Origin of the sequence: Pedobacter zeae (assembly GCF_014196715.1) — a bacterium.
Classification (GTDB): Bacteria; Bacteroidota; Bacteroidia; order Sphingobacteriales; family Sphingobacteriaceae; genus Pedobacter; species Pedobacter zeae.
The window spans coordinates 922,012-1,037,354 of the sequence record NZ_JACIEF010000002.1 but is presented as its reverse complement, the minus strand read 5'-3'; the positions used below and the strand labels follow the sequence as shown (position 1 = coordinate 1,037,354).

The following is a 115,343-nucleotide window of genomic DNA, read 5'->3' as shown; positions in this document are numbered from 1 at the left end:
GTTTACTCAGCAATCGCTTTAAAAGAAGCTGCTGATTTAGTAACTAAAGTATTGGCTGAAAAAGCATAGGCTTAAGCTAAAAGTCGAAAGACCGAAGCAAAAAGCATATATCATATTTAAAACCTTTCAGTGCAAACTGGAAGGTTTTTTTACTCCCCTCTTTCTAAATACAAGAAAAGTCGTCATCTCGACTGAAGCATAGCGAAACGGAGAGATCTATCTCGACAGTTTTTTTGAAAATGAAAGGTCCTGTTTTTATGGCAGCCTCCTGCCCTGCTATCTCTTCAAGTCTTCACTTCGCTCCGGGCTTTCCGTTCTATCAGGTTTATTTAACAAAGGTTTGTGGCTCTTTGGCCAATCAAAACTTCCAGGAAAATCTGTTCGGCTTAAAATCTAACAACAATTAACTTAGGTGTACCAGGTGTCTAAGATGTTCAATATTTTGTCTAGAAATATTAAAATCCGGCACTTCTTTTTAAACAACTACTGTCATGCTGAGGCAAGACAACGAAATTTATGGTTCTTATAGAGAAATCGTCATCTCGACTGAAGCATAGCGAAACGGAGTGATACCAGTAGAAACCTATCAGGTTTTAAAAACCTGATAGAGTTATTCAGCTCTGAATTCCAGGATATCTCCAGGCTGGCAATCTAAAACTGCACAAATTGCCTCTAAAGTCTCAAAACGGATAGCTTTTGCTTTACCTGTTTTTAGAATAGATAGATTAGACATCGTTATCCCCACCCGCTCACTTAATTCGGTTAGCGACATTTTACGGCGCGCTAGCATTACATCTAAATTTATAATTATGGGCATTTTGAACGGGTAAAATCAGAAATATTTTCAGCTAACCTAAATAGTTAAATCATTTTCCTGTTTAAGTTTTCTCGAATATGAAAGCAACTCATAAATTAAACTAATCAGGGCAATGAGGGAGACTACTCCTAAATTGATATTTTCCCTGTTCATTGGCTGATAGTTGAATGCTTTATTGGTCAATTCCTCAATATACTGCTTAATCAGAAAAAAACACAGAAATTTTAACGTAAAAAACAAAATCGCACCCGCCCCCACCAATTGCCATAACCTATTTTCGGTTAAATTTTCGAGCCATTTTGGCTTGGTGTAGGCAATAAATATAATCGTGCTTCCCATGATGAGGTAAAAAGCAGCGTGGGCACCAACACTATCAAGTCCCTTTCCTGATAAAATAATAGCCTGCTTTAATGTCGGTTTAAATGAGTAGACACCCAAATGGCTATTGACAAACTTTGCTTCTCCGAACGTTTTTATTTGTTGTACAGCATTTTTTTCAATTAAGTTAATAGAAAGCCGGCCAGCATTATAATTACTTACCGCATCAATTAAATGATCGGTAACAGATACCAGCGCGATAAAAATCAGGCTAAACCCGGCATATCTAAAAATTTTTAAGAGCTTATTCATAAATGGGTTAATTGATTATAATAAAGTTAACGTATAAGCTTCCTGACAAAAAATCCAGTTTATCTTTTGTAATCAAAAAATACAGAATTGTATCACTGAACATAAAAAACCTGCAAACTGAAAAACGTCATATTTATTCAATTATTTAATACCACAAGTATAAGACAAAAAACATTATTAATCAATATATATTTATTGTTTTACAATAAAAAATAACTGAATAACAATTATAACACTCCACAGCTGACAAACGGTGCCAGGATTTTATTTGGAATGATTTTTGCTAAAACTAAAAGTATAAAAAACATGTGCAAACAGTAACATTTTCAGCATTTTATCCTTTCGGATTGCCATACAATTTCGTAACTTTGCACACTTCAATATTTAAAGAGCACACAAAACGTATAAATGAGACAACTCAAGATAACGCAATCCATTACCAACCGTGAAAGTCAGTCATTAGATAAATACCTACACGAAATTGGCAAAGTAGATTTAATAACGGCAGAAGAGGAAGTAATTTTAGCAAGGAAGATTCGTGAAGGTGATCAGGCCGCGTTAGAGCGCCTAACCAAAACGAACTTGCGTTTCGTTGTATCTGTTGCAAAACAATATCAAAATCAGGGTTTAACTTTAGGAGACTTAATTAACGAAGGTAACCTGGGCTTAATTAAAGCTGCAAAACGTTTTGATGAGACCAAAGGTTTCAAATTCATTTCATATGCCGTTTGGTGGATCCGTCAGTCGATTTTGCAGGCCATTGCCGAGCAGAGCCGTATTGTTCGTTTACCTTTAAACCAGGTGGGTTCATTAAGCAAAATCAGTAAAGCTTTTTCTAAACTCGAGCAAGAATACGAACGTGAGCCTTCTCCGGAAGAACTGGCTGACATTTTAGAAACAACAGTTGATAAAATTTCAGACACGTTGAGTAATTCAGGTCGCCACGTATCAATGGATGCCCCTTTCGTTCAGGGTGAAGAAAATACATTATTGGATGTACTGGAAAACCACGAACCGAATACCGATAGCTCATTGATCAACGAATCACTCTCAGAAGAAATTAAACGTTCTTTATCTACCTTAACGGAGAGAGAAAGAGAGATTATTGTTTTATTCTTCGGACTGGGTTCCAATCATCCCCTTTCTTTAGAAGAAATTGGTGAGAAATTTAACTTAACACGCGAGCGTGTACGCCAGATTAAGGATAAAGCGTTGCAACGCTTACGTCATACTTCAAGAAGCAAAATCTTAAAATCTTATCTGGGATAAGAGATTGGATTTATGGAAACAAAAAAAAGACCGGTTATTAGCCGGTCTTTTTTTATACAAATCCTTTTCACAGATAAAAGATTCAGAAACAAGTGCAGCATGACGATTGCTTTAATTAACGCGTCATGCTGAATTTAATTCAGATCTAGCTCTAAAAAACGCAAATTTAAAGATCCTGAAACAAGTTCAGGATGACTGTTTTCCTATCTTAGAACAACAAGTGTTTAACCGTTAAGCCATTGTTGATCAACTGCTTCAACGAATCGATACCAATGCGTAAATGTGTTTCTACATATTTTTCAGTTACACTGCTATCGCTTTCTGCCGTTTTAACACCTTCAGGGATCATCGGTTGATCCGAAACCAAAAGTAATGCCCCTGCAGGGATTTTATTGGCAAAAGCTGTGGTAAAAATGGTAGCGGTTTCCATATCTACGGCCATTGCCCTCAATGTTTTCAAATATCTTTTAAATTCTTTATCGTGCTCCCAAACCCTGCGGTTGGTGGTGTAACAGGTACCTGTCCAGTAATCCCTTCCATGATCGCGGATGGTGGTCGAAATTGCTTTTTGCAGCGCAAAGGCAGGCAATGCGGGCACTTCTGCCGGCAGGTAATCGTTTGAAGTTCCCTCTCCCCTAATGGCAGCAATCGGAAGAATTAAATCGCCCAATTGATTTTTCTTTTTTAAACCACCGCATTTACCTAAAAAAAGTACCGCTTTAGGTTTAATAGCTGTCAGTAAATCCATCATGGTTGCTGCCAGCGGACTTCCCATACCGAAATTGATAATGGTGATCCCGTTTGCGGTAACGCTCTGCATAGGCTTATCAAGCCCCATAATTGGCGCATTATCATGCCACTCCGAAAACATGGAAACATATTTACTGAAATTGGTGAGCAGGATATAATCTCCAAACTGATCCAATGGCCGCCCCGTATAACGCGGCAACCAGTTTTTTACAATTTCATCTTTAGATTTTAAGCCTGGCTTAACCGGAGTTTCTACTTCTTTTACTTTTTTTGATTGTTGTACAATCGCCTCATCTTTTTTTATATCTTTTTCTTCGTTCATATTCTTATAGCTTTAAACGCGTGGCGTTAACCAATACTATATTACAAAAAATCCCTCCCGATTACGGGAAGGATTTGATTTTTTTTAAGCGGCCTTCAATTTTTTAAAGTCGGCCTTTTCAAATTTCTCTATCGCGTAATCGAGATTGATATGCAGCTCTTTGAGATCCGTCTGCGTTGGCGTATCGAACATCGCATCCAGCATAATTGCTTCACAGATCGATCTTAAACCACGGGCACCCAATTTATATTCCATTGCTTTATCCACAATAAAATCTAAAACCTCCTCATCAAAAACAAGTTTCACATCTTCATAAGCAAAAAGTTTAACATATTGCTTGATCAATGAATTTTTAGGCGCGGTTAAAATGTTTCTTAAAGAATCTTTATCTAATGGATTTAAGTGGGAAAGAACCGGTATACGACCAATTAATTCGGGAATTAAACCAAAAGATTTCAGGTCCTGAGGGGTAATATACTTATAGAGATTTTTAAGATCCAATACGGTCTCATCTTTCTTTACTTTATACCCAACAGCCTGTGTACGTAAACGGTTGGCAATTTTGCGTTCGATACCATCAAAAGCACCACCGCAGATAAACAGGATGTTATTCGTATTTACCGGGATCATTTTCTGGTCCGGGTGCTTACGCCCGCCCTGAGGTGGTACATTTACTACCGTTCCTTCCAAAATTTTCAATAGGGCCTGCTGCACACCCTCGCCTGATACATCGCGGGTAATGGATGGGTTATCGCTTTTACGTGCCACTTTATCCACCTCATCGATATATACAATGCCCCGTTCAGCAGCATTAACATCATAATCTGCAGCCTGCAACAGGCGGGTTAGAATACTTTCCACATCCTCGCCCACATAACCTGCCTCCGTTAAAACAGTAGCATCGCAGATACAGAAAGGCACATGCAGGATTTTTGCAATGGTTTTAGCCAAAAGTGTTTTACCTGTACCGGTTTCACCCACCAGCATGATATTCGATTTCTCGATCTCTATCTCGTCTTTATCAACCTTTTGATTTAAACGTTTATAATGGTTGTAAACGGCAACGGAAAGCACTTTTTTTGCATCATCCTGACCAATAACGTACTGATCAAGGTGTTGTTTAATTTCAAGAGGCTTTAATAAATTTATCGCCTCCTGAATATTTTTGGTCCCTTTGGTTCCCAATTCCTGTGCAAGCAACTGATTGGCCTGGGTAACACATTTATCACAGATAAATGCATCCATGCCTTCAATAAGCATTAAAGTTTCATGCTTGCCAGAATGGCAGAATGAGCAACGGGATTCTTTATTTTGTTTCGCCATTTTTATTTGCGTTTCTCGATAATACTTCGTCAACCATACCAAAACCTTTTGCCTCCTCGGCTGTCATCCAGTAATCGCGGTCTGAAGCTTTCTCTACCCAATCATAAGTCTGGCCAGAGTGCTCCGAAATAATATCGTATAATTCTTTTTTCAATTTCAACATTTCTCTCAGGTTGATCTCCATATCAGATGCCACACCTTGTGCACCTCCTGATGGCTGGTGAATCATTACCCTTGAGTGAGGTAAGGCAGCACGTTTTCCTTTTGCACCTGCTACCAATAAAACTGCCCCCATTGAAGCGGCCATACCGGTACAAATAGTTGCTACATCAGGCTGGATATATTGCATGGTATCGTAAATACCTAAACCAGCATAAACAGAACCACCCGGCGAGTTAATATAGATCTGAATGTCTCTATCAGCATCTGCTGACTGTAAAAACAACAGCTGCGCCTGAATAATGTTTGCATTCTGATCGTAAATGGCATCACCCAAAAAGATAATGCGATCCATCATTAACCTTGAAAAAACATCCATTTGAGCTACATTCAACTGGCGTTCTTCAATAATATATGGTGTCATGCTCTTAGGATTTAAATTAGCCTGAGCAATAAATTTATCTACATGTAAACCGCCAATTCCCTGATGTTTAACGGCAAATTTTCTGAATTCTTGTGAATCTATGTTCATGAGTTATAGAGTTTGGCGTTTTGCGATAAGCGTTTTTATTAGCCTAAACCAAATACGCGGGTTATTTTAATAAGTATTTCCTGAAGCTGGTTAATTTCCGTGCCAATTTATCTAATTCCTCCAGATAATCATTCAGTTCTGTGTCAGAAATATATTTCCTACGTTCTAAAACTACTAAAATATTTGCATTCTCAAAGGTTGATCTATGCGCAATATTCAGATAATGAGCGAATTCCTTACTAGAAACAGATCCTAATCCCTCGGCAATATTATTGGATATGCTAAGAGCAGCCCCATTGAGCTGCTCTGCAAATCTATACTTTTTATCAACTGACAATCGGTCAGCTATGTCTAATAATTTATCAGTTAGCGTGATCGATAACTGCCAAACTTCGAGCGATTGAAATTTAAATTGTGCCATAACTAAATATAGCAATAGCACAATCATTTCCAAAACAGCTTGGGCATTATGCTAAACGCTTAGCGCCGAACACTAACCACCCTTATTTTTTCTCAACAAGCGCCACAAACTTATCGTAATCAATATCTTTTTGCTCTAAAGTAACGATAGATTTAATCTGCTCAAAAGTTTTTAATGCTTTTACTTCTTCGAAAACGCGGTTTGCATTTTCTTTATCCTGTAAAAACTGAACTGCATACTGTGCCAATTGATCTTCAGGAAGCGGGCTTGGGCTGTACATCCTGAACTGGGCATCTAATTTTGCCTTAGCAGCCTGAACTACATCTTCATATTTAATTTCGATGCTATTGTCTTTAATGATTTTATTTTCAATTAAAGTCCATTTCAGGTTTTTAGCAAAATCATCATAACCTTCTGCCAATTCTTCGTCGGTTAATTTTTCGTTCGTTGCTTTTAACCAACGGCGTAAAAACTCATCAGGCAGTTCAAAGTTGTGTTTAGCTAGCAATGCCTCATAAATATCGTTCGATAATTTACGCTCAGCATCCTGCTTGAACATACTTTCTACTTCTTCTGTAATTTTTGCCCTGAAACCTGCTTCGTCTGTAACCACACCTTCACCAAATAATTTATCGAAAAACTCCTGGTTTAAGTCTGATTCTTCCAAACGGTTTACATTTTTAACATGAAGTTTAAAATCTGCTTTCAATTCAGCGGCCTGCTCTTCAGAAATATTCAAGGCTTTTGCAATTACTGCAGCATCTTCAAATGCTTTCTGGATATCGATGGTCACTTCATCCTCTTTCTTTAAACCGATCAGCGATTTAAGAATTTTTTTATCTTTTACCTGATCCAAACGGATGGTTGCAGTGCTGGTAATGCCACCTTCAACAGCGGCACCGTCTGCTACCTGTGTAAGATCTGCATAAAGCACATCGCCATCAGCAGAAACTTCAGGGTTTGTCATTTTACCATAGCTGCGACGGATGTTTTTGATCCGGCTTTCTAAAGTTTCCTGATCAGCTTTAACTACATACTCGGTAAATTTATCTTTCGATGAAACGTTTACTTCAAAAGCAGGTGCTAAACCCAACTCGTAATCAAATTCGAAATCATCGGTATTATCCCATTTAAATTCGCGTTCATCGTCAATTTTAGGAAGTGGCTGACCCAAAATTTCCAATTTTTGCTCTGTGATATAGTTAGAAAGGGTATCGTTCAATAAATTGTTAACCTCTTCTACCAATATACTTTTGCCATACATTTTTTTAATGTGGGCAGGAGGAACCATTCCTTTACGGAAGCCAGGTAATTGTGCTTTTTTAGCTTGATCTTTAATGGCTTTCTCTACTTTTCCAGTATAATCAGCAGGTGCGATCTTGATTTTTACAACAGCATTTAAGTTGCCGGTTTTTTCCTGTGTAATATTCATTTTTGTGAGATATGAGTATTGAGATGTACAATCAGATCTGAGCATTGAGATATGAGACAAATGGCAAATATCGCTCCGATTTAAAACAGCACATCAATTTTTATTAATCAATGTTTTTAAAAACAAAACCGTTCCGATGTTTAAATCGGAACGGCCTTTATCTTGTTGTGCGGAAGAAGGGACTCGAACCCCCACGCCGTGAAGCGCCAGATCCTAAGTCTGGTGCGGCTACCAATTACGCCACTTCCGCAGTTAGGATGTTGTAAGGACTGCAAAGATAGAAACAAGATTTAATAATCAAAAGCCATTGGCTATATTTTATCTATTATTCTGTCAAAAAAATGCTAACTCACTAATTTTTAAGGAGAAAATTTTATAGAATGATCAGGAAATCGATCCATAAAGGTGTTGGGTTCGAAAACTCAATACTATTTAGACACTATGCTTAACTCTACACAGAGGGCGAGGATGCACAGCGCAAGGGCATCAGTATTTAAAATACCAAACGTTCCTACGGAACGAAAACGCCAATTTTTTAATTGGCTGGCCAGGATTCGTCCCTGCTGTGACGGTTAGTACATTTATAAGGAGAAGCAAATACTAATAAAAAGAGCAATAGGCTGATTCTATAAAAAAACCGTCCTGACCTATCAGAACGGTTTTAATTTTTGTGCGGAAGAAGGGACTCGAACCCCCACGCCGTGAGGCGCCAGATCCTAAGTCTGGTGCGGCTACCAATTACGCCACTTCCGCAGTTAGGATGTTTTAAGGACTGCAAAGATAGAAACTAAATTGAATAATCAAATCTTTGAAATATTTTATGAAGAAATAAATTAAGTTAATGATGATCCGTGAGAAACAAACCATGAAATTCACACAACTTATTTCTTCAGCTATTTTTAAAGCCCGAAACCTCCTGCCGATCCAAAATTAATCATGGTATCAACCCAGAAATTAAATATGGAAAAAAATGCTGACCGCATAGCGGCTACAAGACGAATATAAATACTACCTGTATCTTTAAAAAAAGCTTAGCACGATGTATTTAACCTATGGTTAAGCCTCTTAAAATTTTATCAATGTAACCTCAATCAGCTCAGGGCCACCATCTAATGGATAGCCAGCAACCTTTTTCCCTTTTATGGTAACCTTTTTATCTAAATAGGTATCCAGATTTATGCTTGCACTTTTTAAGGCATAGGTTTTATTATCGCCTTTTAATAAATGTGTACCATATTGAAACGTAGTCATGCCTAATTTTTCAATTGTTCCACTCGCGGTAACCACACTGGAGTTCCCTCCGTTTTTCATTGAACTGCAACTGAAAATTGAGGCTATGAACAGGGATAATATTAATATTTTTCTCATCGGAGTATGATTTTTTGTAATGATATGATAACGGAATGAGTTAACCGTATGCTACAAATTATAAAAATTTGCCTTTAATAGCTAATAATTTGCTCCTGAAACTCAAAAAAGTACTGAACAGCTTTAACCAACCTGCTCCCGTACCAGCTGAACATTTCACCATCAACCAGTATTACTTTAGCATTAGGAACCGCAGCTTGTATTTCTTCAATATGCTTTTCGGCAAAAGGGTAAGGTTCTGATGATAGCAGTATCAGTTCGCAGTCTGCGTTCCGGAGTTCTTCCAGCGTTATTTCAGGATAGCGTTCGCTTTTTACAGCATTCGTCATACCGTTCAGAAGCAGGATATCATCGATAAACGTATTTTTCCCAGCCACCATATAGGGCTTACGCCAGATCAAGTAGGCCACTTTTTTATTTATGTGGTTCTGTAGCGCAAGTGTTTTCAGGTCGTTAAAGCCTGCCGAAATAAGGTGATTAAGATAACCGGCTTCGGGTTCGCGATTGACTAAAGCCCCTATCTCGGTGATGGTTTTCATCGCATCATCAAGCGTAAAAATATCGCTCATCCAAACAGGGAAATATGTAGCAAGTTCTTCAATATCGCTCTGGTAATTTTCCTCTTTATTGCCAATAATGAGATCAGGTTTTAAATCTTTAATCAGGTCGATATTGAGTTTTTTCGTCCCTCCTACTTTGGTACGTGTTGCAAATTTATCTATCGGATGAATGCAAAACTTAGTCAATCCGATAATTTCCTGATCCAGGCCTAAATCGAATAAAAGCTCCGTTTGTGAGGGCACAACAGAAATAATCCGTTTTGGCGGGAAATTGATTGTAATTTCTCTTCCGAGCTGATCCGTAAAGTTTTTTTGCACTGATTCTGATTTGTGAAACACAAATTTAGGAAAAACATGCCGTCAAAAGTTTTTTCATCCATTATTTTCTATACCACTGATTATTCCAAGCTGAAAAGCATGAATGGCCAGCCCAATAGAATTTTTAACCTGCATTTTTTCTAATAATTTAGCCCGGTAACCTTCTACGGTCCGCACGCTAAGGTAAAGCTGGTCGGCAATTTTTTTGTTGGTAAATTCTTTGCAGATCAGCTTAATGATTTCGATCTCACGTTCAGAAAAACTAGAATCGATTGGCTTAGTCTCCTTCTTGGCCCTGCTTTTGGCAATTACGGTAGCCAATTTGGCAGAGGTAGTTTTGCAATAAAAATTATTACCTATTGCTACTGCAGTAATGGCATCGTAAATATCGTTTTTATCGGCATTTTTAAGCAAGTAACCCCTTGCCCCTGCTTCCAACATTTCTACAATCAGATCTTCCTCGTCGAACATAGAAAGTGCAATAATACCCAGATCAGGATGAAGTTTAACCATTTGTTTGGTTGCCTCAATGCCATCCATAACCGGCATTTTGATATCGGTTATCACTACATGTGGTTTTAAATTTGTGGCCAGTTTTACCAATTGCTCACCATTACCGGCAGCACCTACCAGTTGTATGTTGTCTTTATTGCCCAGCACCATGGCCAGCCCTTCCCTGAAAACCACATGATCATCGGCAATAATAATTCTGATTTTTTCTTCGTTCATCATTTTTTATCTCCTTTAACCGGAATTTCAAAAGTGTAGGTTACTCCTTTACCGTTATTTAACAATGGCATTCTTACCGTGCCTTTCATTACTTCTATACGACTTTGCAGATTAAGCAGTCCCAGTCCGGAATTCTGCCTTACAACTTCCTGAAAATCAAAGCCAATGCCGTTATCGGTTGTCTGTAACCGCAGTACGCCATCATTTTCTTCCAAAACAATCGTTAATAGATTTGCTTTTGCATGCTTAATGGTGTTATGCAGAATTTCCTGTACAATGCGGTATACATTAAGTTCTATATCGGCTGTTAAACGTTTATTCAGGTGATGTTTAAATACAATTTTAAGCGCTCCGTTCTGTTGTATGCGGTTAATAAAATCCTGAATGGCCCATACCAATCCTTTTCTTTCAAGCATGTAAGGCATTAAATCCGTCGAGATTTCGCGCATCCGCTGAATAATGGTATCGATGTGCTTTCCTGATGAGCGGATCAGGTGCTGCATTTCGTCGGTACCCCCATCCAGGTGGGCGATCTGGAATTTTACGGTCGAAAGTAATGGCCCAATTTCGTCGTGCAGATCAGAAGCAATCCTCCGTCTCTCGTTTTCCAGTGTTTTGATTTCTGCCAAGATTCGGTCTTTTGATAACCGCCTGCTTTTCCGGTGCTGCATAATCATGGATACAATAAAATAAAGCATAATGAACCCAATAATTGCAGCAGCAATTAATACGGCATTATAAAATTCTTTTTCTTCGGTATCCATAACACGGCTAGTGCAAAAACCAGGTTGGCAAAAACATTGATAATCCGCTTAATATCAAACACATTTTCCTTAAAGATAATACTAGAACTCGAATTAAAATAAATGATTTCGATAAAAATATTAAAGGTAAAAAATACAATCAGGGCTACGCAGATCAAAAATCTCGAATCTTTTAGGATATTCCCGTCAACCAGCGTGATCAGCTTATTTAAGCTGGTGATAGATAGCATGACCAGTATAAACGAGTACACAATACGGAAGAAGCCACTGTTATCTGACAGTTGATGGAGGATAAAATAGTCTACTCCCCAGGTGACCATAATGATGAAGGCTAAAACCTGTAATACGCTTAATTTTTTGCTAAAAATATGCCAGTTGCTAAATTGCCACAGCAGTAACAATGAAGATAAAAGCAGGTAAATATTGATTATAAAGCAGGGATTAATGTGCTTCACAATCAAAACATATACGGTAATTTCGGTAAAGCAATCTAAAAAACAATAAAGCAGGAAAGGCCTGAAGGTACTGCCAATACTGCTCCACCTGAACAGGCCTATTACACAGGCCAGTAAAATAGACTGGGATAATATAAAGTTCTGGACTTGCTGCATCTAATCTTGATTATATATATTCGGCTGGCCATGGTGGTACACGCTGAGAATCGTCTAAGCTATAGGTATCCAGGTTATCATCATTGTCTTGGCTGGTATTGGCAGATAATGCCATTAATTTGGGCATCTTTTTGCCGGGTCTGGAAACCGGGCCAATGATATCGTTCCCCAAACCGTCAACGGCCCTTAGCACCAGTACAACCTGCGAATGATCGTTCAGTCCAAAGTGTACCCTTAGTCCCTCGCAACCTCTCCTGCTCAGCAACTTTGAAACGCTTTTGATGTTAAAAGTTTCGGAAAGCGGCAAAATGGCTACACGCCTGTCTTCTTCCTGCAACTCTTTTGGAATAAGTGAACTGCGGTTTTTATGGAAGCTTTCGATATACCTGTTTGCCGTTTCGAGTGGGATAAAATGTGTCCGGGTCCTGAGGTCTTCGGCCACAAATTCTTTTGCGTAACGCTTTTTTTCCATTTTTCAGTTTTGATTTAAGGTTCAGATTTACCCACTAAGTTAGCAGGCCGTACAAGTGGAGACAATAGGTATAAATACTGTTTATTATGGGTAATTACACCCCGCATTTTAAGTAATAACACACTGAATAATAGCTGCATGGCGATTATAATTTTGATTTCAATTCTAGAAAATTTATTCACCAATTAATTCTTAACAAAATGAAAAAATTAATTCAGTTCAGCCTATGGTGTGGCCTTATTGTTGGCACCCATACGGTGAAGGCACAGGTTAGCATTAAAGAAAACGGGATCTCCATTGCCCCCGGCACAAAAATATCCGCCCAGGATAAGGAGGCCGTAAACAACATTTTAAAGCAGTACGATGCATCACTTTACCAGATCAGAAGCTATGATGCGAGTGGAAAAATGACGAGTAAAAAGGGTAACCTGGCCAGGATCCAAATTACGGATAAAATATCATCCGACCTGATTAATGGAAAGGCTAACATGGTTGCCGCCGATATGACGGTACAGGCTATACTCGACAACGCTACCGATCCTACGAGGGATATTAAGGTATTCAATTCGATGCCGGCTACAGAAAAAACCAGACAACGCTTAATTTCTCAATTAAAAGTAGTGCTTTCCAAATACCAATAACGGCAGTTAAGCGCTATGGTAAGCAGCATCTGTACCAGACACAACAGGTATAAATACGGTTAAGAAAAGTAGTTCCACGCATTTAATTGCGTAATAATACACTAAAAACCGGAGCATTTACCAACCTAACTTTGGTTTCAGATTCTAGAACAATCCAATAAACAATTTAATTTTTCACCTAAAACTTAATTAAAATGAAAACTTCTTTAAAAATTATCGCACTATTCGCATTCATCTTTTGTGCACAGCTTTCAAAAGCCCAGGTAACCATCGAAAAAAACGGAATTTCTATTGCTCCGGGCACAAAAATCTCTGCTGAAGATAAAACAGCCATGAACAACATTTTAAAACAGTACGATTCCTCATTGTACAATGTAAAAAGTTATGGCTCCCGTGGAAGGGTTCTTGCCTCTACCGGTAAGTTAACCAACATCCAAACATCGGGCAAATTAACCGCCGGAGTTATTTCAGGCAGAGCCGGTAAAGCCAGTATGGTAGCGGCTGATTGTACTTTACAAATCACGGTTTGTAGTGGAAGTAACGGTACTTCAGCACAAAACGGTTCTAATGCCACCAAAGTGAACCAAGGCAGTAATGTACTTCAGCAAAGGTTAATTGCACAATTAACCACCGTACTTTCAAAGTACCAATAAGTTATTCAGTTTCTGGCTTATTTGATTCTAGATAATGATAAGCCAGAAACTTATTCAATTTTCAGCTTTTAATCAAAAAAACCGTTATGAAAACTCCTGTAAAAATTATTCTGGGCGCCGGGATGCTGATACATTACCTGCTCCTTTCTTTTATCAATATAGACACCACGCTCGATTGCATTGTGAACAACAAGGGTATTTTACTGGTTGAAATGGATCAATCTACCTATCGGCCAATCAAAAAGAAACTGGATTTGATACTGGGAAAAACGGATTACCAATTTAACGATTACCTCAATTACTACCTGGCCTATACCGGCACAGAAACAGGCTACGGTTTTTTTGCTCCAAATGTGCCCACAAGCTATAAACTTGTTTTCGAATACACGCTCAGGAACAAGCAGAAAATAATCATGATACCGCAAATAAAGAGCCATGAACTTGGGCTCAGGCTTTGTAATTATTACGAAACCATTGGCAAAACCGATATGGAAATCCTGAGAAACTCACTCATCAGGTTTATGATGCAGGAACAGATGAAGGGCCTGGAAGATGTAGTTTCTGCCAAAGCTATTTTTGGCCTCGTAATCACCCCTTCCTTAAGCCATTACACCCAATCAAAAAATAATGTTTATCAATTTATGTACGCTTATGAATATCATATCCAAAATAAATAAGATTTCAGATCATTTCTTATTTAAACCTTTGAAAACCAATGTTTTTGCTTTCTTCAGGATAGCTGTAAGCATACATTGCCTTGTTTTTGTATTGAGTATTTATGCTGAAATGCATAAGTTTTTCGGGTTATCGGGTTTTTCGAACCGCGAGGTTACCGAAACTTTTATCCGGTTGAAATTTATTCCGCGGCTAAGCTGGTTCAGTGATATTTTTGGTGGTTTGTTTAGTTCTGACGCCCAAATGCTTCATTTCATTTTATTGATCCACCTGATCTTTATTATCATGCTGCTGTTTGGTCTCTTTACCCGGTTTTCTGCCATTATCACTTTATTTATTCACCTCTGTATCATACAATCCAACACCTTCTTTTTATACGGAATGGATTATTTCACCACCATTTCCCTGTTCTTCTGCACTTTTATGCCGGTTACCGATTTTTCTTTGGACGAATTTCTGCTCAAACGTAAAACCGCCTCTCCGGAGTTCAAGAGATTCTGTATACGTTTTATCCAGATCCAGATGTGTTTTATTTATTTTTTCGGCGGCTTTCATAAAGCCATCGGTATAAACTGGTGGAATGGCGAAAGCATGTGGAAAGCTTTAACACGCCCGCCATTTAACAATTTTGATTTTTCATTTATGGCAAAGTACCCAATAGTATTTATGCTGATGGGCTGGGCTACCGTAGTGCACGAAATCCTTTATCCTTTTATGGCCTTTACCAGGTTTTTTAGAAAATATTGGGTACTGGCTATTATAACCATGCATCTTTGTATTGGTATTTTTATGGGGCTTTATCTGTTTGCCTCGATCATGATTATCTTAAATATCACTGCATTTTTGAACAAAGAGCTCGATGCAGTTTTGAACAGCTTACAGTTATTCACAACAAGAGCTTCCGGTAAAATAAAGCAGTTGCATTTTCCTGACCTTAAATTCCCCTTGCGGGTATTTAAACATATCAAAAATTGATTGATGCGGCTTACCAGGGAAATAACTGCAGCACTTATTTCCCTGGTAAGCCAATTTTATACCGATTTAACCCACCAGCACATCTTCTTTTACCACGCCATCGGCAATGTGCAGGATCCTGTTGCCATACTGTGCATTTTTTTCAGAATGGGTAACCTGGATAATGGTAATACCATCTTCCTGATTCAGTTTTTTAAATAATTCCATAATTTCTTCAGCCTGTGCCGATTGCAGGTTCCCGGTTGGTTCGTCGGCCAGGATAATGGAAGGTTGTGCAGCCAGCGCCCTTGCAATACCAACCAATTGCTGTTGTCCGCCGGAAAGCTGGTTTGGGAAGAGATCTTTTTTGGCCACCATGTTAAAACGGTCTAACAGATCGGCAATCCTGCTCGCCCTTTCCGCACCCCCTACTTTTTTGTAGAGTAAAGGGGCTTCAATGTTTTCATAAACCGTCATCTCGTCGATCAAATGATAAGCCTGAAAAACAAAGCCAATGTGATTGCGGTAAAGTTCGATACGTTTGCGTTCATTTAAAGCGGTTACATCTTCGCCCAGAAATTCATAAGAACCGTAGGTTGGTTCTTCCAGCATCCCGATGATATTGAGCAGGGTCGATTTTCCGGCACCTGATGGTCCCATAATGGAAACAAACTCGCCCTGGTTTATTGTAGTGGTTACCAAGCGTAACACATAATTTTTAACACCCTTATTGGCGTAATACTTTTCGATGTTATTGAGTTGTATCATATTTTTAGCGTTGGGCGAAAAGCGTTTGGCGCTTAGCGAAGATTTAATCGCTTAACGCCAGGCGCCATCCGCAAGTTTATTCATATTTAAGTGCGTTTACCGGGTTTGCCAAAGCGGCCCTCCGGGCCTGGATACTCACGGTTAAAACAGCAATGATGATTGAAATCACAGTAGCCAGAAAGAATGGGTATAATGGCAAATCTATACGGTACGCAAAACCATTGAGCCATTTTTTCACCACAATGTAGGCAACAGGCCAGCTGATCAGGTTGGCAATGATTACCAGAACCAAAAAGGTTTTATTTAAAAGATTAACAATCTGAACATTAGAGGCACCTAAAATTTTTCTCATGGCAATTTCTTTTGTACGGCGTTTGGCTACAAAAGTAGATAATGCGAACAAACCGAGCAGTGAAAGTGAAACAGAAACGGTACTGAAAAGCATAATCATATTGATAAAAAGTCTATTATTTTCGAGCACTTTATCAAAAGCACTATCTAAAGTGGTGTATTCCATCGGGAAATCGGGATAAGCATGTTTCCATTCAGCTTTTATTTTTTCGATAATGGCCGCACTTTTATCGCTGTTCAACCTTACAATCAGGTTATTGGTAGACGACGTACCACCCAAATGGGTTACTTTGTAAAGTGTTGGCAGTACTTCTTTATCAAAGCCCTCATTATGATAATTTCTAATTACACCAATAATCTGAAAATTAAATGTTCTATCCTGGTCGATGATTTTATAACTTTTACCGACCGGATTTTTATCGATGAGCTTTGCTGCCGCTTCGTTAAGCACCACGGTATTAACGGTATCCTGCTTATATTCTTTTGAAAAAACACGCCCCTTTAAAAGTTTTACACCCAGGGCTGAAAGTGCATCCATGCTTATGGTTACCGTGTTGAGTGAAATCTTATTACCATTATATTCTATCTCCTCCGGAACGTTAAAGGCATTTCCCATTACCTGGGTGGTAGTAGCTACATACTGTACGCCGGGAATGCGTTTGATCTTCTCGGCAAGGTTTTGATCGTAGCCTGACCGTATATTGATAAGGTTGCTCCGTTCGAAACCTAAATCCTTATTATAAAGATAATTGGTTTGAAGATGCATTACACTAATGGCGATAATAAAGGTTACCGAAATGATAAACTGAAAAACCACGAGTACATTACGTAAAATTATACCTTTTAAACTGCCGCTGTAATTACCTTTTAGTACCGATGCAGGATTGTAGTTAGATAATATCCAGGCCGGGTAAAAACCAGCCAATAACGTTACCAGCGTAAAAAGGCCTAATAGCTGCAAAAGTATATTGAAAAGATTTGCGTTATGCCAAAAACTAAGCTCAACATGAAACTGGGTGTTGAACCAGGGCAATAATACCTCAATCAATATCACAGACAGGAACAGGGCAACCATACTCTGTAATGCGCACTCCAACAAAAACTGACCGATCAGTTGTTGTTTATAGGCGCCCATTACCTTTTTAACCCCAACTTCTTTAGCACGTTGAACGGACTGGGCAGTTGCCAGGTTCACAAAATTAATAATCGATACCAACAGGAGAAATACACAGATGGCTATTACCGGCTTTAATTTTTCAAGCCAGCTTATCTCAAACGGACGGTTGCCATGAACTTCTGCTAATGGAATTGCTTTCAGCTGGAGGTATTTACCATTTGCAAAATAACTTTTGTAGTCAATTTTTCTAAGTGGCGCTGTTGACTTTTTATAATCGACATAAACCTTTTTAAGGGTCTGGTTTAAAAGTTCAGGATCGGCTTCTTCATTTACCCTTGCGTAAACCTGGCAATAATTGCTGTTAGTTGGGTTATCAGGATCTTTATCCTTATTCCCTGTACGCATAATGGCAGTAAAACCCGCAGTTTCGGGTGTTTCAGGATCTTCTATCACGCCGGTTACGGTTAAATCTGTACCTTCATCTCCTTGCCAGGCAACTACTTTGATCACTTTGCCCAGCATATTCCCTTCGCCAAATATTTTTCTGGCCAGACTCTGCTTCAACACAACCGATTTTGGTGCTTTTAACGCATTATTTTCGCTGCCTTGCAAAAACTTATACTTAAAAACATGAAAGAAACTGCTATCTGCATCTTTCATCCTGTAAACTGTAATAGGATCGGCATTGCCTATTTTAACAGAATTACCGGTTCTAAAATCCCAATCGGGGTCCACTTTTGTAACAGCAATTACCTGTGGCACCTTCTGGCGGATGAGATTGGCCACCCGGCTTTCGTTCGATTCCTGCAGATGTTCCTTATTATCGGGTGTAAAAAAATTGTGTCGCTCCCGGATCTGATAAACATTTTTAAGCGCCGGATCCCAGGTATCGTAGCTCTCTTCATGGTTAATGTATAACAGCATTAATACAAAAGCCGTTAAGCCGATGCCCAAACCGCCAATATTGATGGCCGCATAAATTTTGTTTTTAAACAGGTTGCGCAATGCAATTTTTAAATTCAGTTTAAACATGTTAATTAGGTTTAGCGTGAAGCGTTTGGCGCTTAGCGTAAGCATTACGCCAGGCACCATCGCAGGTTGTTATTCGTATTTCAAAGCACCAACAGGATTTGCTTTTACAGCACTATTTGCCTGAAGGCTTACCGTAATAATGGTTAACAAAATGGTTAAACCTGCACTCATTGCAAATGGTAAAAGAGGCAAATCTATCCGGTAGGCAAAGGTTTCGAGCCATTTTTTGGTTAAAATATAGGCGAGTGGAAACGAAATGATGTTGGCCATTACCACCATAACCAAAAATGTACGGTTGATCAGTTTGAAAATCTGCAGGTTACTTGCACCCAGGATTTTCCTTACAGCAATTTCCTTGATTTTGCTGTTTGTAATGTACTTCGCAAAGGCAAACAGACCGAGCATCGCAATAAAAACGGTGAGCATTGCCGCCGCAAAAAATACTGACTGTAGTTGTTCCTGTTTTTTAAACAAACGTCCGTACATCTCGTCTAAAAACTGGTAGCGGAAATTATCGCCATCCAATCTGTTGATTTCAGGCCACTGCGATTTAAGCGTATTCAATACTTCCGACATTCTGCTTCCTTCTATCTTGAGCATAATTTCTGTTTTAGGGTTTCCGCAAGGGTCGTTTATCGAATAAATGGTCGGCTCTACAGGTTTTTCGAAACCAAGGGTTTTAAAATCTTTTATTATCCCTACAATTTTATACGTTTTATTCTGACAGCCTTTGATAGATTTACCTATCGGATGGGTTAAACCATACTTGGCTACGGCAGCTTCATTTAGTATGGCAGAATTTACGGTATCGGTTTTAAACTCCCTCGAAAAAGTCCTTCCCTCTTTAATTTTGATGTCAAGCGTTTCGAAATAATCAAAGTCTACACCGGTAAAAGTCAAACTTTGTTCTTTGCCATCAACGGTGTAACTGTTTTTACCTCCGTCAGAACCATCGGGAATGGTGTTGGCTACCGTAACTGATTTTACACCGGGAATTTTAGATATCCTGTCCCGTATCGGATCAAATTTGCCGGGCGAAGCGAAATAAGCAAGATTTTTAATGTACACTACCTGCGCTGGCTTAAAACCAACATCCTGAGTACGCATATATGTTAACTGTGAGTTGATGATCAACAAACCTGTAATAAAAATAACCGCAATACTGAATTGAAACACCAGTAAACCATTTTGTAGCCAAAAACTTTGTTTGCTCTTTTGGAAATTACCTTTTAACACCAGGGCCGGTTTAAATCCGGATAAAACCATAGCCGGATACACACCTGCAATAAGGGTAATGAAAATCAAAATTAAAGGCAGTTGCCATAACAGGGCGCTATTGGCGGTCCAAATGGAAAGATTTACCCCAAACAGGTTATTAAACCTTGGCAAAATAATTTCAGCGATAATCAGTCCCAAAACAGTAGACACCAAACATTGGATAAGTATTTCTGTTAAAAACTGCAACGAAAGCTGAAAACGATAGGCACCCATTACTTTTTTAACACCAACTTCTTTGGCTCTCTTGGCAGCCTGCGCAATGCTGAGGTTCGTGAAATTGATACAGGCAATCACCAGGATCAAAATACCTAATACCGATAAAGCCATCAGTATTTTGTAGCCGATGCCCGTACCGGCTTTTGGTTTTAAGTGTTGATTTTTCAGGGGATCGAGAAATGCTGAGGTAGCCTTAAAAGTCTCATGATTAGGATCCTCATCGGCTTTTATCATTTCCCTTTTATAAATAGCATTCACTTTTGCCTCAAGGGCCTCGATATCGGTTCCCGGTTTTACCTGTATGTAAGTATTATAGTTGTTATATCCATACCCTTCACCCAAACCTACCTCTTTTACTACTGAAATGGCATCGAAAGCAATGTTGGAGTGTGGATCAGCGTAAACGCTTCCACTCAATTTAGCGGTCATGCCCGAAGATCTGCTGCCAAGACCAACTAATTCGGGCACCCCATTTTTATTGTTGGGGAAAAGGGTTTTATAATTTTCATTGCTCAGGTAAAACAGGTTTTGGGTGGTACTTTCCGGTTTAACCAAACCATTACTGGGTTTAATATTGAACATTTTTGCGGCTTCATAATCCAGGTACAGGCATTTGCTTAAAAAAACAACCGCATTTTTACTCGTAACAGGTATCTCAAAAAAGCTCACTTTCATGGTTCCAACCGAAACCACTTCTGGCACCTCAGCTTTAATCGTTTTACCTAATGGCGGAGAGGTATAATTGGTTTTAAAATCAGGTAAATTCCTCCCGATGATGTAAATTTCGTTGTAATTAGGATTTGCCCTGTCGAAACCTGTTTCGAAAGTAAAATACATGGTAACGATAATGAACGCGGCCAGTGCAATGGCTAAACCACCAATATTTATTGCGGTGATTACCTTGTTCCGCCAGAGGTTACGGAGTGCGATTTTCAAGTTTAAGCTGAACATAAGGCTTAGGATTTAGTGTAAAGCGTTTAGCGATTGGCGAAATAAACGCTAATCGCCAAACGCATAGCGCTTGTCTTATTCGTATTTAAGTGCATCAACAGCATTGGCTTTAGCTACTTTAAACGTTTGCAGACTAACCGTTAACAGGGCAATTACTACCGATGTTAACAAGGCCAATAAAAAAGGCCATTGATTAACTGTAATTTTATAATCGTATTTCTCGAGCCATTTGGCAAGTGCAATGTAAGCTACCGGAATAGCAATGATGTTGGAGATAACTACCAGCTTCATAAAGTCTTTGTTCAATAAGATCAGGATATCTGAAAGATTGGCGCCCAGCACCTTCCGGATGCTGATCTCTTTACTCCGCTGCTCCGCAGTATATAAAGCCAGCCCCAACAAACCAAGGCAGGAGATAAAAATCGCAAAGCCGCCAAAAATGTTCGAAAGCGCACTGAGGAGTCGTTCGCTACGAAGTTTCTCTGCCATACCCTGGCTCACCATTTTTACTTCAACCGGATAAGCAGGGTTTAAATTCTGACTGATTGCTTTGATCTTATCGACCGAAGCAGAAAGTGCTTGTTTAGGATTAAGCTTAAGCAATAATACCTTGCTGGTTTTAACATTGTAATAGTAAACAGTTGGCTGTATTTTTGAAGCAAGCGATTCATTAGAATAATCCTGCACCACACCTACAACTTTAAGTGGTGGGTTATCGCCCCAGTGGATAATCGTACCGACAGGATTTTTTAACCCCATGGTTTTGACGGCGCTTTGGTTGAGCAAAAGTGATGTTGCGGTATCAGCCGGAAATTTAGGATCAAAATCCCTTCCCTCGATAATTTTTACGCCTGTAGTTTTGGCAAAATTAAACCCTGTACTTCGGTAATTGAGGATAGATACATCATTTTTGGGTTTACCCGGCCATTCGAAATCGCCGGTAATAGAGCCACCGCTGGTAAACGAACTGGCATATTCGGTTGCCGCTATTGTTGCTCCGGCTCTTTCGAGTTCGTTTTTAAAAGTCTGCAATTTTTCCGGCTTTGTCCACTCGCCTTCCAGGTCTATCTGTGCCAATGCAGTTTCGTCAAAACCCAGCGGTTTATTTTTAAGGTACTGGATCTGGCTATAAATTACAATTGCAGAAATAATCATGCAGATGGAAAGGCTAAACTGTACCACTACTAAAGTTTTCCGGATAGATAACGAACCTGTGCCCCCCTTAAAGCCTTTCAATACTTTTACAGGGATAAACGACGACAGGTAAAATGCAGGATAGCTGCCTGCAAGCAACCCGGTAAACAACACCATAAATAGCAGTACGGCCCAAAATGCAATCGAATTATAATTGATATTAATCGAAATATCGAGCAGGTTGTTTAAATACGGTAAGGTAACTTCAAGCAATGTAAAAGCAATGATCATGGCCAAAAACGACAATAGCAACGATTCGACCATAAACTGCCCCATGATGGTGTTACGGGTAGACCCTAAGGCCTTACGTACACCGACTTCCCTTGCACGTTTTTCTGATTTCGCTGTAGAAAGGTTCATGTAATTGATGCAGGCAATAAACAAAACGCAAACAGCCAGAAATACAAACAACCTTAGCTGATCTATTTTCCCTCCAACTGCTTTGCCGTTATCGAAATCATCGTATAAATGGAATTTGCTCAATGGGAAAAGAAAAGGCTCGTAAGTCATTTGTTTTAAATCGGGTTCTTTATTTACAATAAAGTGTTTTAAAGCTGCATTTGTAGCTTCCAATGAGGCATTATCTTTTAGCTGAAATAAGGTTAAACAGGTAATGGTACCCCAACCATATTCTTTTTCAGAAGGATTTTCCTGCTCCAAAAAAGCCCAGGGCTGAAGCAGATCGTACTGCATCGTCTGATTTTTAGGCAGGTCTTCGATAACAGCACTCACTTTTAAATTAACCCGGTTATCGTACTTAATAAGTTGCCCAACCGGATTTTCATCACCAAACAGTTTTTTAGCTGTTGATTGGCTGATCAGCACATCATTCGGTTCGCTTAATGCGGTGTTCGGATTACCATAAATAAATTTATGATCAAGGATTTTCAGGAAATCGGGATCAACGTTCATTCCCGATAATTTAAAATTGTGCTGGTTATGACTATAGAGTTTCTGGCCGTTATTCATCGATATCCGTGCAGCACTTTTAATACCTGGTAATGCTGAAACTCCGGCCTTGGCCAGTTTATTGGGCACCGCCATTGTGGTAGCCAGTTTGCCGTTAAATTTCAGATTCAACGCCGCAAAATATACCTTATCGGCATTTTTATAGTGCTTATCAAAGCTCCATTCGTAATATACATACAGTAGCAACATTAAACAACAGGCCATGCCGATTGCCAGGCCACCAACATTAATTAAAGTAAAGCCCTTGTTTTTCCAAAGGTTACGTAAAGCTATTTTTAGGTTTAATCTGAACATAAGGTGTAGGTTTAGGGTTTAAGGTATAGGGTTTAAGGTTCGGGCGCCTTAACCTTACGCCCTCAACCTTCTAACCTTTCACCTTATTCGTATTTAAGTGCATTAACAGGATTTGCATGAGCGGTTTTATAAGCCTGAAAACTAACAGTAATCAATGCAATCAATAATGTTCCCAGTCCGGCTAGTGGCATAATCCACCACGATATATTGGTATGGAATTCAAATTTCATCAGCCATTTGTTCATCAAAAAGTAGCTTAACGGAATTGCAATCACGATCGATACCAAAATCATCTTAACAAAAGAGAAAGATAACAACTGCATCAGGTTGAATAACGAAGCGCCCAGTACCTTACGTACTCCAAACTCTTTTGTTCTTTGCTCTGCATTGTAAGCCACCAGGCCAAAAAGCCCCAAACAGGAAACAAAAATGGCCAGACCACCAAAAAGATTAGATAGGATACCCAGCGTTTTTTCGGCATTGTACTTTTCGGCATATATGTTGTTCAGGAAATTAATCTCGAGGGGATAAGCCGGGTTTAAAGCTCTGGTTATCCTGCTGATGGTTTCTATATTACGCTGAATACTGTTATTTTCGTTTAAACGCATGGTAATATTCCCCGTTTGTTTCTGATCAAAAAACACCACCATCGGGTTATTCGATTTGTAAGGAGAATCCCAAACATAATCGTCGAAAACACCTATGATATGGAATTTATCTCCAAAAATGGTAACGGTTCTGCCTACCGGATTTTTATATCCAAAAACCTTAACAGCTGAAGCACTTACCATCACAGCGCTGGTATCGGATGCGAATTTTTCTGAAAAATCCCTGCCGCTGGTTAATTTGATGCCATTGGTTTTGATAAAATCGTAAGTGGTGATTACCTGGTTGAACAATTGGTTGTTGGTGGCCTTCAACATTCCCTCCCATTCGATACCTGCAAAATTACGGCCGTGATGTGATAAACTTACCGACGATTGGAACATTGAACTAACCGCTCCGGATTTCAGCAATTGCGTGCGCAACAGTTCATATTTGGTTTTGAGCTCGCCATCCTGTGGCATTTCTACGAGCGCATTTACATCAAATCCTACCGGCCTGTTTTTAATATACTGAATCTGTTTATAAATCACCAATGTGGAAATAATCAGGATGATGGCAAAACAGAACTGTCCCACTACCAAAACCTGTCTTAAACTGACCGAAAAGAGACCTTTTGATTTAATCTTCTTCTTTAATGTTTGAATAGGATTAAAAGACGAAAGGTAAAAGGCCGGATAACTGCCGGCAATTAAACCTGTTGCCAGTACGATCCCTAAAATACCCATCCAGCTGCTGCCATTGAAATACGAGATGTCCAGTTTAATGTTCAACAGGTTGTTAAAAGCTGGCAAAAAGATTTCGAGAAGGGCAATGGCAAAAATCACCGCAATAAAAGTGAGCACCATCGATTCGGTTAAGAACTGAACAATTAGCGAGCTACGGTTAGCACCAATGGTTTTCTTTATCCCTACTTCTTTTGCACGTTTTTCTGATTTGGCAGTTGCCATATTCATAAAATTGATGCAGGCAATCAACAGGATTCCGAAAGCCAGTCCAACAAACAGGTAAATCTGTTCTATTGCACCGCCAACACTTTTACCATCTTCAAACTTACCGTATAAGTGTAATTTGGCCAATGGAAACAATACCTGCGATTGCTGGTTATTGGTGTTATTCTTTTTTTCGATCTGATTTATTTTTTGGTTAACCAGGTTTAAATCTACACCGTTTTTTAACATCACAAGTGTGATAAAACTATAATTGCTCCAGTTAAGATCTTTCGCGCCGCGGTCAATCGATTCGTATAAACTCCATGGCATTAAATAATCAAATTTATTTGAGCTGTTATCAGGCTGATCTTCAATCACCCCTGTAATATTAAGATCAATCTGGTCTTTAAAACGCACAATCCTGTTCAGTACATCGGTGCTTCCGAACAATACTTTAGCAGTTGATTCGGTTACAATAACCGAATTTGGATGATTTAAAGCAGTATTGGCATTGCCCTGGATAAAATGATAATCGTACATTTTAAGAATGTCGGGTTCAGCGAATTTGGATTGGCGTTTGAATGCATTCTGTCCGTTGGCAATTAAATTTTTGCCGCCGTAATCCATTCTTGCCATATACCTGAGCTCTGGCAAACCCTGCCTAATTGCCGGGCCAAATGCCGTAGTTGATCCTTCAAATGTTCCTGAAATTTTGCCGTTATCGCCGGGAATATTGGTCATTGCGGTATAAACATCGGCCGAATTTTTGGCCTGTTTATCAAAGTTCCATTCGTACGTAACATACAACAGCAAAGTTAAACAGGCAGCCAAACCGATGGCTAAGCCCACTACATTAATAAATGAGCTTACTTTGTTTTTCCAAAGGTTGCGCAGTGCGATTTTTAAGTTTAATCTAAACATTAGGTTTAAGGTTTAGGGTATAGGGTTTAGGGTTTTGGCGTATTAACCTTACGCCTTCTACCTTAACCCTTACACCATTATTCATATTTTAATGCATCTACCGGATTTGCCTTCGCCACCCTGGCTGATTGAATACTTACCGTAAGTATGGCAATGATGACCGAAAGACTAATTGCAGCTATAAATGGTAAGGCAGTAACAGCAATGTGGTATTCGTATCCCGAAAGCCATTTGGTAATGATAATGTAGGCCAATGGGAATGCAATTACATTCGCTACAGCAACCAGTTTAATGAAATCTTTGTTCAATAAGGTAAGGATGTTGGCAGTACTGGCGCCCAAAACCTTGCGAATACTGATTTCTTTTTTTCGCTGCTCGGCCGTAAATAAAGCTAAACCGAGCAAACCCAGGCAGGAGATAAAAATGGCAAAACCACCGAACCAGTTTGATAGTGTGCCTAAAAGTTTTTCGTTCTGGAACTTAAATTCGAAATTTTCATTCACAAATTTAATTTCATTCGGAAAAGCAGGATTTAGTTTTTTTACAATTTCATTTATGGTATTCACAGATGAGCTAACATTGTTATGCTCATTTAACCTCATTATTATGGTGCTTGCTGCCTGCATGTTTTGTGCGATAATTAATGGTTTCGGGCGCTGATAAGGCGATTCCATTACATAATCTTTAACTACACCAACAATGGTTAAAGGCTGATTCCAGCTGATCACTTTGCCAACAGGATTTTTCATGCCCATCACGTTAACTAATGCCTCGTTTACTAAAACATTTGCAGTATCTACCCTGTCTTTAGAGAAATCGCGACCAGCAAGAATTTCCATTCCTGTCGTTTTAGCCAAATCAACGGTCGTAAATCTATAGTTTACCAATATTTTTTCATTCTCGTCTTTACCTGGCCAGCTTACCCCATAGGTGTTATTACCACCGGCGGTTAACGATTGGCTGTATTCTGTAACGGCAGTTACGGCACCGGATTTTAGAAGTTCATCTTTAAGGATATTGCGTTTACCCGGATTGGCAAACTCGCCTTCAGCAGGAACCTGAATAAGGTTACCAACATTATAACCAATTGGTTTATTCTTGATAAAATTCAACTGCTGATAGATAACAGCTGTACAAACAATCAAACATGCGGCAAACACAAACTGAAAAACGACTAAATACCTGCGAATGGACAACGATGAACCCCCAGAAAGCTTAAATCCCTTTAATACTTTGACCGGATCGAATGATGAAAGGTAAAAAGCCGGGTAGCTGCCTGCGATAATGCCGGTTAATAATGTTAATCCTAAAAATACAGTCCAGAATTTCCAATCAGCATAATCTATTTCTAAGGAGATCCTCAACAGGTTATTGAAATAAGGTAAGCTTACTTCTATTAACACAAAAGCAACCAGCATACTGAGCAAAGTAAGTAAAATCGATTCGAACATAAACTGACTTACCAGGCTATGCCTTGAGGAACCAATGGCTTTTCGAACGCCCACTTCGCGGGCCCTTTTTTCTGATTTCGCAGTAGAAAGATTCATAAAATTAACGCAGGCAATTAACAGAATACAGAAAGCTAAAAGAAAAAATATCTTTAACTGATCTATCTTACCCCCTACGTTTTTGCCATTTTCGAATTTTTCGTATAAGTGCCATTTTGATAATGGGTGTAAAAAAGGTTCGCCATTCGAATCTTTTTCATTGGCCTTAATCATACCATGCATTTGACTATTAGCTTGTTCGAAAAAGGAATTGTCTTGCAGCTGAACAAATAAGATGCAGTAATTAGAACCCCAACCACTTGTTTTTGTCCAGGGGTTTAATGTTTCATATAGCCTCCACGACATTATATAATCCAATTCTAGGCTACTGTTTTTAGGCCTGTCTTCAATTACACCCTCTACCTTTAAATTGAGGTTGTTTTCGAGTTTTACGATCTTATTTAAGGGATCTTCATTACCAAAAAGATTTTTTGCCAGAGTTTCGTTTAAAATTACGCCATCGGGATTTTTTAAAAAAGTATTAGGATTACCTTTTAAAACCTTGTAATCGAATATTTTCAGAAAGTCTGGATCGGCAAACACAGCACTTTTCTTAAAATTATTCTGATGGTAAGAGAGCATTTTATATTCCGGATAAGATAACCTCCCAACTTTCGCAACACCCGGAACTTTAGTACGTACTTCGTTTTCCATTAAACCAGGTACCGCAAGAAAACTGAAAATTTCTTTTGCTGTTTTCTGATTATTATAAACCAGGTAGGTTTTGTCGTAATCGGTAAATTGTTTATCGTAACCGTACTCATAGGCAACATAGAGTAACAAAACCATACAACTGGCCAGGCCAATGGCCAATCCCCCAATATTAATCAGAGAAAAGAGCTTGTTTTTCCAAAGGTTGCGCAGTGCGATTTTTAAGTTTAATCTAAACATCAGGTTTAAGGTTTAGGGTATAAGGTTTAGGGTGTTGGCGTACTAACTTTACGCCTTCTACTACTTGGTCTTATACCTTATTTATATTTAAAGTATTAATTGGGTTTAGGACTTTAGCGTATCAACCTTACGCCTTTTAGCTTAAACCCCAGGTCTTATTCGTATTTTAAGGCATCAACGGGGTTTGCTTTTGCTACTTTAACAGACTGTATACTAACAGTAAGTATGGCAATAATCACCGACAAAGAGATAGCTACCACAAACGGTAATGCAGATATCGAGATGCGATACTCAAAAGCTGAAAGCCATTTATTTACAATGATATATGCCAATGGAAATGCGATGAAATTCGCAATCGCTACCAATTTTATAAAATCTTTATTTAGCAGCACGAGGATATTACCGGTACGTGCACCTAAAACCTTACGGATGCTGATTTCCTTTTTACGTTGCTCTGCCATAAAAAGCGCCAGACCTAATAACCCCAAACAGGAAATGAAAATGGCAAACCCCCCAAACCAGTTGGAAAGTATGCCTAAAAGTTTTTCATTTTGAAATTTCTCTTCAAATGTGTCGCTCACAAACTTTCTGTCGACCGGGAAATTAGGCTCAATCCCCTGCACTATTTCATCAATTTTGGCTAGCGAGCTACTGATATTTGCCGAAGGGTTTAAGCGCACTAAAATATGCGATGCGCCACTCCTGCTACTGGTATAAAATAACATAGGAGCTACACTTTGATAGGCAGATTCGACTACAAAATCTTTCATTACCCCAACCACAGTTAAATCGGTACCCCAGAATTTAATTACGGTGCCTAACGGATTTTTAAGTCGCATTACTTTTACTGCAGCCTCATTGAGGATAACCGAATTGGTATCGGCCGGGTATTTTGCTGAAAATTCCCTTCCTGCAATAAGTTCGGTACCGATAGTTTTGGTAAAGTCGTAACCAATTCCCCTCTGGTTGAAAAGAATATCATCTTTCGGATTTTTTCCGGGCCATGAAACCGAGGTGGTGTTATTTCCGCCTTCACTAATGCCACGGCTAAAAAAACTTACATTGGTTGCTGCTCCCGATTTAATGAGCTGCTCGCTAAGCAGATTGCGTTTACTTTCAGTATTTAAATTCCCCTGAACAGCAATCTGCACTAAATTTCCTTTATTGTAGCCAATAGGTTTGTTCTTGATATAATTAAGCTGCTGATAGATTACCGTTGTACAAACGATGAGGCATACGGCAAACACGAACTGAAAAACGACCAGTACTTTACGGATTGAAACAGATGAACCTACTTTAATATTAAAACCTTTAAGCACTTTAACGGGCTCGAAAGAAGAAAGATAAAGTGCCGGATAACTCCCTGCGACCAAACCGGTAAACACCATTAAGGAGAACAATACCGTCCAGAATTTCCAATCGTTGTACGCAATTACCAGGTTAATATTTAGCAAATTATTGAAATATGGCAAACTGATTTCGGCCAGTGCAAATGCCACAACAGTTGCCATAATGGCCAGTAAAACCGATTCGAGTAAGAATTGCGCAACGAGCGATTGGCGCGAAGATCCAATGGCTTTTCGCACGCCCACTTCTTTTGCCCTTTTCTCAGACCGTGCGGTAGATAAATTCATAAAATTAACACAGGCAATCAGTAAAATACAAAAAGCCAGCAACAGGAAAATCCTTAACTGATCGATTTTCCCCCCTACCGATCTGCCATTTTCGAAATCGCCATACAAATGCCATTTATCCATCGGAAACAATAATGCCTTATTGCCGTTATCCTTCTGGTTGCGGGTGTAAATTCCTTTTATTTCTGAATTAGCTTTATCATAAGCATTGGTATTTTGCAGCTGTACCAGTGTTAAGCACATGTTATTGCCCCAGTTTTTATCCCTGACCCAGGGCTCTCTCTTTTCAAATAACGACCAGGGCATCAAATAATCAAACTGGATGCTGTTATTGGCCGGCACGTCTTCAATAACGGCTTCTACCTTTAATACATCAGTATTATCGAGTTTTACCGTTTTGTTGATCGGGTCTTCATTGCCGAATAATTTTTCGGCGAAAGATTTGGTTAAAACAATACTGTTGGTTTCCTTTAAAACCTTATCTGGGTTCCCTTTGATGAATTTATGATCGAGGATTTTAAGAAAAGAAGGATCGGTAAATATGGCCTGATCTTTCAGTTTCTTTTCCCCATAGGTAATTAAATAATCGCTTGGATAGGTAGAATGCGAAGTATAAGCTACTCCTGGTATTTTTTCCCTTACTTCATCAGCCATGGCACCTGGAGTCCAGGCCCAGCTAAAAATTTTTCCACTCGCTTCCGAATTGTTATAAACAACATAGTTTCTTTCATGATGGCTGAATTGCTTATCATAACTCCACTCATAAGTAACGTATAATAACAAAACCATACAGCTGGCCAAACCAATGGCCAATCCTCCAATATTTATCAGCGAGAATCCCTTGTTTTTCCAAAGGTTGCGTAAGGCTATTTTCAGGTTTAATTTGAACATATTTTTTATGGTTTAGCGTTCGGCCTGAAGTGATAAAACACTAATCAGGGCAGCGCGCAGGTTTTATTATTTTAGCTATCAATTTTATTTTCTGTGCCGGTCCAAAATCTCCCCATCCGGGGAGGATTATTGGCGGCTATCATTAACTAAACTAAAATTTTATAAAGTGTAAGGTTTAGGGCTGAAGGTTTAAGGTCTGAATACTTTACCTTGTACCCTAAACCTCTATATCAGTTCTTCGTTCCGGCTTTTATTGATCTTTTCTGATATCACATGGCCATCTTTGAGGTTAATAATCCGGTTAGAGAAACTCGCATCGTGACTGGAGTGAGTAACCATTACAATCGTAGTACCGGTTTCGTTCAGCTCACAAAGCAGTTCCATTACTTCGTTACCATGCGAGCTATCCAAATTTCCGGTAGGCTCATCGGCCAAAACCAGCTTAGGTTTGGTTACCAATGCCCTTGCCACGGCTACACGCTGCTGCTGCCCGCCCGATAGCTGCTGGGGAAAGTGTCCGCTACGGTTTACAATGTTCATTCTTTCGATGATTTCATTGACCAGTTTTTTGCGTTCGCCTGCAGCTATTTTATTGTAGATCAGCGGCAATTCGATGTTTTCGAAAACGGTTAGCTCATCGATCAGGTTAAAATTCTGGAAAACAAAACCCATGTTTCTTTTACGGAAATTTGAGCGTTCTCTATCATTTAATGTTAAAAGTTCCGTATCGATAAACTTATAGCTTCCGCTTTCAGGCTTATCCAATAAACCCATTACATTTAACAGGGTAGATTTTCCGCAGCCTGAGGGGCCCATAATGGAAACAAATTCGCCGGCAGCAACCTGAAGGTTTATTCCATTGAGCGCTGTTGTTTCTACCTCTTCAGTTTTGTAAACTTTTTCCAGATTTTCTATTTTAATCATCGTATCAAGTATTTTTATAGTAGTTAGTACTTAGTATCAAGTGTTTAGTATCAAGTATTTAGTATCAGGTATCAAGACCCGATTATATTAGTATTATTTTTATAGCCCATTTTTTTTAAAAACGCCAAACGCCAAACGCCAAACGCCAAACGCCAAACGCCAAACGCCAAACCCCGAACGCTCACCTATTTATTAATATCCACCTGATCATACTGGTTAAACTGGTCGTACGACGAGGTAATCACTTCATCACCCTTTTGCAAACCATCCAATATTTCGTAGTAGAGGTAATTTTTTCTGCCAATTTTTACATTTTTCTTAACTGCCTTTCCATTAGTTACTAGAAATACCCAAGAACCACCCGTACTTTGGAAAAACTGCCCCTGTGCTAAAAGCAGCGATTTGCTATTATCCGATAAGGTCAGTTTAGTCTGTAATGACAAACCACGGCGCAAACCGTCGGGAGCAGCACCTTTGAACACCATTTCAACCTGGAACTGGCCTGAAGTCACTTCAGGAATCACCTTGCTTACCGTTAAGTTATAGGTTTTGCCGTTAAATTCGCAACTCGCCGTCTGCCCTTCTTTAACCCTGTTGATATAGTATTCATCTACACCTGCCTGAAGTTTATACCCCTGTAAAACATCGATTTTTCCGATCATTTCGTTAGCATTATACGATTTACCGATTACGGGATCATAAGACGACAATTTACCCGAAACAGGTGCTTTAATCGTCATGTTTTCGATGTTTTTACGGATCATTTCCAAACTTTCGTTCATCTGCCCCATCGATTGATCGATCTGAGCCAGTTGCATTTTTCTGCTCTGGTTTTCCTGTTTAACTGCCTGACGCACAATTTTCAGTTTGCCCTGGTAGTATTCAAAGTCCTGACTCGATTTATTAAATTCCTGTAGCGTAATTACTTTTTTGGCGAAAAGTGAGCTGTCTAATCTATACTGGCGTGCCGCCGTTTTTAAACTGTTTTCCACATCTAAAACATCCTGGTTTAATACCCTCTGGTTCTGCTCCAGATCCAACCTGGATTTACGTAACTGGTTAATTTGTTCGGTGGCAGCTGTTTGGCCGGAGGTATAACTTAACATCGCGTTTGAGTTGGAGATTCTTAATAACGGAGTGCCCTTAACAACAGAAGCACCGTTTTCGGTAAAAATTTGGGCAACCGTACCCCCTTCTGAAGAACTTACAATTACCGAAGTTAAGGGAACAACGCTGGCATTTAAGAGAACCACATCTTCAAAATCTCCATATTCTACTTTACTGATTGTTAACTTATCGGCATCGGCGCTATAAACTTTTTTTAGGGATAAAGTATAGCCATAAATCACAACTGCTACAAAAGCAATGGTACCACCAATAATTAACAGGGTCTTAGTGCTAAATCTTTTTTTCTCTATTTTTTTATCCATGTGTTCGGTTGCAAGTTTGGTTTCCTTCATGCCAAGCTTGTGCCAAAGGCAAAAACACAAATAAATTATTGATTATCAATTATTTATATTTTTAACACATTTTAACCTGTTCATTATCGGACAGTTTATGTGCGGGAGCGGACAGTTTTATTACTTTAGCACATCAAATTTAATTTATGTTAGACGCCACAGTTTTAATTATCGATGATGACGACGATATCCTGCTTAGTGCCCGTTTATTTTTAAAGCAGCAGGTAAAGCAGGTAATTACCTGTAAATCGCCTAAAGAAATCAATATTCTATTGAGTAAAAATGAAGTAGACATCATTTTACTTGATATGAATTACCAGAAAGGTGCAAGCGATGGCCGCGAGGGTTTGTATTGGCTGGAACACATTTTATCGATCGATAAAGATTATATCGTAATCTTGATGACGGCTTTTGGAAATGTGGAACTTGCCGTTAAAGCAATCAAAAAGGGCGCTACAGATTTCATTTTAAAACCCTGGGAAAATGAAAAACTTTTCGCAACCATTTCTGCTGCATCCAAACTCCGCGAATCGACCCGAAAAGTAAAAAAACTCGAAAAAATACACTCTTCGCTTCAAAAAGACCTTACACGTGGTTTCGAGAATATCGTGGGTGAGGCCGAGGGTATAAAACAACTGCAGGCCACCTTGCTTAAAGTTGCCCCAACAGACGCCAATGTGCTTATTTTAGGCGAAAACGGAACGGGTAAACAGGTTTTCGCACACGAAATTCACGGAAATTCGCGAAGAAAAAACCAGGTTTTTATGCATGTTGACTTAGGCTCCCTAAATGAAAATTTGTTCGAAAGTGAGCTGTTTGGCTATGCTAAGGGTGCCTTTACTGATGCCAAAGAAGACAAACCAGGCCGTTTCGAACTGGCAGATGGCGGAACAATATTTTTGGACGAGATCGGAAATTTAAGCCTGCCCCTGCAGGCAAAACTGCTAAGCGTTCTACAGAACCGAACAGTAACCCGTTTGGGCGAAAGTAAAGAGCGTAAGGTAAATGTACGTTTAATTACCGCTACCAATATGCCGCTAAACGAAATGGTAGCAAAAAATACGTTCAGGCAGGATTTACTTTTCCGTATCAATACCGTTGAACTCTTATTACCACCACTACGCAAACGAGGAACTGATATTTTACTTTTAGCCAATCATTTTATGCAGGTTTTCAGTTCAAAGTATCATAAAGAAATCCGTAAATTAAGCCATAAGGCGGAAGATGCGCTTTTAAATTATAAATGGCCTGGCAATGTGCGCGAATTGCAACATGTTTTAGAACGGGCAGTGATCATGAGTGATGGAAATGAAATTTCTGGAGAAGATTTACAATTGAGTCCGCAACGCTTTGCACAGAACAATGCCATCCCCGATGAAATGGCCCTAGAGGATATGGAGAAAATGATGGTGCAGAAAGCAATTGACAAGCACAAAGGCAATATATCAAAAGCTGCAGCCGAACTGGGCTTAACCAGAGCTGCACTTTACAGAAGAATTGAAAAATTTGGAATCTAAGAGAGGTGGACGGCATAAGGTTTAAGGCGTAAGGTTAATCACCAAACAAAACCTTAAACCCTATACCTTAAACCCTAAACCTTAATTATGTTTTACCAGCGCTTTACGTTTCGTTTACTATTTCGCCTAGTAATTATCAATCTGCTGGGCTACCTTTTGTTTTACCTGATCAAAAACACCCAGTTATGGTTTACCATTATCGGTGTTTCATTGATTTTATTGGGTGCCATTATTTCCCTTTATTATTATATTAATCAGATCAGGTCAGACATTAACCGTTTTATTTTGGCGGTAAAAACGCGCGATCATACCTTAAATTTTAAAAATAAGGCAACAAGGGGTAGTTTTCCGGAACTCTACGAATCGTTTAACGATATTTTACAGGTACATAAGCAGATCAGATTGGAGCAGGAGGCCATGTTCGAACTCATCAAAACCATTCTGGAGCAGGTACCTGTTGGCGTTATCGTGATGAATAATGCGACAGAAAAACAGCAAGAAGAAATTGCTTTTTTTAATCAGGCTGCTTCAAATCTTTTGGGAGTACCGGCTTATAAATACTGGCATAGACTAAAACAGCACCTTCCGGTATTTGCTACAGAGATAGAACAGATTTTAACCGGTGGAAAAAGGTTCCTTGAATTAAAAATACAGGATAAACTGATCCAGCTTTCTACTGAGGTTATTCCCTTAAACCTTTATGGTAATAATTATACCATCGTCAGTTTCCAAAACATTAAAGACGAAATTGAGCAGAAAGAAACCGAAGCGTGGAACAGGTTGATCGGTGTGATTTCGCACGAAATCCTGAATTCCATTACCCCTATCAGTTCATTATCAGATACGATCAATAAAATGGTAACCGATAAAAAAAACCTGACCGAGGAGGAAATGGACGACCTGAAAACGGCCTTACAAACCATCCGGAGACGCTCCTCGGGGCTATTGGATTTCGTAAAAGATTACCGTTTAATTGCCGAACTGCCCACACCAAACCTCCAATCGCACACCATTGGCGAAATATTAAAGCATATTAAAGTTTTGATGCAGCCGTTTGCGAAGGTTAAAAATGTGGTGCTTGATGTAGAGCAGACTTCTTCGAAAATAACCATACAACTCGATTTAAAATTGATAGAACAGGTATTGATTAACCTGATCACAAACAGTATTTATGCAGTAGAAAACAGGGAACTGCCGCACATTAATGTTAATTACCGGCTGGAAAATACCAAACTCTATATCGATGTGAACGATAATGGAAAGGGAATTGATGCCAACGATCTGGAGAAGATCTTTGTACCATTTTACACCACGAGAAAAAATGGATCGGGCATCGGATTAACCATTAGCCGCAATATTATGAAAATGCACAGGGGAAGTATCGAGGTGGTTTCTACCCCCCATGAGGGCACCACTTTTTCGTTGGTATTTAATTATGTTTGATCATGTGAATGTTTTTTGATGTAAAAAATCAAACAAAACCTGTTTTGATCTGCTTTTAATGATGTAGATACATCAAATACAAGCATGAAGACAGTTATAATATCGAACAGACTACCCGTTAAGATCATTGAAGAAAACGAGGAATACACGTTTATACCGAGCGAAGGAGGACTTGCCACCGGACTTGCCGATGTTTATAAATCAGGCAATTCCATCTGGGTAGGATGGCCCGGAATCGAAGTTCCCGAAGAACGGCAGGAAGAGGTTACCCAGAAACTCTCCGAACTAAACCTCTACCCGGTTTTCCTTACCCAAAACGAGATCAATTTATATTATGAGGGTTTTTCCAATGAAATATTATGGCCTGTATTTCACTATATGGTTACCTACGCTCATTTTGAGCAGAATTATTGGGACTGCTATAAATCGGTAAATGAAAAATTTGCAAAGAGTGCCATGCAAGTACTCCAAAGAAAAGATAAAATCTGGATCCAGGATTATCAATTGCTCCTTTTGCCAGGCATTTTAAGGCAAAAACTACCTGCTGCCACTATCGGTTTTTTTCAGCATATCCCTTTTCCGTCATACGAAATATTCAGGCTGATCCCATGGCGGGAAGAATTGCTTAACGGATTAACCGGTGCCGATCTGATCGGTTTCCATACTTATGACGATGTACGTCATTTTATCAGCACAGCAACACGTTTGCTTCCGGTAAACTCGTCGTCAAATGTGCTTAACAGTAATGAAAGGCAGATTGTTGTAGAGGCTTTCCCGATGGGTATCGACTTTAACAAATTTTCAGGATTAACTGCAACAAAAGAGGTAAAAGAAGAAATCGATTATTTCAGAACCGGAAAGGAAGGTATGAAAATAATCCTTTCCATCGACCGTTTGGATTACAGCAAAGGGATTTTGGAACGTTTGAAGGCATTAGAACTATTACTTCAGGTCCACCCGGAATACATAGGGAAAATCGAACTTTTTATGATTGTAGTCCCCTCGCGTGATACCGTGCCACAATACAGCGAACTTAGGGATCAGATCGATCAGTTTGTAGGTAATTTAAATGCAAGGTACCGCTCCATTAACTGGATTCCGGTAAATTATTTTTACCGCTCTTTCCCAATCGAGGTATTATCAGCGCTTTACGCTACTGCCGATATCTGCCTGGTTACTCCTATGCGTGATGGGATGAACCTGGTAAGCAAAGAATACATTGCCAGCAGGAACAATAACGATGGGGTACTTATTTTAAGCGAAATGGCCGGTGCCTCGAAAGAATTAACAGATGCAGTAATTGTTAACCCAAACAACCTTGGCGACATTATGGAAGCCATTGTAACTGCGCTAAAAATGCCTGTAGAAGAACAGCAGCAACGGATGAAAGCCATGCGCGCCATTGTAGAAAAATTTAATGTGAAACATTGGGTAAACAATTTTATTTTAAGATTAAACGAAGTGAAAGATTCTCAAAAATCGCTATTGACCAAACATGCGGTAAATGCCATTAACGAAGTGATAGCCGCTAAATATGCTAAAACAGCAGACCGGGTACTGTTTCTGGATTACGATGGCACCCTGGTAGATTTTACCGGAAATATCGACGATGCTTCTCCGGATGCCGAGCTTTACGACCTGATCGAAAACCTCACCATTGATCATGCCAACAAGGTCGTAATCATCAGCGGAAGGAGACATGAGACCCTCGAACAATGGTTCGGACATTTAAAGGTAGACCTTATTGCCGAACATGGTGCCTGGCAGAAATCGCATGGCGATAAATGGAACAGCTTGCCCCTCCTAACCGACCAATGGAAACAGGAAATTAAAACCTTACTGGAAACCTATACCGACCGGACGCCGGGATCGTTCATTGAGGAAAAAAGTTATTCTTTAGTTTGGCATTACCGTAAGGCAGAGGAAGGATTGGGCGAGCTAAGGGCAAATGAGATCATCAGCCACATGAAAATACTTGCTGCCGATAAAGGCCTGCAACTGATGCCAGGTAACAAAGTGATCGAGTTTAAAAACATGGAAGTCAATAAAGGAAAAGCCGCTTTAAACTGGCTATATGACAAACATCCCGATTTTATACTGGCATTGGGCGACGATCATACTGACGAAGATATTTTTAGGGCCATGCCGGAAGAAGCTTTTACAATTAAGGTTGGCAACAACATTTCTGAAGCCAAGTATTACCTGAACGATTTTAAGGAAGTAAGGAAACTGCTTTGGAGTTTGGTTAAAGAAGAGTTTGTGGAGCGGGGATAGTTTTTGCGTTCATCGTTATCTCGAGCGGAGTGCAACGTAGTCGGGAGATTTATCGCTATAAATCAGTGTGGATAGATCTCTCCATTCCACTGCTTTCCAGTCGAGATGACGAAAGTTTTTTGTAGAGTCTAATCAAGGTCTGTGTTCCCACAGACCTTTTTCATTGCATCAGGTTTAAAAAGAAATCCAACAGATTCTATATGATTCCGCAGATTTTTCTATGCAAATCTTCTTAACCTGCCTGACAATTAATTATTTCCTTAAGTTGGGGGATTTCTAATCCCGGCCCAGACAGTGAATTTGTAATCCACCATTACTACAAAAATATCGGCCTGTCCAGTTTAATCGCAATGCGGTAAGCAGCATTCATTAAACCTACATGACTATAAGCCTGCGGGAAATTTCCCCATTGGCTACCGGTCTTAGCATCTACATCTTCGCTGAATAAAAGCAGATGGTTACAATATTTAATGATGTTTTCAAATTCCTTAATGGCTTCGTCTGTTCTGCCTACACAGGCTAATGCTTCTACATACCAGAAAGCACAGATTAAAAATGTGGTTTTCGGTTTCCCAAAATCATCGGCATGCAGGTAACGGTAAAACAATCCGTCTTCCGTTTTCAATTCTTTTTCCAAAGCAATTAAATGGTTTTTGGCCCGGTCTGAAGCCGGATCAAGGTAATTCATCATAATCAATTGCAGCGTGCTGGCATCTAAATGCGGACTCCCGACAGCATTGGTATATACTTTTCTTTCCGGATCGTAGCAAGCTTCTATATGGACTGAAGCTTTATCAATCAGTACCTGTGCGCGCTTTTCAAAATCTTTGTTACCGATTGTTTTAGCCATTTTTAAAGCAGCCTGTGCTCCTGCCCATTGAAACAGGTTACTGTAGCAATGCACATTGGCAATATTTCTGAATTCCCAAATGCCTGCATCTTTTTCGTCAATGGTGCGTTCTATTTTAGACAGCACACTTTCTATCCATTTTACCGAATCGCTACGTTCAGAAAATACAAAGCGGTGATCGGTATAAAGTGGCAGCATAGAAATTAAAACCTGCCCATAAATATCATTCTGAATATGTTCGTAAGCCTGGTTCCCGACCCTGATCGGTTGTTCACCTTTATAACCTTCCAAATGGCTTAGAGTATGTTCTGTAATTTCTCTCTCTCCGGCAATCCCATACAAGGGTTGGTAACGTGTATCTTCAGCATGAGAGATATCAGAAAGGTAATTAAAATACTTTTCCATTTCCTCAAAATGCCCAATGTGGTTCAATGATGTTAACACATAATGCGAATCCCTCAACCAGCAATAACGGTAATCCCAGTTTCGTGTGCTTCCCGGCGATTCGGGCAAACTTGTGGTACTGGCAGCAATGATTGCACCCGTATCTTCGTATTGGTGGATTTTTAAAACCAGCGCCGAACGGATCACAAACGGCTGATAGAAGCCCGCAATGGAAGAATGTTTAATCCATAACCTCCAATAAGCTATGGTTTCGCGCAAAAAGTTTTCAGCCGTGCTTACTATTGGTGCTTCAAGGTTCTGTCCGTAAGTCATGATCAGGTACTTAGCCTCATTCAACACAAACGCCTTTTCATCAAGGATATAGGTAAGCGATACATTGGTACTTAAACGGATGTTTTCATCACAACCAAGATAATCGATATGGTTACTGCCCCTGCTCGGTTTCATTTTGCCTTTTCCATAATCGCAAACCGGTTCGCATTTTATTGTGATACGCGGGCTCCCCTCTAAAGGCTCAATTTTTCTAATGAACATTAACGGTTTAAAATAACGTTCGTAAAGGTGAAAGCGAGGTGCAAAATCGGTTACCCGGTATTTTCCGTCTTCAGCTGTAATTTCTGTCCTTAAAACATTGGTGTTTTCAATATAATATTGTGTAGAAGTAAATTCACCCTGTGGCAGGATAGAAAACTCTCCCCCTTTCTTCCGATCCAGTAAACTTCCAAAAACAAAGGGGCTATCGAAACGTGGCCAGCAAAGCCATGATATATCTGTATTTTTATTGATGTGGGCAATGAATGCACAGTTTCCTATGATTCCTGTTTGATAGAGGTGTTGTTCTGCCATAAGCTGTTTTTGTTTATTTTACAAACAAGCTTAGGGAGAAAATGTTGGGCAGAAAACGAAAAAAGGCCTAAAAGGAAAAGACCTTACAAGTTACTGAAACCTGTAAGGTCTGAAAAGATTCTTCGCTTCGCTTAGAATGACCGTATATCTAAATTACTGTTCCACTTGGTACAACAGCACCTTTTTTAATGACCACTATACCATCTTTAACTGCATAAAGCTCAAAATCGCCATCTTCTAAATGGTCGCCGCCATTAATTTTTACATCATTACCAATGCGGCAGTTTTTATCGATAATGGCATTATTGATAAAACAACGATCGCCAATACCGATCAGTGAATTTCCTTTACTTGTTTCGTCCTGTATCTCTTCCAGCGTCTGGTACCGATCGCTGCCCATAATGTAAGCATTGGTAATTATGGTGTCTTTACCTATTCTCGACCTGATCCCTAAAACGGCATGTTCTACCCTGCTGGCCTGGATAATGCATCCTTCAGCAATAATGGTTTTATCCAAAGTGGTCCCTGAAATTTTTGATGGTGGCAGCATCCTCGCCCTGGTAAAAATGGCATGATTACTATCAAACATATTAAATTTAGGGATTTCATCTGTTAAACCTAAATTGGCTTCAAAGAAAGATGAAATGTTACCTATATCGGTCCAATAACCTTCGTATTGGAAGCTTAAAACCCTGCTTTGTGTAATGGCCCTTGGTAAAATTTCCTTACCAAAATCCTTTTCCTCTTCGTTTTCGTTTAAGATATTAATGAGGTACTCGCGGTTAAAAACATAAATCCCCATCGATGCCAGAAAATTACGCCCTTCAGCCTGCATTTCTTCACCGGTATCTGAAATCCATTCTTCCAAACCCGTTTTAGGTTTTTCGATAAAAGAGGTGATCATGTTTTCATCATCAGCCTTTAGAATACCAAAATCGGTAGCATCTTTTGCCGTTACCGGTATCGTAGCAATGGTTATTTCTGCATTCGCCTCGATGTGCTTTTCGATCATATCTTTAAAATCCATCTGATAAAGCTGATCGCCAGATAAGATCAAAATATAGTCGAATTCGTGTGATACGATGTGGTGCATACACTGACGAACGGCATCTGCAGTACCCTGAAACCAGCCGGTATTCTGCACAGTTTGTTCGGCCGCCAGAATATCAACAAAAGCAGTACTGAAGTGGCTAAAGTGATAGGTGTTTTTAATGTGTTTGTTTAGGGACGCCGAATTAAACTGGGTTAACACAAACATGCGGTGGATGCCCGAATTGAGGCAGTTCGAAATTGGAATATCTACCAAACGGTATTTACCTGCAATGGGAACTGCCGGTTTAGAACGTGTTTGTGTTAGTGGCGATAATCTAGAGCCCTGGCCACCGCCAAGGATAACGCCTAAAACTTTGTCAGTCATGTTTAAGCTTATTTTAAATTTTGGTATAATTCTATATAATTCAAGGCTGCCCTGTCCCACGAATGATCAATTTTCATCATGGTTTTCCTTACAGCCTTAAAAGCTTTTTTATCATTGTAAAATCCAACCGCACGGTTAATCGAGTACGTAACGTCCCAAATGCTGGTCTGATCATGGCAGATCCCGAAACCACCGTCGCCAATATCAATCACCGTATCCCTCAATCCACCAACCCTGCGCACAATCGGAACCGTTCCATAACGTAAGGCATAAAGCTGGTTCAAACCGCATGGCTCAACCCTCGATGGCATGATCAGGAAATCTGCACCGGCATACATTTCGTGCGATACCTGTTCGTTATAACCGATGTAAACGTTATATCTTCCTCCAAAAATGTCTTTTAGCTGGTTTAACCGGCCTTCAACCCAATGATCACCTGATCCTAATACCAGGATATTGATGTTGTCGCCATGTTGTTCTAAAGCGGTATAAAAAATATCTGGTAGAATATCAGCTCCTTTTTCATCAACCAATCTACCGATAAAAGTAAACAGGGGTTTAGAAGGATCTAATTGAAAAACATTACAGAGGGCTGTTTTGTTTGCCAGTTTTCCTACATCTACCGTTTTTATACTGTAATTTTTGCTCAGCATCGCGTCGGTTTCCGGGTTCCACACCTCGTTATCGATGCCGTTCAAAATCCCTACAGATTTCCATCGTTCCTGCCGCAATAAGCTTTCCAGTCCGCGCGCATTGCCCATCATTTCTTCCAGGTAGGTTGGCGAAACCGTAGTTACTTTCCAGGCACACTTAATAGCCGAAGCCAGGGGGTTTATGGCATCATCCCAGCCCAGCAAGCCACCCTTCCATAAATCGAATGCAGGCAGGTAATATAGTTTATCCCAGCCAAACTGCCCCTGGTATTGTGCATTATGAATGGTTAAAACAGTCGGAACATTACTGATTGGCCGGTACTTTATACAATTTGACACCATAAAAGGCACTAAGCCGGTGTGGTGATCGTGGCAGTGGATTACATCCGGACGATGCTCCCATTGTACAATCCAATCGAGTGTCGCAACCTGGAAAGCAAAAAAACGTTCGGTATCATCGTGATAGCCATACACATTGGGCCGGTCTGTTAAACCCTGAATGTGGATAACGTATAAATCGAATCCCAGTTTATTGGTTTTCTCCTTTAAAATGCGGTATTGAAAATGGTGGTTACCATAGTTTCCCCAGGCATCGTAAGTCACTTCGAATTCGCTTTCGCGGATAAATTTTGTGTCGTATGCCGGCACAACCACTTTAGCAATATGGCCCAGTTTATTTTGATATTTTGGTAAGGCCCCCACTACATCGGCTAAACCACCAACTTTTGCAACAGGGTAACACTCGGCACTTATATGTATAATTTCCATCAACTATTTGGTGTAGATAACCCAAGTAAGTTACTAATTGTTTTGAGCTTTGCAAATAATGTAAATTATATTTTTAGTTGATTATTTTAGGTTTATACTAAAGCTTTTTATCAGTAGAAGTTAGCTTAAACGCGCATTGATTTTTAAGAAAAAATCGTCATCTCGACTGTAGTAACGCGAAATGGAGAGATCTGATTCATAATTTAATTCGCTGTTTTATTTGAAAGTGAAAGTTCAGTACTTCGTGGCGGCCGGCAGCCCTGCTTTCCGTTGCAAGTCCTCGTTGTACTCCGGGCTTTTCACTGCAATCAGGCTTAAAAACAAAGTGGGCGGGGTTAAGAATTGTAAATTCATCTGCGAAAAATCATCTTAAATCTGCGGGAACACGCCTTGCCTTTAGTTTCCCACTGATCTTCGCAAGAAAAAATCGTCATCTCGACTGTAGCAACGCGAAATGGAGAGATCTAATTCATAATTTAATTCGTTTTTTTTGTTTGAAAGCAGAAGTTCAGTACTTCGTGGCGGCCGGCAGCCCTGCTTTCCGTTGCAAGTCCTCGTTGTACTCCGGGCTTTTCACTGCAATCAGGCTTAAAAACAAAGTGGGAGGGTTTAAGAATTGTAAATTCATCTGCGGTGTACCTTAAAACTGCAGGAAAATGTCTGGCAATGGGTTTCCCGCTGATTGCGCAGATATGCGCGGAGGTTTTTGCTATGAACCCCCTGAAACCAGTTCAGGGTGACGGGCCGGTAATTTTAAATGCACAGTAGTAAAACAAAAAAACCGCTTAAATCCATAAGCGGTTTTTTAACAACAAAACAAATATATTTTTGGTTTAAAAATATCTAGTACTCTTCTGCGATGATTTCGTAAAAATCGCGGATCGGTTGAAACTGTGGATGAAGTGAAACCACATCGCCAAAAACCAATAGCGCAGGCGCATCAATTTTTTTATCTTCAACAATTTCGGCTATGGTATCTACTATACCAACAGCAATTTTTTCCTGTGGAGTAGATCCATTTTGAATTACAGCTACCGGTAACAGGTTTTTATGTTCTGCCTGGAAAATAGCGGCAATTTCCTTTACTTTTTCAATGCCGTTTAAAACTACAATGGTAGCCTTGGTTTTTGCAGCAATGTATAGATCTTCAGAAATTTCGCCTTTACTATTTGTTCCGGTTACGGCCCAGAAACTTTCGCTAAGGTCTTTATAAATCATCGGGATCTTTTGCAAACTAGGTGCGCCGGTGGCACTAGAAATACCCGGAATGATCTCGGTTGGGATGCTGTATGATTCTGCTGCATCGATTTCCTCATAACCTTTGGCAAAGAAAAAAGGATCGCCACTTTTTAAACGTACCACATGGCCGTAGTTCAAAGCATAATCAATGATCAGCTTGTTAACGGCATCCTGCGAAAAAGATTCATCATCTGAACGTTTTCCTACATAAACTTTCGGAATGCCATCTGGCGCATGACACAATAAAGCTTCGTTCACATTTGCATCGTACAAAACAACATCCGCTGTTTTTAATGCTTTAACACCTTTTAAACTAAATAAATCCGGATCGCCAGGACCAGCACCTATTAAAGTAATTTTTGGTTCAATGTTCGCTTTTTCTACTTTATTCAAAATCATAACAGAAAGTTTATGCTCGTTATACGTTTGTTTAATTATACAAATATATAAAGTCTATAGAAATTGTAGTAATTTATTTTAAAATATTTTTTCCTTTCCCCAGAATAATGTGATACCCACTTAAAATAAGTCCAGGATAAGGGTTACGGGGATGAAAAAGAAAACATCTTATTGATTAGTTCCGTGCCTCCGTGGCAAAGTAATTATGCATATGAATTAAAATTCAAAATAGCGGCACGTGACGACACGTACCACGGCGGGGAGATATTAACACAATAGACCCTGAAATAAATTCAGGGTGACGGGTAGCGATAGAAAATGGATTCGTATCTTCTATGTCCTCGTGGCAAAAATGCTATAAATGAGATCTTAGTGGCAGGTAAGCCCGTATTGGAGCTTTATTTACAATTCACTTCTGCAAAGGTAAATTTACCCGCTTCGTAATTAACGGGCTTTCCTTTAACAAAATATGATCTTCCTAAGGTGGTTTCAATCTGCCCAACCCCCATAATGAGTTTACCGTCTTTCTTTAGAAAAGCCAATGGATTGGTAAATACCTTGGTGGTATCTTTGCCTGTATTAAACCGGTAATCAACCAGTAAGGTATCACCATTAAACTTACCGTCTATTTTACCATTATTTTCAGGTTTATCGGCATACTTAACCAATAATGAACCGGTTACCTTACCAGAAGCCAGGGTTTTAATGATCATGGCCGCACTGTCTTTTTCAAATGCCGCTGCATAACAAGCTTCTTTAACTACCGAATCGGTTTTGGTTTTCGAATTTGTACCGCTTTTATTTTGGTTGCAGGCATAGGCAAACGGAAGAGCCGCCAGAACGAGGTAAATGAGATTTCGTTTCATATCAGGAGTTTTAGCATTTCAATTCATAATACTAATATACCAATATGATGCATACTTTGGGGCATTTCCATAACAGAAAAACCATTACATCAGGATAAAATTCTCAGGAGTTAAGGCTGACGGCAGATCAGTTTCATCAAGCATATCCCGCATATCAATTTCTATCGTTCTGGAAATATTAGTGATCGGAACATCATTGGCGCTTCCTTCAAAAGGGTTGGTAGAACTTTCACCAACGATATCCAGTGAGTTAAAAACCCAGGTTAACAAAATGGCAAATGGAATATTTAACCAAATGGAATAGCCCTCAATTAAAGTGCCGTTACCCAGTTTATTAAATTCGTTAAGCAGTCCGTAGGGTACCAAAAACACAAATAAATTCAGCATAATGGTAGCAATGGAAGAAAAATGACGTGGATAGGGAAAATTCTTAATGCGTTCTGCTTTACCCTGATTATCGTAAAAGCTGGTAATGGCGTTTTGTAAAGATTGCAGTTGCAGTTCGCTCAACATTCCCCCGGCAACCAGCTTATTAATGTGGGCAGATTGCAGCGCCATTAATTGTGTCGCTTTATTCTTCTTACTCAAAATGTATTTTAGCTCATTGGCAGAAAGATATCCGGCCAGGCTATCTTCCAAACTATCTATTTTTTCTGAAACCCTGTATAGCCTTGCATATTCAATATTACGCGGATCATTGGAGTTTTCCCAGGCCCTAGGTTCCCTTAATTGGAAGCGCAAGGCCGTTAACCAGGCAAAATGGCGGTAGAAAATGGTTTGAACATCTGTTTTTTTATCATGAACAGCCAGATAATCGCGTACCATTACACCAAATGCCCTGCTCGAGTTAATGATGGCCCCATAAATTTGCCGGGCTTCCCAAAGGCGGGCATAACTGGCATTATTTTTAAAACTGATAATAAATGACACCGCAGTACCCAAAAGCGCCACCGGTACCCAGGAAATGGAAAGAAATGTAAAATCGCAATAATGATAAAGTACGGTAGGAATAATGGCCAGAATAGTTAAACGATAAATATCGCGCCTGGTCCAGACAATAAATTCGAAAAAAGTATATTTTTTTCCTGCATGCATAAGTTAAGCGGTTATTAAGCGATAGTAAGTTAAACTAAGATATAAAAATTATCAGTGCTACTAAATTCCACATAAATTAACTGGGCGTAAAAGAAAAACAGGGCTATTGTTGCCAATGCCCTGCTGAAATTGCTTTCACACTATACCTTCAGGCACAGCGTTTTCATCTTATATTTGGTTGCGGTTTTGCCGGATAATATAATATTGATCCACCTCACATCTTCCATTTATTTATTTTATTCTACTGCGGCCCTGAACATTAATGCCCCAACAGTTAAATTGGTACGGGCATCAACCAGAATGGCAGAGCCGTTTGCACGGTTATCGTCGTATAAATCAAAAGCCAGGGCATCGGCAGTTTTTACAATCACGCGGCCGATATCATTCAGTTTAAACTCGTCTGCAGCATGTTTTTCCAACGTATTGATGTCTACCCTATGCAGAATTTCGCTGATTTTACATTTAGTGATTTTACTGTTGTGCTGAATGTTGTACATTATTGAAGTATCTAATGCACGGGTATCCATCCAACAAAGATCGGCCTCAATCAGTTTTGTTTCCTGTGGCAGAGCTGATGCATTTACAATGGTATCGCCGCGACTGATATCTACATCGTCTTTTAAATGAATAATAACCGACTGACCGGCGTGTGCAGCATCAAGCGCTTCGTCGAAAAACTCGATCTTCTCAACAACTGAGCTTGCACCTGATGGGAGAACCGTAACTTTATCATTTAACTTAAAGGTTCCGCTCAATACGCGCCCGGCATAACCACGGTAATCGTGCAGTTCTTCCGTTTGCGGACGAACCACCCATTGCACAGGCATGCGTGCCAATTGCGATCGGTCTAAGTGGTCGGTATCTACCTTTTCTAAGAAATGTAACAAACTTTCGCCTTCATACCAATCCATATGTTCAGATACCTGTACTACATTATCCCCTTTCAGTGCACTCACCGGGATATAGGTTACATCTGCAAGTTTTAATTGCTGGGCAAGGGTTTTGTATTGATCTATGATTGAGCGGTAAACGGTCTCGCTGTAATCTACCATATCCATTTTGTTGATACAAACCACAACATGTTTAATCCCCAACAAGGAGACAATATAGGAGTGGCGGATGGTCTGCTCGACCATACCGTTACGGGCATCGATTAAGATAATGGCCAGATTGGCAGTAGATGCTCCTGTAACCATGTTCCTGGTATATTGGATATGGCCAGGCGTATCAGCAATGATAAATTTGCGCTTTTCTGTCTGAAAGTATTTGTAGGCTACATCAATGGTGATCCCCTGCTCGCGCTCCGCCCTCAAACCATCGGTAAGGATGGCCAAATCGATTGTTCCATCATCGTTTTTGCGGTTAGAGCGTTGTAAAGCTTCTAATTGATCGGCCAAAATAGAATCTGTATCGTATAACAAACGGCCTATTAAGGTACTTTTACCATCATCTACGCTGCCTGCTGTGAAAAATTTTAATATGTTCATGTAATTTATAGTACTAAGATAAAAGTATCAAGTATCAAGGCCTTATTAAGAGGTTTGCTAATTAATACTATTTACTTGAATTATTTTAATGTTTATTAAAGTGGGTTTCAATCTTGTTACTTGATAATCACTACTTGATACTCCTTAAAAATATCCTCCCTTTTTCCTGTCTTCCATTGCCGCTTCAGAAACTTTATCATCCATACGGGCGCCACGCTCTGAAATTTTTGAAGCACTGATTTCAGCAATAATATCATCAATCAAAAATGCGTCAGATTCTACCGCTGCTGTGCAAGACATATCGCCAACCGTACGGAAACGCACCTGCTTGCGTTCAATAACATCTTCATCATCCATATTTAAAAACGGAGATGCAGCCATCAATTGCCCATTACGTGTAATGCAATCGCGTTCGTGCGAAAAATAAATACTTGGCAAATCTATTTTCTCCCGGCGGATATAGTTCCAAACGTCTAATTCTGTCCAGTTACTGATGGGGAATACACGTATATTTTCCCCTTTGTGGATCTTTCCGTTATAAATATTCCAAAGTTCAGGGCGCTGGCGTTTAGGATCCCACTGGCCAAACTCATCCCTTACAGAGAAAATACGTTCTTTTGCTCTCGCTTTTTCTTCATCTCTGCGTGCGCCGCCAATACAGGCATCGAAACCGTATTTAGCAATGGTATCGAGCAAGGTTACGGTCTGCAGGGCATTTCTACTGGCATTTTTACCGGTCTGCTCTACCACTTTACCCTGATCTATAGATTCCTGCACAGAGCCAATAATTAATTTTTCACCGATTCTTTCTACCATTTGGTCACGGTAAGTGATAGTTTCTTCAAAATTATGGCCGGTATCTATGTGCACCAAAGGAAAAGGAAATTTCCCCGGGCGAAAAGCTTTTTCTGCTAAACGAACTAATGTAATCGAATCCTTTCCACCTGAAAATAACAGGGCCGGTTTTTCAAACTGACCAGCTACTTCACGCAAAATGTGAATGGCCTCGGCCTCCAGTTCATCTAAATAATCAAAATTATATGTACTCATTACAAAATGTTGGCATGTTTAAATGTTGAATGTTGGAAGGTTCCGATCATTCAAGATTATATTTGTTGTTGTTATTTTGTTCAAAATTGTTGGAAGGTTTTAAAGCTGGAAAGTTGCCGTGCACTTGCTCAGATGCATAGTTTCCTATCATCCATCTTCCATGTTCCCTTTCGTCATCCCATCTCCCATTATCTGTTTCACATGTTCCATCTCTTTCACCTCTCCCATTTCCCTGCTTTCCACTACCCATCTTTCCAATTCCATCCTACATCTTCCATTAAGTGGTCGCATGTAAGCCGCATTCTTTTTTGCTCTGGTCTTCCCACCACCATCTTCCTGCCCTGAAATCTTCGCCAGGCTGTACTGCTCTTGTACATGGCGCACATCCAATACTCGGAAAACCTTTATCATGCAAGGTATTGTATACAATGTTATTTTCCCTGATGTAGGTTTTTACATCATCCAGCGTCCAATCGAATATGGGGTGAAATTTAACCAATTGGTTTCCTTCGTCCCATTCTACATCGTGCATATCCTCACGGTTGGCACTCTGATCGGCCCTGATACCGGTTATCCAGATTTCGTTCCCTTTTAATGCTCTTTTTAAGGGTTCAATTTTACGGATGTAACAGCATTCCTTTCTGTTTTCTACAGATTCGTAAAAGCTGTTCGGCCCTTTAGCATTCACCATATCCTGCAAGAGCTCATTTTGCGGGTAATAGGCATGAATGGGTTTATTATAGATTTCGAGGGTCCGGTTCCAAACGTAATACGTTTCCGGGAACAAACGTCCGGTTTCCAAGGTAAAAACTTTAATCGGAAGGTTATTGGCAAAAATCAAATGGGTAATGACCTGGTCTTCCCAGCCAAAACTGGTCGAAAATATAATACGGCCGGCATATTGTTCTGCCAAAAACTTCAATTTATCGATTGTATTCAAACCTGCCAACGCTGCTTTTATCTCTTCTAGGTTCTCCATCACTAAATTAATTTTAAAATAAACATAATTACACTGCGCAAACTCACAAGCATTACAATAATGCCCACTGCAACCATAATGGTTTTTGCCGAAATCTTATTCGATACTTTTGCAGCTATGGGCGCAGCAATTGCACTACCAAGAATCAGGCCCAGAACAGCTTCCCAGTGTTTGCCCCCCAGCATGGTAAAAAAGGTAAGCGAACTTAACGTCGCAATAAAAAAACGGCTGATTTTTACCGTGCCCAGCGAAAACAAAGGGTGACGGCCGCCCGCAATTAAGCTCGATAGAACAATCGATCCCCAGCCACCACCAAAAGCGGCATCGATAAAACCACCCATAAAGCCGAGTAGTCCGATTTTTTTGATTTTTTGATCGGCCTTTTTTCTTTTAATGTTAAAGGCTTTCATTAAAATAACCGCACCTAAAAACAGGGTATAAACTGCAACAACCGGCTTAACATAGCTGCTATAGTGCTCTAAGGAAGATAGGATATAAGCCCCCAATACCGCACCAACAATTGCAGGGATAATCAGTATTTTAAATAGTTTCCAGTTTACGTTACCCATACGGTAATGCATCCAGCCTGCAATACCATTGCTCATTACTTCAGAAATGTGTATAGCCATACTTGCCGATGCTGGAGGCAAGCCCATAGCAAGCGAAAAAGAAGCGGTTGTAACCCCGTACGACATTCCGATTGCGCCATCGATCAGGGCAAATAAAAAACCTGCACCTAAAAACCAGTAAAATAAGGGGTCGATATTAATTAAAAACGACTGAAACTCAGGTTCGGTATTCCAAAGGGAAAGCCCTATTGCCCCAATCAGGAAAACCGAAGCCAGCCAGATCAACCATTTGATATTCCGTTCAGCAAAGCTTTTTTTAGGATTGATTAAACTTTGGGTAACCTTGTTGAGTTTTTTAACTTTTGCAGAAAAATCGCCGTTCAAAGTCTGGCGCAAAGCACTCATGTTCTGCAGGGTTTCATCCAGTTCAGCAGGTAAACCTTCGTTTAAAATCTGTTTTAAACGTTTGGCAATGGTTGGCGATTTACCATTGGTAGAAATGGCAATCTTTAAATCTCCTTTCTGTACGATGGATCCCAGGTAAAAATCGCAAAGTTCTGGCTTATCAGCCACATTGATCAACAAACCACGCTCATGCGTTACCTTTCTGATCTCTTCATTTAAAATTTGGTTATTGGTTGCAGCAAAAACGATATCAATATTGTCTAAGTCGTTTATATCAAAACTTTTCTGCTTAACCTTTATCTGCGGGTAATCTGCTATAAGCGCATATACCTGCGGCGACACAATTTCTGCCACAATGGTAATGGTGGCATTGTGGCTGTTACTTATAATAGCCGTTAATTTCTCCAGCCCGATATTGCCTGCTCCAATTAATAATGTACGCAGCTTGTTCAGCTTGATAAAAACCGGAAAAAGCTGATTACCTTTTTCTTCTTCAGAAAAAGATATTGCATTATCAGTTTGGTTAGGCAATACTTGCATATTGTTTAATTAATTCTTTAAAGGATGGATGTAATGACACAACTTCGCCAAAAATTAATAAAGCCGGTGCTTTAATCTTTTCCTGGCGAACTAAATGTTCTATGGTTTCCACTACACCAACTACCAATTTTTCATCTGCTGCCGAGCCGTTCTGCACCACTGCAGTTGGCAAATTGTGTTTGCCTGCAGCTTTAAAAATCTCTACAATTTTTGGCAGCTTTTTAAGCCCCATAAGCACCACCACGGTTGCATTGGATTGCGCTGCCTGGTAAATATCGGCTGATACTTCTCCGGAAGTTGTAGTACCGGTGATTACCCAAAAGCTCTCGCTCATGCCACGGTGCGTAACCGGAATCTGCTGTAAACCCGGTACTCCGATCGAACTTGAAATACCCGGTATAACACTTACCGGAATACTGTAAGATGCGGCATAATCCAGCTCCTCGTATCCCCTGCCAAAAACAAAAGGATCACCTCCTTTTAAACGCACCACGTGCCCATAATTTAAAGCGTAATCGATCATTAATTTATTAATGGTATCCTGAGGGTATGAATGCTCACCTGAACGTTTTCCCACGTATACTTTAATGGCCTCAGCAGGGGCATATTCTAATAATGCCTCATTGGTTAAGGCATCGTACAACACCACATCGGCGGTTTGCAATGCCTTTACACCTTTTAAGGTTAATAAATCGGGGTCGCCCGGACCCGCGCCTAAAAGGGTAATTCTTGATTCTATATTTAATTTCTGATCGCTCATCTTTATATTAATTTGGAATGATGGAGTTTTGAACGGCTGGATGAAGAGTTGTTTGGCGCTTGGCGTCTGCTTTCTCAAATCTCATACCTATTGTCTCAAATCTCATTTCACCAATATTGCTCTTTTTTCCTTGATCTGATTTAAAAACTGACTGGCTTCTTCAAAATATTTCTGTGCAAACTCCGCCGTAGGTTCGTTTTTATTGATCTGTAAAACCAGGTCAGAAAAATTGGTTGGCAAATTAAATTCGCCAGTTTCTACGTAATGGTTATCAAATTCACGGATCACGCCTACCTGTGTACTGCTGTTTACTCCTTTATCCAATAATAAGGATTTTGCTGCGCTCACAAAGGTGCTGTAGGTATGGTAAATGGCATCAGCATAGGCACCCTTATCTAAGTTTTGCTTTGCCCAGCCAAATTTCTCATCAGCTTCCAGCAGTAAAGTGGCTACTAAATCGATTACCACCCCGGCACACTCACCCACACCAATGGCTGTTACAAATTCTTCAACATGACCCCAATCCACAAATTCTTCTGTTTGCAGGTTCGTTAAATCGGCCAGTGGTTTCAGTAACTGATAAAAATGATCTTTACCTTTTCTGTCATAATATTGGTGAAAGTTTTCGCCTTCCAGGTTATTATCTTTAAAATCATTTAAAATAAAATGAAGTACACTTGTTGCCCTTTTTGATGGCACTTTAATTACGCGTTCTGCCACACGGCCAACACCGTTACCAACGGTACCGCCACCAAGCATCACCTGTACGGCCGGAACAATTTTTCCATCTGCTTTTACCGAGCTTCCGTGGAAACCGATTTCTGCCAAACCATGCTGACCGCAGGAGTTCATACAACCACTGATTTTGATCTTGATGTTTTTCTCGTAAATAAACTCGGGGAAATCCGTATAAATTACTTCTTCCAGCACTTCGGCAAGTGTCATCGAGTTCGAAATACCCAAATTACAGGTATCAGTACCCGGACAGGTGGTAATATCGGCCAAACTGTCAAAACCGGCTGTGGTAAAACCGATTTTATTCAGGGCAGCATACAACGAAGGTAATGCCTCCTTGCGTACAAACTTTAACAATAAGCCCTGGTTTTGGGTAATCCTGATTTCATCAGCCACATATAACCTGATGGCATCAACAAAAGCTCTTGCTTTATCGGTTTTGATATCGCCTACCTGAACTTTTACGTAAACGCCATAAAAGCCAGCCTGTTTTTGTTCAACTACATTGGTTGCTAACCAGTGTTTGTAATGGGCTTCGTTTAATATTTCAACTGCCGGGTATTCCTGCTCTAAAGGTAAAGCAGGTTGTGGAACGGTATTGAGGTCTATTTTAAAGGTTTTTACTTTATTGGCGGTGCGCTCTTCAGCAACCAAACGCAACACCTCCGCTAAGCCCAGTTTCTGAACCAGGTATTTTAAACGGGCTTTGTTACGGTTATTGCGTTCGCCATAACGATCGAAAACGCGAAGAACCGATTCGGTAAAAGGGATGAGCTGATCTTCAGGCAAAAATTCGTGAACGGCATTGGCGAGGAAAGGCTGTGCACCTAAACCACCCGCAAATAACACTTTAAATCCACGTTCGCCATTTTCATTGATTTTCGGAATAAAACCTAAATCGTGAATATAGCTGAATGCTGTATCCCTGTCGCTCGAAGAAAATGAAATTTTAATTTTACGGCCCATTTCCTGACAGATCGGGTTACGCAAAAAGTAGGCAAATACCGCTTGTGCATAAGGCGATACATCAAAAGGTTCTTCCGCATCGATACCCGAATTCGGAGAAGCGGTTACATTCCGTACCGTGTTTCCACAGGCTTCGCGGAGGGTAATGTCATCCTGTTCCAGTTTTGCCCAAAGCTCTGGCGTGCGGTCTAAACTCACATAATGGATCTGGATATCCTGACGGGTTGTTAAGTGCAGGTTGCCACTTCCGTACTCATCGGCAATATCGGCAATACGCAATAACTGCTTAAAAGTTACCTTGCCAAAAGGTAGTTTAATACGCACCATTTGTACACCTGGTTGTCTCTGTCCATAAACACCGCGGGCCAAACGAAGGCTCCTAAACTTTTCGTCGTGGATGGTTCCATCTCTGAAAGCTTTAATCTTGTTCTCTAAATCGATGATGTCCTGCTCGACAATCGGATTTTCGAGTTCTGTTCTGAAACTTTGCATATGTGTTGTTAGCTTTATTCAAAAAATGCCTCCCTTTACCGAGAAGCATTCCATATTTTATACTTAAAATTATCTGTAGGCTCCTGTTAATGTGTTTTACAACAACAGTAAATCATTTGCTTAACGGTTAATTGGTGATGTATAAAATTGAAGTTCATGCGTCAAATATATAAAGTATATAGGAATAGTCGTAATTTATTGTAAAAAATTTTACGAAATCTTGTTAAACCTCGCAGTTTTTTTTTTTAGAAAGCATTTTCAAACCCATCAGGTTTTAAAAACCTGATAGATTTCTGGAAATAAAATATTACAAATTAACAATACCGATTTTCAGGTTATCCTCACGGCCAATAACATCGGCAATACTGGTTTCTGTTAAAACCTTAAGGGTAGCATCCCTTACATCGATGAAAGCGCTTCTGATGCCGCAGGTTTTCTCATCTACACACTCATCACATTTGTGGTAAAAGTTTAAACTTGCACATGGCACCATGGCAATGGGTCCATCGGTTACACGCATTACGTGTACCAACAGAATCTCTTCAGGTTTTTTGTTTAAGCTATAGCCGCCCCCGGCACCCTTTTTACTGTACAAAAAGCCGGCATTGCGCAGATCAAGCAGGATTTGCTCCAGGAATTTTTTCGGGATATGCTCCTCCTCTGCAATTTTCGAAATCTGCATTGGTGGTTTATCTAAATTTTTACCCAGCGCAACAAGCGCTTTGATGGCATATTTTGTTTTTTTGGACAGCATATTTGCACAAAGCTAATAAAAGAAAGTAAATTATAAAATATGCAACAGGAAGTTGATTTTAATTCAACATACTATCATATTCGTAAATATAATGCATAAAAACGTTAATTGCTTTAATCAAACCAGCGTAAAAATAATCGCATCCCGTAACAGTAGACTATTATCGGCGTTTAAATTCTATTTTTACCCTATATTCTGATTACAGATTCTTAACCATGAGAAGAAAACTCAATCTATTGCCGCTCCTGGTAGTTGCAATTATATTTTTTGCCTTAAATGCCTATGTACTATCGGGCTTGGGCACCCTTAACCAATCCAGTTTACTCAGTCCTGTTTTCTGGGTTTTTATCATCGGTTTAACTTTTGCCCTGTTTTTTGCTATCCAACAGATGCGCATCCAGGGTGTTAACCGGTTTTTCCAGATTGTTAGTCATGCTTTTTTAATTGTTTTCGTTGCCGAGGTTGTTTTTGCTTTTTTTCTGCTCCTTGGCGACATTTATAGGTTATTGGTTGCGCTCGCCACTAATTTTGAACCCGGCGGCTTCCACATTACAAGCCGCAGCAACTACTGGGTTGATTTTGCCTTTGTTATGTTCTGTTTAACCATTGCTTTATTTGCCTATGGCATTACCCAGGGTAAATATGCTTACCGTGTAATTAAACATACCCTGTACTTTGATGACCTACCCGAGGCTTTTGATGGTTTTACCCTCACCCAGATTTCGGATGTACATGCCGGCAGTTTCACCAACCCCAAGGCGGTACAAAAAGGTATCGACATGATCAATGCGCAAAAAAGCGACCTGTTTGTTTTCACCGGAGACCTGGTGAATAATGCCGCTTCAGAAATCGTTCCGTATATGGGTCATTTCGCCCAGATTAAAGCCCCATTCGGGCAATTTTCTGTTTTAGGCAACCACGATTATGGCGATTATATTAAGTGGCCAACAGAAGCAGACAAAATCAGGAATTTAAACCAGTTAAAAGCTTACCATAAAGAACTGGGCTTTAAACTTTTACTGGACGAACACGTAGAACTGCATAAAAACGGCGAAAAAATTATCCTTGCAGGGATAGAAAATTGGGGAATCGGCTTCGGGGAACGAGGCGACCTGAATAAAGCCCTTCAAAATACAGATGTGAATGATTTTAAGATACTTTTATCTCACGACCCATCGCATTGGGATGCCCAGGTAAAAAATTATCCTTCTAAAATCCAACTATCTTTAGCCGGACATACGCATGGTATGCAATTCGGTATCGAAGCTTTTGGAATTAAATGGAGCCCGGTAAAATACCGTTATAAACACTGGGCAGGCATCAAGACGGAAAATGGCCGGTATCTGAATGTGAACCGCGGCTTTGGTTTCCTTGGCTTTTCAGGGCGGATCGGTATCTGGCCGGAGATCACCGTAATTGAATTGAAGAGGAAGTAACCAAAAATGCCCCAAATTGGGGCATTTTTGGTTACGCGACCGTCATTCCCGCGCAGGCGGGAATCTTAATGCAAGCAACAAGTCCAGCTATGGCATTACGATTCCCAATCAAGTTGGGAATGACGAACCGCTAGTAATTAAGCGTATAGGTTAAATTATACGTACGGCCGCGGCCTGCATAGTAAAAGGTTTCTGGCCTGGCTAAAGAGGAATACAAATACTGTGAACGTTGGCTCCAAATGGTTTGGTAATTTTTGTTCAACAGGTTTTGTACACCGATTGATAAACTCCCGGTGAATATTTTAACTGATCCCAATAAATCAACTGTTGTATAGCCTTTTAATTCCCTGCCCGTTCCAATATCATCTTTTGAATCGAACGAATGGAAAATTTGTGCTTTTAAACCAAATACTTTACCATGATAACCTAAATAACCTGCCAACTTAGACGGACTGGCCACAGTTACATCCTGTAAAGCCCAGGTACCATCAGTATTCTGTTTCTGTGTTTTAATGTACAAACCATTTGCTCCGGCCTCAAAACCGCTTTTCAGGTTCAATGATAACGAGCCTTCGATACCGATATTTCTAACTTTTTCGTCAAAAACTTCAATATTGAAAGTGCTGTTGGTTTTTACATTTTTATCTGATAAGGCATAGAAACCAGCTAACTGTGCATTAAATACGCCCGTACGGTAACGGTAACCGGCTTCGTACTGCTCTGTTTTAATACCGGTTAAAGGAGAACTGGCTACATTGATCGAGTTGCCCAGGTTCCAGCTGGTACCGGCCAACGTATAAGTACCCTGTCCGTAATATTTAGCCGGATCAGCTAAGTTAAATCCTTGCGAAAAGTTAACCCAAACCTGTTGTGGTGCATTGATTTTAATCACCAAACCACCGTTTAACAGATTAACATCATAATGGTTTTTACCACCTGCAATAGGCGAAGCTGTTGTACCTACACCGTAAGCCAAAGGCACTGAAGCTGTAGTACCCACAAAATCGCCCACTTTAACAAACATACGTTGCTGGCGCACCCCTCCTGATAGGCTCAAAAAATCCGTTACTTTAACCTGTGCCTGTAAAAAGCCCGATAAACCATTTACCCTGAAATTAGGATAACGGGCAATCGTAGCTATTGTACTGTTGGTTAAACCGCCTGATGCAAAGGCTTTTGCCCTATCGAACAAGGCCTGCTGTGCATTAAAGTTTTCGTTATCAGCATCAACGCCATAAGTTAGGTTAAGCCTGTTCCAGTCTTTGTTCAAAACCAGTTTTAAAGCACTGTAGTTCGTATTTTGGATCGATGAACCACTATAAAGCCGCTGTGGTATTGCAGCCTGTCCCGGAAACGGGTGAAAACTGAACTGCTCACTTCTGGCAGCTGCCTGTACATAAAGTGTTTGTCCGCCTAAAATCTCACTTGCCTGATAGTTGGCATTGATGTTCGCCCTGCTGGTTTTTGGATCAACATCAGAAGAGTAGCCGTTTCTCATTTCCAATAAGGCCGGGTTAGACAGCAGACCTGCATAGTTGGCACCTAAAAACAAGTCGGTATTACCACGGTAACCCGAATTGTAATATTGGGCATTCACTGATAACTTCTGGTAATCGCTTAACTTAAATTCGGTACTTCCGAAGAAATCGAACGATTGGTTGTACTGCAAATCGGTTTGCGTAATATCCGTAAAAATCTGTTTTCCATCGGCGCCATAAGCTGCATTGTTTTTTTGGAAAGCTATACCGATACGCCCGTTCCAATCCTTGCTGCCACCAGAAATGGCCTGCGCCACACGTACATCGTGATCGCTCTTTTCTTTCAATCCGCTGCGTACACCAACCTGTGTGGTAAAACTAGGCTGGCTGTCTTGCCCTTTTTTGGTGATGATATTGATGATACCACCTGTTGCGCCACCGCCATAAACAGCGCTTGCACCCGATAAAACTTCGATACGCTCAATATTAAAAGGGTCGATAGATTCGAACTGACGGCTTACGCCTCGCGTACTGTTTAACGATACCCCATCAATCATCACCAGGGCATCCCTGCCACGCTGGTTCTGTCCGTAATTGGTACGTCCTTCCGGACCCGCATCCAAACTTGGGATCAATTGGGCTAAGGTTTGTTTTAAAGGAATACCCGCGCGTGCCTGTTCCTGGATTTTTGCTCCGTCTACCACCCAAACCGTACCCGGTATCTCGCTGATTTTGGTTGGCTTACGCGATGAAACCACTACGACTTCCTGCATATTAGCGGTTGGACTCAGATTAATTGTCAGGCTTACCGATTGGTTTTTAACCAAATTAACTTTTTGCAGTACCGTGGTATACCCCACGTAACTTACCTGTAAAACATAAGCGCCTTCGGATAATTTTAGTTCGAAAGTACCATCTGAATTTGTAGTAACAGCGTTGCCCTTTCCTTCCACTTTAACATTTGCCCCGGCTAGCGGAGCCGTTTCTCCAAGCACTTTACCATTTATAGTCTGTGCTTTGCCTGTAAGGATAAACCCACAGATCAGGATTGCAATTAAGTATAGATTCTTCATTAATAATTATTTTTTTGCGCAAATCAATCATTAATTTAGATTAAATCCAAATAAAATAAATTAATTTTTCAGGTAATAGTAGACTCAAACGTTTGACAATACACTCTTAAGTAACTTACCAACAATATGTTAAAAATATTTTAAATATTATTTTTAATCAATCTAAATAAAGACATACCTTAGCGACGGAAATATTTTGCTGAAAACGGTTACTAAGTTCTAAGCATCAGGCTAACTAATTATTCATACAATACCGGCTTTGCAGCTGGTCGTTTATTGCCTTTTAAACCTAAAAATTTGAAAAATTAAAAAAATGTTTGCATCAGATCTCGAAAAACATGAGCTTATAGATTTCCTCACGGAAAGTCCGACGAAGGAAATCTTTCATCACCAAAACCAGGAAGAATACCTCCACGCCATTGGTAAGGTGAGCCTGGCGGTAAAAAAATTCCTGAACCACAACCAAAAGCCGTTCAGCGGGGTAACACCAGCCCAGCTAAGGCCCCTGTTCGATGCGGTTGAATTTGAAAAAACGCACGACAACTACGATTCGTTGCTGAAAGAAGTAGAACAACTTTACACCAACCACGCTGTTGCTTTCCACCACCCTGCCTATATTGCGCATTTAAATTGCCCGATAGTGATTCCGGCCGTTGCGGCAGAGGTCATGATTTCGTCGATCAATTCATCTATTGATACCTGGGATCAAAGTGCCGGCGGAACGTTGATAGAACAAAAACTGATTGAATGGACCTGCGATCAGATTGGGTACAGCAAAAAAGCTGATGGGATATTTACCAGTGGTGGTACCCAAAGCAATTTAATGGGACTTTTATTGGCGCGTGATCATTATGCCGCTACTGTTTTAAACCACAACATCAAACTGTACGGCTTACCGGCAGAAGCTTCAAAATTCAGGATTTTTGTTTCGGAGAAGGCGCATTTCAGTATCCAGAAAAATGCTTCGCTATTGGGACTGGGCGAAAAATCGGTCATCAAAATTAAAACCGACCGCAGTTTCAGGATGAATATGGTTTTACTGGAAGATGCCATTAAACGCGAAATTGCCCAGGGCAACATTCCAATTGCCGTGGTGGGCACCGCAGGTACTACCGATTTCGGAAATGTAGATCCCTTGAAAGAACTTGCTGCAATCAGTAAAAAATATAATACCTGGTTCCATATCGATGCTGCTTATGGTTGTGGATTATTATTAACCGACAAATACCGTAGCTTGCTCAATGGCATAGAACTGGCCCATTCGGTTACGGTTGATTACCATAAATCTTTCTTCCAGCCGGTAAGCAGCAGTGGTTTTCTGGTAAACGATCAAAAATATTTCAACCTGATTACCCATCACGCCGATTACCTGAATCCAAAAGACCACGACGATGATGGCTTACCAAACCAGGTAAACAAATCGATACAGACCACCCGCAGGTTCGATGCATTAAAACTCTGGTTTACACTTAGAATGATGGGCAGGGATAAGCTAGGTGAGTATTTTAACACCATTATCGAAACCGCCGCTCAAATTGCAGAGCGTTTACAGGCCGACAGTGATTTTGAACTGATGAACGAATCGGATATCAGCGCTTTGGTTTTCCGTTACCGTCCGAAAATCGTGGCTACAAATGTCTGCGCCATGAACCAGTACATTAAAAAGGCCATGTTTAACGAAGGGAAAGCCCTTGTTGCAGGGACCAAGATCAACCAACAATTCTACCTCAAGTTTACCCTACTTAATCCGCTAACTACACTTAGCGATATTGAAAACATTATTAAAATCATTAAAAAACACGGAAATGAATACGTTAGACTCAACCTCGCTTCAGCAGATTTCAGAAGAAACTAACTTTAATGCCCTTCTAAACAGTTATTGCCGGGAATTTAACAACTGGAGCCGTTACGCTGGTATTCCAAAATACGATGCTCCCCTTGCCGCTTACCTGGTTAGCAGGACCGACTGGTTGCACATCAGGTTCGATTTCAGTTCCATTGGTTCGGAAGTATATGCACCTTTAAAATTTTATGCAGACAGCGGGCGTCATGTATTTAATTTTCCGGTAATCGAACGCAATATAGCTACAGATGCGATCAACCCGGTCAGCATTTTCCGCTTCATGGAACTGGCTATCCGGTTCAGTGCGGAAGAATTCCCAAATGCCGGTGCTGCCCTTGTTAACGAACGCTTAACCAACAGCGTAGAAAACCTGGAGTTGTTCCTGAACTATTTTAAACAGAATGGCAAACCTGTAAATTTTGCCAAAATGAGCTTTATAGAGGCTGAACAATCGTTGTTTTTAGGTCATAATGCCCATCCCCTGCCAAAGGGCCGGTCGGGTTTTAACGATAAAGAAGAACTTTTCAAATTTTCTCCGGAAACAAAGGGGCAATTTCAACTCGCTTATTTTTTAATTGCTGCGGATAACATTAATGAGAAAAATGCAGAAGGCTTTGATATTACTGATCTTTTCAGGATTGAGCTGCAGGAAAGTGGGAATCAGGAGCTTATTGCCTTATTGGATCAGCATCCAAATCATAAAGTGGTACCCATGCACCCCTGGGAAGCTCAACACCTGCTAACGTTACCAACTGTACAGGCCATGGAGAAAGAAAAATTGTTAATCTATCTTGGTTGTTTTGGAGATTATTACACGCCAACATCATCAGTAAGAACAGTTTACAACGCCACAAGCGATTGGATGCTAAAGTTCTCTTTGCATGTAAAAATAACCAACTCGGAAAGGGTTAACCTGGTAAGGGAGCTTTACCGTGGTTATGATGTAAGCAAACTTTTAAAAACGGAGTATGGGAAAGCCGCCAAGGCCGAATTCCCGGAGATAGAATTTATTACTGATCCTGCATTTATTACCGTGAATTACCGGGGCGAAACGATTGATGGCTTTAACGTCAGCGTCAGGCACAATCCTTTCAAAGGAGAAGACGCCGGGAAGAATGTAAGTTTACTGGCGGCGCTCTGCCAGGATGGTTTATTGGGGCAGAAACCCAGAATTGCGCATATCATTGAGGAAGCATCGATCAGTAAAAATAAAACAGTTGCATACACGGCTGTAAACTGGTTTAAACAATACCTTCACCTTTGTGTGGCGCCAATTGTTGGCCTTTATAACCATTTTGGAATGGCTTTCGAGTTTCATCAGCAAAATGTACTGCTGGAGCTGGATAAGGATTTTTATCCGGCCAAATTCTATTTCAGAGACAACCAGGGTTATTTCTTCAGCGATGCCAAAGCCGAAGCTTTAGCAGCCGTTTATCCGGGCATTGCTGCCGAAAGCGGATCGATTGTCCCCAATGAATACATTATCCCCAAACTCACCTACTACCTGCTCATTAATAACATTTTAGGCGTAGTTAATGCTATTGCCAGCAATGGTTTGGCAGATGAAAAAACCCTTATCGACCTGGTTTACCTGGAGTTTAAACAATTTGAGAACAGTGATCGCACTGGACTGGTAGATTATATCATCAACCGTCGCACCTGGGAGGTAAAGGGCAATTTATTGACCAATCTTTGCAATATCGATGAAGCGAGTGCACCGATTGATAATCCGGCCATTTACCGCGGATTCCCTAACCCATTGGCCAAATTTTTCTTTTCCGAAAACCTGATCAAGCCACAAACCCTGGATGTACTGTACAGCAGGTTTTTTCCGAAAGAAAATGTGACCATTACTATCCGTCCGTTCAATATCGACAACGACCTGGAAATGGTACACGATTGGTTTAACCAGGAACATGCCAAACCGATCTGGAAAATGGATGGCCCGATTAAAGGTCTGGAATTATTTTACAGAACCTTATTGCCAAATGATGCTTCGCACAGCTTTATTGGCGAAATAAATGGCGAGCCTACCTTCACGATTGAACCATACTGGCCTATGCGCGATGGTGTTGGTGCCTGTTATGAAGCCCTAATGACCGATTATGGTGCGCATTTATTGATTGCCCCAACTGACAAGGACAAAAAATTCAGTTTTGAAACCGGGCAGGCACTAATGGATTTCATTTTCGAACAGCCAGAAGTAGGCAAATGTATTGGTGAAGCAGCTGTTGAAAGCCGGGCAATGCACATTTTTGTTACCAGGTTGGGATTCAAACTGGAAAAAGTAATCCAGATGCCTTATAAAATGGCCAACCTGACTTTCTGCTACCGCGATTGGTATTGGGAGAAATATCCTGAAGCCAAAGCGTATGCCATGATGAAGTCAGGACAGTTGGAAGCGGAGGAAATTTAACATGAACAAACAGAAAACATACGACATTGTAGGCATCGGCATAGGCCCGTTTAATTTGGGTCTGGCCGCCTTATGTACACCAATAGAAAGCTTATCCACATTATTCCTGGATCAGGCAAGCGAATTTAACTGGCATCCGGGTATGATGCTGAACGATGCCACGTTACAGGTTCCCTTTATGGCCGATCTCGTTACCCTGGCTGATCCAACCAGTCCGTACAGCTTTTTAAACTACCTGAAACAGACCGACCGGATCTATAAATTCTACATCAGGGAAAATTTTTTCGTCTTGCGTAAAGAGTATAATGCCTATTGTAAATGGGTTATCTCCCATCTAAAAAACTGCCATTTCGGGCAAAAAGTGAGTAGTGTAACTTATAATAATGGCATTTATCAGGTAGAAAAGACCGATCAGAATACCGGCGCTACAGAAGTTATTTATGCTAAAAAATTAGTCCTCGGTACTGGCACTGTGCCAAAAGTACCTGCCTTTGTTAACCCAACCCTGCATCAGCATGCCATACATTCTTCGGAGTATTTAAAGTTTAAACAAACTCTACTGGAGCAAAAAACGGTTAGCATTATTGGTTCGGGACAAAGTGCGGCAGAAATTTTCTACGACCTGCTGCCTGTAACAGAAAACGGCTTAAAACTGAAATGGTTTACAAGGCCAGACAGGTTCTTCCCGATGGAATATTCGAAATTAACCCTTGAGCTGACCTCGCCGGAATATGTAGATCATTTTTACAACTTAAGCGATAACAAACGGAAACAGCTCTTAAGCAAACAAAATTCTTTATTCAAGGGGATCAATTTCGAGCTGATCAACCAGATTTTCGATAAGCTTTACGAATTGAGTGTTGACGGCAAAAAAATCAATGCCGAATTGATGCCGAACTGCCAGTTGAACAACATAAGCATCACTAACAACGGCAGTTATCAGCTCGATTTTTATCATACCGAGAGTGAAAAAGAGTTTGCAGTTAATACCGGTGCAGTGGTATTGGCCACGGGTTACCAATATCGCGAGCCAGGCTTTTTAGCAGCTCTTGGCGATCGTATTGCACGAAATACAGATGGACTTTTTCAGGTACAGCGCAATTATGCCATCGACATCAACGGGAACGAGATCTTTGTCCAGAACGCCGAACTGCATACGCATGGATTTGTGACACCTGACCTTGGAATGGGCGCTTATCGCAATGCATCCATCATCAATGCCATTTTAGGTTTCGAAATCTACCCGGTAGAAAAACGGATTGCTTTTCAACAGTTTAATGTAAATGGTGAGGAAGATGTTCTTCAACAGGCTGAGAATTTTGTCAGCGACTGTCACGTTGAGCCTGTCGAAACGCCTTAAAGCTTGGGTTAGTTCTTCGACAAGCTCAGGATGACAAATCTATATTTAAACGAAAAATTTAATACTATGAGTTACAACAATTTCAATCAGATAAAACCTTTAAAAAAAGAAGTTTGGGATAAGGTAAACCTAAACTACATTGCAAAATCGATCGTAGAGCTGATGCACGAAAAACTGGCAGAACCTACACTGCTTCATACCAATGAAGATGGCGTTCAGGATTTCCGTTTAGCGACCGATACCGAGGCTATTTATTATACTTTTTCAGGCCGGCAACGTGCTTTGGATTACCTGCATATTGATAAACAGAGTATTAAAAAATTTGTTAACGGCGAAAGTGTAGCGGTAAACAATGCACCAGCCTTTTATACCGAGTTGCAGCAAACGTTTGGCATTAAGCCCTTTACCCTCGCCCATTTTATCGAAGAAACCTTAAATACGTTATATGCTGATGCTTATATCCACGAAAAAGGCAGGTTAACAGCTGATGAACTGGCAGGTGCAGATTACCAGACCATTGAACATCAGATGGATGGTCACCCATGGGCAACCATTAACAAAGGGCGTATCGGTTTTAATCATAGCGATCAGGGTAAATATGCGCCCGAAGCTGCACAAAAAACACAGTTGGCCTGGCTGGCCGTACACAAATCAAGAGCCCAGTTTAAAAGTATCGAAAGTATTTCTTCATTCTCTTTTTATAATGAGGAATTGAGTTTAAAACAGGTTCACGAGTTTAATCAGGTTTTGACCCGGCAGAAATTAAATCCTGAAAATTATTTCTTCATCCCTGTTCACGAATGGCAATGGAACAATAAAATCGTATTGCAGCTGGCGCATGACCTTGCACATCAGCTGATTGTACCTGTTGGCATTGGAAACGACGAATACATGTGCCAGAATAGCATTCGCACTTTCTTTAATGTGAGCGAGCCTAAAAAACATTATGTAAAAACGGCAATCTCTATCTTAAACACCTCAATTTTCAGGGGCTTATCGCCAAAAAAACTCGCCATTGCACCGAAAGTTACGCAATGGGCGAAAGATATGTTGCAGGGCGATGAATACCTGAAACAGACGCGGGTGGTACTTTTAGGTGAGGTAGCCACAGTAGCTTATATCCATCCGCAATACAACGAAATTCCGGGATCTCCGTATCAATATCAGGAATTTTTAGGTGCCATCTGGCGCGAAAGTGCAGAGAACTACCTGCTGGAAGGCGAAAACATCATGACCATGGCCAGTCTGCTTTATGTAGATGATAACGGTAAAAGCATGGTGCAGGCGCTGATCGAAAAATCAGGATTGGATGCTTCAACTTGGCTAAATGCTTATTTATCGGCCTATTTAAAACCTGTATTGAGAATCTTCTATAAACACGCCTTTTTCTTTAGTCCGCATGGCGAAAACACGATTCTGGTAATGAAAAACGGTGTTCCGCAGCGGATTATTATTAAAGATTTTGTTGAAGAAATTGTATTGACAGAAGAATCGAAAGCCAAACTGCCTGATGATCTTGTTAATGTTTTAAGGGAAATTAACGATGAGCTGGCACCGTTATTTATCCTCTCGGGCATATTCGATGCGGTTTTCAGGTACCTGGGCAATATTTTTCACAGTTATGTTGGAATGGATGAAAAACAGTTCTGGCGCCAGGTTGCCAGTGTAATCCTGGAATTTCAGCAGGAAAACCCGGAATTAGCTTCCAAATTCGAAAAATTTGACCTTTTTGTGCCCGAATTTATCAGGGTATGCATCAACAGGGTAAGGTTGCTGACCCATGGTTACAGTGAAAGCACCGATGTTCCGGTTCCGGAATTGATAGGCACCTTGGTTAACCCTGCTGCCGAAGCATTGAAAGAGGATGTTTTGGCCTGATGCGAGGGCAGCTGGCAACAGCTGACTTTGGATAAATCCGGATGACGCTTCAACCAAACAGATTAATGGCTCATTTCAGTGGCAGATGTTATCATCTGCCACCTTGTTTATTCCGCTTTGCTTCAGTCGGGATGACGACTTTTTTAGGAGATCACATCTCAGTCGTTCTTTCTTCGAATAACGATACCATTCTTTAAACTAAAAAAATAGTTTACATCAATAAAATCATTATCTTGACCTATAAATTACTCCCGGCATGAAAACCTTACTGTTTCTCTTTTTATCATCCCTCTTATTCGAAACTCCAACCATTGAAAAAGACCGCGACCGCTGGAAACCTTATTATACGGATGCTGCTCCGACGAAAACAGCCGATCAATGGTATCTTCCATTTGATGTAGCCAACCGTAAAAAGATCAGCAATATTAAAATTATCAGCATTTTTGGTGATCATCGTGATAGTTATGTTAAAGGACATATCCATACAGCCATAGACATTAACCCTGCTCTACCCAAGGCAAAACTGGTTGCTGTTTATGCCATGGCGAATGGAATTGTTTGCTCTGTTCATTTGGGTGAAAACCAGCGTACGGTAGTGGTAAAACATAAATTACCAAACGGGCAATTTATGTTTACTTCTTACAAACACCTGAAAGAAGTTTATGTAAGCAATGGTCAGCTGGTGGATCAGAACACCAAGCTGGCCAGGTTATTTACACCACAGGAAAGCAAAAAATATGGTGGCGATTACCATCACCTTCATTTGGAAATCAGGAAGAAATTTGATGATTATGGCTGTGCAAGTTGGTTAACTTTTAACAATACGCAACTGAACGACAGGTTTTATAATCCCCAGGTTTTTATGAAGGAACATCTTAAATAAGGTTCGATTGGTTGATGATCGACTTCAATCAATCGTTGTTTTTCATGGGTTCATCGCCATCTTTATGGCCCCAGGTTAAACTTACAATCAGTACAATGGAGGTTAATATATAGAGCATGCGTTTAATTTATTTGGTTAATTTATCCTAAAACGGATACCAGGTTAAAAACGCTACAACGCAATTAAAATCTAATCTACCATGTTGAACTTAATAAAATGAAGTCAGATGTTTCCATCTGACTCTAAAACTTTAATCATTGCAGATAAGAATATCTGCTACCCACTGGTTAGTAGGTAAATTTTGGCTTTCCGTTATCGCAGGTAACGCTTTTTGGCTGTATCACCAGTGCACAATCAGAAAATACCCCATATTTTTTATTAAAATCGGCCTGCAGCTTTGTGTATTGTTCTACTTTTTTCAGGAAACTGCTTTCATCAATTTTAATGGAATAGGCAATGTAGCCAGCGGCACCTCCACAGGCTTTAGCGCCTATGGCAGTATATTTCCATTCGCTGGCATTTTCGCAAGTGAATTGTTTCGCTAATTTTTCAATTTCTAGATAAAGATTTTCGAGTTCAGCCTGATCTGCATTTTGCCTCGTCTCGATGCGGTCTTTACAAGCCAACATTAAACTCATAATCAGTACAGTTGAAGTTAAAATAAATAGCGTCCGTTTCATCGTTTGTTTAATTTCACCTAAAACGGAAATCAAAATAAAAACGCTACAAAAAGAAAACCCATGAGGTTTTTGAGCAATACCCACTAAAACCCCACAGGCTTACTGTCCTTTTTGATTATTTTATTTAAAAATGAGGTTTAATTTACGGGCGGGAAATTGAAAGGTTTCCATGCAGGCAAACCTGCCAGTTCCTTTTGCGTTTGTTCGCTAATCCCCACACCCCAGGTAATAAAAAATGGAGCAAGGTTACGCTTTACAATATTCGAATAGGTTTTTGCCCATAAATCTCGTTTTTGCTGGTCGTTAAGCTGATCAATGGATGGACCAATTTTTTGATACTCTTTAAAGAAGGCTTTAAAGTTCTCCCATCCAAAACCCTCCTGCATCTGGCGAAACATGATCAGCCCTAAAAACGGATCTTTTTTCCACTTTTCGTAATCGGCGCCTTCTGCGAAGTATTTTTTCATCATTTTCTGCGTGTTGGCGCTCGATACACCCGTGTGCGAATCATCCCTTCCGCCCATTAACCGATCGAACATGTACAGGGAGAAGAAGTTGTTGCTTACCTCTGTTGTACCGCCAAAAACCCAGTTCAGGTTTTGCATGTTATGCCCTATTTCGTGAAAAAAGCCCCAGTTTGCGCCGCCTTTGCTCGGCTTCATCAATAACTCCGGGTTAGCCATAATTTCATTAGAAAGCATGTGTTTGGAAGGCGAATGGTGAATCATGATCGGATAACCACTGTGCATGTAACCTCCTCCGATATGCTCATCCGGAACCATACGTTGGGCGCGATAAAACGGGGCAGGCATGTTGGCCAGGTCGAGCTCGCCCAATACAACTAAATCCCACAACTTAAGCACTTCTTCAGGATTTTTAATGGTTTGCAATACGCTATCAGGCAGGGTTAAAATCACATTTTCAGTAGCCATTTCGCCCCATGGCGCTTTATTGTTTTTTAACTGGTTTTCCCACTCGCTTTGTGTGCTCTTCCCCAAAACAAAAAGTGGTGCAGCTACCGCATGGCTAATTTTGAGATCAATTTTTCTGCTTGCCGCCTGTGGCTTAACATCAATGTAAATTAAACCTCCAAAAGGCGAGGCTAACCTGTTTTTACCAATGACGAGCTTTTGTTTTTTGGTGATAATGGGCATCCTGCGCCAATCTTCTTTACCGGCTACCCAGTAGTTTAAACGATCACTATGTGCTCCGATCTGTACTTCCATTTCGTTTACATCGGCATTTTTAGGCACATCAATTTCGATGTATTCGCCAGCTTTGGCATACAAACCGGTGCTGTACATGGTGGCATTATCGTAACCCGAATAGCCCAGTGTTGATACAATTGCTACCAGGCTATCGGCCATTTTTTTATGTTCGATAGTTACCGTTTTATTGATAAACCGGAAGCCCTCTTTTACAGCCCCAGGGAAGATATTGGCCGATGGCTGCGCCTTAATGCTTTTATAATCGGTACTTTTTAAGGTTTCATCGCTCCATTTGGCTATGGCTTTTCTAAACTCAGTATCGTTTTTTGAAAGGGTGTGTTCGGGCGAGATAACAATAGTTGCCGGATCTTTTGCTACATCCTGAGCAAAAGTAGCCAGCCCAGCTGCTAGGAGCGTAAGTGTGAGTGCTGATTTGATTGATGTTTGGTTCATTGTGTTTAATTTTATTGTTCGGTATTTGAGGGAGGTTAACCCTTTTTTAAGCGGAAAACTTTGGTTTCGTGGGCAGTTACCTCACCTGTCCACTTGTTATTTTTGCCGATAACCTGATGTTGCCACAGGTCTTTTAACTCGTATTTGCCCGTTAAGCCTAAATCTGCAAAGTTTACCTTGGCCTTTTGTGTTGATGCGGATTTATTTAAGATCGCAATAGCAAAATCGCCATCAGCCAGCGGACGGATAAAAACATCCCAGATATCGGTTTTAATTTTGCGTTCGGCTTGTTTGCCCAAAGCATCCTGATTTAAAGCAATAATTTCCGTATTGGTAAAAATGGTTTTGGCTTCATCATCCATTTTGCGGATATCGCAGCTGGCGTACAATGGTGAATTGAGCATGCTGTATAAACTCATCTGACTCTGGTATTCAGCTTTGGTACAACCTACACCTTTAAAAGCCGAAGATGGCCCCTTGGCACCATGTAAACCTGCCACCAGCATATCGCCATCATTCCATTTACCGGGGCCAGAGAAACTGGCCAGTCCGGCCATTTTATCAACCACATTGTAAATACCAACGCCTCCTTTACCTTCTATATCCAGCCATTTATCCCTGATATCGTAAGTGGTTCGCCAGCTTTGTCCACCAACCTGTGCACCCCAGTTCCAGGGCTCGCGCGGTCCCCATTCGCAAATCCCCAATACGATAGCCCTACCTGAATTACGTAAGGCCCGGGCCATTTTTCCATATCTTGTTTTAGCGGTTTCTACATCCTCAGGTGCATTACAATAATCGTATTTGAGGTAATCTATCCCCCACGACGCAAAGGTTTTGGCATCCTGATCTTCGAAGTTCAAACTTGCGGTGTAACCGCCACAGGTTAAAGGAGCGGCATCCGAATAAATACCCAGCTTCATGCCCTTACTGTGCAAATAATCGGCTAATGCTTTAATACCTGATGGGAATTTCTTAGGGTTGGGAATAATGTTATTTTTATTATCGCGGCCTCCCTGCCAGCAATCATCTAAAAAAATATACTGATAACCGGCTTTTACCATACCACTGCTGATCATGGCATCGGCCATTTCTTTAATATCCTTTTCGTTCGGATTTTCTGACATGATGTTCCAGCTCATCCAGCCCATAGGCGGTGTTGTGGCTAATTTAGTTTCCTGCGCCAATGCAGCCTGTGTAAATAACAAAAGCACAAAGCATATTCTGATAAATTTCATTTTTTTGTTTTGGTTAGGTAATGTTAATTTAATTAAAAAAATAGCATTCGTCATTCCCAAGAAAGTGGCAGTCTTAATGCAATATATAAACCTGGCTAAAGCATTAAAATCCCGAATCAGGTTGGGAATGACGAACTACCTATGTTATTTAATCGGTTTGATGTAATAGCTGTACTGGTAATCTTTGAAGGGAATCTGATACTGGATTAATGGCATTGAGCCCCAGCTATCGATACCCTGAACACCCAGTTGTAGCAAATCCATGTGTACATAAATCTGATTACGCTTTACCAGTTCGCCGGAATGGTATTGTTTTTTCTCTGCCTCTGGGTCTAAATCCTCCACCGCGTAAGGCAATGCGTTAAAACTTAACAACTGACCAGCAAATTCGAAGCGGAGGCCCTTACCAGCCTTATTGGTGAAATTTACCCAGCGCACTTCGGTTTTATTACCACTTTCCTGCGGACGTGCATAAGGGAAATACTGATCGGCCACGGTTGACCTGTAGGTACCTATTAATGATGCCGTTTTTCTGTCCACATAGTTTTCTCCTGGTCCGCGACCATACCATTGGATATTGCTGTAATCATTTTTCAGCTGCAGATCGTTTCCGATACGCATCAGGCTTTTGTAATTACCTGTTACCGCTTTAAACTGGTTGTTTACTTTAATGGTTCCATCGGCCAGTACATTAAATTCCTGTGTAGTTTCGGCATCGCCTTTTAACAGGATCGATTTAACAGTTAGGGTGAAGCCCTCGGCAGTATGGTTTATTACAGATTTTATGTTGGTTACATCATTATTCTGATAAACATTGCGCCACATTCTTAGCCTGGTATTTAAACCTGCGCCAATATCGTTATCGGTTGGTGCCCTGTAAAAGCCTGGTTGTGGCCCGGCAGCCAATAATTCCTGCCCTTTAGAAATGTAGCTTGTTAACATTCCTTTAGTTAAATCAAAGGTGATCGTAAAATCGCTTCCTTTAACCACGGCTTTATCTGCTGTTTGCTCCACTTTTAAGGCTTTTTTACCCGTAACATAAGTGTTAGCCTTTGGCGCACCAGCCAGGGCAATCTGCTCGTAAGCAATTTCATAACCTTTTTCCAAAAATGGCTCAGGTGTTTTTAAGCGGTAATGTACATTCAGAAAATATTCTTTTCCGGTACTGTAATTGGTTTTAAACGGTAGGCTTAATGTTTGGTTTTGGCGCGGACCGATATTGAGGTTGCTCACCACGCCAGTTTGAATTATTTTTCCGTCTTCAGCCAGTTCCCAGTTCAATTGCACATTGCTGATGTCTTTAAAGAAATAGCTATTGTTGATATTAATCTGATTGCCACCATTAAAGGTGGTTTTAATGTACTGATGCACTTTTTTGAGCTCTACGGCCATTGGTGTCATGCCGCGGTATGCGGTTACCACCCCTTTTACACAGAAATCGTTATCGCTAAAGTTCTCATCAACCGGACCGCTCAATGGGAAATCGCCACCATAAGCCATAATGCGTTTGCCATTTTTAACGGTATCGATCGCCTGGTCGATCCATTCCCAAACAAAACCACCCTGTAGTTTGGGATTGTTTTCAATCGCATCCCAATATTCCTTAAAATTACCCAGACTGTTGCCCATAATGTGCGCATACTCGCTCATAATAAAAGGCCGGGTTTCTTTTTCCTGTTTCGAATAGCGAGGCAGGTAGTTAGGCGAAGGATATTGCGGAACAATCATATCGGTATTAAAATCGTTTTCTGCCCTTTCGTATTGTACCGGTCGGGTATCTTTTGTTTTAAGCCATTGGTAAGCTTCGTAAAAGTTAACACCATTACCGGCTTCGTTGCCTAACGACCAGGTAATTACCGAAGCGTGGTTTTTATCGCGCTCATACATCCGGGTAATACGCTCCAGGTGCGGTACGCGCCATTGTTTATCATTAGCAAAAGTGGTTTCTAAACTGTAATAGCGGCCATGCGATTCGATATTGGCTTCGTCTACCACATATAAACCGTATTCGTCACAAAGCTCCATCCAATAAGGGTCGGGAGGATAATGAGAGTGTCGCACTGCATTAACGTTGAGCTTCTTCATCATTTCCATATCTTTTTCCATATCGGCATGGGTTAAGGTATGGCCCTGGGTAGCATTGTGCTCGTGCCTGTTTACGCCTTTAAGAAATATACGTTTGCCGTTAACCAGTAAATCGCTCCCTTTAATTTCAACAGAACGGAAACCTACCCGTTGTGGGATGACTTCGATTATCTTATTGTTTTTATCTTTTAGCGTGATGAATAAGGTATAGAGGTAGGGTACTTCTGCCGACCAGGTTTTTACATTGTTCACCTCTGTTTTAAACGATAGATTGGATTTGTAATTACCCAATACTTTTTGCAGCGTACTTTCATTTTTCCAAACCTTGTTTCCTTTAGCATCTACCAGATCGAGCGCGACATAAAAACTATCCGGATGGCTGTGATTGGTACGCTGATCTATTCTATAATTTTCAACAGCGAGATCAACATTTAATAATCCATTGGTATAAGAAGCATCGAGATTGCCGATCACCTTGAAATCACGGATATCCAGTTTGGGAGTAGAATAGAGATAAACTTCGCGTTCGATACCCGAAATGCGCCACATATCCTGGCATTCTAAATAACTGCCGTCGCTCCACCTGTAAACCTGAAGTGCGATGGTATTTTCGCCCGGTTTAACATATTTGGTGATATCGAATTCGGCAGCAAGCTTACTATCTTCACTATAGCCTACTTTTTTTCCGTTTACCCAGATGTAAAATGCCGATTTAACGGCTCCCAGGCTTATAAATACCTGCCTGCCATCCCAACTGGCCGGAATATTGATCTTTTTCCGGTAAGAACCTACCGGGTTATTATCGGCCGGTATATCGAAAGGCGGATTCATTTTAGCTCCGGTTAACTGTCGGCCGGCAAACTCATAAGGTTGGTTTACGTAAATCGGCAACCCGTAGCCATTCACTTCCCAGTTGGCCGGAACTTTAAAATTATCCCAGTTTTTATCGTCGAAATCGACTTTATAAAAATCTGTTGGTCTTTTCCGGGGATCTTTTACCCAGTTAAATTTCCATGTTCCGTTAAGGGATAAAAAGTATGCTGATTTTTCTTTGTTTCTTTTAGCAGCCAGCTCCTGGTTTTCGAAGGCAAAGGCCGATGCACGCATGGGCAAACGGTTGAGGGAAACCACTTCCGGTGTTTGCAGCTCGGAAGGCAGTTCCTGTGCGATCAACTGTCCTGTAGCAAATAATGATGTAAATAAAATGGTTAGTTTTCTCTTCATTGTGTGTGTATAATATTAGGTTTTGTACACCCAAATTACTGATGATTGGGTGATAATGGTAAAAATGTTTCAGCGCAAACGTTTGAGCTTTAAAGATGTTACGATTGGTTGAGTAATGGTTTTTACTGTTTTGGCCATTAAGGAATGGAGAAGGCTATGTTTTTGACGGGATATTAAAATAGCCGGTATGCGGGGTACAGGAATAATATTAAAGCACGATCGCTGTAACTCACGGTGATAAGATTGCCGGATCGGCTGAAAAAGTCTTCCGGAAAAGGCGATCTCCCGCCTCCTATTCTCATTAATAAAAAACCATTGCCACCAACCGGTGGCAAGGTTCTCATTAACTAAACTAACTACTATTTCAAAAATTCTAATTCGAAGTTTTTAAGGTAAGGTTTGCCATCGAAACTAAAATCGGGCAGGATATTAATTTTCATCCAATACAATGCTAAAGCAGAAACATCGCTCACTGTTGATGGGATAGATAAATTTGAGGTGATGGGCTCAGGTGTTGTACCTGGTGGATATAATGCTCCCAAATTTGCCCAGCTGTATACCCCGGAAAGTGACATATTGTAGCCAACAGGTGCCTTATTAAAGAAAGTACCCTCAGTTCCTTCATCCATAGGCCAAAATCCTATTAAGTTGGCATAATTAGGATGCTGGGTTATATCCTTAAGGCCAATGTTTGCTTTTATCACCGCATCGCTTAATGCTACGTTAAAAAATGCCAGGTTGGCTCCGTAAAATGGTGTTGGTGTATCGGTATCTCCTGTTCTATGGCCGATTCGAAGTAATTCACTCGTAGTTAAACTTTTTCGCGATAATATATCACTGGTTGCTTCCAAATTTCCGTCAACATATAACTTAAGGGTTCGGGCAGTGGCAGCTCCCTGTGTATTTACCGTTGTATTAATACTCATGGTTAAAGTGTGCCAGTTGGTTCCTGGCGCAGTGGTTGCGTTTACCTGTAATTTTCCGGAACCTCCATTTGATGTTCCCCCGACAGTAACCGACCACGAGTCGCCGTAGTGTCCCCATTGCCATCCTGTAATGCTGGAACCGCTTAAATTGGTGCTTTTGCTGAAAAATGTAGGATAGTTTATATTGGTGCTGTTAAATTTTGTTTCCATCTGCACGGTGATACTTTTGGTATCGCCCACATCGTAAAGCCCTTTGTCATCAGGTGTAACGGCCCTGGAGGTATTTGTACTAAAGAGTACCGGGTTAAAGCCAGATTTCTTTAATTCAAATGGTTTAAATGCAGGATTGTAAACTAAAGTAAAGCCATTAGTTGGATTGGCACTGCTGCCTCCATGATTACTGGTTAATATCACTAACCAATCTTCACCCGGATAATTCTTTCTTGCTTTTAAAGCCGTTAAAATATTACCAACATATTCATCAGCTTTAACAATTGCATTTTTATAATTAGCATTAGAGGCAACATATCCTCCATTCGCTCCAGCTGCTTCAACCTCTCTAAAGTTTACAAATATAACGCCTAAACCAGCCTGGTTATTCAAAATGCTCACCGTGCTGTCTTTAACGGCTATATCAGTTGTTACCGCCGGAGCAAAATCTGCATTTTTCATGTAATTCCGCAAATTAGCCCATGGGGTAACTAAAGCCGTTTTTACCGATTTATATTGTGTTATATAATCAAATACATTACGGTAAGATACGATAGGGGCATGTTCATCAATACCCGAGCCTGCTGCACGTTCAAAATTGTCGGTACTGATCTGGTGTTTCACAAAACTGGTACCGGTTAACATCGATACCCAGCCTGCTGCATCAGAAGCTGTTTTTAAAGTATTATATGAATATTTAGCGTTTTTCTGCAGCGCTGCAATATTGGTTGGTGCAATAGTTTGCAACTCAGTCCCGGTTAGGCCATCGATACTGATGACCAAGATTTTACGCTGACCGGCAGTAAGTGGTTTTAATTCTTCATATATAGCCGGAGGGTTAGCATATTTTTTGCAACTGGTATACCCCAATATGCCCATAATGCAAACTCCAAGAAGCATATTGAATATTTTATTGTTCGTTTTCATAAAGGCGTTTTAAGGTTTAATTAAATTACATTCTGACAAGTTCGCGTATGTAGCATTTGCCCCGCTTTTGATCACCACTTTAACATATTTAGTGCTCACAGCACCACCTGGGAAATTAAAATTATATACGGCAGTATTTTGTGGCAAGGTAGTAGTACCTACACTGGTGAAATTCACATTATCGGTACTCGTAAAAATTTCCACGTCTTTAACATAGCCTGCACTATTGTTTTGCCGTTGTGCAAAAGTTACACCTTTTACCGGAATCGGAACCGGGGAGCCTGTACCCAATACAATATTTATTGGATAGCCTAACGTATTGGTTGATGTAGCCGTGCCATAATTTGAATGCCAATAAGATGCTGCTGAAACGATACCATCAACCAATGCAGCGGTTGTTCCATCGCCTGATTGCACTGAACTTACTGATACAACCGTTGTATTATAGGTAATGGTACCCGTACCACCTGTTTTATTTAAAGGATTATAAGTCCACAAAGGCGTTTTTAAAAGCGGGTACTTCGCATTAACCTTTGCTACCACTGCATCGCTAATCAGGATACCCCATGCACCAAAAAATGGCGATAGATCGGTTTTAGCATAATCAGAAAGTTTTTCGTAAACGAAATTATGCATCGTAATGTCGCTGGTATTTAAACGCGGCGCATGACGGGCTTCAGTGTATAAATAAGTCATAGCGTCATAACCGTATTTTTCAAAAATCTGAACAAAAGGCGTCATTCGTTTAAATGGATCATTCATGGCTGCGTCAGTATCAAAGTTTTTAGTACCGGTACCGCTTGCGTAAGTAATGGCTTGTGGGAAACCGCTTGAAACTGACGGATGCAAAATATTATAATTGGCACCGATCCGGTTGGCCACTTTAAAGCTGAATAGATTATTGGTGGTTTCGCCCAGCGTACTCCAGCTCCATACCTTACCTTGTTGACAGTTATGACCAAATTCATGATAGGTACCCCATTGTCCGGAACTGGTAGTAATTGAGTTTAAACTGGTAAAACTGGCAAACCAATACGAGTCGTTTAAACCTACAAACGGGAAACCAGAGTGCCCATAACCCGCTGATAGTTGGATGTCCAATATTCCCCTCCACTGACTTTGCGGACTACGGTCTCTTACATCAGGCGCATTGTCAGACAGGCCCATCCAGGCGTTATAATCCAGATCAAAAACATCATTCCACCTGGTAAATACCGCTGTTGGGTTTGTAAATGGTTCGCTTGAATTAAAGGTTGCAATTACTTTGTCTCTCGGAATGGTAAAAATAACACGTTTGGCCCTTAATTCTAACCAGGGTACTTGCGAAGCTTTAACCTTTGCCACCCACTCTGCATCAGTAGTTTGCCCTAAAATAAAATCCGGCGAAACCACCGCACCCGTTATGGTAAATGTAACCGGGTTTGGATAAGCAAAAGATGCCAGGATATAAATGTGGCCGCCATACAAATTCCGGATATAATTAACGCCTGAAACCAATTGCTTTCTGTTGTAAATTACCGGATCGCGCAAGAGCGGAGATTTACCTCCAAGGTCATCAGTATGCGCACCAATCTGTACGGTTAAACCATCTACCCCTGCCGGAACAACAATTTTAATCAGCTCACCGGGAGCTGCATAGTAACCGGTGCTATATTGTGGTGATGGCGCTACCGAAATTCTTAAGTTTTGAGCAGTTTGATCGGTAAAGTTAAGATCGAGGGTAAATTGCGCATCTTTTACTCTTGGCTCCGACTGATCTACCAAACCCGGAAATACCCTTGCTTTTGCATACATCGATTTATCGATTACCTTCATATTGGTATCGATGGTTCCTTCGGCCACATTCTGCGAATTATCGGGATAACCATCAGGAATTTCATAGCCATATTTTTTGCAGGCGGTTAATGCCAGTAAAAAAAACAGGCCATATATTTTGGTTAATTGATTAAATTTCATTTTATCAATATTTAAGGTTAGTTAGTTGGTAATGATACAGTTGGATTATATAACCTGCCTGTTAAACCCCATTGAGGAGAAACAGCAATATTTAACCAGTTATAAATCAGCAAGGGGATATCAACTCCGTTAGGCACTGAAAGGTAAGCGGCCGGAGAGATATCGGGAGAGATATTGGGAGAAATTTCTTCAAAGTTCGCGAAGGCTACATTACTGCTGTAAGTAAAATTATTTCCTTTACCCGATTGATCCAACATCACTGTACCACTGGTTTCATTGCCTGGCCAAAAGCCTAACAGGTTATTATAAAATGGAGTGCTGGGTTTAATCTGTGTTCTCATGATAGCTGCAACGTCTGTTGCAGACATGGCTACGTTAAACAAGGCCACATCCCTGATTAAAAGATTGGTCTGTGTATTTCCGTCCGTTCCGATATCTCCACCTAACCTAAGTGGGGTATTGTTATCTATATTTCTTCCGTTTATAGATCCTGAATACCGGGTTAACCCATCAACATATAAAGTTAGGGTTCTTGTGCCGTTTAACAGGCCAATGGTAAAGGCTACCGTATGCCAGCGTCCATCACGGATATCAATACCAAAGCCAGGACGAGGGCTACCGCCCCAATCTAACTGAGCCGAGTTGGCACCAAATAAAAATCCCCATCCGGTAGATGAAACCGAATTAAAGGCATTTCTTTTAGCCAAAAACATCGGATAGTAATTAGCTTGTCCGTAATCATCTCTAAACTTAAACATAAAAGTAAAGTCGCCTGTGCTGCCAAAATTACCGATGGTGGTATTGTTTTGGATAGCTGTAACATTAGAAGCCGTTGTAGCCACAAAACGAGGTGCTGTACCAACAAAAGGATAACTGGCAGGATCAGGTTGGGTAATTTTAACCGATGAGAACCTCGGATTATAAAAGGCAATATAAGCATTGCGGGAAGCATCATTAAAAATATTTGAGCCAGGAGCACCACCAGATGCCCCACCACCCTTATTAGAAGCAATTATTACCAGCCAGTTCTCACCAGAATAACCTTTACGTGCTTTTAATGCGGTCATAATTTCGCCAATATAACCGTCAATGCTGTTGATTGCGGCGGCATATGCAGGGGTGCTTGCAGTATAACCATTTGCGGCACCAGCGGTTTCTGCACTGTGAAACTGTGCTACCACCATTGAAGGATTATTTGTACTTAATTCGGCTATTACTCCTGTTTTTACTGCTGCATCATCTGAAACAGTTTGTTTTACCACCGCATCACCTGCAAGCTTATCGGTAAACACACTGGTTGATGCAATTGAAACCGTTCTGGCATTGTTAAGCGAACTTTTAATTCGTGTAAAAATTGTTGGCGTATTTTGCAGGTTCAAGCCGGCAAAATCTTCGGTTGTTACGTTATGTTTAGTGTAATCGTAACCCGTTAACATGGTTGTCCATGCCGAAGCGTGAGTAATTACATTATATTTATTATCTGCCAAGCCATCATAAGAATAAGTTGCCTTCGCATTAATCTGAGCTAAATTGGTTGGCGCAAGTGTTCTCACAGCTGCTCCCGTTACCCCATCTAAAATAATGTAAAGTACTTTTTTTCCAGCTCCCAAACCAGCAGTATCATTTTTAAAACCTTGTGGCAAGGTATTTTGAAAATCCTTATTACAGCCGGTTGATACAAGGAATAACCCCGATACCAAAGCCAGGCTTAGGTATTTTAAGGTTGCCATAAATGTAAATCCTTTTTTCATCTGTTATTATATTTGAAATAATATTGATTAATTCGCAAAATTTAAACGCAATAGATTGTGTGGTAGAGTACCATTGAAGCGTAAGATATCGCCCACTAAAATTACCTGCGTACCTGTAGATGTTGTGGTTTCTACCATATCGTAAATAGTGCCCTGAAATCCGCCGGTATTGTTATAACCAACTGCCAGCTGCCCATTAGCTTCCAACACCATAAAACCCTGACGGAGGTAGTCTCCGTATTTATTGAAAGAGCCACTTACAATTATTTTCCCATTATTCAACTGTCCGACAAAACTGGCTATCCCCCCTGTTATGGTCTGCCCGTTAAAAGTGGTTACATTGGAACCATCGGCATTTAATAAGTTTATACCTGAAGCGGCTTTGCCATTAAAACTGGTAAATGTTCCGCCAACAACAATTTTATTGGTAGTGGCATTATAGCGGATAGAAATGATATCGCTGTTGGCACCAGAACCTACATTAAAGCTATTGTCTACAGTACCATCAAAATTTATACGTACAATATGATTGGCTTGTACCCCGTTAAATGTCGTAAAAGTACCTACCAGGATCAATTTCCCATCGGTTTGCATCATGGCATCCAGGATTACGCCGTTGGCGCCAATGGCACTCTGGCGGGTCGATTTATTATAGTGGAAAGTAGAATCCATGGTGCCATCCATATTTACCCTTACCATCTGGCGCATGCGTGTTAAATCGTAAACCTTTTCATCATAGCTGGAGTTTGGCAAGTACATCCGTTTGTAATTGGTAAAGTTTCCAACGAGATAAACCTGTTCATTAAATACGAAGGTTTTTCTCACCATGCCGTCTACCCCTGCATTAAAAGCACTCACAGTATCGCCGTTTTTATACGTTTCCTGCGGTTTCGGGTTAATTACATCCCTGAGAATAAGACTATCCAGTGAGCCGTTGCTATTTAACCTCGCTACGTTATTTAAGGTTTGGCGGTTCGGGCGAGTAGAATTAAAACTGGTAAAACTTCCACCAATGATAAACTTACCAGCCTGTGATCCGGTGGCTATTCTGGTAATGGAGTAGACCAGCTTTCCGGCACCTCCGGCACCCTTACCAAAAGAAAAACCACTCGTGGTGTAAGTTCCATCTCCAGCAATTTGTGCAATACCCCCAATTGGCAGTTTTTCGGTTCCTTTTAACTCAAAATCGTTAAAGGCACCGCCAACCAGAAAGTTACCTCCAGGTAAACCTTCAATATCGAACACAGTACTTGCGCCTGTTGTATTCGTAGCCCCGTTAATGACTTTCCAACCGGCATCCACGCTGAGCTTACCCCCAACTTTAACTGTAGGGCCAAAAAAGCTCTGGCCTTGAGCAGTAATCCACATGCTCCCCGTACTGGCTTTAGCCGGAACCTTAAAAGTCAATGTGGTATCGTTGGTAGATGCCGTAACTACCTCCGCTTCAATTTCGTTTACGTAAACTTTAAAGTCGTTGATGTACTTATTCAATCCCTTTACTTTTACGGTTACCACATCGCCGGGATTGACTACATCAGGATCGATCGTTTTTGAAACAAAGCTGAGGTCGAGTGGCTTTTTACCACCTGCATACGGGTCTTCAGTAAGCCCCCGCTCTTTGGTGCAGGAAACAAAAAAAGTTGTTAAGCATATTGCCCCTAATAATAGCTGCTTAAATTTATATGGTATGTTTGTTAACATTTTTTTCAATTTATGAATGATACAATAAACTTAAGGTGTTGCCGGACTAATCCCGGCTGAGATAGCCTGCTCAATAAAAACATTGGTATTGAAGCCAAAATTATGCTTCACTTTATTTAACACATGCAAAACGCCATTCGCGGGCTGTATATCGGAAGTGGCTACAGGAATATTAACCAATGCTACCTGTGGATTGGACATATCAGGAATATAAGCGAGGTATAACTGGCGATAACCTGCATAAGCTACTCTTGAAATTTCAGCTCCGGATGAATTGTAAACTACCGCATCATTAAAAATAACACCAACGTTCATAATCCGGCCTCCATAAGAAGTGTATCCTTGTCCGGGATAGGCCAGGTAAGATAAAGTATCGCGTTGCGGATAATCTTTTAAGCGGTTCGCTCCTTTAAAGATGTATTGCGAAAGAATATTTCTCCATACTTCAGGTTTGATTTGTGATAACTGTGAAACTGTATCTTTACCTGTAACCCTCAACTCAATATTCAGTCTCTTTATGGATTTAAATATAGAACCGCTTGGCGGAGCAAAGAAAGTGATATTCTCTTTGCTGATCACATCCTCAAGGCCTGCCAGTTTGATCACCGTTAAGGTTGAATCAAAAAACGGTTTCTTTGCCTGCATGTATTGCAAAATATTCCCATTATATTGTGCATCATGAACCCCGGTTTCAACATAATATTTTTTACAGCTGGTTAAAACGGATAATATTCCGATTATTGAAAACAGGAGCGTTTTATAATTCTTCATCATCATATCTATTAATTCCAAAAGTTATTACCGATTAAATTAGGATTTGCACTGCGTTCGGCAGCCGTAATGGTGAGTGGCCATGTCCATGCACCAGCGTTCAGATTGGCTACAGACATTGGTGATTTCGTGAAATCTGAATTTACAACTCTTTTTGTTCTTACCAGGTCAAAGAAATATTGACCTTCGCCAATAAGCTCACGGCACCTCTCTCTATAAATCTCGTCCTTTAAATCCTGACCGCTTTGAATAATCAATGGCGCATTTGCAGCTATAGTTACCCTGTTCGCGAAATCTCTTGCCCCACTTTCATCCCCAAGCTCAGCTAATGCTTCTGCGGTTAATAAATAGCAATCAGGTAATCTGAAAATGATGGCGCTATCATCACTGGTTACCGATATTGAGCTACCAGAACCCGTAGAATAGATGTTTGCGAATTTTTTAAACTGGAAAGTTCCTGAACCTGAATCATAATTCTCGAACCAGGTAGTAAGTCTGGCATCAGTTGAATTTGCCGGGTAAAGCTTTTTAATATAATCGCTCTGGTAGGCCATTGAACTCGCGGTTTTATTCACGTTGCCCTGATAAGGATAGTGCGAAAAATAGTAAGAAAAGCCTGCCGGTAAAGAAAATCCTTCACCGTAATTAAAATCCTGCAAAATACCAAAAAGGCTTTCACTGCTCCGTCCTTTAAAAATTTTGAGCGTATTAGCAGCTGTAACGGGCAATATTTTATAGTTAGAATAAGTATCGAGCTCCGTAGCCAGCGTTTTTACCGATTCGTAGTATTTCGTTTTGCTTCCTGAATCCCAGGCTGCTGCCCACATATTGAGATGCATTAACAACGCTATAGCAGAGGCCCTTGTAGGCCTGAAACCATTTGCGTTAACATCACTATAAAAAACAGGTAAATCTGCCTTTGCAGCACTCATATCTGCAATACATTTATTCATTACGGTCACTTGCGAAGTCCTTGGAAGCGACGTACTGTGATAAGCTTCCGTATAATAAACAGCATCGCCGAATAATTTACAGATAAACATATAGCTTAAGTTACGTAAAAACACAGCCTCAGCTTTATACCGTTTTTTGTCTGTATCAGACAAACTTGATGTTGGCACTTTATCTACTTCCTGGTACAGGATATTGGAAGCCGCGATCACATCATACCACGCTTTCCAGTTCATAATATCCTTCATCAACCTGTCATAGCGGTTATTACTGGCTACAATGTAATTCATGTTATTAGAAATTAGTGCATTAAAGGTATTGGCACCGCTATTATCCAAACTAATTACCGAAACACTGTTTCCCCTTACTTCCAATGCAGGGAAAAATGCGCGGTCATCTCCATTAAAAAACTGTGGTGTACCAGCCACCTTTGATCTTAACCGCGAATAGATGCCATTGGTAAATCCTTCCACATCTTCACGTGTTTTCCAAAAGTTATTGCCGCTCTGTGCTTCGATAGGCGTTACGTTTAGAAATTTTTTGCAGCCCACTGTGCTAAAAACCAGTGCAGCAAACAGAATTATGTATGTTGTATTTTTCATCTGTCTGATTTATTTTAAAACTCAACGTTTAAACCTAATGTAAACTGTTTTGGCGAAGGATAACCTCCTGAATCATCTCTGCCCAAACTGGTTACATTCTCTGGGTTTGGACCAGAGTAACGTGTAATAAAGCCCAGGTTTGCGGCAGTAGCATTAATGCTCACCCTGTTCATCCCTAACTTGCTGGTGAATTTCTTATTCAACAGGTAGTATACTTTAACAGCGTTCAATTTAAAGTAAGAACCGTCCTCCTGGAATGCGGTTTGGTTTAACCTGAAAGGATCAATAATCCTTGCCCTTACGAAATCTAAAGGATTGGCATAAGTGGCATTCTGACCTGGAGCACTCCAATAATTAAGCTGATCCAGTGGTACCAAAGCCCCTGAGCCATTTGGCAAATAATAGTTGCGCAATTGGTTAGCCAATGGATTGTTAATAATATCGCGGATCAGGGTAAATGAAGTATTCACCTCCAAACTCCAGTTTTTCCATTGTAAATAAGAGGTGATACCACCAGTTACCTGTGGCTGAGAATTACCGGCAATTACCCTGTCGTTGCCATCAAGTACGTAATTTCCATCCAGGTCAGTAAAAATCGGGTCGCCTGCTTTGAAATAATTTAAACGGCCATTTCCTCCTACACGATAAGGCAAACCTGTATTTGGGTCGACAGGAACCTGAGCATTAGTTGAATACACCCCTTTTGTATTGAATAAATAGTTAGACAGGGAGTTAGTACCTAAACGGTAATAAATATCCTGCCCTAAACCTGTATCGTAATAAATTAGATCTCTCAATCCATCAGGCAATTGTGCCAGTACCTCACGGTTAATGGCAAGGTTTGCAGATAAGGTCCATTTAAATGCACTGTTAGGATTTAAAGGGCGGGTGATTGCCTGAAACTCCCAGCCATAGTTTACGTTACTGATTTCATTAGAAGCAATTGACGCAAATGAATTGGTACTCGAAATATCTTTATACCTGAAAATATTATCGTTTTGTTTGTAATAGGTATCGAAAACAAATGAGAAACGGTTCTGGAACAAACTAAAATCGAAACCTGCATTATACGTGGTCGCTTTAGTAGGTTGCAGATCCAAATTAGGTAAGCGACCCAGGTCCAGGATCACTGAATTGGCATTATTGTAACGATTTCCTCCAAAGTATTTTCCGTAAGCATCAAAAATACCACCCACAGGCTGGATGTTTGAACCATAACTTAAACGGATATCACCATAATCCAGCCATTTAATGTTTTCCATGAACTTTTCTTTATTAAAGTTCCATTTAACTGCGATAGATGGATTAGCAATATAGCGTGCGTTCTCGCCATTGGCCGAATTGGCATCCAAACGATAGTTAAGGTCTAATACATATTTTTGCTTGTAGTTATAAGAAAACGCACCTGCAAAAGCCACACTTCTGGCATCTGTATAATCAATAGTTCCCCCCAATGAAGTAAGGTAATCGGTCATATTTGTCAACGGTCCCCTTAACTGATCATTCACTCCTTTTTCATTCAAAATCGCATCTGCTTTAAAAAAGCTGGAGTTAATCTCGGTAAATGCAAATAAGTTAAAGGTATGCGAATCTTCTCCTGCAGCATCTTTTAAACCATATACATACGAAAACTGGTTACGGTTGTAGAGTTTGGTTGCCCGGTCGTTATAAGTATAATATTTAGATTGGTTACCATTTAAAGCAGCTGGCGAGAAGTTATCCCTGGTATTAGAGGTATTGGTATAATTTAAATAGGTTGCAATTCTAAAGTTTTTAAATACTTCGTATTCGGCGTTAATTGTTGCAAATGTTTGTAATGATTTATTGTCGTTATCTGTTTTTAGCTGTGCCAGTAAGCCACTTTGTGCCGAATATAATGATGGAGAGGGCAATAGCGTCGATGCTGAACCAGTAGCTGCCAACCCACTGTTTAACAAACCATTACCGCTTCCGACCTGTTGTTTTTGAATTGAATTTTGCAACTGACCATACAACTTAAACTTAGGCGTTGGATTATATTGCATATTCATGTTCAGGTTGTATTTAGAAACGCCGGTATTTTCCTGAATCCCGGTTTCATCATAAGCACCTAATGCAACTTTATAGTTAAAAGCCACATCCCCTCCTGAAATGTTTACATTGTGCGTTTGGTTAAAAGTATTCCTGTAAAAATAAGATTGCCAATCTGTTGAGTTATTGTAATAAGCATTTAAGCTATCTGCTAAAATTGGCGACGAATTGATCATATCCACTGCGTGGTTATAGGTACTATCGTTCTGCATAATTTGCCAGATACGCAATTGCCTCTCCCCTTTTCCTCCTATAACGGTACGTAACTGAGGCACCATTGAAAAGAATGCGGCGCCATTATAACGCACAATCGGCACTTTTGAATTACCGCGTTTAGTGGTAACCAAAATTACCCCATAAGCTCCTCTTGATCCGTATAACGCAGTTGCAGCGGCATCTTTTAAGGTTGTAATCTCTTCAATATCTTCCGGTGGGATTTGAGAAATAGGTGATATACCCGGACCAGCTTGCTGAAAACCATAAGAATAATTGGTATTATCATCAACAGGCACTCCGTCGATTACAAAAAGCGGTGATGTTGGGGTTAAGAAACTCGAACTTCCTGCTCCAGAAACATTGATATTTGAAATACCGCGTAAGGTAATAGATCCTCTAAAACCAGGTGCCCCGGTGTTGTTTTGAATGTTCAGACCAGCAACCTTACCTTGTAAAAGTGACATCACATCACTTGCAGGCTGCCCCTGGATATCCTTACCTGAAATACTTACGGTAGAACCGGTAGATAAAGTCCGTGTTTTGGTTTGATAACCAGCTGTAACCGTTACCTCTTTAAGGGTTTTGTTATCGCCCTGTAAAGTTATGTTAATGGTAGTTCTGCCATTTACTTTTAGGGTTTGTGTTACATAACTTAAATATTTAAAGGTAATCTCTGCATTTGATGCTACAGTTACCCTGTAACGTCCATCCCCATCAGTTTGGCCTAAAACCTTGCCTCCGCTTAAAATGCTTACGCCGGGCATGGTTTCTTTTTTCTGCGATTCACCATCATAAACCGTACCCGTAACCGCAATTTGCTGCTGGGCCAAGGCAAGATTATGCAAACCAAAGATCAATAAAATTACGATGCTGTAAAAATACTTCATTGGAAATATATTTTGTTTGGATTTAGTTTGTTTCATCAGTCGTTGTCAAATTTTGGTTTGTCGTTCTTAAACTGGAATATTATTTCCCAATCACCCTCCTCATAAATCCTGAAATCTAAAGCCACATAACAGTGAAGTAAAACGGCTCCAAAAGCTTGCCTGTCGAATCTGAATACAACATGTGCAGCCCTGCCATCTGTAGTGGTGTATTTTGTAGGATATGCAGTTAAAGGAACAGGATAGGCCACATCAAATTTTACTTTGGTAGCATCTTTTACCATATTGAAACCGTGAAGGAGATTGCCCCAATCAGTTAAGGCAAATTTGTTAGGATCGATGGTCTGGGCAAGGGTATCTACAAACTTAAAACTAATGCTATGCCCGGAGTAGCCGGGTAACCCCTTTGGCAATTTATTGAATACTACACGTACATCACTTGAGGTTAAAGCCTGGCCAGTTCGTTGCCCGGTAATAAACAACCCGGAAGGACTAACAGAAGTGCCCGTTCCCTGACCTGTTATCGGATCGAGCGGCGAAGGTTCGTAAGGGCGTTCGCGTAATGGCCTTAAACGAAAGTTCTGAAAATATTTACGCCCACCTGTGTTCGACATTTCCACGTCAAAAACATAGCCCGAATCGGGTTGAGCCTTAATCATATTAGAGTTTGCTTCGGCCCACATTAAAAATTCGCCCGAATGCGGACGCACTTCAAATAAGGGATGATTTTCAATTACGCGTTTGGCCTCAATTTCAGCTAACGATTTCTCTGTACCATCATAAGCTGTTTTCCACACTTTAACCGGATACAACTTGGTTAATTCAGGCGCAGGTTCGCCACCGAAAGTGCGCATGTTTACAATCTTAAAATCAAGAGGTCTGCTGGAGTTACCATAAGTAAAATTATTGGTAAACAGTGTGTTTCTTCCCAAAGTTGGCTGATATAAGAACTGAGTATACTGGCTATCGTTAGCGATAGACAACCTGTTATCGGGTAAATTTTTCTTACACGACACCAATATGCTCATGATGCCCGATAGCATTATTAATGTGCTTAATAAGTATTTATTCGTTTTCATCTTCATAAGGCTATTGATCTAATCTGTACGTAAATTCATCAAATCCAAAATTGTGCAAAGGAGTTAAAATATTAATTGTTGCATTGTTGGTTTTGATATTAATGGCATTGGTATTGGTGGTTACCCAATTCAGCTGGATGCTCGAACCAAACATATCGCTGTATTCGAGTGTTGTGGCGCCACCACCAACAAAACCCGATGCATTTTCCTTGATGGCTTTTATATGCATTGGATAATTGGATAATACTGTATTTAGTGAAATACCATCAACGCTACCGGCATAAATATCAGTGGTATTATTACCCCTGATGATATATTTAGAAAGCATAAACAATAATTCTGTCGGATCTGCATTACTTAAATAAACAGGTTTTTTTCCTTTAGCTTTCCTGGTTTGATTCAAATATTTAACCGCAGCGGCAAAATTTTCGTTTACCGGCGCAAATAAGGTTACCTGCCTATTAGTCAAAGAGTCTTTGATATCTGGAAAACGATTCAATACGAGTAACAGGGAATCGAAAGTATTGGGTTTCGATTTCAGGTAATCTATCGCAGAGCCCTTAAAATTTTGTACCGTATTGGTATAGTTGTAATAAGGAGAATCGCTTTTTTTGCAAGCACTTAAATAAACGCCCACTACTATGGATAGTAATAACAGGCTGTTTTTATATAATTTCTTTTTCATCATTATATTTTTTTAATGGTACTAGTACCATGATGATCTTCTTAATAATTATTGCCAATATGGATTTTGGGTAACCGATGGATTTGCATTGATTACATCCTGTGATACGGGCCAATATATACCACCCGCATTCTCGAATTGCCTGAATGTAAGTGGTGTACCATTCTTCCTGATGAAAGTCCCGGCTGAATTTTTAAGCCTGTTATACCGCACGATGTCATACCACCTCCATCCTTCGCCCATTAATTCCCTTCTGCGTTCTTCAAAAATGGCATCGATCAAATCTTTTCCTGATGCAGGGTCGTAGGTAATTGGGCCCCTTAAATTGGCAGCCTTATTTAAGGCAGCAATGGCTTCATCACGCTGGCCAAGCACTGCACAGGCTTCAGCTCTCAGTAAAGTGATCTCTTCTATCCGGCTAAACAGCATGGTAGAACTAAATAAAGTTAAATTGCCGGAAGTTTGAGCGGTATAAATAACCTTGATCTTGTTAAAGATGGGCTGCTCAGAAGTGAAATTGTAAAAGTAATTTGTACGGTATAAACCCGTAGTCGGGTTAATACTAAACCTCAAATCACCCGGATCAGTAAATATTTTCAGAATGCTGTCTTTTGGTACAAACATCTCTGGCTGGGCCTTCGGAATAAATGGCGAAGCCAATGTCAATTGTTCTATATGGCCATTTGCAGTTGAAAGACCATTACCTGCCTCAAACGGGAAACCTACTAATACAGTTGCACGTTTAAAGGCAAAAGGACTGTAATAGTTTAGATTTTCTGTTAGTGCATCCATATCCAGGTAAACGATTCCGTTAGAACCGCTTCCGTTAGATTTGGTATAGTTATCCAATACATATTTTGAATAAGTTGCGGCATCCAGGTAATTTCCCTGCCAGGCTGCAATATGCGCTAAAATGATATAGGCCGATAAACGGGTAAAAACGTTCCCGTTCCAGCTTGCCCAGCCCGAGCCGTAGTAAAGCCCCGGAAGAATCGGATCATCGCCACCATATTTAAACGGCACCACCTGTGCAGCAGCCAATAACTCAGCCGTTGCAAATTGTAAAACTTTGTCCTTACTGGTTCTGGGCAGTTTAATAAAGTCGCCATCATGTGATGAAGTCAGTAAAGGTACATCACCCCAAATCCGCACCATATAAAAATAGGCAAAGGCTCTTAAAATTCTGGCTTGTGCGATATCCACGTTGTTGTTGATCTGTGTATAGCGCGAATCAAGTGGCAGGATCTGCTTGGATCGTTCAATAAATAAACTGGCTGCATTCACTACTGCGTAAAACCTGCGCCAGTTAGTTATCCTGTTAATTACAGGATATTGTGCATTTAATTGTCCCGTAACTATCGCTTTAAGGTCGGCACGGTTTGTAATCTGAAAATCTCCCTGGCGTAAGTCGCCCATTAACCAGTGGGTATTATCAGATACCGTAGCCGATCGCATTAAGCCATATACCGATAATAAGTTTGCACGGGCATCCTCTAATGTTTTCCAGTTGCTTTCTTCGGTAGCTAACCTTGTCGATTGTACATCTTCAATTTTCTTACAGGAGAAATTGCTCAAACCAACAAGGCTGAATAATAAAACAAGCGTAACCGACCTGTAAATACTAATTTTATAATTAGAATAATTCATATCAATAATGGTAATATTTTATAAATCCAGTTTGAAGCCTAAAACAAATGTTCTTGGGATAGTAATATTTGCGCCATCATATATTCCGTTATAATTGATCAGTTCCGGATCAACTCCCGAAAAATCGGTTAGCGTGAATACGTTTAAGGCTGTAGCATATAAATAAGCTCTCCTGATTTTCCCACTGGCTTTTTTGAATAAACCTGTCCTACTAAAATCATAACCCAGGGTAACTGACCTTAATTTTACATAAGAGGCATTTTCTAAAAACAAATCCTGGTCAGTACGGTAGGCATCCACAGGACTCCATGGATTATATATAGGATAGTTTTTCTCGTTGCTAAACGATTGCCATGAAGAAACTTCTTTAACCGAATTGATATCGTTTCCTGCCTCTCGGTTCACAAATCCATAACGGGTTGCCTCGTATTGGTTAATGGCTTTTTGCCCCGCAGCAAAAATGAAATTGAAGTTTAAATCGAAATTTTTGTAAGCAATGGTGTTGTTCCAGCCACCTACAAATTTTGGTAATCTATCGCCCGTCAATACCTTGTCTTTGCTGTCGATACGGTTATCGTTATTGTAATCGACCCATTTAGGATCGCCAGCTTTTAACGGAATACCATTAAAGGTTCTTCCTGCAGGCACTTCAGCATCGCTGTTATAAATGCCTTCATTCGTGTATAACCAATAACTGCCAACTGATTTGCCGACCTGTAATTTATTATCATTCTGATAAATTAATTCGTTAATCCCTGTTGGCAATGCCGATAGTTTATTTTTATTATAACTTAGGTTTAGTCCAGTATTCCAGCTCAACCCACTATTTTTTTGGATCACAGCAGCATTAACCAAAAGCTCGATACCTTTGTTATTGATATCCATGCCAGATTGGTATTCGGTAGAATAACCGGTTTCAACAGGAACAGGCAGGCCAATTACACTGTTTTTATCGTTACGGTTGTACACGGTTAAAGCGGTGTTCAGTCTGCTGTTTAAAAATGATGCATCTAAAGTTACACTGGTTCTGTCAGCAAATGGCAAACTAATTTTATAACCAATGAAACCACTGTTGTATGGACGGTTAATACCCAATAAGCCACCGTATCCCGGAATAGTCGGTTCTTCTTCCCAACCATTTTCAGAACGGTACTGCGGTCCGGCTGCAAAACGGTCATCCTGGAAAATTCTTAAGGTCCTGCCCCAGCTTGCACTTAAATGTAAAGCATCAATAGCTTTATTATCTTTTAAAAATTGTTCTTTTAAATTCCAGTTTGCATTAAATGCAGGTGTGGTTACCCAACGGCTATCTGGCTGGCCATTGGATGCGCCATCTCTCCTAACCAGCGCACTCAGCGTTAACAATTTTTTATAAGAATATTTTGCAGAACCATAGAACGACATTAAGTTATTACGCTCCTTATCAATGTATCTGAAAACATAAAAATTATTGTTAGCCAGCACGTTTAAATAATCGGGATTATCTGCCCCCCCAATGGTTTGCCTGCCATCAACAAACGAAAGTTTAACATAATCATTAGGACCGTTATAAGCCCTTGCATAATTATATTTATAGGTATCGCCCTGTAAACTCTGTCCAAGTTCAAAATCAACAACATGATCCTTGTTGATGTCGTATTTATAACTAATCGTATTGTTAAGCGATACTCTTTGGCTATAACCGAAATAATTAGAGATATAACTGATACCCGCTAATAAAGTGGATGGAATAAAATAGTCTCTTACTCCTTCGTTATAGTTAAACAAACCACTGGTCGAAATTACAAACTTGTTAACCTTGGCACTTAGTGTTAAACTTCCGTTTAAAACAGTAGAGCGGTTATTATCAACATTCCTATCGTTTTGAGTGAGATAGCTGGCATAAGATTCGGCATTTGGAGAAAGCGGGCTACTTAAATCCGGTATATAACGTGTTTCCGCAAAACGGTCGCGTAAACTTTTGTTTCGCGTACGGTCTAAACGGGCAGTATTCACAGCACTCGATACAGTAAGCCATTTAAATGGTGCCATATTAATGCCAAAAAACAAATTATAGCGGTTAATGCCAGTATCATCGGCATTACCGGCATTTTTTGTTCCCGATCCAAAAAATCTGAAGTTTGCTCTTTCAGTACCACCTGTAATACCCAGATCGGCAGAAAATGTTGGCGTATTTTGATAATAAAGATCAGTCCAGTTCGATGGGCCAAAATAAGCCACATTAGTAGAATCTCTTAAATAAGATGCCGGGCTGCCGGTTGGATTATATTTTTTATAAAACTGGCTTCTGAAATTGTTCTCGTAAACACCATTAATGGTATTTACCTTAGGTGCAGTTACATAGCCAAAATAACTGTTTATGCTAATATCGCGGAGCCCGCCTTTAGCATTTTTGGTGGTAATGTAGATCGCTCCATTAACTGCATTCGGACCAAGTTTTGCCAATTCAAACGGATCTTTAATAACCGTAATCGACTGGATATTATTGATATCTATTTGTGAGAGTAAATTAGTTGCAGGACCAATCCTGTTATAATCATATTTCTGTACATCAAAGGCAAATGGATTATCTGCAACTAAGGGCACCCCATTTAAATAGATAGCAGGCTGTAAAGCGTAAATATCTTTTTTATTAAACAATAAGCCTGAGGTGCCTTGTATGATTATACTTTGCTCGGTACCCGGTTCCCCGTTTGGTTCCTGTACGTAAACTCCAGCCAAATTGCCTTTAATAATCTGTTGCAGAGACAGGTTTGGAACCGGTGCCGCCGACCGGATATTAACCGTATCGCGAACTGTTTTAAATTTTTGCAACGCCTTGATCATTTGCCCGATCGTATCTGTTTTTACGGAAAATGTTGCTGGCTCTTTTTTAACTTTTGTGGTATCCTGCTGAAAAGCAAAATACATACTGTTAGCCTCCCTTAACACTACCGTATTGGCGTGCAAAGTTTGAGATCCAAAAACAGATAAAAACAAGGCAAAACAAATGCTTGTGTAAATTTTAACCATTTGATTAGTTTTTGTTTGATTTTTTAAAGAAGAAACTCGGTTGCTTAAAAAGTAATGGAGAAATTACCCCTGTTGGTTTTTTTTGGACATAGCAATGCCCGGTGACAAAAAGTAAAATTTTTGAACATACGAATGAGTTTGGATTAGATTGGTTAATATTAATTCACAGTCCAAATATTCAGGACCATGAACGGTTAGTTGCTGTTTGTTGTACCCTGGTTAGTGGTTATTTATTAGTTAATTACTCCCTGTGGTTAGCAGGTCTTTTTTTGCTCGTACACTAAAAATAAAATATCGGCTAGTTATGTTTGTTAATGCAAGGTATAGATTAAGAAAGCTGGATTTTTATTTTTTTCAACGCAAACGTTTGCCTTAAAAAATGCTTTAATCACTTAATTAAAGGCATATGGATGACCTTTTTACCCATTAAAGACTATATAATTTTATGTTTTTATAAAAAGTGGCGTTCTGTTATTAAACATCGTGCCTAAAAAACATTGAAATGACAATTGGAATGATAACAAAAAATTAACCCGCTGTAATCAGATGTTACTTAAGTATAGATTTTTAAATACAAGAGCTTGTTCTGTAAAGCCACACTAAAAATCATAGCACACAAACTAAGCGCAAACGTTTGTTTTTTTTTCAAAAACAACAAATATAATAATATAAAAAACTGATTATCAGTAAATTAAAATCATAAAAACATTTAACAGATTACTTAAAAAAAGTAAAAATTGTTTTCTTTTTTAGGATAAAATGCTGTCGATCACCGCTTTCGATGCAGCTTCACAGAAGTCTATCCCGGAATAATCAGGATTGTAACCTCCAATGTAGGGAACAGCCATAATGTAAATTCTTTGGTTGGAAATACCATTTCGGTCTACCACCTGAAAATGATCATTAATCGTGATTCCAGGCACTGTTAAAAAGTAGGTATTATCTTCTTCCCGGCTCACCAGATCATTATTCTTCATGTCGGCCTTTCCCTTTTCTGAAGATTTAAACCGTAACCTTGCAGGGCTTAATGTTCCATTTTTAATAAGGCTTTTAAACGGAAAATCGTTAAAAGAAAGGTGTGGCTGACCAATACAATCGATAAAGGTATCGAAGTGTTTGACCGTTTTTTTACCGTTTATTTTGTAATGATAATCTGCACCACCAGTTTCTAAAGGTTGTACCTTTGCATCATCTCCCACAGCCACAATAGTTAAAACGCCAGCTTCGTGTAAGGCCAGCAGCTCTCTGCACGAACTTTGTGGCACAAATGCAATTACAATAGAAATTAAGGGCATGAGTACTTTTTGCAAACGCTCCATATCTTCTGCCGAAAGGTATTTTGCAGGATAGTTCATTGCAAAGCTTAAAATAGCAAGTGCTTCTTTCCAATAAATGGATTTTCTCTTTTCGATTGATTTTTCTGCTTCCTCATATTCTTTTTTAAATAGATCAAAAGGTTCCATTCCCTCCCTGTACCCCATCATGGCCCCTACAAAAGCCTCGAGGTCCATATTTTTGATCTGTTCGTAAAAAGCAGGATCTTTTTTAATGAATATTTCTTTAAAATTCTTTTCAAACACAAAATCCAATGGCAAAAAACCGCCATTCCGGGCAATGCTTTTATGAATTTCAGTCTTGCTCAACGTTTCTTCTTTACCCAGGTGCGAATCCTGTAAATGAAACCTTACAGCAGGTAAAAGCCCACTTCTCGAATGCATTACCATTTTAAACCCCTTGCTATCCGAACTATACGAATAACTACCATCTTCATTATCGGTAAATTTTCCGTTTTTTCTGGCAAGAGTTCTTAATGCATCAATTGCAGTTAACGAAGAGCCCATAATGCCAACAGTATGATTCAGTTTTAAGGCCAGCTTTTTGGGTGGATAAGGCGAATCAAAATAATCGGGAATTTTACCTTCGTATTTCTTTGGCCAGTTATGGCCGATGCAGATAACGGCCTGATCGAAGTAGGCTTTGTTTTTGTTTTTTACACAAACAGCCACGCTATTCTCTTTTGGAAAATCGATAACATCTTCCACCCAGCAATTTAAATGCACCTTGGTTTTAATGCCTTTTTTCAAGGCAGCCTTTTTTAATAAATTAAATTGGGCAGATAAATATTCGCCAAAAAACAACCTGGGCAGCACCTTATATTCGTTAAACTTCTCTTCGGTAATGTCGAATTTTTTTAAGATCGCTTTAGGCGCAATTTTTACCCAATCTTCTATAGAAGTGTAGATAGCCGGAATTTCATTATCTGATACATTGGTAATATGCTCTGTATTGGCCCCTTCGGCACTGTAGGGCATACCGGCCCCCAGGTAATCTTTCCTTTCGAATATGGTAATTTCAAAATCTGCACTAGCCTGTTCGGTTAATCTCTTATACATGAAAAGACCGCTTGGGCCACCACCAATAATCGCGATTTTCTTTTTTGCTGTTTTCTTATCCATTTACAGTTGATAAAATCGTAAAAACGGAAAATTGTTTTGGTTGCAGTAGAATAAGTTAAAAAGTCGGGAGTCAGAGGTCCGAAGATTATATTACAACAATGTAGATGATGGTAAATGTAAAAGGGATAACGTAGTTGAGTGAACGGGGGACATACTCTTTCGATGCTGCAGTCAGGATGACGACATTTCTATTGAAGCCCGTCTTCAACTCTTTGCCCTTTGTGCCTTCTTTGTGTTCTCTGTGGTAAAAAAACAAAGAAAACCATAAAATCCAAGAACCTATTTTAATTAATGCTGTTAAAAGATGAATGAGTTCGGCCTTTGGAATCAATCCACCAATGATTATGAACCGATGACTAATGAACCAATGACCAGTGAACCAATGATCAGTGAACCAATGATCAGTGAACTAATGACCAATGACCAGTGAACTAATAACCAGTGAACTAATAACCAGTGAACCAATGAACAATGACCAATGAACTAATGAACTAATGACCAATGAACAAATGACCAGTGAACCAATGACCAATGAACTAATGACCAGTGAACCAATGACCAATGAACCAATGACTAATGACCAATGAACTAATGACCAGTGAACCAATGAACAATTTAAAATTATACATGATCCTACTCGGTTCGAAAGCCCCAAAACGAAACGTAGAGCAACACGATTATTTCTTTGGCATTGCCCGTACACTCAAAGATCTTGTGCCCGAAATTAAAGCTTTCTGGCCAGGAACAGGCAGCAGCCTGCATATTGATGGTTGGCGGGAAGTAAACAAAGTGGATGATTACGAAATCACTATCAAACCAAGGGATGAGCATAGCCCGCTTTCGCTACATAAATTGTTCTTCATCAACCTGGGTGGCTATTTATCCAACAAATTATATGAACAGCATCATATTGTACTATCGGTTCACGAAGAAAGGGCCAAAGCCATACAGGATGCCAAAAAAACAGTGTTTTTTAAAACCAATTCGGTAAAAGGAGCCAATTCACATATCGACGAAAAATATGGCATCGATGTAGATGATATTTATAAAATTGAGGATATTTTGAGTGAAGCATCCAAGCAGAAATACCATATCGAAATCAAACCATCTTCAGGATTACCTGAAGATGAGATTCATTTAGGCTATTTTAAGCTGGATAAATTATAGGTTATCATTACTTTTTAGTGAGTTTTTTTATCCAAACCACCAGGTCGTAGGCTGCTTTATCGTTTTCGAAGCCCATTTCTTTTGGCAAACGACCATTTACATATTCATTGTACAACCACGGATCGGCAATGGCAATTACATTTCCTTTACCAAATTTGGTGGTGGCGATAACCGTTGCACCGGCAGCATTTTTCAATACTGGTTTTGCATTGTTTTTGGTATCGATTGAGCAGATATCTTTCATGAATATTTTTTTGGCCGTCTTAAACACTGCATTGTTTTTGATTGCAATACCACCATCTTCAAAATGTGCATCATCAATTACATGGTTTTGCATTTCGTTGGTAAAATGCATGCCGAATACATTGGCGAGTTGATTAAAATGGGGCAATTCTACATTGGCACTGTCGTTCGCAAACATGACCAATACCCCACCCTGTTTTACCCAGGCAGAAATAGCAGCTATATGGTTGGCCTCTATGTAATTTGGCTTAGGGTTTTCTTTCGGACGATCGGGATCTACAATTAAGTAAACATTACTTCCTTTTAAATTGGCCAATGTTGGTGCTGTTTCAAGCGAATCCAATTTAAATCCTTCTTTTTTAAATACATTACCAAGAATGGAAAAACCACTCATTGCCTGCTCACCCCACATGTAATGAAAACGGATTTCTTTACCCTGTTTATCTTTACGGGTTTCGCGGTTAAAGAAATAATCTAAAGTAACGGTTTGTGCGCTTGCCAGAATGGATGAGCAGATTAAAAAAGAAAGAATGCAAACTCTAAAAAGCATTTTCATAAAATATATAAGGTTAAATTGTACATTGAGTAGTATCCCCAAAAGTATAAAATTTAACTTTAATCGAATTGCTATAATTAACTTAAAGAAGCATAATCAACGCTAATGCTTACCCAACATTAAACTAAATTGATTTACCAAATTAAAAATTACATTCACTACTTAAAATCAATTAAACAGATTTAGAGCCAATGCAGGTGATCCTGCTCCCCGTCATTTTTTTTCTTGGTTACTTTAACCCGCCTTCTGTACAGCGCCACTAAAAAGAAAGCAATTATCATAAGGCTAGCCCCTATTTGGGCGATATTTTCTAAATCGAGTTCAGACATAATGTTTGTTTTATAAGGTTAACCATTAGTTACATGTACCTTTTCGCCTTTTGCAGTTATGGCTACCGGGCTACTCGCCATAAATCCCTGAGGCACCTTGGGCGTTATCCAGGTAGATTTGGGGGGCAAAAAATCACCTTTATCAGCAGTAGTGATAAAAGCATCTACTGCCATCGGGAAAAGAGAAAAACCAATCGACGTTTCATTACCGCTCAGCGCGGCAAGAAATTCAGACCACTGGCAATCCGGAAAGCAGCTTAGTCTTTCATCCTCTTTTGGTTTATCGATACCCAGCACTGCCGATAGGATTTTATCCTGTAAAATCACCGTATCCGGTACGGTTGACCATGCCATCGAAGCTTTATTTAAATCCAGTTGATACCATTCGCCTTTGAAAGAAAGGCCTAACCTATTCTTCCGGTCAGGTTTATACGCCTTATTATTCGGGATTTTTGAGATATAATAATACTGTTTCAGTTTTTCCATCAACAACGCATCAGAAATAGCTACCCCCGAAACCACTCTATGAAAAGCGCCTATAGAAATCACATCTTCAGAAACAAATAGCGAACTGATCTGCTGCGGAATATTTTGCTGCAGCGAACAGGCAGCTTCCAGGCGGTGATGACCATCGGCAAGGTAAACGGCCTCAAGTTTCATAAATTCGTCAACCAGTTTTTCAATCACATCTTCTTCCTGTACCTGGTAAAGAAAATGTCCCATCTGCGACCATTCGCTTGGCAGCGGGTTACGTGTACGTTGCACAAAATCAACCAGCGTATCCAATGTTTTGTTCTTTTTATGAACCAATAAGATCGGCGATTTTTGCATGGCCTTGTTTTTACGGTCTATCTTAAGTGCTTCTACTTTCGACGATACGGTTTCTTCATGTCTTTTAATTGCGGTGGCAGGCGTTTGAGAAAGATCTATAGCGGCCCAAATCCCCCTCATGGCACCAAATTCGCCACGGAATTCGTAAACATAAACAGCCGGCCGGTCATCTAAAGGACATCCAAATAAATGAAGCAGATCTTCAAAAGAAAGCTGCTCGTTTTTATGCCCCTTACCGTTTGCCTGATCAGAAATCATCAGATCAAATATATCTTTGCCCGGCTGTAATGCTTTTAATGGTAAGATTTTTATCATTTTGAGGGGATTATTCTAGTTCAAGAATTGTTGTATCACTGTATATTTTTTCAAAAGCGGCCATGGCATTTACCAGCACTTCAACACTTGATAAAGGAAGTGCGTTGTAAAGTGAAGCCCTAAACCCACCAACTGTTCTATAGCCCCTTATGCCTACAATACCCCGGTCTGCCGCAAACTTTAAAAAACGGGCTTCTACATCCTTATTAACAGCCAAAAATGTAACGTTCATCCTGGAGCGGTGTGCGGCATCAGCCGTACCATAAAAAAGAGAATTCCGGTCTATTTCGGCATATAATAGTTTTGCTTTTTCAATATTTCTTTTTTCTATCCCGCTTACACCACCCTGATCTTTAAGCCACAACAAATTGAGCATGGCTACATAAATAGAAAAAACCGGAGGTGTATTATACATACTCATGTTATCGCGGAACACCCGGTAATCCATCATGGAAGGGATTTCTTTTTTTGCCTGCTCAAGGAATTCATTTTTAGCAATCACGAGGGTCATCCCGGCCGGACCCATATTTTTCTGAGCACCTGCGTAAATAAGATCAAAATCGTTCACATTGATCTTTCTGGAAAAAATATCAGACGACATATCGCAGATCACGGGAACACCTGCAGCTGAAAAATCAAATATCTCTGTTCCCTCGATGGTATTATTCGAGGTATAATGGATATAAGCAGATTGGGGATCAATATTAAACTGATCAGGAATGTATGCATAATTTTTATCTTTCGAGGAAGCAACTATCTCTACTTCACCAAATAACCTGGCTTCTTTAATGGCTTTCTGCGCAAAATACCCGGTATCAAGATAAGAAGCCTTTTTGCCTGCAGTCAAAAAATTCATTGGAACCATAGCAAATTGTGTACTGGCACCACCCTGTAAAAAAAGTACTGAATAGTGATCAGGGACAGACAGCAACCCGCGCACTAAAAGCTGCGTTTTAAGTACCACATCTTCAAACTCCGGCGATCGGTGTGAAACTTCCAAAATAGATAAACCCATTCCATCCCAGTTGATTACCGACTGAGCAGCTTTTTCCATTACTGATGATGGCAATATGCATGGGCCAGCACCGAAGTTGTGTTTTTTATACATGAGAAAATAATATTCGGTTAAAAAATTCACTGTAAAGATCAGTAGTTAAGCAGTTTATACCGAAACAAGCTTTTTTTTTGATAAAAATTATTTTTATCAAGCCCTTAACATCCCAAATATTTGGTTTAACCCATTAAGAAAATAAAGCGACAGAATATAATTTTTACGGGCATCAAATCCATCCCCTACATTATTGTACAAAATACACTAAGTATATTTTTAAAAAACGGCCATAAATTAACTTAAGTACATCTTATTTTAATTATTTTTAGCCCGTAAAAGAAACTAAAAAACGGAGATAATTATACACTAAGTATTTACATGCAAACGCAAAAAATTGATCAGACTGACATCGAAATCCTTAATCTTTTACAACGTGATGGATTATTGACTTATAAAGAAGTTTCGGGCAAGCTTAGAAAAAGCATGACCCACGTAGTAGAACGCATAAAAAAACTCAAGGCAAATGGCTACATCAAATCAACTGTTGCCATTGTAGACATCGATAAATTAAGATCGCATTTTATAGCTTTTCCACACATTCAGCTCACCATGCATTCGGAAGATATTGTAAGGGCCTTTAAAGACGAGATGGAAAAATACCCAGAAGTGATGGAATGTTACCACCTTACCGGCCACTTCGATTTTATGCTTAAAGTGGCTATGCCCGATATGGTTTCTTATAACAATTTCCTAAGGGATAATATAGGTGCATTGGCTTACGTAGGAAATATACAGAGTTTTTTGGTACTTAATCAATCGAAAGCCGAAACGGCATATGCGTTATAGGTGAATTGGTTCATTGGCCATTGGTTCATTGGTTCAATTGTCATTGGTAATTGGTAAAGCGTGGCGGCGATATTCATCTGCTGCTTCCCAAGTTTAACTAATGAATGATTCAAACCTGCCAGGTAGTCACATCTGACAGCAAGAAAACGTCGCTAACAGCCCACTGAAAATTGCCAATTGCTAACTGTTTATGCCCATGGCATATAAAATAATATTGACCCCAAACTTGGTGTTATCCTCTGCTAAAAAACGTTTGTTCCTGAAATCGTAATCCCACTCGCAGCCATAATCTTTATTGCTGTATAATACCCCGATACGGTTGTTAATGGTAATGGCTTTCAGGTAATCGTGTACCAGGTCGTCACCCCAACCGTTTAATTCGAAAGAGGTGGTAGGCGGACCTTTTTCAAACTTAAAAAAAGAATGGTAAATGCCATGGTTGTTGGGGATCTTTTTTAATGCCTGCGGTCCAAACAGGTTGCTCATCTGTGTTTCGAACGAGCGTGCAAACAAGCCGTCTATATCGTGGTTGCAGTCGTCAACAAAAACAAAACCACCATTATGTACATAGGTTTTAAAATTTACGGCTTCCTGCTGGCTAAACTGCACCAGTTTATGTCCGCTCAAATAACAAAAGGGATATTTAAATAAATCACGGCTGCTCAGTTCCACAATCTTCTCTTCTTCATCCAGGGGGATAGTGGTATATTCCAGAAGGGAATTCAGGAGATTAGAAGGCATGCGCTGGTCGGTATCCCAGTCGCCCGAATTATATTTTAACCTCGCAAACGTAAATTTTGTCCTCTGCATCACCCTAAAATTACCTTCATTTTTGATAAATCTGTTTTTTTATGACAATTATCTTGTAAATTTTTTGATATTCTTCACATCGGGCTAAAAACTATCTATCAATATGCCCTATATTGAAGCACCATATCGTTAAACTAAAAAATCAACCGTTTTGGAGCGTTCAGAAAGCAAGCTAAAAATATTGATCGATAAGATCTCCCTGTTAAAAAGCGAAATACAAAAAGTAATTGTGGGTCAGGATGTGATCATCGAAGAAATGCTGATTGCTTTAATGGCCGGAGGGCACTGTTTATTGGAAGGTGTACCGGGGCTGGCTAAAACGTTAATGGTTAGGACAATGTCGCAGGCTCTAGACCTTTCTTTCAGAAGGATACAGTTCACACCCGATTTAATGCCTACCGATATTGTGGGTACTGAAATACTGGAAGAAGACCATGCAACAGGAAAGCGTTTTTTTAAATTTAACAAAGGACCTTTATTTGCCAATATTATTCTGGCAGATGAAGTAAACCGGACACCACCAAAAACACAATCGGCATTATTGGAGGCCATGCAGGAGTTTGAAGTTACCTATGGGGGGCAAACTTATCCACTGGATCGCCCGTTTTTTATCCTCGCCACCCAAAACCCGATTGAACAGGCCGGAACTTACCCCTTGCCCGAAGCACAGTTAGACCGTTTTCTGCTATACATCAAAATCGGGTATCCTACCGCAGCAGAGGAAGCACAGATTTTAAGCAGCACCACGGGCAGCAAAAAAGCCGTAATCAATCCGATTATCGGCGCAGAAGAAATCAAAGAACTTCAGGCCATTACCCGTGATGTAAGCATCAGTAACGACCTGGTCACTTATGTAAGCGAACTTATCCGCGCCACCCGGCCTGATGCCACTACCGTCAATTTTGTAAAAGAATGGGTGCGCTGGGGCGCTGGCCCACGGGCCGGGCAGGCACTGATTTTAACAGCCAAAGCAAGGGCATTGTTTAAAGGCCGGTATGCTGTAATTTTAGATGATTTACAGGCTATGGCCTATCCGGTGTTGCGCCATAGGGTGCTGATGAACTTTAAGGCAGAAGCCGAAAACGTGTCGTCAGACAAGGTAACCAACGAACTGATCAAAGCCATTTCGAAACCAAAAGCGAACATTTAATGAGTAAACTGCTCGATCCTAAAATATTAATGGCCATTAAAGACCTTTCATTATCGGCAAAAATGACGATCGATGGTTTTATGAACGGCATTAATAAAAGTACCTTAAAGGGGCCGGGATTGGAGTTTAGCCAATACAGAAGTTATCAGCCCGGCGACGATCTGCGATCGCTCGACTGGAAAATGTTTGCCCGCTCCGACCGTTATTACATCCGGGAATCGGAGGTAGAAACGAATATTGCCGTGCGTATATTAATTGATGCCAGTGCTTCGATGAACCATAACGATGGCGATTTTACCAAAATCGATTATGCCATGTACCTCGGCGCTTCGTTGGCTTACCTGGCTAATTTACAGGGGGATGCAGTAGGCTTGTATGTAATGAAAAATTCCGGCATTTTCTCGATGACACCCAAACAGGATTACCAACATCTGGCCCGGTTGTTTTATCAGCTGGAGCAGATCCGGCCCGATGGGGCGTTCACCCAACCCATTCATTACAAAGAATTGTTTGCCGGCACCCAAAAACGCGAATTACTGATTTTCATTACCGATCTTTATCAAAAAAACGACGAAATGATCAGGTTACTGGATACCCTGAATAGCTTAAGGCACGAAACCGTTGTTTTTCATGTGTTATCAAGAAACGAACTGAACCTTGATTTTAAAGGCTATACCTCTTTCGAAGATCTGGAAACTGGAGAAACTATTCAGATCGATCAAAACAAAGCCAGAACCCATTACCAGAACAAGCTTAACGCTTACCTGGAAGAAACCAGGATAAAGCTGCTGGACAGAAGGATTTTTTACCGCACCATCGTTACTGATGAATCATTGGATCAGGCATTAAGGGATTTTTTAAAACAAAGAAGCAAACTCAGAATTTAACCGTGCAATTTTTATATCCTATAGGTTTATTTGCGCTTGCAGGCATAATTGTCCCGCTCATTATACACCTGTGGAATGTTAAACAGGGTAAAACCCTTAAAATCGGGAGTATTGCTTTGCTGGGCGAAAGTTCAAGTGCCCGTTCGAAAAGCTTCAGGATTAACGATTGGCTCCTGTTTATTTTACGGTGTTTGCTTTTGGTGCTGCTGGCCTTTCTTGTAGCACAACCCTATTTAAACAAAATCGTATCGGTTAACCGTAAAACAGGTTGGATTCTGATTGAAAAGAACAATTTCCAAAAGGTTTTTAACGCGCATAAAAACACCATCGATTCATTGTTAAAAAAAGGATACGAAATACACGATTTTAATGTTGGTTTTAGCCCATTAACTTTAAAAGATACCTCTCGTCAGGTGATACCGAACAGCCCACTCAGTTATACCGCCTTGCTTACTGCAGCTAACACCGTAATTCCTGAAGGAACCCGGGTTTATCTTTTTGCCGACCACCGTTTAAACCGCCTGGGCAACGAACTACCTGTCATAAACTATCGGTTGAGCTGGATTTCTCTTAAGCAAAGCGATACTTTAAGCAATTGGATTGCTACCTATGCAGGAAAAAAGCACGAGGCCAAATCCAATCCATCCAATACAAACTATCAGGCCTTAAATTCGTCGGATGCGCCCCCCATACGAGTAGCGATACACGAAAAGCCGGGTACTACCGACCGCAAATACCTGATTGCAGCCTTAAAAGCTATTGAAAGTTTCACCAGGAGAAAAATACTCATCAATGCAACTACAGAAAAAGCAGCAATTGGCTTTTGGTTATCGGATGAAACCGTTTCAGCTGGTTTCAGATCATCATTGGAGCCGGACGGCACCTTATTTCAATACGAAAAAGGTAAAATATTCACTACGCCATCTTTCATTAATATGGATGGTAAACAACTCAGATTAAGTAAAAGCGTTGCCCCGGGCAATTATGCAGAAAAACTATGGACCGATGGTTTTGGGAATGCAATTTTGGCAAAAGAAAAAACAGGTAGTTTACATACTTTCCATTTTTACTGCAGGTTTAACCCACAATGGAGCGAGCTCGTTTGGGATCCTATCTTTGTAAAAGCATTGATGCCGATCGTTATTCATGATAAAGATCCAGGTGATTTTGGTTTTGAAGATAACCCTGCCGACCAAAGAATAGCATCCCCTGAACAGAATGAGGTTATCAAAGCCCATAAAACGGCTTCGGAGACAAAAACCATCCGAAATAGCCCCCTTGCCGCCCTGTTCTGGATCGCAGCACTTTTGATATTAGCTACCGAACGTATTTTATCATTCAGAAAAAAAACACAATATGTTAAAAACTGAAGGACAGCACTGGATACGTAGCCTGAGGATCAGGTGGATCAGCTTTTACCTGGCGGGCATAACGGCAACAGCCCTGGCCATAGCTTTGCTTTTATCGGTTACAGGTTTTTATCTGCTGCATTTACCTGCCTGGATTATTACAATTATTTTTCCTCTTGTCCTTGCTATTTTACTATTCTGCAAACCTGTTTGGAAAACAACCGATCTTGATGTTTCGAGGTTTGTAAATAACCATTACCCCGAACTGGAAGAAAGTGCCGATTTACTGCTTCAAAACGAAACCGAATTATCCATGCTGCAACAACTGCAGCGCAATAAAATAGAAAACATCATTCCAAATTTGGTGCAGCCAAAAGAACCTTTCAAAAGGTTATCCATTGGTTTAGCGATACTTCTTGCGGCACTGATCATAAGCTTTGGCATTACAAAAATCCCACAGTTAAACCAAACAGCATCTGCTAGCAGGACGGCTAAAAGCCCTATTCATTCCATAAAAGAAAATATACCGGCAGAAATTTCTACGTTCAGTGCAACCATTATTCCGCCCGCGTATACCGGGAAAGGGGAACGGAAACAAAAGCAGTTTACCATTACTGCCGAAACAGGCGCTACAGTGAATTGGAAAATCACGACGAACATAGGTATTAAAAAGCTAACACTTATTTTTAACGATCATGAAATTACGCCCTTAAGAGCCTTAAATGCAGCACATACAGAATGGAATTTCAGCAAAACCATCAATAAACCAGGCTTTTACCAGCTAAACCTTGATGGAAAAAAATCAGATCTTTACCAGATTGAAGTTATTCCAGACCTGCCGGTTACCATTAAAATTACGCAGCCAAAACCACATACAACCATTGATATCGGTCAGCCGCAAAAATTCAATCTCAATGTATCACTTACCGACGATTATGGTATTAACGACGCCTTTATTTCGGCAACCATGGCCAGCGGAAAAGGTGAAGGCGTAAGTTTTACAGAGAAAAAACTCTCTTTCAATACGGCTTTTGACAACAAAAAAAGTATTACACTGACCAAACTGATCGATTTAAAAAGCCTGGGCATGAAACCCGGTGATGAACTCTATTTTTTTATCAAAGCCATGGATAACCACGGCCAGCCGAGCCGTTCGGATGTTTATTTTGTTTCGATAGTAGATACCGCAGAGTTAATGAGCCTGGCAGGCATGACCAACGGTGTTAACCTTGTTCCCGAATATTTCAGGAGCGAAAGGCAGATTATTATCGATACCGAGAAGTTATTAAAAGAGCAAGCAACATTGCCCGCTGCAACCTTTAAAACCAGGAGTAACGATTTAGGCATTGATCAGAAGTTATTGAGGCTGCGTTATGGGCAATTTTTAGGCGAAGAAAATGAAACCGAAATCGGCGGCGATCACGAAGAGCATGATGAACATGCCGAACACAAAAGCGGAGAAGAAAAGTTTGGAGATGTTAGCGCAATTACCGACAAATATGCCCACAAGCACGATATTGCTGAAGATGCCACCTTTTTCGAACCCGAAATGAAAGCGCAGTTAAAAGCTGTTTTAACCGAAATGTGGAATGCCGAACTGCGTTTACGCACTTACAAACCACAGGAAGCCTTACCTTACGAATATAAAGCATTGAGGTTGCTCAAAGATCTGCAACAAAAATCGCGGGCCTATGTGGCAAAAACCACGGTTAAAGTTTCGGCTTTAAAACCAGAGAAACGCTTAAGTGGCGAGTTGGATAAAATTACACAGCCCGTGCAGAAAATGGCCTTCGAACAAAAAGAAAAGCGAACAGCTTATTTAAAAACGGCACTTGCCTTATTGGAAAAAAGGAAAATTGGTAAAAATTTTAATGAGCAAGACCGGTTCCTGCTTGGTGAAACGGAAAAATACATGATCGGTGCTGCTGCAGATCAGCCCGCTACCTACTTAACTGCCCTAACAAGTTTAAGGAAGTTAGGCGTAGCAAGTAAACCAATGCTTAGAGATATCGATGTGGTGCAGCAGGCAATACAGAAAATGATCCATATCGAACTGGCCAAACCCCAGCCGCAAAGCGCTGGCCCGGCTTCGGTATTATACCAGGACTATTTTAATAACCTTAATAAAGCCGGCAGATAGATATGGAATTTAAATACATTGCCATCCTTGCCGGCTTGTTACTCTTGGCCTTTTTACTGTACAAGGAGCTTCACCGGGCAAATAGGGCCAGATTAATATGGCGAATTTTGGCAAATATTGTAGCCTTAAGCTGTTTTGTGCTTTTAATCGTGCCGGTGAGGTACAAGACACATTTAAAACAAAATCCTGATGAAATTATTTTGCTCACCAGGGGCACTAATGCCGATTCTATTGCAAAATTAAAGGGCAAAAAATATGCACTCGCCTCTGCAACTATCCAAAATGAAAAAAGCGCAACCCTTTCCGATCTCTCCTATTTCTTAAAATCGAATCCTAAAATCCGGAAACTGAATATTTACGGGTATGGTTTAAGTAAGGCTGACCTGGAAAATATAAAGGGGTATCAGGTTAATTTTCACCCCTCAGTAAATCCAAATGGTATTATTGCTGCCCATTGGCCGGCAAAATTAAAAACAAGCGATGCCCTGAATGTTCAGGGGACCTATCAAAATACCGGTAACCAGCCGGTTAAACTGGTATTCAAAGGATTGGGCAAACCGGTAGATTCTACAACTGTTGAAGCGGGAACGAATAAATCCTTCTCCTTTAAAACCTACCCTAAACAAACGGGCAAAGCCATTTACGAGTTAATCAGTTTACAAAAAAACGATACCCTGGCCAAAGAACCTGTTCCTGTTGAAGTTAACGATCAGGCACCGATGAAGGTGCTGATTTTAGCTTCTTTTCCCGATTTCGAATATAAATTTTTGAAGAACTGGCTGTACGAAAACCAATATCCTCTGGCTTTCAGAAGTCAGATCAGCAAAAATAAATTTGCTTCCGATTTCCTGAATATGGACAGTGTAAACCTTAACCAGGTCAATGCCGGGCTTCTGAAAAAATTCGACATCCTGATCATTGATGAAGAAGAGTTAGCTGCCATAAGTCCCGTTGAAAGATCCTCCATAGCGCTTGCAGTGGATAACGGGATGGGCTTATTGATCAGGATAACAGGTTCAAAACCTTTAACAACGCTTAGTGGAAAATCAACCCGGTTCGAAATTCCACCTCTAAAAGGGAAAACGCTTAATTTAACCCTTGCAGAAGACCATTTCAGATTTAGTCCATTGCCGCTTGAACAAGGGTTGTTTTTAAGGCCAAATCAAAATGAGCAATCAATTGTTACCGACGCCAGCGGAAAAACAGTATTAAGCAGCAACATCAGCGGTTACGGAAAAATTTCGATCTCCAGCATTTCTTCCACATACAACTGGATACTTTCGGGAGAAAAAACCGATTACGCTACCTATTGGTCGAAACTTTTAGCCAGTGCTGCAAGAAAGAGAAATGATATCCAATCGGTGAACATCATACCGCAATTTCCTGTTGTTAACCAAAGGATGAGAATCATTACCGATTTATCGGTGGCAGATAAATCACCGGCCTTAAAGATCGATGGGGTTCAACTGCATCCAAGGCAAAATATGGAATTGCCTTTTCAATGGGATGCGCTTTATTGGCCTCAAAACTCAGGCTGGGCCAACCTGCAGGTAAATCAGACTATCGGACAGTTATACATTTACGAAAAAAATGATTGGCGAGCGCTGAAATACCAACAAACCTTAAACGATACACATCAGTTTATTAAGGATCTGATCAAAAATGACACTAAAATAAAATTAGCAGACACTGTGATCACGGAAGAAATATCAATCTGGTGGTTTTTTACCGGGTTTTTACTGGCGGCTGCATTTTTATGGTACGAAGCCAGGATTCTGGCAGTTTAAAGAAAGAGTGGCTGTCATCCTGAACGCAGTGAAGGATCTGTCCCTGTTGGCAACCGCACATACCCCTCGAATAAGTTTAGCATAATGAATTGTGTACTTATAAAGGATGTTGGCAAAAGATTCTTCACTGCGTTAAGAATGACAATATTTTTTAAAAAAAATACCAAAATCAGTATTTATCGATCTTCATCGGCAGTAAAAATTATCTTTTCACAAAAAACCTCTTCTTTTCTGCTTTGAAACTAAAATGTTATACTCTGTTTAGTCTTTTTAGCTTCAAAATTGGCTATATTGACAACTCAAACTAACTAAATTCAACCAATTGAAAAGAAAAGATTTCCTCTACTTAACCGGAATGGGTATGGGTGCCTTACTCCTTCCCGATCTTTCTGCATTCGGAACTCCGATAGACCCTTTACAGGCTTTAGATGGAGTGGATGTTAAAATTAAAAAGGAGCTGGCCGATGTAGCCCTCAATGCTGCAAAATCGAAAGGTGCAAGCTATGCCGATATCCGTATAGGCCGTTACCTGAACCAATTTGTAGCCACCCGCGAAAAACGGGTTCAAGGGGTTGCCAATACAGAATCGTATGGTGTGGGCATCCGGGTGCTGGTGAATGGATGCTGGGGTTTTGCTGCAACCAACAACGTAACCAAAGATGCCATTGCCAAAGCGGCCGAACAGGCTGTTGCCGTTGCAAAAGCCAATGCCAAAATACAGGGAGAACCTGTTCAGCTCGCTCCTCAAAAAGGTTATGGCGAGGTAAGCTGGAAAACACCGATCGAAATCAATGCCTTCGAAGTTCCTGTAAAGGAAAAAGTAGACTTGCTATTGAATGTAAATGATGTAGCCATGCAGAACGGGGCCAACTTTGTAAACTCCGTTATTTTTGCCGTTAACGAACAAAAATACTTTGCCTCTACTGATGGCTCTTATATCGACCAGGATGTTCACCGTATCTATCCTACTTTTAATGTAACCAGGGTCGATCGCGAATCGGGTAAATTTAAAACCCGCAATGCGTTAAGTGCACCAAGCGGAAAAGGCTATGAGTATATGCACGCACGCCCTGAAGATAAAGTTGCCGGTATTGTAACCCGTTACAAAGGCCGTTATGACATGCTTGAAGATGTGAAAGAAGCAGCACGTGTAGCTAACGAAAAGGTAAAAGCAAAATCCGTTGAACCGGGTAAATACGATTTAGTATTGGATCCTTCACACCTCTGGTTAACCATTCACGAATCTGTTGGTCACCCGACCGAGCTCGACCGCGTTCTGGGCTATGAAGCCAACTATGCGGGTACCAGTTTCCTGACATTAGACAAATGGGAGTCGAAAAAATTCAAATTCGGAAGCGATAAAGTGAATATTGTGGCCGATAAAACCCAGGTAGGCTCTTTAGGTGCTGTTGGATATGATGATGAAGGGGTAAAATGCAAAAAATGGGATCTGATTAAAGATGGTATCCTGGTAAGCTACCAGGCCATCCGCGATCAGGCACACATTATTGGGTTAACCGAATCGAACGGATGCTGTTACTCACAGGGCTGGGATGACGTACAGTTCCAGCGTATGCCAAATGTTTCACTTCAACCCGGCAAAGAAAAACTAAGTGTGGATGACATGATCAAAAATGTAGAAAAAGGAATTTACATTATCGGCGATGGTAGTTTTTCTATCGATCAACAGCGCTATAATTTCCAGTTCGGCGGACAGATTTTCTACGAAATCAAGGAAGGTAAAATCGTTGGCATGCTTAACGATGTGGCTTACCAGGCCAATACACAAGAGTTTTGGAACTCCTGCACTGCCATCTGCGATCAGGGCGACTATCGTTTAGGGGGCTCATTCAATGATGGAAAAGGTCAGCCCTCTCAAAGCAGTGCCGTTTCTCATGGCAGTTCTACCGCAAGGTTTAATGGAGTTAATGTTATCAATACAGCAAGAAAAATATAATTATGGCCATATTAAGTAAAGAAGAAGCCCAAGCGATATTAAAAAAGGTAATTGGTTTTTCTAAAGCCGATTCCTGCGAAGTGAGTTTAAGCGGTTCAGATGGCGGAAACATCCGTTATGCACGTAATGCCGTATCTACCGCCGGCCAGATCAGCACCATGAGTTTAGGGGTTAGCTCAACTTTTGGTAAAAAAACAGGTACAGCAACCATTAACGAATTTGATGATGCTTCTCTGCAGAAAGTAGTAAAAAGAGCCGAAGAACTGGCCATGCTGGCACCAGAAAATCCTGAATTTATGCCACCTCTCGGTCCGCAAACATTTGCCGAATCGAATACATACAATGCAAAAACTGCCGCCATTACGCCCGATACCAGGGCCGAAATGGTTGGTAAAAGTTTAAGCGTTTCAAAAGCGGCAGGTTTAGACGCTGCCGGTTTCCTCGAAAATGCCACCCGTTTTAATGCGATCATGAACTCTAAAGGTTTATTCGCCTACAATAAAGGTACCGATGTTTCTTTTTCGGTAACCATTAGAAACAAGCAGGGAACAGGATCAGGTTATGTTGAGCAAGGTTTTAATGATGTTGATAAAATGGATACCCTGGCACTTAGCAAAATTGCAGCGAGCAAAGCCAATGGTTCTGCAGGTGCAAAAGCCATCGAGCCCGGAAAATACACTGTTATTTTAGAGCCCCTCGCAGCCAGCGATATCATTGGTAACATGTTCAGGGGTTTTGATGCCCGCAGTGCCGATGAAGGCCGGAGTTTTATGAGCAAAAAAGGGGGTGGTACGCGTTTAGGGGAGCAGTTGTTTTCAGAAAATGTGAATATCTACTCCGATCCGATGAATACCGAAATCCCATCATCAACCTTTACAGGCGAGGGTTTACCGGTAACCAGAACACAGTGGGTAGAAAAAGGTGTGGTAAAAAACCTATCCTATTCGCGGTATTGGGCAGCACAGAAAAATGTTCAACCCCTTCCATTTAGCCGTAGTATGGTAATCGAAGGAGGAACGCAATCGTTAGAAGATCTGATCAAAAGCACTGAAAAAGGCATATTGGTTACCCGTTTCTGGTATATCCGTTCTGTGGATCCACAAACTTTATTATTAACCGGACTAACGCGCGACGGTACTTTTTATATTGAAAACGGCGAAATTAAATTCCCGATCAAGAATTTCAGGTTCAATGAGAGCCCGGTAATTATGCTGAACAACGTAGAAGCATTGGGTAAACCGGTAAGAACTGGTAGTGGATTGATACCGCCTATGAAAATCAGGGATTTTACCTTCACTTCATTATCAGACGCGATTTAACTGGTGTCGTCATCTCGATCGCAGTGCAACGAAGTCGAGAGATCTGTTTAGATAGATCTCTCCATTCCACTGCGTTCCTGTCGACATGACGACCTTTCCAGGAATGTCGCCCTGAGCGGAGTCGAAGGGCTTAAAACACCTATTAAAACCATTTAAAATTGAGAAGAAGAGATTTCCTATATATGACGGGCGTAGGTCTTGGCGCCAGCATGCTACCCAACATCCCAGCCTTTGGTAAAATGATTACTGTTGAAGAATCTTTGACTCCGGTTGATGTGGCCCTAAAGAAAAAAATGGCCGATGTGGCCCTTAACGCTGCCAAAAGCAAAGGTGCAACTTATGCCGATGTACGCATAGGCCGGTACCTTAACCAGGTTGTAGCCACCAGGGAAACACGGGTGGAAAACATCTCCAATTCCGAATCCTATGGTTTGGGTGTGCGCGTAATTGCCAATGGCAGCTGGGGCTTTGCCGCCACCAACAATATGGACGATGCCAGTATTGCCAAAGCTGCAGAAGCCGCCGTAGCCATCGCAAAGGGGAATGCCAAACTGATGGAAGAGCCGGTTCAACTCGCTCCTCAAAAAGGTTACGGCGAAGTAAGCTGGAAAACGCCTATCGAAATCAATGCTTTTGAAGTACCTATAGCCGATAAAGTAGAACTGCTGCTGAACGTAAACAGCGAAGCAATGAAAGGCGGGGCAAAATACATCAGTTCCAATCTCTTTATGATCAATGAGCAGAAATATTTTGCCTCAACCGATGGTTCGTATATTGATCAGGATATCCACCGGATATGGCCAACTTTTACACTGACCAAAACAGATGCAGCAAACGGCAAATTCGAAACCAGGAATGCGTTAAGTGCCCCGATGGGTATGGGCTTTGAATACCTTAAGCCTAAAGACACGGAAAAAATAAAAGGCGGTCCGGTTACGATGTACAAAAAGCGTTACGACATCCTGGAAGATGTACGTGAAGCTGCAGTACATGTTGATGAAAAGTTAAAAGCGAAGCCCATTACCCCTGGCAAATACGACCTGGTATTGGATCCTTCTCACCTTTTCCTTACCATTCACGAATCGGTTGGGCATCCTACCGAACTTGACCGTGTTTTAGGTTATGAGGCTAACTATGCAGGAACCAGTTTCTTAACGCTGGATAAATGGGAATCAAAAAAATTCAACTTCGGGAGCAAAGAAGTAAACATTATTGCCGATAAACTGGAAACAGGCTCTTTAGGTGCTGTAGGTTACGATGATGAAGGAGTAAAATGCGGTAAATGGGACATCATCAAAGATGGCATTTTGGTGAATTACCAGGCCATCCGCGATCAGGCACATATTTTAGGCTTGACAGCATCGCAGGGCTGTTGTTATGCCGATAGTTGGGACAGCATTCAGTTTCAGCGGATGCCCAACGTTTCGTTAGCACCCGGAAATGTTCCTTTAAGCGCTGCTGAGCTGGTTAAAAATGTCGAAAAAGGCATTTATATGTTCGGCCGGAATTCTTATTCCATCGATCAGCAACGCTATAACTTCCAGTTCAGCGCACAACTGGCCTATGAAATTAAGGAAGGTAAAATTGTGGGAATGTTTAAAGATGCCGCTTACCAGGCCAATACA

The 115,343-nt window shown here is 40.4% G+C and carries 82 protein-coding genes and 2 tRNA genes (2 of these 84 only partly in view); 25 read left to right on the top strand and 59 right to left on the bottom strand.

Annotation, left to right across the window (positions count from 1 at the left end):
- Positions 1-69, top strand: partial view of an ADP-forming succinate--CoA ligase subunit beta gene (gene sucC, locus GGQ60_RS10990; RefSeq protein WP_183763627.1) — the 3' portion only. 1,131 nt of this gene lie to the left of the window's left edge; 69 of the gene's 1,200 nt are visible here — the last part of the coding sequence; its start codon lies beyond the left edge, outside the window; it ends in the stop codon at positions 67-69.
- Between the two features lie 541 nt (positions 70-610).
- Here sucC and GGQ60_RS10985 read toward each other — a convergent pair.
- Positions 611-817 carry a helix-turn-helix domain-containing protein gene (locus tag GGQ60_RS10985; protein WP_025142948.1) on the bottom strand — a complete coding sequence of 69 codons (207 nt, stop codon included), beginning with the start codon at positions 815-817 and terminating at the stop codon, positions 611-613.
- 36 nt (positions 818-853) lie between these two features.
- Complete coding sequence (locus tag GGQ60_RS10980) at positions 854-1,447, bottom strand: hypothetical protein (protein ID WP_183763624.1); 594 nt, start codon at positions 1,445-1,447, stop codon at positions 854-856.
- Between the two features lie 408 nt (positions 1,448-1,855).
- On the opposite strand from GGQ60_RS10980, the gene GGQ60_RS10975 reads away from it, so the two are divergent.
- Positions 1,856-2,716, top strand: coding sequence for a sigma-70 family RNA polymerase sigma factor (locus GGQ60_RS10975; RefSeq protein WP_010601359.1), 861 nt, complete (start codon positions 1,856-1,858; stop codon positions 2,714-2,716).
- 208 nt (positions 2,717-2,924) lie between these two features.
- Here the strand turns inward: GGQ60_RS10975 and GGQ60_RS10970 are convergent, their stop codons facing one another.
- From GGQ60_RS10970 to GGQ60_RS10910, 13 genes are all read right to left on the bottom strand, one after another.
- On the bottom strand, positions 2,925-3,788 hold the full coding sequence (locus GGQ60_RS10970; protein WP_183763621.1) for an AMP nucleosidase: 864 nt from the start codon (positions 3,786-3,788) through the stop codon (positions 2,925-2,927).
- A gap of 84 nt (positions 3,789-3,872) precedes the next feature.
- Positions 3,873-5,111, bottom strand: coding sequence for an ATP-dependent Clp protease ATP-binding subunit ClpX (gene clpX, locus GGQ60_RS10965; protein ID WP_183763618.1), 1,239 nt, complete (start codon positions 5,109-5,111; stop codon positions 3,873-3,875).
- Positions 5,095-5,802: an ATP-dependent Clp endopeptidase proteolytic subunit ClpP gene (gene clpP / locus GGQ60_RS10960; protein WP_183763615.1), complete on the bottom strand. Its 708-nt coding sequence runs from the start codon at positions 5,800-5,802 to the stop codon at positions 5,095-5,097. The genes clpX and clpP overlap by 17 nt, the downstream gene beginning before the upstream one ends.
- A 61-nt stretch (positions 5,803-5,863) precedes the next feature.
- Complete coding sequence (locus GGQ60_RS10955; RefSeq protein ID WP_183763613.1) at positions 5,864-6,223, bottom strand: four helix bundle protein; 360 nt, start codon at positions 6,221-6,223, stop codon at positions 5,864-5,866.
- Positions 6,224-6,305: 82 nt separating this feature from the next.
- On the bottom strand, positions 6,306-7,655 hold the full coding sequence (gene tig, locus GGQ60_RS10950) for a trigger factor (protein ID WP_183763610.1): 1,350 nt from the start codon (positions 7,653-7,655) through the stop codon (positions 6,306-6,308).
- Between the two features lie 168 nt (positions 7,656-7,823).
- Positions 7,824-7,905 (bottom strand) — tRNA-Leu (locus GGQ60_RS10945).
- A gap of 421 nt (positions 7,906-8,326) precedes the next feature.
- Positions 8,327-8,408 (bottom strand) — tRNA-Leu (locus GGQ60_RS10940).
- Positions 8,409-8,720: 312 nt separating this feature from the next.
- Entirely contained in the window at positions 8,721-9,023 is a 303-nt protein-coding gene (locus GGQ60_RS10935; protein ID WP_183763607.1) for a hypothetical protein, read from the bottom strand.
- 74 nt (positions 9,024-9,097) lie between these two features.
- A complete protein-coding gene (locus GGQ60_RS10930) occupies positions 9,098-9,901 on the bottom strand; it encodes an ABC transporter substrate-binding protein (protein WP_183763603.1) in 804 nt (267 codons plus the stop codon).
- 54 nt (positions 9,902-9,955) lie between these two features.
- Entirely contained in the window at positions 9,956-10,633 is a 678-nt protein-coding gene (locus tag GGQ60_RS10925; RefSeq protein WP_229685017.1) for a response regulator transcription factor, read from the bottom strand.
- The gene (locus GGQ60_RS10920; protein ID WP_183763600.1) at positions 10,630-11,394 is read right to left on the bottom strand and encodes a sensor histidine kinase; all 765 of its coding nucleotides are present in this window, start codon (positions 11,392-11,394) and stop codon (positions 10,630-10,632) included. Before GGQ60_RS10920 ends, GGQ60_RS10925 begins: the two co-directional genes overlap by 4 nt.
- The gene (locus tag GGQ60_RS10915; RefSeq protein WP_183763597.1) at positions 11,355-12,005 is read right to left on the bottom strand and encodes a hypothetical protein; all 651 of its coding nucleotides are present in this window, start codon (positions 12,003-12,005) and stop codon (positions 11,355-11,357) included. Before GGQ60_RS10915 ends, GGQ60_RS10920 begins: the two co-directional genes overlap by 40 nt.
- A gap of 10 nt (positions 12,006-12,015) precedes the next feature.
- Positions 12,016-12,477, bottom strand: a complete 462-nt coding sequence (locus GGQ60_RS10910) for a hypothetical protein (protein ID WP_183763594.1) — start codon at positions 12,475-12,477, stop codon at positions 12,016-12,018.
- A 200-nt stretch (positions 12,478-12,677) separates the two neighbouring features.
- Here GGQ60_RS10910 and GGQ60_RS10905 point away from each other — a divergent pair, with 200 nt between their 5' ends.
- From GGQ60_RS10905 to GGQ60_RS10890, 4 genes are all read left to right on the top strand, one after another.
- Positions 12,678-13,118 carry a hypothetical protein gene (locus GGQ60_RS10905; protein WP_183763591.1) on the top strand — a complete coding sequence of 147 codons (441 nt, stop codon included), beginning with the start codon at positions 12,678-12,680 and terminating at the stop codon, positions 13,116-13,118.
- A gap of 194 nt (positions 13,119-13,312) precedes the next feature.
- Positions 13,313-13,771 (top strand): hypothetical protein, encoded by a 459-nt coding sequence (locus GGQ60_RS10900; protein ID WP_183763588.1) that lies wholly within the window; start codon positions 13,313-13,315, stop codon positions 13,769-13,771.
- Between the two features lie 86 nt (positions 13,772-13,857).
- The gene (locus GGQ60_RS10895; protein ID WP_183763585.1) at positions 13,858-14,448 is read left to right on the top strand and encodes a hypothetical protein; all 591 of its coding nucleotides are present in this window, start codon (positions 13,858-13,860) and stop codon (positions 14,446-14,448) included.
- On the top strand, positions 14,423-15,421 hold the full coding sequence (locus tag GGQ60_RS10890) for an HTTM domain-containing protein (protein WP_183763582.1): 999 nt from the start codon (positions 14,423-14,425) through the stop codon (positions 15,419-15,421). The genes GGQ60_RS10895 and GGQ60_RS10890 overlap by 26 nt, the downstream gene beginning before the upstream one ends.
- Positions 15,422-15,487: 66 nt before the next feature.
- Here the strand turns inward: GGQ60_RS10890 and GGQ60_RS10885 are convergent, their stop codons facing one another.
- From GGQ60_RS10885 to GGQ60_RS10845, 9 genes are all read right to left on the bottom strand, one after another.
- Positions 15,488-16,168 (bottom strand): ABC transporter ATP-binding protein, encoded by a 681-nt coding sequence (locus GGQ60_RS10885; protein ID WP_183763578.1) that lies wholly within the window; start codon positions 16,166-16,168, stop codon positions 15,488-15,490.
- Between the two features lie 76 nt (positions 16,169-16,244).
- Entirely contained in the window at positions 16,245-18,668 is a 2,424-nt protein-coding gene (locus GGQ60_RS10880; protein ID WP_183763576.1) for an ABC transporter permease, read from the bottom strand.
- A 69-nt stretch (positions 18,669-18,737) separates the two neighbouring features.
- Positions 18,738-21,098, bottom strand: coding sequence for an ABC transporter permease (locus GGQ60_RS10875; RefSeq protein WP_183763573.1), 2,361 nt, complete (start codon positions 21,096-21,098; stop codon positions 18,738-18,740).
- 90 nt (positions 21,099-21,188) lie between these two features.
- The gene (locus GGQ60_RS10870) at positions 21,189-23,570 is read right to left on the bottom strand and encodes an ABC transporter permease (protein WP_183763571.1); all 2,382 of its coding nucleotides are present in this window, start codon (positions 23,568-23,570) and stop codon (positions 21,189-21,191) included.
- Between the two features lie 83 nt (positions 23,571-23,653).
- On the bottom strand, positions 23,654-26,026 hold the full coding sequence (locus tag GGQ60_RS10865; RefSeq protein WP_183763568.1) for an ABC transporter permease: 2,373 nt from the start codon (positions 26,024-26,026) through the stop codon (positions 23,654-23,656).
- A gap of 77 nt (positions 26,027-26,103) precedes the next feature.
- A complete protein-coding gene (locus GGQ60_RS10860) occupies positions 26,104-28,464 on the bottom strand; it encodes an ABC transporter permease (protein WP_183763565.1) in 2,361 nt (786 codons plus the stop codon).
- 155 nt (positions 28,465-28,619) lie between these two features.
- On the bottom strand, positions 28,620-30,989 hold the full coding sequence (locus GGQ60_RS10855; protein ID WP_183763562.1) for an ABC transporter permease: 2,370 nt from the start codon (positions 30,987-30,989) through the stop codon (positions 28,620-28,622).
- Positions 30,990-31,214: 225 nt separating this feature from the next.
- The gene (locus GGQ60_RS10850; RefSeq protein ID WP_183763559.1) at positions 31,215-31,913 is read right to left on the bottom strand and encodes an ABC transporter ATP-binding protein; all 699 of its coding nucleotides are present in this window, start codon (positions 31,911-31,913) and stop codon (positions 31,215-31,217) included.
- A 185-nt stretch (positions 31,914-32,098) separates the two neighbouring features.
- Positions 32,099-33,343 (bottom strand): efflux RND transporter periplasmic adaptor subunit, encoded by a 1,245-nt coding sequence (locus tag GGQ60_RS10845; RefSeq protein WP_183764783.1) that lies wholly within the window; start codon positions 33,341-33,343, stop codon positions 32,099-32,101.
- Positions 33,344-33,519: 176 nt separating this feature from the next.
- Here GGQ60_RS10845 and GGQ60_RS10840 point away from each other — a divergent pair, with 176 nt between their 5' ends.
- From GGQ60_RS10840 to GGQ60_RS10830, 3 genes are all read left to right on the top strand, one after another.
- A complete protein-coding gene (locus tag GGQ60_RS10840; RefSeq protein WP_183763556.1) occupies positions 33,520-34,890 on the top strand; it encodes a sigma-54-dependent transcriptional regulator in 1,371 nt (456 codons plus the stop codon).
- 87 nt (positions 34,891-34,977) lie between these two features.
- Positions 34,978-36,333, top strand: coding sequence for a sensor histidine kinase (locus GGQ60_RS10835; protein ID WP_183763553.1), 1,356 nt, complete (start codon positions 34,978-34,980; stop codon positions 36,331-36,333).
- Positions 36,334-36,417: 84 nt separating this feature from the next.
- Complete coding sequence (locus GGQ60_RS10830; protein WP_183763550.1) at positions 36,418-38,607, top strand: bifunctional alpha,alpha-trehalose-phosphate synthase (UDP-forming)/trehalose-phosphatase; 2,190 nt, start codon at positions 36,418-36,420, stop codon at positions 38,605-38,607.
- Positions 38,608-38,923: 316 nt separating this feature from the next.
- Here the strand turns inward: GGQ60_RS10830 and GGQ60_RS10825 are convergent, their stop codons facing one another.
- The 13 genes from GGQ60_RS10825 to GGQ60_RS10765 all read right to left on the bottom strand — a co-directional run bounded on the left by GGQ60_RS10825 (position 38,924) and on the right by GGQ60_RS10765 (position 55,882).
- The gene (locus GGQ60_RS10825; RefSeq protein ID WP_183763548.1) at positions 38,924-40,708 is read right to left on the bottom strand and encodes a glycoside hydrolase family 15 protein; all 1,785 of its coding nucleotides are present in this window, start codon (positions 40,706-40,708) and stop codon (positions 38,924-38,926) included.
- Between the two features lie 148 nt (positions 40,709-40,856).
- Positions 40,857-42,125, bottom strand: coding sequence for a glucose-1-phosphate adenylyltransferase (locus GGQ60_RS10820; RefSeq protein WP_183763544.1), 1,269 nt, complete (start codon positions 42,123-42,125; stop codon positions 40,857-40,859).
- Positions 42,126-42,133: 8 nt separating this feature from the next.
- Positions 42,134-43,546: a glycogen synthase gene (locus tag GGQ60_RS10815; RefSeq protein WP_183763541.1), complete on the bottom strand. Its 1,413-nt coding sequence runs from the start codon at positions 43,544-43,546 to the stop codon at positions 42,134-42,136.
- Between the two features lie 843 nt (positions 43,547-44,389).
- Entirely contained in the window at positions 44,390-45,184 is a 795-nt protein-coding gene (gene cobA / locus GGQ60_RS10810) for a uroporphyrinogen-III C-methyltransferase (protein ID WP_183763538.1), read from the bottom strand.
- A gap of 398 nt (positions 45,185-45,582) precedes the next feature.
- Positions 45,583-46,050 carry a hypothetical protein gene (locus GGQ60_RS10805; RefSeq protein WP_183763536.1) on the bottom strand — a complete coding sequence of 156 codons (468 nt, stop codon included), beginning with the start codon at positions 46,048-46,050 and terminating at the stop codon, positions 45,583-45,585.
- A gap of 84 nt (positions 46,051-46,134) precedes the next feature.
- On the bottom strand, positions 46,135-47,145 hold the full coding sequence (locus GGQ60_RS10800) for a bestrophin family protein (RefSeq protein WP_183763534.1): 1,011 nt from the start codon (positions 47,143-47,145) through the stop codon (positions 46,135-46,137).
- A 236-nt stretch (positions 47,146-47,381) separates the two neighbouring features.
- A complete protein-coding gene (locus tag GGQ60_RS10795) occupies positions 47,382-48,632 on the bottom strand; it encodes a sulfate adenylyltransferase subunit 1 (protein ID WP_183763532.1) in 1,251 nt (416 codons plus the stop codon).
- A gap of 144 nt (positions 48,633-48,776) precedes the next feature.
- Positions 48,777-49,682 carry a sulfate adenylyltransferase subunit CysD gene (cysD, locus tag GGQ60_RS10790; RefSeq protein WP_183763530.1) on the bottom strand — a complete coding sequence of 302 codons (906 nt, stop codon included), beginning with the start codon at positions 49,680-49,682 and terminating at the stop codon, positions 48,777-48,779.
- Positions 49,683-49,959: 277 nt separating this feature from the next.
- Positions 49,960-50,661 carry a phosphoadenylyl-sulfate reductase gene (locus tag GGQ60_RS10785; RefSeq protein WP_183763527.1) on the bottom strand — a complete coding sequence of 234 codons (702 nt, stop codon included), beginning with the start codon at positions 50,659-50,661 and terminating at the stop codon, positions 49,960-49,962.
- Positions 50,662-50,663: 2 nt separating this feature from the next.
- Entirely contained in the window at positions 50,664-52,175 is a 1,512-nt protein-coding gene (locus GGQ60_RS10780; RefSeq protein WP_183763524.1) for a TSUP family transporter, read from the bottom strand.
- The gene (gene cobA, locus GGQ60_RS10775) at positions 52,159-52,935 is read right to left on the bottom strand and encodes a uroporphyrinogen-III C-methyltransferase (protein WP_183763521.1); all 777 of its coding nucleotides are present in this window, start codon (positions 52,933-52,935) and stop codon (positions 52,159-52,161) included. The genes GGQ60_RS10780 and cobA (GGQ60_RS10775) overlap by 17 nt, the downstream gene beginning before the upstream one ends.
- A 102-nt stretch (positions 52,936-53,037) precedes the next feature.
- A complete protein-coding gene (locus GGQ60_RS10770) occupies positions 53,038-55,128 on the bottom strand; it encodes a ferredoxin-like domain-containing protein (RefSeq protein ID WP_183763519.1) in 2,091 nt (696 codons plus the stop codon).
- 307 nt (positions 55,129-55,435) lie between these two features.
- A complete protein-coding gene (locus GGQ60_RS10765) occupies positions 55,436-55,882 on the bottom strand; it encodes an RrF2 family transcriptional regulator (RefSeq protein WP_029275042.1) in 447 nt (148 codons plus the stop codon).
- Between the two features lie 215 nt (positions 55,883-56,097).
- Here GGQ60_RS10765 and GGQ60_RS10760 point away from each other — a divergent pair, with 215 nt between their 5' ends.
- Entirely contained in the window at positions 56,098-57,318 is a 1,221-nt protein-coding gene (locus GGQ60_RS10760; protein WP_183763516.1) for a metallophosphoesterase, read from the top strand.
- A gap of 130 nt (positions 57,319-57,448) precedes the next feature.
- On the opposite strand, the gene GGQ60_RS10755 is transcribed toward GGQ60_RS10760, so the two are convergent.
- Positions 57,449-59,869 (bottom strand): TonB-dependent receptor, encoded by a 2,421-nt coding sequence (locus tag GGQ60_RS10755; protein ID WP_183763513.1) that lies wholly within the window; start codon positions 59,867-59,869, stop codon positions 57,449-57,451.
- Between the two features lie 313 nt (positions 59,870-60,182).
- Here GGQ60_RS10755 and GGQ60_RS10750 point away from each other — a divergent pair, with 313 nt between their 5' ends.
- From GGQ60_RS10750 to GGQ60_RS10730, 5 genes are all read left to right on the top strand, one after another.
- Positions 60,183-61,724 (top strand): pyridoxal phosphate-dependent decarboxylase family protein, encoded by a 1,542-nt coding sequence (locus GGQ60_RS10750; protein ID WP_183763510.1) that lies wholly within the window; start codon positions 60,183-60,185, stop codon positions 61,722-61,724.
- The gene (locus GGQ60_RS10745; protein WP_183763507.1) at positions 61,675-64,128 is read left to right on the top strand and encodes a GNAT family N-acetyltransferase; all 2,454 of its coding nucleotides are present in this window, start codon (positions 61,675-61,677) and stop codon (positions 64,126-64,128) included. The genes GGQ60_RS10750 and GGQ60_RS10745 overlap by 50 nt, the downstream gene beginning before the upstream one ends.
- Before the next feature lies 1 nt (position 64,129).
- Positions 64,130-65,488 carry a lysine N(6)-hydroxylase/L-ornithine N(5)-oxygenase family protein gene (locus GGQ60_RS10740; protein ID WP_183763505.1) on the top strand — a complete coding sequence of 453 codons (1,359 nt, stop codon included), beginning with the start codon at positions 64,130-64,132 and terminating at the stop codon, positions 65,486-65,488.
- A 66-nt stretch (positions 65,489-65,554) separates the two neighbouring features.
- A complete protein-coding gene (locus tag GGQ60_RS10735; protein ID WP_183763503.1) occupies positions 65,555-67,366 on the top strand; it encodes an IucA/IucC family protein in 1,812 nt (603 codons plus the stop codon).
- 256 nt (positions 67,367-67,622) lie between these two features.
- Positions 67,623-68,249 (top strand): M23 family metallopeptidase, encoded by a 627-nt coding sequence (locus GGQ60_RS10730; RefSeq protein WP_183763501.1) that lies wholly within the window; start codon positions 67,623-67,625, stop codon positions 68,247-68,249.
- Positions 68,250-68,536: 287 nt separating this feature from the next.
- Here the strand turns inward: GGQ60_RS10730 and GGQ60_RS10725 are convergent, their stop codons facing one another.
- From GGQ60_RS10725 to GGQ60_RS10650, 16 genes are all read right to left on the bottom strand, one after another.
- Positions 68,537-68,929, bottom strand: coding sequence for a hypothetical protein (locus GGQ60_RS10725; protein WP_183763499.1), 393 nt, complete (start codon positions 68,927-68,929; stop codon positions 68,537-68,539).
- 137 nt (positions 68,930-69,066) lie between these two features.
- Positions 69,067-70,590, bottom strand: coding sequence for a M60 family metallopeptidase (locus GGQ60_RS10720; RefSeq protein ID WP_183763496.1), 1,524 nt, complete (start codon positions 70,588-70,590; stop codon positions 69,067-69,069).
- A 35-nt stretch (positions 70,591-70,625) separates the two neighbouring features.
- Complete coding sequence (locus tag GGQ60_RS10715; protein ID WP_221235928.1) at positions 70,626-71,828, bottom strand: glycoside hydrolase family 27 protein; 1,203 nt, start codon at positions 71,826-71,828, stop codon at positions 70,626-70,628.
- 144 nt (positions 71,829-71,972) lie between these two features.
- Positions 71,973-75,137, bottom strand: a complete 3,165-nt coding sequence (lacZ, locus tag GGQ60_RS10710; RefSeq protein WP_183763494.1) for a beta-galactosidase, LacZ type — start codon at positions 75,135-75,137, stop codon at positions 71,973-71,975.
- A gap of 359 nt (positions 75,138-75,496) precedes the next feature.
- Positions 75,497-77,200, bottom strand: coding sequence for a LamG-like jellyroll fold domain-containing protein (locus GGQ60_RS10705; protein WP_183763493.1), 1,704 nt, complete (start codon positions 77,198-77,200; stop codon positions 75,497-75,499).
- A 9-nt stretch (positions 77,201-77,209) separates the two neighbouring features.
- Complete coding sequence (locus GGQ60_RS10700; RefSeq protein ID WP_183763490.1) at positions 77,210-79,156, bottom strand: M60 family metallopeptidase; 1,947 nt, start codon at positions 79,154-79,156, stop codon at positions 77,210-77,212.
- Between the two features lie 17 nt (positions 79,157-79,173).
- Positions 79,174-80,907 carry a LamG-like jellyroll fold domain-containing protein gene (locus tag GGQ60_RS10695; RefSeq protein ID WP_183763488.1) on the bottom strand — a complete coding sequence of 578 codons (1,734 nt, stop codon included), beginning with the start codon at positions 80,905-80,907 and terminating at the stop codon, positions 79,174-79,176.
- A gap of 27 nt (positions 80,908-80,934) precedes the next feature.
- On the bottom strand, positions 80,935-82,608 hold the full coding sequence (locus tag GGQ60_RS10690; protein WP_183763486.1) for a DUF5008 domain-containing protein: 1,674 nt from the start codon (positions 82,606-82,608) through the stop codon (positions 80,935-80,937).
- Positions 82,609-82,638: 30 nt separating this feature from the next.
- Positions 82,639-83,400: a fasciclin domain-containing protein gene (locus tag GGQ60_RS10685; RefSeq protein ID WP_229685019.1), complete on the bottom strand. Its 762-nt coding sequence runs from the start codon at positions 83,398-83,400 to the stop codon at positions 82,639-82,641.
- Positions 83,391-84,932: a RagB/SusD family nutrient uptake outer membrane protein gene (locus GGQ60_RS10680; protein ID WP_183763484.1), complete on the bottom strand. Its 1,542-nt coding sequence runs from the start codon at positions 84,930-84,932 to the stop codon at positions 83,391-83,393. Before GGQ60_RS10680 ends, GGQ60_RS10685 begins: the two co-directional genes overlap by 10 nt.
- 14 nt (positions 84,933-84,946) lie before the next feature.
- The gene (locus GGQ60_RS10675; protein ID WP_183763482.1) at positions 84,947-88,105 is read right to left on the bottom strand and encodes a SusC/RagA family TonB-linked outer membrane protein; all 3,159 of its coding nucleotides are present in this window, start codon (positions 88,103-88,105) and stop codon (positions 84,947-84,949) included.
- Between the two features lie 35 nt (positions 88,106-88,140).
- On the bottom strand, positions 88,141-89,181 hold the full coding sequence (locus GGQ60_RS10670) for a DUF5007 domain-containing protein (protein ID WP_183763481.1): 1,041 nt from the start codon (positions 89,179-89,181) through the stop codon (positions 88,141-88,143).
- Positions 89,182-89,191: 10 nt separating this feature from the next.
- Entirely contained in the window at positions 89,192-89,869 is a 678-nt protein-coding gene (locus tag GGQ60_RS10665) for a hypothetical protein (RefSeq protein ID WP_183763478.1), read from the bottom strand.
- A gap of 45 nt (positions 89,870-89,914) precedes the next feature.
- Complete coding sequence (locus GGQ60_RS10660) at positions 89,915-91,513, bottom strand: RagB/SusD family nutrient uptake outer membrane protein (RefSeq protein ID WP_183763475.1); 1,599 nt, start codon at positions 91,511-91,513, stop codon at positions 89,915-89,917.
- Positions 91,514-91,531: 18 nt separating this feature from the next.
- Positions 91,532-94,525, bottom strand: a complete 2,994-nt coding sequence (locus GGQ60_RS10655; protein WP_183763470.1) for a SusC/RagA family TonB-linked outer membrane protein — start codon at positions 94,523-94,525, stop codon at positions 91,532-91,534.
- Between the two features lie 749 nt (positions 94,526-95,274).
- On the bottom strand, positions 95,275-96,981 hold the full coding sequence (locus tag GGQ60_RS10650; RefSeq protein ID WP_183763466.1) for an FAD/NAD(P)-binding protein: 1,707 nt from the start codon (positions 96,979-96,981) through the stop codon (positions 95,275-95,277).
- A gap of 576 nt (positions 96,982-97,557) precedes the next feature.
- Here GGQ60_RS10650 and GGQ60_RS10645 point away from each other — a divergent pair.
- Positions 97,558-98,148, top strand: a complete 591-nt coding sequence (locus GGQ60_RS10645; protein ID WP_260300593.1) for a DUF1543 domain-containing protein — start codon at positions 97,558-97,560, stop codon at positions 98,146-98,148.
- Positions 98,149-98,155: 7 nt separating this feature from the next.
- Here GGQ60_RS10645 and GGQ60_RS10640 read toward each other — a convergent pair whose 3' ends face one another.
- The 4 genes from GGQ60_RS10640 to serC form a co-directional block, all read right to left on the bottom strand.
- Complete coding sequence (locus GGQ60_RS10640; protein ID WP_183763463.1) at positions 98,156-98,947, bottom strand: lacto-N-biose phosphorylase central domain-containing protein; 792 nt, start codon at positions 98,945-98,947, stop codon at positions 98,156-98,158.
- 182 nt (positions 98,948-99,129) lie between these two features.
- Complete coding sequence (locus GGQ60_RS10635; protein WP_183763460.1) at positions 99,130-99,276, bottom strand: hypothetical protein; 147 nt, start codon at positions 99,274-99,276, stop codon at positions 99,130-99,132.
- Between the two features lie 18 nt (positions 99,277-99,294).
- Positions 99,295-100,422 (bottom strand): DUF1015 family protein, encoded by a 1,128-nt coding sequence (locus GGQ60_RS10630; protein ID WP_183763457.1) that lies wholly within the window; start codon positions 100,420-100,422, stop codon positions 99,295-99,297.
- A gap of 10 nt (positions 100,423-100,432) precedes the next feature.
- Positions 100,433-101,530 carry a 3-phosphoserine/phosphohydroxythreonine transaminase gene (gene serC / locus GGQ60_RS10625; protein WP_183763454.1) on the bottom strand — a complete coding sequence of 366 codons (1,098 nt, stop codon included), beginning with the start codon at positions 101,528-101,530 and terminating at the stop codon, positions 100,433-100,435.
- Positions 101,531-101,851: 321 nt separating this feature from the next.
- Between serC and GGQ60_RS10620 the strand changes: the two genes are divergently transcribed.
- Positions 101,852-102,319 (top strand): Lrp/AsnC family transcriptional regulator, encoded by a 468-nt coding sequence (locus GGQ60_RS10620; protein ID WP_183763451.1) that lies wholly within the window; start codon positions 101,852-101,854, stop codon positions 102,317-102,319.
- Positions 102,320-102,499: 180 nt separating this feature from the next.
- Here GGQ60_RS10620 and GGQ60_RS10615 read toward each other — a convergent pair whose 3' ends face one another.
- Positions 102,500-103,129, bottom strand: coding sequence for a DUF4159 domain-containing protein (locus tag GGQ60_RS10615; protein ID WP_183763448.1), 630 nt, complete (start codon positions 103,127-103,129; stop codon positions 102,500-102,502).
- A gap of 151 nt (positions 103,130-103,280) precedes the next feature.
- On the opposite strand from GGQ60_RS10615, the gene GGQ60_RS10610 reads away from it, so the two are divergent.
- From GGQ60_RS10610 to GGQ60_RS10575, 8 genes are all read left to right on the top strand, one after another.
- A complete protein-coding gene (locus tag GGQ60_RS10610) occupies positions 103,281-104,279 on the top strand; it encodes an AAA family ATPase (RefSeq protein WP_183763445.1) in 999 nt (332 codons plus the stop codon).
- Positions 104,279-105,166: a DUF58 domain-containing protein gene (locus tag GGQ60_RS10605; protein WP_229685021.1), complete on the top strand. Its 888-nt coding sequence runs from the start codon at positions 104,279-104,281 to the stop codon at positions 105,164-105,166. The genes GGQ60_RS10610 and GGQ60_RS10605 overlap by 1 nt, the downstream gene beginning before the upstream one ends.
- A gap of 2 nt (positions 105,167-105,168) precedes the next feature.
- A complete protein-coding gene (locus tag GGQ60_RS10600; protein ID WP_183763442.1) occupies positions 105,169-106,536 on the top strand; it encodes a BatA domain-containing protein in 1,368 nt (455 codons plus the stop codon).
- On the top strand, positions 106,523-108,655 hold the full coding sequence (locus GGQ60_RS10595) for a DUF4175 family protein (protein WP_183763439.1): 2,133 nt from the start codon (positions 106,523-106,525) through the stop codon (positions 108,653-108,655). The genes GGQ60_RS10600 and GGQ60_RS10595 overlap by 14 nt, the downstream gene beginning before the upstream one ends.
- A 2-nt stretch (positions 108,656-108,657) precedes the next feature.
- A complete protein-coding gene (locus GGQ60_RS10590; RefSeq protein ID WP_183763435.1) occupies positions 108,658-110,442 on the top strand; it encodes a hypothetical protein in 1,785 nt (594 codons plus the stop codon).
- Positions 110,443-110,764: 322 nt separating this feature from the next.
- Positions 110,765-112,399, top strand: a complete 1,635-nt coding sequence (locus GGQ60_RS10585; RefSeq protein WP_183763432.1) for a TldD/PmbA family protein — start codon at positions 110,765-110,767, stop codon at positions 112,397-112,399.
- A gap of 2 nt (positions 112,400-112,401) precedes the next feature.
- Positions 112,402-113,718, top strand: coding sequence for a TldD/PmbA family protein (locus GGQ60_RS10580; protein WP_183763429.1), 1,317 nt, complete (start codon positions 112,402-112,404; stop codon positions 113,716-113,718).
- Positions 113,719-113,876: 158 nt separating this feature from the next.
- A protein-coding gene (locus tag GGQ60_RS10575; protein WP_183763426.1) for a TldD/PmbA family protein crosses the window boundary here: on the top strand, positions 113,877-115,343 show its 5' portion. Its footprint extends 174 nt past the window's final position; only the first 1,467 of its 1,641 coding nucleotides appear in the window; its start codon is at positions 113,877-113,879; the stop codon falls past the right edge of the window.

Coding starts and splice junctions, on each gene's coding strand:
- GGQ60_RS10985 (WP_025142948.1), bottom strand. CDS start 817: ATGCCCATAATTATAAATTTAGATGTAATGCTAGCGCGCCGTAAAATG.
- GGQ60_RS10980 (WP_183763624.1), bottom strand. CDS start 1,447: ATGAATAAGCTCTTAAAAATTTTTAGATATGCCGGGTTTAGCCTGATT.
- GGQ60_RS10975 (WP_010601359.1), top strand. CDS start 1,856: ATGAGACAACTCAAGATAACGCAATCCATTACCAACCGTGAAAGTCAG.
- GGQ60_RS10970 (WP_183763621.1), bottom strand. CDS start 3,788: ATGAACGAAGAAAAAGATATAAAAAAAGATGAGGCGATTGTACAACAA.
- clpX (WP_183763618.1), bottom strand. CDS start 5,111: ATGGCGAAACAAAATAAAGAATCCCGTTGCTCATTCTGCCATTCTGGC.
- clpP (WP_183763615.1), bottom strand. CDS start 5,802: ATGAACATAGATTCACAAGAATTCAGAAAATTTGCCGTTAAACATCAG.
- GGQ60_RS10955 (WP_183763613.1), bottom strand. CDS start 6,223: ATGGCACAATTTAAATTTCAATCGCTCGAAGTTTGGCAGTTATCGATC.
- tig (WP_183763610.1), bottom strand. CDS start 7,655: ATGAATATTACACAGGAAAAAACCGGCAACTTAAATGCTGTTGTAAAA.
- GGQ60_RS10935 (WP_183763607.1), bottom strand. CDS start 9,023: ATGAGAAAAATATTAATATTATCCCTGTTCATAGCCTCAATTTTCAGT.
- GGQ60_RS10925 (WP_229685017.1), bottom strand. CDS start 10,633: ATGATGAACGAAGAAAAAATCAGAATTATTATTGCCGATGATCATGTG.
- GGQ60_RS10920 (WP_183763600.1), bottom strand. CDS start 11,394: ATGGATACCGAAGAAAAAGAATTTTATAATGCCGTATTAATTGCTGCT.
- GGQ60_RS10915 (WP_183763597.1), bottom strand. CDS start 12,005: ATGCAGCAAGTCCAGAACTTTATATTATCCCAGTCTATTTTACTGGCC.
- GGQ60_RS10910 (WP_183763594.1), bottom strand. CDS start 12,477: ATGGAAAAAAAGCGTTACGCAAAAGAATTTGTGGCCGAAGACCTCAGG.
- GGQ60_RS10905 (WP_183763591.1), top strand. CDS start 12,678: ATGAAAAAATTAATTCAGTTCAGCCTATGGTGTGGCCTTATTGTTGGC.
- GGQ60_RS10900 (WP_183763588.1), top strand. CDS start 13,313: ATGAAAACTTCTTTAAAAATTATCGCACTATTCGCATTCATCTTTTGT.
- GGQ60_RS10895 (WP_183763585.1), top strand. CDS start 13,858: ATGAAAACTCCTGTAAAAATTATTCTGGGCGCCGGGATGCTGATACAT.
- GGQ60_RS10890 (WP_183763582.1), top strand. CDS start 14,423: ATGAATATCATATCCAAAATAAATAAGATTTCAGATCATTTCTTATTT.
- GGQ60_RS10885 (WP_183763578.1), bottom strand. CDS start 16,168: ATGATACAACTCAATAACATCGAAAAGTATTACGCCAATAAGGGTGTT.
- GGQ60_RS10880 (WP_183763576.1), bottom strand. CDS start 18,668: ATGTTTAAACTGAATTTAAAAATTGCATTGCGCAACCTGTTTAAAAAC.
- GGQ60_RS10870 (WP_183763571.1), bottom strand. CDS start 23,570: ATGTTCAGATTAAACCTAAAAATAGCTTTACGTAACCTTTGGAAAAAC.
- GGQ60_RS10865 (WP_183763568.1), bottom strand. CDS start 26,026: ATGTTTAGATTAAACTTAAAAATCGCACTGCGCAACCTTTGGAAAAAC.
- GGQ60_RS10860 (WP_183763565.1), bottom strand. CDS start 28,464: ATGTTTAGATTAAACTTAAAAATCGCACTGCGCAACCTTTGGAAAAAC.
- GGQ60_RS10855 (WP_183763562.1), bottom strand. CDS start 30,989: ATGTTCAAATTAAACCTGAAAATAGCCTTACGCAACCTTTGGAAAAAC.
- GGQ60_RS10850 (WP_183763559.1), bottom strand. CDS start 31,913: ATGATTAAAATAGAAAATCTGGAAAAAGTTTACAAAACTGAAGAGGTA.
- GGQ60_RS10845 (WP_183764783.1), bottom strand. CDS start 33,343: ATGGATAAAAAAATAGAGAAAAAAAGATTTAGCACTAAGACCCTGTTA.
- GGQ60_RS10840 (WP_183763556.1), top strand. CDS start 33,520: ATGTTAGACGCCACAGTTTTAATTATCGATGATGACGACGATATCCTG.
- GGQ60_RS10835 (WP_183763553.1), top strand. CDS start 34,978: ATGTTTTACCAGCGCTTTACGTTTCGTTTACTATTTCGCCTAGTAATT.
- GGQ60_RS10830 (WP_183763550.1), top strand. CDS start 36,418: ATGAAGACAGTTATAATATCGAACAGACTACCCGTTAAGATCATTGAA.
- GGQ60_RS10825 (WP_183763548.1), bottom strand. CDS start 40,708: ATGGCAGAACAACACCTCTATCAAACAGGAATCATAGGAAACTGTGCA.
- GGQ60_RS10820 (WP_183763544.1), bottom strand. CDS start 42,125: ATGACTGACAAAGTTTTAGGCGTTATCCTTGGCGGTGGCCAGGGCTCT.
- GGQ60_RS10815 (WP_183763541.1), bottom strand. CDS start 43,546: ATGGAAATTATACATATAAGTGCCGAGTGTTACCCTGTTGCAAAAGTT.
- cobA (WP_183763538.1), bottom strand. CDS start 45,184: ATGATTTTGAATAAAGTAGAAAAAGCGAACATTGAACCAAAAATTACT.
- GGQ60_RS10805 (WP_183763536.1), bottom strand. CDS start 46,050: ATGAAACGAAATCTCATTTACCTCGTTCTGGCGGCTCTTCCGTTTGCC.
- GGQ60_RS10800 (WP_183763534.1), bottom strand. CDS start 47,145: ATGCATGCAGGAAAAAAATATACTTTTTTCGAATTTATTGTCTGGACC.
- GGQ60_RS10795 (WP_183763532.1), bottom strand. CDS start 48,632: ATGAACATATTAAAATTTTTCACAGCAGGCAGCGTAGATGATGGTAAA.
- cysD (WP_183763530.1), bottom strand. CDS start 49,682: ATGAGTACATATAATTTTGATTATTTAGATGAACTGGAGGCCGAGGCC.
- GGQ60_RS10785 (WP_183763527.1), bottom strand. CDS start 50,661: ATGGAGAACCTAGAAGAGATAAAAGCAGCGTTGGCAGGTTTGAATACA.
- GGQ60_RS10780 (WP_183763524.1), bottom strand. CDS start 52,175: ATGCAAGTATTGCCTAACCAAACTGATAATGCAATATCTTTTTCTGAA.
- cobA (WP_183763521.1), bottom strand. CDS start 52,935: ATGAGCGATCAGAAATTAAATATAGAATCAAGAATTACCCTTTTAGGC.
- GGQ60_RS10770 (WP_183763519.1), bottom strand. CDS start 55,128: ATGCAAAGTTTCAGAACAGAACTCGAAAATCCGATTGTCGAGCAGGAC.
- GGQ60_RS10765 (WP_029275042.1), bottom strand. CDS start 55,882: ATGCTGTCCAAAAAAACAAAATATGCCATCAAAGCGCTTGTTGCGCTG.
- GGQ60_RS10760 (WP_183763516.1), top strand. CDS start 56,098: ATGAGAAGAAAACTCAATCTATTGCCGCTCCTGGTAGTTGCAATTATA.
- GGQ60_RS10755 (WP_183763513.1), bottom strand. CDS start 59,869: ATGAAGAATCTATACTTAATTGCAATCCTGATCTGTGGGTTTATCCTT.
- GGQ60_RS10750 (WP_183763510.1), top strand. CDS start 60,183: ATGTTTGCATCAGATCTCGAAAAACATGAGCTTATAGATTTCCTCACG.
- GGQ60_RS10745 (WP_183763507.1), top strand. CDS start 61,675: ATGAATACGTTAGACTCAACCTCGCTTCAGCAGATTTCAGAAGAAACT.
- GGQ60_RS10740 (WP_183763505.1), top strand. CDS start 64,130: ATGAACAAACAGAAAACATACGACATTGTAGGCATCGGCATAGGCCCG.
- GGQ60_RS10735 (WP_183763503.1), top strand. CDS start 65,555: ATGAGTTACAACAATTTCAATCAGATAAAACCTTTAAAAAAAGAAGTT.
- GGQ60_RS10730 (WP_183763501.1), top strand. CDS start 67,623: ATGAAAACCTTACTGTTTCTCTTTTTATCATCCCTCTTATTCGAAACT.
- GGQ60_RS10725 (WP_183763499.1), bottom strand. CDS start 68,929: ATGAAACGGACGCTATTTATTTTAACTTCAACTGTACTGATTATGAGT.
- GGQ60_RS10720 (WP_183763496.1), bottom strand. CDS start 70,590: ATGAACCAAACATCAATCAAATCAGCACTCACACTTACGCTCCTAGCA.
- GGQ60_RS10715 (WP_221235928.1), bottom strand. CDS start 71,828: ATGAAATTTATCAGAATATGCTTTGTGCTTTTGTTATTTACACAGGCT.
- lacZ (WP_183763494.1), bottom strand. CDS start 75,137: ATGAAGAGAAAACTAACCATTTTATTTACATCATTATTTGCTACAGGA.
- GGQ60_RS10705 (WP_183763493.1), bottom strand. CDS start 77,200: ATGAAAACGAACAATAAAATATTCAATATGCTTCTTGGAGTTTGCATT.
- GGQ60_RS10700 (WP_183763490.1), bottom strand. CDS start 79,156: ATGAAATTTAATCAATTAACCAAAATATATGGCCTGTTTTTTTTACTG.
- GGQ60_RS10695 (WP_183763488.1), bottom strand. CDS start 80,907: ATGAAAAAAGGATTTACATTTATGGCAACCTTAAAATACCTAAGCCTG.
- GGQ60_RS10690 (WP_183763486.1), bottom strand. CDS start 82,608: ATGTTAACAAACATACCATATAAATTTAAGCAGCTATTATTAGGGGCA.
- GGQ60_RS10680 (WP_183763484.1), bottom strand. CDS start 84,932: ATGAAAAATACAACATACATAATTCTGTTTGCTGCACTGGTTTTTAGC.
- GGQ60_RS10675 (WP_183763482.1), bottom strand. CDS start 88,105: ATGAAGTATTTTTACAGCATCGTAATTTTATTGATCTTTGGTTTGCAT.
- GGQ60_RS10670 (WP_183763481.1), bottom strand. CDS start 89,181: ATGAAAACGAATAAATACTTATTAAGCACATTAATAATGCTATCGGGC.
- GGQ60_RS10665 (WP_183763478.1), bottom strand. CDS start 89,869: ATGATGAAAAAGAAATTATATAAAAACAGCCTGTTATTACTATCCATA.
- GGQ60_RS10660 (WP_183763475.1), bottom strand. CDS start 91,513: ATGAATTATTCTAATTATAAAATTAGTATTTACAGGTCGGTTACGCTT.
- GGQ60_RS10655 (WP_183763470.1), bottom strand. CDS start 94,525: ATGGTTAAAATTTACACAAGCATTTGTTTTGCCTTGTTTTTATCTGTT.
- GGQ60_RS10650 (WP_183763466.1), bottom strand. CDS start 96,981: ATGGATAAGAAAACAGCAAAAAAGAAAATCGCGATTATTGGTGGTGGC.
- GGQ60_RS10645 (WP_260300593.1), top strand. CDS start 97,558: ATGACCAATGAACTAATGACCAGTGAACCAATGAACAATTTAAAATTA.
- GGQ60_RS10640 (WP_183763463.1), bottom strand. CDS start 98,947: ATGAAAATGCTTTTTAGAGTTTGCATTCTTTCTTTTTTAATCTGCTCA.
- GGQ60_RS10635 (WP_183763460.1), bottom strand. CDS start 99,276: ATGTCTGAACTCGATTTAGAAAATATCGCCCAAATAGGGGCTAGCCTT.
- GGQ60_RS10630 (WP_183763457.1), bottom strand. CDS start 100,422: ATGATAAAAATCTTACCATTAAAAGCATTACAGCCGGGCAAAGATATA.
- serC (WP_183763454.1), bottom strand. CDS start 101,530: ATGTATAAAAAACACAACTTCGGTGCTGGCCCATGCATATTGCCATCA.
- GGQ60_RS10620 (WP_183763451.1), top strand. CDS start 101,852: ATGCAAACGCAAAAAATTGATCAGACTGACATCGAAATCCTTAATCTT.
- GGQ60_RS10615 (WP_183763448.1), bottom strand. CDS start 103,129: ATGCAGAGGACAAAATTTACGTTTGCGAGGTTAAAATATAATTCGGGC.
- GGQ60_RS10605 (WP_229685021.1), top strand. CDS start 104,279: ATGAGTAAACTGCTCGATCCTAAAATATTAATGGCCATTAAAGACCTT.
- GGQ60_RS10595 (WP_183763439.1), top strand. CDS start 106,523: ATGTTAAAAACTGAAGGACAGCACTGGATACGTAGCCTGAGGATCAGG.
- GGQ60_RS10590 (WP_183763435.1), top strand. CDS start 108,658: ATGGAATTTAAATACATTGCCATCCTTGCCGGCTTGTTACTCTTGGCC.
- GGQ60_RS10580 (WP_183763429.1), top strand. CDS start 112,402: ATGGCCATATTAAGTAAAGAAGAAGCCCAAGCGATATTAAAAAAGGTA.